This window comes from Mesorhizobium sp. LMG 17147 (assembly GCF_024297145.1).
Taxonomy (GTDB): domain Bacteria; phylum Pseudomonadota; class Alphaproteobacteria; order Rhizobiales; family Rhizobiaceae; genus Mesorhizobium.
On record NZ_JANCTC010000006.1, the window covers coordinates 168,618 to 281,385 of the forward strand.

General features: G+C 62.8%; 100 protein-coding genes, 2 tRNA genes and 4 pseudogenes (2 of these 106 only partly in view). 60 read left to right on the plus strand and 46 right to left on the minus strand.

From position 1 onward, the window contains the following. Positions 1 to 319 carry the 3' portion of a FixH family protein gene (locus tag NMG46_RS13940; RefSeq protein ID WP_254818222.1) on the plus strand. 128 nt of this gene lie to the left of the window's left edge, so 319 of the gene's 447 nt are visible here — the last part of the coding sequence; its start codon lies off the left edge, out of view; its stop codon occupies positions 317 to 319. Between the two features lie 7 nt (positions 320 to 326). After that, on the plus strand, positions 327 to 1,526 hold the full coding sequence (locus tag NMG46_RS13945) for a cytochrome-c peroxidase (RefSeq protein WP_254818223.1): 1,200 nt from the start codon (positions 327 to 329) through the stop codon (positions 1,524 to 1,526). 66 nt (positions 1,527 to 1,592) lie between these two features. On the opposite strand, the gene NMG46_RS13950 is transcribed toward NMG46_RS13945, so the two are convergent. Then, a complete protein-coding gene (locus NMG46_RS13950) occupies positions 1,593 to 2,045 on the minus strand; it encodes an Lrp/AsnC family transcriptional regulator (RefSeq protein WP_254818224.1) in 453 nt (150 codons plus the stop codon). A 163-nt stretch (positions 2,046 to 2,208) separates the two neighbouring features. Here NMG46_RS13950 and putA point away from each other — a divergent pair, with 163 nt between their 5' ends. Beyond that, positions 2,209 to 5,820, plus strand: a complete 3,612-nt coding sequence (gene putA, locus NMG46_RS13955; protein ID WP_254818225.1) for a bifunctional proline dehydrogenase/L-glutamate gamma-semialdehyde dehydrogenase PutA — start codon at positions 2,209 to 2,211, stop codon at positions 5,818 to 5,820. A gap of 197 nt (positions 5,821 to 6,017) precedes the next feature. On the opposite strand, the gene NMG46_RS13960 is transcribed toward putA, so the two are convergent. Genes NMG46_RS13960 through NMG46_RS13970 form a run of 3 tightly spaced genes read right to left on the minus strand, consistent with a single transcriptional unit; the run spans position 6,018 to position 9,937 of the window. Beyond that, entirely contained in the window at positions 6,018 to 7,316 is a 1,299-nt protein-coding gene (locus NMG46_RS13960) for an energy transducer TonB (RefSeq protein WP_254818226.1), read from the minus strand. 36 nt (positions 7,317 to 7,352) lie between these two features. Next, positions 7,353 to 7,784, minus strand: a complete 432-nt coding sequence (locus NMG46_RS13965) for a hypothetical protein (RefSeq protein WP_254818227.1) — start codon at positions 7,782 to 7,784, stop codon at positions 7,353 to 7,355. Between the two features lie 5 nt (positions 7,785 to 7,789). Continuing rightward, positions 7,790 to 9,937: a TonB-dependent hemoglobin/transferrin/lactoferrin family receptor gene (locus tag NMG46_RS13970; RefSeq protein WP_254818228.1), complete on the minus strand. Its 2,148-nt coding sequence runs from the start codon at positions 9,935 to 9,937 to the stop codon at positions 7,790 to 7,792. Between the two features lie 288 nt (positions 9,938 to 10,225). On the opposite strand from NMG46_RS13970, the gene hemP reads away from it, so the two are divergent. From hemP to NMG46_RS13995, 5 genes are all read left to right on the plus strand, one after another. After that, positions 10,226 to 10,432 (plus strand): hemin uptake protein HemP, encoded by a 207-nt coding sequence (gene hemP, locus NMG46_RS13975; protein ID WP_254818229.1) that lies wholly within the window; start codon positions 10,226 to 10,228, stop codon positions 10,430 to 10,432. A 9-nt stretch (positions 10,433 to 10,441) separates the two neighbouring features. Further along, positions 10,442 to 11,503, plus strand: a complete 1,062-nt coding sequence (locus NMG46_RS13980) for a hemin-degrading factor (RefSeq protein WP_254818230.1) — start codon at positions 10,442 to 10,444, stop codon at positions 11,501 to 11,503. A gap of 11 nt (positions 11,504 to 11,514) precedes the next feature. Then, positions 11,515 to 12,423 (plus strand): hemin ABC transporter substrate-binding protein, encoded by a 909-nt coding sequence (locus tag NMG46_RS13985; protein ID WP_254818231.1) that lies wholly within the window; start codon positions 11,515 to 11,517, stop codon positions 12,421 to 12,423. Positions 12,424 to 12,428: 5 nt separating this feature from the next. Further along, on the plus strand, positions 12,429 to 13,526 hold the full coding sequence (locus NMG46_RS13990; protein ID WP_254818232.1) for an iron ABC transporter permease: 1,098 nt from the start codon (positions 12,429 to 12,431) through the stop codon (positions 13,524 to 13,526). A 157-nt stretch (positions 13,527 to 13,683) separates the two neighbouring features. Further along, positions 13,684 to 14,472 carry a heme ABC transporter ATP-binding protein gene (locus tag NMG46_RS13995; RefSeq protein ID WP_254818233.1) on the plus strand — a complete coding sequence of 263 codons (789 nt, stop codon included), beginning with the start codon at positions 13,684 to 13,686 and terminating at the stop codon, positions 14,470 to 14,472. Positions 14,473 to 14,485: 13 nt separating this feature from the next. Here NMG46_RS13995 and rirA read toward each other — a convergent pair whose 3' ends face one another. Further along, positions 14,486 to 14,947 carry an iron-responsive transcriptional regulator RirA gene (gene rirA, locus NMG46_RS14000; protein ID WP_254818234.1) on the minus strand — a complete coding sequence of 154 codons (462 nt, stop codon included), beginning with the start codon at positions 14,945 to 14,947 and terminating at the stop codon, positions 14,486 to 14,488. A 191-nt stretch (positions 14,948 to 15,138) separates the two neighbouring features. On the opposite strand from rirA, the gene NMG46_RS14005 reads away from it, so the two are divergent. The 3 genes from NMG46_RS14005 to NMG46_RS14015 all read left to right on the plus strand — a co-directional run bounded on the left by NMG46_RS14005 (position 15,139) and on the right by NMG46_RS14015 (position 17,586). Next, positions 15,139 to 16,437 carry a DUF445 domain-containing protein gene (locus NMG46_RS14005; protein WP_254818235.1) on the plus strand — a complete coding sequence of 433 codons (1,299 nt, stop codon included), beginning with the start codon at positions 15,139 to 15,141 and terminating at the stop codon, positions 16,435 to 16,437. An 84-nt stretch (positions 16,438 to 16,521) separates the two neighbouring features. Next, a complete protein-coding gene (locus tag NMG46_RS14010; RefSeq protein ID WP_254818236.1) occupies positions 16,522 to 16,950 on the plus strand; it encodes a phasin family protein in 429 nt (142 codons plus the stop codon). A 138-nt stretch (positions 16,951 to 17,088) separates the two neighbouring features. After that, positions 17,089 to 17,586: a MaoC family dehydratase gene (locus NMG46_RS14015; RefSeq protein WP_254818237.1), complete on the plus strand. Its 498-nt coding sequence runs from the start codon at positions 17,089 to 17,091 to the stop codon at positions 17,584 to 17,586. 38 nt (positions 17,587 to 17,624) lie between these two features. Here the strand turns inward: NMG46_RS14015 and NMG46_RS14020 are convergent, their stop codons facing one another. Further along, positions 17,625 to 19,028: a PLP-dependent aminotransferase family protein gene (locus tag NMG46_RS14020; RefSeq protein ID WP_254818238.1), complete on the minus strand. Its 1,404-nt coding sequence runs from the start codon at positions 19,026 to 19,028 to the stop codon at positions 17,625 to 17,627. Between the two features lie 104 nt (positions 19,029 to 19,132). Between NMG46_RS14020 and NMG46_RS14025 the strand changes: the two genes are divergently transcribed. Together NMG46_RS14025 and NMG46_RS14030 are read left to right on the plus strand one after the other, a co-directional pair. Further along, complete coding sequence (locus NMG46_RS14025; protein WP_254818239.1) at positions 19,133 to 20,056, plus strand: DMT family transporter; 924 nt, start codon at positions 19,133 to 19,135, stop codon at positions 20,054 to 20,056. Between the two features lie 181 nt (positions 20,057 to 20,237). After that, complete coding sequence (locus tag NMG46_RS14030) at positions 20,238 to 21,095, plus strand: alpha/beta fold hydrolase (protein WP_254818240.1); 858 nt, start codon at positions 20,238 to 20,240, stop codon at positions 21,093 to 21,095. Here NMG46_RS14030 and NMG46_RS14035 read toward each other — a convergent pair. Further along, positions 21,064 to 22,452 carry an MFS transporter gene (locus NMG46_RS14035; RefSeq protein WP_254818390.1) on the minus strand — a complete coding sequence of 463 codons (1,389 nt, stop codon included), beginning with the start codon at positions 22,450 to 22,452 and terminating at the stop codon, positions 21,064 to 21,066. The genes NMG46_RS14030 and NMG46_RS14035 overlap by 32 nt on opposite strands. A 181-nt stretch (positions 22,453 to 22,633) precedes the next feature. Between NMG46_RS14035 and NMG46_RS14040 the strand changes: the two genes are divergently transcribed. Further along, positions 22,634 to 23,527 carry a LysR family transcriptional regulator gene (locus NMG46_RS14040; RefSeq protein ID WP_254818241.1) on the plus strand — a complete coding sequence of 298 codons (894 nt, stop codon included), beginning with the start codon at positions 22,634 to 22,636 and terminating at the stop codon, positions 23,525 to 23,527. Positions 23,528 to 23,546: 19 nt separating this feature from the next. On the opposite strand, the gene NMG46_RS14045 is transcribed toward NMG46_RS14040, so the two are convergent. Genes NMG46_RS14045 through NMG46_RS14055 form a run of 3 tightly spaced genes read right to left on the minus strand, consistent with a single transcriptional unit; the run spans position 23,547 to position 25,985 of the window. Then, entirely contained in the window at positions 23,547 to 24,587 is a 1,041-nt protein-coding gene (locus tag NMG46_RS14045) for a zinc-dependent alcohol dehydrogenase family protein (RefSeq protein WP_254818242.1), read from the minus strand. 32 nt (positions 24,588 to 24,619) lie between these two features. Then, on the minus strand, positions 24,620 to 25,270 hold the full coding sequence (gene maiA, locus NMG46_RS14050; protein ID WP_254818243.1) for a maleylacetoacetate isomerase: 651 nt from the start codon (positions 25,268 to 25,270) through the stop codon (positions 24,620 to 24,622). Between the two features lie 4 nt (positions 25,271 to 25,274). Next, the gene (locus NMG46_RS14055) at positions 25,275 to 25,985 is read right to left on the minus strand and encodes a fumarylacetoacetate hydrolase family protein (RefSeq protein WP_254818244.1); all 711 of its coding nucleotides are present in this window, start codon (positions 25,983 to 25,985) and stop codon (positions 25,275 to 25,277) included. 238 nt (positions 25,986 to 26,223) lie between these two features. Here NMG46_RS14055 and NMG46_RS14060 point away from each other — a divergent pair, with 238 nt between their 5' ends. After that, positions 26,224 to 26,907: a response regulator transcription factor gene (locus tag NMG46_RS14060; protein ID WP_254818245.1), complete on the plus strand. Its 684-nt coding sequence runs from the start codon at positions 26,224 to 26,226 to the stop codon at positions 26,905 to 26,907. A 176-nt stretch (positions 26,908 to 27,083) separates the two neighbouring features. On the opposite strand, the gene NMG46_RS14065 is transcribed toward NMG46_RS14060, so the two are convergent. The 3 genes from NMG46_RS14065 to NMG46_RS14075 form a co-directional block, all read right to left on the minus strand. Then, entirely contained in the window at positions 27,084 to 27,551 is a 468-nt protein-coding gene (locus NMG46_RS14065) for a hypothetical protein (protein WP_254818246.1), read from the minus strand. Between the two features lie 70 nt (positions 27,552 to 27,621). Continuing rightward, positions 27,622 to 28,962 (minus strand): hybrid sensor histidine kinase/response regulator, encoded by a 1,341-nt coding sequence (locus NMG46_RS14070; protein ID WP_254818247.1) that lies wholly within the window; start codon positions 28,960 to 28,962, stop codon positions 27,622 to 27,624. A gap of 10 nt (positions 28,963 to 28,972) precedes the next feature. Then, positions 28,973 to 30,112 (minus strand): FIST signal transduction protein, encoded by a 1,140-nt coding sequence (locus tag NMG46_RS14075; RefSeq protein ID WP_254818248.1) that lies wholly within the window; start codon positions 30,110 to 30,112, stop codon positions 28,973 to 28,975. Between the two features lie 312 nt (positions 30,113 to 30,424). Here NMG46_RS14075 and NMG46_RS14080 point away from each other — a divergent pair, with 312 nt between their 5' ends. After that, positions 30,425 to 31,447 (plus strand): acyltransferase, encoded by a 1,023-nt coding sequence (locus tag NMG46_RS14080; RefSeq protein ID WP_254818249.1) that lies wholly within the window; start codon positions 30,425 to 30,427, stop codon positions 31,445 to 31,447. A 20-nt stretch (positions 31,448 to 31,467) separates the two neighbouring features. On the opposite strand, the gene NMG46_RS14085 is transcribed toward NMG46_RS14080, so the two are convergent. Both NMG46_RS14085 and NMG46_RS14090 read right to left on the minus strand, forming a co-directional pair. Beyond that, positions 31,468 to 31,965 carry a GNAT family N-acetyltransferase gene (locus NMG46_RS14085; RefSeq protein WP_254818250.1) on the minus strand — a complete coding sequence of 166 codons (498 nt, stop codon included), beginning with the start codon at positions 31,963 to 31,965 and terminating at the stop codon, positions 31,468 to 31,470. 20 nt (positions 31,966 to 31,985) lie between these two features. Then, the gene (locus tag NMG46_RS14090) at positions 31,986 to 32,750 is read right to left on the minus strand and encodes a copper homeostasis protein CutC (protein WP_254818251.1); all 765 of its coding nucleotides are present in this window, start codon (positions 32,748 to 32,750) and stop codon (positions 31,986 to 31,988) included. 220 nt (positions 32,751 to 32,970) lie between these two features. On the opposite strand from NMG46_RS14090, the gene NMG46_RS14095 reads away from it, so the two are divergent. Then, a complete protein-coding gene (locus NMG46_RS14095) occupies positions 32,971 to 33,414 on the plus strand; it encodes an SRPBCC domain-containing protein (protein WP_254818252.1) in 444 nt (147 codons plus the stop codon). A gap of 137 nt (positions 33,415 to 33,551) precedes the next feature. After that, positions 33,552 to 33,925: pseudogene (locus NMG46_RS14100) on the plus strand (carboxymuconolactone decarboxylase family protein). A gap of 27 nt (positions 33,926 to 33,952) precedes the next feature. Here NMG46_RS14100 and NMG46_RS14105 read toward each other — a convergent pair. After that, the gene (locus NMG46_RS14105) at positions 33,953 to 34,855 is read right to left on the minus strand and encodes a LysR family transcriptional regulator (RefSeq protein ID WP_254818253.1); all 903 of its coding nucleotides are present in this window, start codon (positions 34,853 to 34,855) and stop codon (positions 33,953 to 33,955) included. 128 nt (positions 34,856 to 34,983) lie between these two features. Here NMG46_RS14105 and NMG46_RS14110 point away from each other — a divergent pair, with 128 nt between their 5' ends. Genes NMG46_RS14110 through NMG46_RS14120 form a run of 3 tightly spaced genes read left to right on the plus strand, consistent with a single transcriptional unit; the run spans position 34,984 to position 37,078 of the window. Then, a complete protein-coding gene (locus tag NMG46_RS14110; RefSeq protein ID WP_254818254.1) occupies positions 34,984 to 35,484 on the plus strand; it encodes a nuclear transport factor 2 family protein in 501 nt (166 codons plus the stop codon). Positions 35,485 to 35,543: 59 nt separating this feature from the next. Next, the gene (locus NMG46_RS14115) at positions 35,544 to 36,527 is read left to right on the plus strand and encodes an alpha/beta hydrolase (RefSeq protein ID WP_254818255.1); all 984 of its coding nucleotides are present in this window, start codon (positions 35,544 to 35,546) and stop codon (positions 36,525 to 36,527) included. After that, positions 36,524 to 37,078, plus strand: a complete 555-nt coding sequence (locus tag NMG46_RS14120) for a nuclear transport factor 2 family protein (protein ID WP_254818256.1) — start codon at positions 36,524 to 36,526, stop codon at positions 37,076 to 37,078. The genes NMG46_RS14115 and NMG46_RS14120 overlap by 4 nt, the downstream gene beginning before the upstream one ends. A gap of 237 nt (positions 37,079 to 37,315) precedes the next feature. On the opposite strand, the gene NMG46_RS14125 is transcribed toward NMG46_RS14120, so the two are convergent. Then, positions 37,316 to 38,014, minus strand: coding sequence for a type 1 glutamine amidotransferase domain-containing protein (locus NMG46_RS14125; protein ID WP_254818257.1), 699 nt, complete (start codon positions 38,012 to 38,014; stop codon positions 37,316 to 37,318). Between the two features lie 168 nt (positions 38,015 to 38,182). Here NMG46_RS14125 and NMG46_RS14130 point away from each other — a divergent pair, with 168 nt between their 5' ends. The 3 genes from NMG46_RS14130 to NMG46_RS14140 all read left to right on the plus strand — a co-directional run bounded on the left by NMG46_RS14130 (position 38,183) and on the right by NMG46_RS14140 (position 40,162). After that, complete coding sequence (locus tag NMG46_RS14130; RefSeq protein ID WP_254818258.1) at positions 38,183 to 39,091, plus strand: LysR substrate-binding domain-containing protein; 909 nt, start codon at positions 38,183 to 38,185, stop codon at positions 39,089 to 39,091. A 135-nt stretch (positions 39,092 to 39,226) separates the two neighbouring features. Beyond that, on the plus strand, positions 39,227 to 39,568 hold the full coding sequence (locus tag NMG46_RS14135) for a nuclear transport factor 2 family protein (protein ID WP_254818259.1): 342 nt from the start codon (positions 39,227 to 39,229) through the stop codon (positions 39,566 to 39,568). Between the two features lie 147 nt (positions 39,569 to 39,715). Then, complete coding sequence (locus NMG46_RS14140) at positions 39,716 to 40,162, plus strand: nuclear transport factor 2 family protein (RefSeq protein WP_254818260.1); 447 nt, start codon at positions 39,716 to 39,718, stop codon at positions 40,160 to 40,162. A 55-nt stretch (positions 40,163 to 40,217) separates the two neighbouring features. Here the strand turns inward: NMG46_RS14140 and NMG46_RS14145 are convergent, their stop codons facing one another. Beyond that, positions 40,218 to 40,649, minus strand: coding sequence for a cupin domain-containing protein (locus NMG46_RS14145; RefSeq protein WP_254818261.1), 432 nt, complete (start codon positions 40,647 to 40,649; stop codon positions 40,218 to 40,220). Positions 40,650 to 40,719: 70 nt separating this feature from the next. Then, positions 40,720 to 41,550: an AraC family transcriptional regulator gene (locus NMG46_RS14150; protein WP_254818262.1), complete on the minus strand. Its 831-nt coding sequence runs from the start codon at positions 41,548 to 41,550 to the stop codon at positions 40,720 to 40,722. An 89-nt stretch (positions 41,551 to 41,639) separates the two neighbouring features. On the opposite strand from NMG46_RS14150, the gene NMG46_RS14155 reads away from it, so the two are divergent. Next, complete coding sequence (locus tag NMG46_RS14155; RefSeq protein WP_254818263.1) at positions 41,640 to 42,839, plus strand: amidohydrolase; 1,200 nt, start codon at positions 41,640 to 41,642, stop codon at positions 42,837 to 42,839. Here the strand turns inward: NMG46_RS14155 and NMG46_RS14160 are convergent. The 3 genes from NMG46_RS14160 to NMG46_RS14170 are packed head-to-tail and all read right to left on the minus strand — an operon-like array spanning position 42,817 to position 46,507. Then, positions 42,817 to 45,039 (minus strand): xanthine dehydrogenase family protein molybdopterin-binding subunit, encoded by a 2,223-nt coding sequence (locus tag NMG46_RS14160; RefSeq protein WP_254818264.1) that lies wholly within the window; start codon positions 45,037 to 45,039, stop codon positions 42,817 to 42,819. The genes NMG46_RS14155 and NMG46_RS14160 overlap by 23 nt on opposite strands. Next, a complete protein-coding gene (locus NMG46_RS14165; RefSeq protein ID WP_254818265.1) occupies positions 45,036 to 46,025 on the minus strand; it encodes a xanthine dehydrogenase family protein subunit M in 990 nt (329 codons plus the stop codon). Before NMG46_RS14165 ends, NMG46_RS14160 begins: the two co-directional genes overlap by 4 nt. Next, positions 46,022 to 46,507, minus strand: a complete 486-nt coding sequence (locus tag NMG46_RS14170; protein WP_254818266.1) for a (2Fe-2S)-binding protein — start codon at positions 46,505 to 46,507, stop codon at positions 46,022 to 46,024. The genes NMG46_RS14165 and NMG46_RS14170 overlap by 4 nt, the downstream gene beginning before the upstream one ends. 462 nt (positions 46,508 to 46,969) lie before the next feature. On the opposite strand from NMG46_RS14170, the gene NMG46_RS14175 reads away from it, so the two are divergent. Beyond that, the gene (locus NMG46_RS14175; RefSeq protein WP_254818267.1) at positions 46,970 to 47,395 is read left to right on the plus strand and encodes a hypothetical protein; all 426 of its coding nucleotides are present in this window, start codon (positions 46,970 to 46,972) and stop codon (positions 47,393 to 47,395) included. A gap of 259 nt (positions 47,396 to 47,654) precedes the next feature. Here the strand turns inward: NMG46_RS14175 and NMG46_RS14180 are convergent, their stop codons facing one another. Beyond that, complete coding sequence (locus tag NMG46_RS14180; RefSeq protein WP_254818268.1) at positions 47,655 to 47,966, minus strand: hypothetical protein; 312 nt, start codon at positions 47,964 to 47,966, stop codon at positions 47,655 to 47,657. A 450-nt stretch (positions 47,967 to 48,416) separates the two neighbouring features. Continuing rightward, complete coding sequence (locus NMG46_RS14185; protein WP_254818269.1) at positions 48,417 to 49,304, minus strand: LysR family transcriptional regulator; 888 nt, start codon at positions 49,302 to 49,304, stop codon at positions 48,417 to 48,419. A gap of 104 nt (positions 49,305 to 49,408) precedes the next feature. Between NMG46_RS14185 and NMG46_RS14190 the strand changes: the two genes are divergently transcribed. Together NMG46_RS14190 and NMG46_RS14195 are read left to right on the plus strand one after the other, a co-directional pair. Beyond that, positions 49,409 to 50,272, plus strand: a complete 864-nt coding sequence (locus NMG46_RS14190) for an SDR family oxidoreductase (RefSeq protein WP_254818270.1) — start codon at positions 49,409 to 49,411, stop codon at positions 50,270 to 50,272. A 35-nt stretch (positions 50,273 to 50,307) separates the two neighbouring features. Beyond that, positions 50,308 to 50,793, plus strand: coding sequence for an SRPBCC family protein (locus NMG46_RS14195; protein WP_254818271.1), 486 nt, complete (start codon positions 50,308 to 50,310; stop codon positions 50,791 to 50,793). Positions 50,794 to 51,169: 376 nt separating this feature from the next. Here the strand turns inward: NMG46_RS14195 and NMG46_RS14200 are convergent, their stop codons facing one another. From NMG46_RS14200 to NMG46_RS14210, 3 genes and pseudogenes are all read right to left on the minus strand, one after another. Next, positions 51,170 to 51,559 (minus strand): ACT domain-containing protein, encoded by a 390-nt coding sequence (locus tag NMG46_RS14200; RefSeq protein WP_254818272.1) that lies wholly within the window; start codon positions 51,557 to 51,559, stop codon positions 51,170 to 51,172. Between the two features lie 66 nt (positions 51,560 to 51,625). After that, positions 51,626 to 51,823, minus strand: a complete 198-nt coding sequence (locus tag NMG46_RS14205; RefSeq protein WP_254818273.1) for a hypothetical protein — start codon at positions 51,821 to 51,823, stop codon at positions 51,626 to 51,628. 232 nt (positions 51,824 to 52,055) lie between these two features. Then, positions 52,056 to 52,487, minus strand: a pseudogene (locus NMG46_RS14210) (alpha/beta fold hydrolase); the annotation flags it as partial. A gap of 4 nt (positions 52,488 to 52,491) precedes the next feature. Here NMG46_RS14210 and NMG46_RS29900 point away from each other — a divergent pair. The 12 genes and pseudogenes from NMG46_RS29900 to NMG46_RS14265 all read left to right on the plus strand — a co-directional run. Then, positions 52,492 to 52,814, plus strand: a pseudogene (locus NMG46_RS29900) (zinc-binding dehydrogenase); the annotation flags it as partial. A gap of 141 nt (positions 52,815 to 52,955) precedes the next feature. Then, complete coding sequence (locus NMG46_RS14220; protein ID WP_254818275.1) at positions 52,956 to 54,230, plus strand: epoxide hydrolase family protein; 1,275 nt, start codon at positions 52,956 to 52,958, stop codon at positions 54,228 to 54,230. Between the two features lie 31 nt (positions 54,231 to 54,261). After that, on the plus strand, positions 54,262 to 54,678 hold the full coding sequence (locus NMG46_RS14225; RefSeq protein WP_254818276.1) for an organic hydroperoxide resistance protein: 417 nt from the start codon (positions 54,262 to 54,264) through the stop codon (positions 54,676 to 54,678). A gap of 47 nt (positions 54,679 to 54,725) precedes the next feature. Next, entirely contained in the window at positions 54,726 to 55,757 is a 1,032-nt protein-coding gene (locus tag NMG46_RS14230) for an alpha/beta fold hydrolase (protein WP_254818277.1), read from the plus strand. Positions 55,758 to 55,770: 13 nt separating this feature from the next. Continuing rightward, positions 55,771 to 56,286 (plus strand): cytochrome P460 family protein, encoded by a 516-nt coding sequence (locus NMG46_RS14235; RefSeq protein WP_254818278.1) that lies wholly within the window; start codon positions 55,771 to 55,773, stop codon positions 56,284 to 56,286. Between the two features lie 53 nt (positions 56,287 to 56,339). Further along, positions 56,340 to 57,239, plus strand: coding sequence for an oxidoreductase (locus NMG46_RS14240; RefSeq protein WP_254818279.1), 900 nt, complete (start codon positions 56,340 to 56,342; stop codon positions 57,237 to 57,239). Positions 57,240 to 57,266: 27 nt separating this feature from the next. Continuing rightward, complete coding sequence (locus NMG46_RS14245) at positions 57,267 to 58,043, plus strand: alpha/beta fold hydrolase (RefSeq protein WP_254818280.1); 777 nt, start codon at positions 57,267 to 57,269, stop codon at positions 58,041 to 58,043. A gap of 410 nt (positions 58,044 to 58,453) precedes the next feature. Next, positions 58,454 to 60,331 (plus strand): ATP-binding protein, encoded by a 1,878-nt coding sequence (locus NMG46_RS14250; RefSeq protein ID WP_254818281.1) that lies wholly within the window; start codon positions 58,454 to 58,456, stop codon positions 60,329 to 60,331. Positions 60,332 to 60,345: 14 nt separating this feature from the next. Beyond that, a complete protein-coding gene (locus tag NMG46_RS14255) occupies positions 60,346 to 60,984 on the plus strand; it encodes a response regulator transcription factor (RefSeq protein WP_254818282.1) in 639 nt (212 codons plus the stop codon). Between the two features lie 114 nt (positions 60,985 to 61,098). Further along, the gene (locus NMG46_RS14260; protein WP_254818283.1) at positions 61,099 to 61,467 is read left to right on the plus strand and encodes a response regulator transcription factor; all 369 of its coding nucleotides are present in this window, start codon (positions 61,099 to 61,101) and stop codon (positions 61,465 to 61,467) included. A gap of 651 nt (positions 61,468 to 62,118) precedes the next feature. Beyond that, a complete protein-coding gene (locus NMG46_RS29905) occupies positions 62,119 to 62,250 on the plus strand; it encodes a type IV toxin-antitoxin system AbiEi family antitoxin domain-containing protein (protein WP_368389296.1) in 132 nt (43 codons plus the stop codon). 86 nt (positions 62,251 to 62,336) lie between these two features. Further along, the gene (locus tag NMG46_RS14265; protein WP_254818284.1) at positions 62,337 to 62,630 is read left to right on the plus strand and encodes a hypothetical protein; all 294 of its coding nucleotides are present in this window, start codon (positions 62,337 to 62,339) and stop codon (positions 62,628 to 62,630) included. Here the strand turns inward: NMG46_RS14265 and NMG46_RS14270 are convergent. From NMG46_RS14270 to NMG46_RS14305, 8 genes and pseudogenes are all read right to left on the minus strand, one after another. Beyond that, positions 62,617 to 63,481: pseudogene (locus NMG46_RS14270) on the minus strand (IS3 family transposase); the annotation flags it as partial. The gene NMG46_RS14265 and the pseudogene NMG46_RS14270 sit on opposite strands and share 14 nt — an antisense overlap. 83 nt (positions 63,482 to 63,564) lie before the next feature. Then, positions 63,565 to 65,061 carry an efflux transporter outer membrane subunit gene (locus tag NMG46_RS14275; protein ID WP_254818285.1) on the minus strand — a complete coding sequence of 499 codons (1,497 nt, stop codon included), beginning with the start codon at positions 65,059 to 65,061 and terminating at the stop codon, positions 63,565 to 63,567. Between the two features lie 11 nt (positions 65,062 to 65,072). Next, entirely contained in the window at positions 65,073 to 68,216 is a 3,144-nt protein-coding gene (locus tag NMG46_RS14280; RefSeq protein WP_254818286.1) for an efflux RND transporter permease subunit, read from the minus strand. Positions 68,217 to 68,224: 8 nt separating this feature from the next. Then, on the minus strand, positions 68,225 to 69,511 hold the full coding sequence (locus NMG46_RS14285) for an efflux RND transporter periplasmic adaptor subunit (RefSeq protein WP_254818287.1): 1,287 nt from the start codon (positions 69,509 to 69,511) through the stop codon (positions 68,225 to 68,227). Beyond that, positions 69,495 to 72,641 (minus strand): efflux RND transporter permease subunit, encoded by a 3,147-nt coding sequence (locus tag NMG46_RS14290; protein ID WP_254818288.1) that lies wholly within the window; start codon positions 72,639 to 72,641, stop codon positions 69,495 to 69,497. The genes NMG46_RS14285 and NMG46_RS14290 overlap by 17 nt, the downstream gene beginning before the upstream one ends. Beyond that, positions 72,638 to 73,777: an efflux RND transporter periplasmic adaptor subunit gene (locus NMG46_RS14295; RefSeq protein ID WP_254818289.1), complete on the minus strand. Its 1,140-nt coding sequence runs from the start codon at positions 73,775 to 73,777 to the stop codon at positions 72,638 to 72,640. The genes NMG46_RS14290 and NMG46_RS14295 overlap by 4 nt, the downstream gene beginning before the upstream one ends. After that, on the minus strand, positions 73,770 to 73,973 hold the full coding sequence (locus NMG46_RS14300) for a hypothetical protein (protein ID WP_254818290.1): 204 nt from the start codon (positions 73,971 to 73,973) through the stop codon (positions 73,770 to 73,772). The genes NMG46_RS14295 and NMG46_RS14300 overlap by 8 nt, the downstream gene beginning before the upstream one ends. A gap of 76 nt (positions 73,974 to 74,049) precedes the next feature. After that, a complete protein-coding gene (locus tag NMG46_RS14305; protein ID WP_254818291.1) occupies positions 74,050 to 74,748 on the minus strand; it encodes a hypothetical protein in 699 nt (232 codons plus the stop codon). A gap of 212 nt (positions 74,749 to 74,960) precedes the next feature. Here NMG46_RS14305 and NMG46_RS14310 point away from each other — a divergent pair, with 212 nt between their 5' ends. From NMG46_RS14310 to NMG46_RS14320, 3 genes are all read left to right on the plus strand, one after another. After that, complete coding sequence (locus NMG46_RS14310) at positions 74,961 to 75,707, plus strand: response regulator (protein WP_254818292.1); 747 nt, start codon at positions 74,961 to 74,963, stop codon at positions 75,705 to 75,707. Further along, positions 75,704 to 76,951, plus strand: coding sequence for an ATP-binding protein (locus NMG46_RS14315; protein ID WP_254818293.1), 1,248 nt, complete (start codon positions 75,704 to 75,706; stop codon positions 76,949 to 76,951). Before NMG46_RS14310 ends, NMG46_RS14315 begins: the two co-directional genes overlap by 4 nt. A gap of 565 nt (positions 76,952 to 77,516) precedes the next feature. After that, the gene (locus NMG46_RS14320) at positions 77,517 to 78,842 is read left to right on the plus strand and encodes a site-specific integrase (protein ID WP_254818294.1); all 1,326 of its coding nucleotides are present in this window, start codon (positions 77,517 to 77,519) and stop codon (positions 78,840 to 78,842) included. 240 nt (positions 78,843 to 79,082) lie between these two features. Here the strand turns inward: NMG46_RS14320 and NMG46_RS14325 are convergent, their stop codons facing one another. Together NMG46_RS14325 and NMG46_RS14330 are read right to left on the minus strand one after the other, a co-directional pair. Further along, positions 79,083 to 79,496, minus strand: coding sequence for a MucR family transcriptional regulator (locus tag NMG46_RS14325; protein WP_254818391.1), 414 nt, complete (start codon positions 79,494 to 79,496; stop codon positions 79,083 to 79,085). A gap of 375 nt (positions 79,497 to 79,871) precedes the next feature. Beyond that, entirely contained in the window at positions 79,872 to 80,078 is a 207-nt protein-coding gene (locus NMG46_RS14330) for a helix-turn-helix transcriptional regulator (protein WP_254818392.1), read from the minus strand. Between the two features lie 156 nt (positions 80,079 to 80,234). On the opposite strand from NMG46_RS14330, the gene NMG46_RS14335 reads away from it, so the two are divergent. Next, positions 80,235 to 80,903: a hypothetical protein gene (locus NMG46_RS14335; protein WP_254818295.1), complete on the plus strand. Its 669-nt coding sequence runs from the start codon at positions 80,235 to 80,237 to the stop codon at positions 80,901 to 80,903. Between the two features lie 259 nt (positions 80,904 to 81,162). Here the strand turns inward: NMG46_RS14335 and NMG46_RS14340 are convergent, their stop codons facing one another. After that, the gene (locus tag NMG46_RS14340; RefSeq protein ID WP_254818296.1) at positions 81,163 to 81,375 is read right to left on the minus strand and encodes an AlpA family transcriptional regulator; all 213 of its coding nucleotides are present in this window, start codon (positions 81,373 to 81,375) and stop codon (positions 81,163 to 81,165) included. 129 nt (positions 81,376 to 81,504) lie between these two features. After that, on the minus strand, positions 81,505 to 84,552 hold the full coding sequence (gene traA, locus NMG46_RS14345) for a Ti-type conjugative transfer relaxase TraA (protein WP_254818297.1): 3,048 nt from the start codon (positions 84,550 to 84,552) through the stop codon (positions 81,505 to 81,507). A 172-nt stretch (positions 84,553 to 84,724) separates the two neighbouring features. On the opposite strand from traA, the gene NMG46_RS14350 reads away from it, so the two are divergent. From NMG46_RS14350 to NMG46_RS14360, 3 genes are read left to right on the plus strand one after another with little or no spacing between them, the layout of a single operon-like run. Next, entirely contained in the window at positions 84,725 to 85,051 is a 327-nt protein-coding gene (locus NMG46_RS14350; protein ID WP_254818298.1) for a conjugal transfer protein TraD, read from the plus strand. Between the two features lies 1 nt (position 85,052). Continuing rightward, positions 85,053 to 85,304: a conjugal transfer protein TraD gene (locus NMG46_RS14355; protein ID WP_254818299.1), complete on the plus strand. Its 252-nt coding sequence runs from the start codon at positions 85,053 to 85,055 to the stop codon at positions 85,302 to 85,304. After that, positions 85,291 to 85,527: a hypothetical protein gene (locus NMG46_RS14360; protein ID WP_254818300.1), complete on the plus strand. Its 237-nt coding sequence runs from the start codon at positions 85,291 to 85,293 to the stop codon at positions 85,525 to 85,527. The genes NMG46_RS14355 and NMG46_RS14360 overlap by 14 nt, the downstream gene beginning before the upstream one ends. Before the next feature lie 71 nt (positions 85,528 to 85,598). Here the strand turns inward: NMG46_RS14360 and NMG46_RS14365 are convergent, their stop codons facing one another. After that, the gene (locus NMG46_RS14365) at positions 85,599 to 88,400 is read right to left on the minus strand and encodes a DNA methyltransferase (RefSeq protein WP_254818301.1); all 2,802 of its coding nucleotides are present in this window, start codon (positions 88,398 to 88,400) and stop codon (positions 85,599 to 85,601) included. Between the two features lie 246 nt (positions 88,401 to 88,646). Between NMG46_RS14365 and NMG46_RS14370 the strand changes: the two genes are divergently transcribed. Then, entirely contained in the window at positions 88,647 to 90,812 is a 2,166-nt protein-coding gene (locus NMG46_RS14370) for a phage infection protein (protein WP_254818302.1), read from the plus strand. 137 nt (positions 90,813 to 90,949) lie between these two features. Here the strand turns inward: NMG46_RS14370 and NMG46_RS14375 are convergent, their stop codons facing one another. Further along, positions 90,950 to 91,519, minus strand: coding sequence for a hypothetical protein (locus NMG46_RS14375; RefSeq protein ID WP_254818303.1), 570 nt, complete (start codon positions 91,517 to 91,519; stop codon positions 90,950 to 90,952). A gap of 322 nt (positions 91,520 to 91,841) precedes the next feature. Continuing rightward, positions 91,842 to 91,916: transfer RNA gene (locus NMG46_RS14380), tRNA-Asn, on the minus strand. Positions 91,917 to 92,135: 219 nt separating this feature from the next. Here NMG46_RS14380 and NMG46_RS14385 point away from each other — a divergent pair. The 9 genes from NMG46_RS14385 (at position 92,136) to NMG46_RS14425 (ending at position 103,969) form a co-directional block, all read left to right on the plus strand. Further along, positions 92,136 to 92,396: a hypothetical protein gene (locus NMG46_RS14385; protein ID WP_254818304.1), complete on the plus strand. Its 261-nt coding sequence runs from the start codon at positions 92,136 to 92,138 to the stop codon at positions 92,394 to 92,396. A gap of 472 nt (positions 92,397 to 92,868) precedes the next feature. Further along, positions 92,869 to 92,942: transfer RNA gene (locus NMG46_RS14390), tRNA-Cys, on the plus strand. Between the two features lie 89 nt (positions 92,943 to 93,031). After that, positions 93,032 to 93,700, plus strand: a complete 669-nt coding sequence (locus tag NMG46_RS14395) for a protein-L-isoaspartate O-methyltransferase (RefSeq protein WP_254818305.1) — start codon at positions 93,032 to 93,034, stop codon at positions 93,698 to 93,700. A gap of 171 nt (positions 93,701 to 93,871) precedes the next feature. Further along, positions 93,872 to 95,278 carry a TolC family outer membrane protein gene (locus NMG46_RS14400; protein WP_254818306.1) on the plus strand — a complete coding sequence of 469 codons (1,407 nt, stop codon included), beginning with the start codon at positions 93,872 to 93,874 and terminating at the stop codon, positions 95,276 to 95,278. A gap of 199 nt (positions 95,279 to 95,477) precedes the next feature. Continuing rightward, positions 95,478 to 96,368: a PopZ family protein gene (locus tag NMG46_RS14405; protein WP_254818307.1), complete on the plus strand. Its 891-nt coding sequence runs from the start codon at positions 95,478 to 95,480 to the stop codon at positions 96,366 to 96,368. A 391-nt stretch (positions 96,369 to 96,759) separates the two neighbouring features. Continuing rightward, positions 96,760 to 99,543: a valine--tRNA ligase gene (locus NMG46_RS14410; RefSeq protein ID WP_254818308.1), complete on the plus strand. Its 2,784-nt coding sequence runs from the start codon at positions 96,760 to 96,762 to the stop codon at positions 99,541 to 99,543. A 381-nt stretch (positions 99,544 to 99,924) separates the two neighbouring features. Further along, on the plus strand, positions 99,925 to 101,145 hold the full coding sequence (locus tag NMG46_RS14415) for an OmpP1/FadL family transporter (RefSeq protein WP_254818309.1): 1,221 nt from the start codon (positions 99,925 to 99,927) through the stop codon (positions 101,143 to 101,145). Between the two features lie 276 nt (positions 101,146 to 101,421). After that, on the plus strand, positions 101,422 to 103,146 hold the full coding sequence (gene ilvD, locus NMG46_RS14420; protein ID WP_254818310.1) for a dihydroxy-acid dehydratase: 1,725 nt from the start codon (positions 101,422 to 101,424) through the stop codon (positions 103,144 to 103,146). Continuing rightward, positions 103,133 to 103,969, plus strand: a complete 837-nt coding sequence (locus NMG46_RS14425; RefSeq protein WP_023678939.1) for a tetratricopeptide repeat protein — start codon at positions 103,133 to 103,135, stop codon at positions 103,967 to 103,969. Before ilvD ends, NMG46_RS14425 begins: the two co-directional genes overlap by 14 nt. Positions 103,970 to 103,993: 24 nt before the next feature. On the opposite strand, the gene NMG46_RS14430 is transcribed toward NMG46_RS14425, so the two are convergent. The 4 genes from NMG46_RS14430 to erpA all read right to left on the minus strand — a co-directional run bounded on the left by NMG46_RS14430 (position 103,994) and on the right by erpA (position 105,954). Then, positions 103,994 to 104,311 (minus strand): hypothetical protein, encoded by a 318-nt coding sequence (locus NMG46_RS14430; RefSeq protein ID WP_254818311.1) that lies wholly within the window; start codon positions 104,309 to 104,311, stop codon positions 103,994 to 103,996. A gap of 77 nt (positions 104,312 to 104,388) precedes the next feature. Next, the gene (xth, locus tag NMG46_RS14435; RefSeq protein WP_254818312.1) at positions 104,389 to 105,183 is read right to left on the minus strand and encodes an exodeoxyribonuclease III; all 795 of its coding nucleotides are present in this window, start codon (positions 105,181 to 105,183) and stop codon (positions 104,389 to 104,391) included. 30 nt (positions 105,184 to 105,213) lie between these two features. After that, positions 105,214 to 105,603 (minus strand): VOC family protein, encoded by a 390-nt coding sequence (locus NMG46_RS14440; protein WP_254818313.1) that lies wholly within the window; start codon positions 105,601 to 105,603, stop codon positions 105,214 to 105,216. Positions 105,604 to 105,606: 3 nt separating this feature from the next. After that, positions 105,607 to 105,954 (minus strand): iron-sulfur cluster insertion protein ErpA, encoded by a 348-nt coding sequence (gene erpA, locus NMG46_RS14445; protein WP_254818314.1) that lies wholly within the window; start codon positions 105,952 to 105,954, stop codon positions 105,607 to 105,609. Positions 105,955 to 106,027: 73 nt separating this feature from the next. Between erpA and NMG46_RS14450 the strand changes: the two genes are divergently transcribed. The 3 genes from NMG46_RS14450 to NMG46_RS14460 all read left to right on the plus strand — a co-directional run. After that, complete coding sequence (locus tag NMG46_RS14450; protein ID WP_254818315.1) at positions 106,028 to 107,242, plus strand: deoxyguanosinetriphosphate triphosphohydrolase; 1,215 nt, start codon at positions 106,028 to 106,030, stop codon at positions 107,240 to 107,242. Positions 107,243 to 107,303: 61 nt separating this feature from the next. Beyond that, positions 107,304 to 109,061 (plus strand): arginine--tRNA ligase, encoded by a 1,758-nt coding sequence (gene argS, locus NMG46_RS14455; RefSeq protein WP_254818316.1) that lies wholly within the window; start codon positions 107,304 to 107,306, stop codon positions 109,059 to 109,061. A gap of 103 nt (positions 109,062 to 109,164) precedes the next feature. Beyond that, positions 109,165 to 112,768 carry the 5' portion of an SPOR domain-containing protein gene (locus NMG46_RS14460; protein ID WP_254818317.1) on the plus strand. Its footprint extends 29 nt past the window's final position, so 3,604 of the gene's 3,633 nt are visible here — the first part of the coding sequence; its start codon is at positions 109,165 to 109,167; its stop codon lies off the right edge, out of view.

The window sequence follows — 112,768 nt, forward strand, 5'->3', positions numbered from 1 at the left end:
GACGACGGCGAACAAGCTGTTCGTGGCGACTTTCGAGCCCGAGAAAGGCGTCATCCGGCAGGGCGAACTGGAATCCTGGCTGCTGACGCTGAATACCGTCCACGGTGCGCCGGTGGAAGGTGCTGCGATAACGATTTCCGGCGGCATGCCGCAGCACAAGCACGGTCTGCCGACCAGCCCACAGGCGACCGATTACCTCGGCGCCGGGCGCTATCGCATCGACGGGGTCAAATTCACGATGAGCGGGTGGTGGCAATTGCATTTTGCCATCTCCGCTGCGGCCGGTTCGGACACTGTCGTCTTCAACGTGGTGCTGTGAGCCGCTGATGAGCCGGTTTTCCAGTCTTCTCGTGTTGGTGGTGGTGGCCGTGCTTGCCGGCTGGGGCAGACCGGAGTTTTCCGATGCCGAAAGGCAGACCATCGCCTCGCTGGCGCTATCCAGGCTGCCGCCGCTGAAGCCCGACACCACCAATCGCTTCGCCGATGTGCCGGCCGCCGCGGCACTCGGCTCGACGCTGTTCTTCGACACCGGGATGAGCGGCGACGGCACGGTATCGTGCTCGACCTGCCACAAGATCGACCGCCAATTCCAGGACGACCTGCCGCAAGCGATCGGGGTCGGCCGCACCAATCGTCGTACCATGCCGTTGGCCGGCGTCGCTCATGATCCCTGGTTCTTCTGGGACGGGCGGCGCGACAGCCTGTGGGCGCAAGCGCTGACACCGCTCGAAAATCCGCTGGAGCAGGCGGGCAACCGCGCCGCCTTCGCGCATTACATCAAGGCCCGCTTCGGCGAGCGCTATGAGCGCATCTTCGGGCCGTTGTCTGACCTTTCGAGCGTGCCGGCCAATGCCAGCCCGCTCGGCACCGATGCCGAGAAGGCGGCCTGGAACGCCATGCCCGCCAGCCAAGCCGAGGAGGTCAACCGCGTCTTTGCCAATATCGGCAAGGCGATCGCCGCCTTCGAGCGCTCGATCGCGCCGCCGCAGACACGCTTCGACCGCTTCGCCATCGACGTGGCCGCGGGCGCCGAGCCGAAAGGCGACGCCGCCTTTTCGCCGGAGGAAATCCTCGGCCTGAAGCTGTTCATCGGCAAGGCCAATTGCGTGACCTGCCACAATGGCCCGCGTTTTACCGACGGCAGCTTCCACAACACCGGCGTGCCGCCGGTCGCGGGTCTGCCGCCGGATCGCGGCCGCGTCGACGCGGTGCGCCAAGTCGAGGCCGATCCGTTCAACTGTTTCGGCGCCTTTCGCGACGGCGATGCCAGCGCCTGCCGCGAACTGCGCTTCATGGTCAAGGCCGGGCCGGAACTCGTTCGTGCGTATAAGACACCGTCGCTGCGGGGTGCCGCCACCCGGCCGCCCTACATGCACGCCGGGCAGTTTTCCTCGCTCGACGAGGTGGTGGCGCATTATTCCAAGGCACCGGCAAGCGTCGAGGGCACATCCGAGATCCACCCGCTGCAGCTTTCGGACCGCGAACGCGCGGCGCTGGTGGCGTTTTTGAAGACACTGGCGGAGTGAGGGTGGCTCAGCGCGCTGTGTAGCGATCCTTCGCTGTCCCGCCAACATTACCGCAACAGCGCTCTCCTACCGATCCTTCACCGTCTCCATCGCGACAAACGTCGAGGTCTGGGCAACGTGCGGCAGGGCGGAGATCCGCTCGCCGAGCACGCGGCGATAGGCGGCGATGTCGGTGGTGCGGACCTTCAGCAGATAGTCGAAGCTCGACGCCATCATGTGGCACTGCTCGATCTCCGGCACCGCGTGCACCGCGCGGTTGAAGGCGTCGAGCGCGGCCGAGCGGGTGTCGGACAGTTTCACCTGGACGAAGGCGACATGGCCTTCGCCCATGCGCTCACGGTCGATGATCGCCTGGTAGCCCCTGATGAAGCCGTCTTTCTCCAGCCGTTTGACCCGCGCCTGCACCGGCGTCTTCGACAGGCCGACTTTTGCCGCGAGTTCCGACATGGAAAGCCGGCCATTGCTGCCCAGCGCCGACAGGATGTTCCTGTCAATGCGGTCCAATTGGTCTTCTGTCATTGAAATTCTGGTCAAATTGGCGGGAACCAGCCGTCATGATAGATCAATCGACCTGCTCTGTCGATTTCTTTGGACCGACTGCGATCCGGCTTTGTGCTAGCTTTGCGCCATTCGGTCCGGCGACCGCCGGCCCGCTCCCTGATGTTTGCTCTACAGGACCGTCATGCCAGCGCTCGATGCCATCCGCCAGCAGATCCGTGCCAATTATTTGCCCGACGAAGACCAGGCGGTGAAGCGGCTGGCCGAGGCGGCCGGGCTGTCCGCGCAAGAACGCAAGGCGATTTCGGCCCGTGCCGCCGATCTGGTGCGCGCGGTGCGCGGCTCGTCCGATCCGCGGCTGATGGAAGTCTTCCTGTCCGCCTACGGCCTCTCGACCAAGGAGGGCGTGGCGTTGATGTGCCTGGCCGAAGCGCTGTTGCGGGTGCCCGACACCGAGACGATGGACGACCTTATCGCCGACAAGATCGCGCCGCACGACTGGTCGGCGCATGCGGGCGGCTCGAGCTCGATCTTCATCAATGCGTCGACCTGGGCGCTAATGCTGACAGGCCGGGTGCTCGACGAAGGCGAGGGCGGCATCGAAGGCACGCTGCGCGCCATGGTGCGCCGGTTGGGCGAGCCGGTCATCCGCAAGGCGGTCGCGGCTGCCATGCGCGAAATGGGCGAGCAGTTCGTGCTTGGCCGCACGATCGCCGAGGCGGTCAAGCGCGGCCGGCCGATGACACAGAAAGGCTATCTCTATTCCTTCGACATGCTGGGCGAGGCGGCCCGCACCGAGGCCGATGCCTTGCGCTATCTCAAGGCCTATGCCGACGCCATCTCGTCGCTCGATGCCGGCGCCAACGGCCCCGACATCCGCCAGAACCACGGCATCTCGGTCAAGCTTTCGGCGCTGCATCCGCGCTATGAAGTCACGCAGAAGGAAAAGATGCTGCCCGTCATGGCCGAGCGGCTGTTATCGCTGGCGCTGGCGGCGCGCCATTCGCGCATGGGCCTCAACATCGACGCCGAGGAAGCCGACCGCCTCGATTTGTCGCTGGACGTCATCGAGCGGGTGCTGGCCGAGCCGGAGCTTGCCGGCTGGAACGGTTTTGGCGTCGTCGTCCAGGCCTATGGACCGCGCGCCGCCTTCGTCATCGATTGGCTCTACGAACTGGCGAGGAAATACGACCGCGGCATCATGGTGCGGCTGGTCAAGGGCGCCTATTGGGACACCGAGATCAAGCGGGCGCAGACGCTCGGGCTCGACGGCTATCCGGTCTTTACCCGCAAGGCCAACACCGACGTCTCCTACCTGGCCTGCGCGAAGGTGCTGTTGGCGATGACCGATCGCATCTATCCGCAATTCGCCACCCACAACGCCCACACCGTCGCCGCCATCCTATCGATGACGACGGACCGCGATACATTCGAATTCCAGCGACTGCACGGCATGGGCGAAGCTCTGCACGAGACGGTGCGCAAAGCCGAAGGCACGCGCTGCCGCATCTATGCGCCGGTCGGCGCGCATTCCGACCTGCTTGCCTATCTAGTCCGCCGGCTGCTGGAGAACGGCGCCAATTCCTCCTTTGTCCACCAGCTCACCGACGAGGAGGTCGAGCCCGAGGACATTGCCCGCGACCCACTCGAGACGGTGGAGAAACAAGGCCCCGCCGCCAATCCGGCGATCGTGCCGCCGTCGGCGATCTTCGGTCCCGGCCGGCGCAACTCCAAGGGTTTCGATATCACCGACACGCTGACGCTGGCTGCGATCGACAAGGCGAGGGCCGAGTTCGCCGGGCCGGACCGCTGGCACGCCAAGCCGGTCAGCCGCGCCGCCGGCTACGGCAAGCAACGTCCGGTGGTCAATCCGGCAAAACCTTCGGAAGTGGTCGGCACGGTCAGCGAGGCCGGCGCCAAGCAGGTCGAGACCGCCGTGCGCATCGCCGTCGAGGCACAACCGGCATGGGCAAGACGCCCGGTCGCCGAGCGCGCCGCCATCCTCAACCGGGCGGCCGATCTCTACGAAGCGAACGCGGTCGAGTTCTTTGCACTCGCCGCCCGCGAGGCCGGCAAGTCGCTCGCCGACGGCGTTGCCGAGGTGCGTGAGGCAGTCGATTTCCTGCGCTACTATGCTGCCGAGGCCGCCAATGCCGAAGCTGGAACGGAGGCGCGCGGCGCCATTGCCTGCATCTCGCCGTGGAATTTTCCGCTCGCCATCTTCACCGGCCAGATCGCAGCAGCGCTCGTCACCGGCAATTCCGTCATCGCCAAGCCTGCCGAACAGACGCCGCTGATCGCTTTTCGCGCCGTCCAGCTGCTGCGCGAGGCCGGCGTGCCGGAAGACGTCATCCAGCTTCTGCCCGGCGACGGCCCCTCGGTCGGCGGCCCGCTGACCGCTGACCCGCGCATTGCCGGCGTCTGCTTCACCGGCTCGACCGAGGTCGCCAAGCTGATCGAAAAGCAACTCGCCGACACCGCCGCGCCCGACGCCATGCTGATCGCCGAGACCGGCGGCCTGAACGCCATGATCGTCGATTCCACTGCGCTGCCCGAACAGGCGGTGCGCGATATCCTGGCCTCCGCCTTCCAGAGTGCCGGCCAGCGCTGCTCGGCATTGCGCATTCTCTACGTGCAGAAGGACGTCGAGAAGAAGATGCTGGAGATGCTGAAAGGCGCGATGGAAGCACTCAGCCTCGGCGACCCCTGGCGGATATCGACCGATGTCGGCCCGGTCATCGACGACGAGGCGCAAGCGTCGATCCGCGACTACTGCACCAAAATGGGCCTGCAGGGCCGGCTGATCGCCAAACTCGAAGCACCGAAGGATGGCCGCTTCGTTGCGCCGCACGTCTTTCGGGTCAAGGGCATCGAGGAGCTGGAGCGCGAGGTGTTCGGGCCGGTGCTGCATGTCGCCACCTTCGATGCCGACGAGATCGATGCGGTGATCGCGGCGATCAACCGCAAGGGCTATGGCCTGACCTTCGGCCTGCACACCCGCATCGAAGGCCGCGCCCAGCATTTCGTTGACGGCATCCATGCCGGCAACATCTACGTCAACCGCAACCAGATCGGCGCCGTCGTCGGGGCGCAGCCGTTCGGCGGCGAGGGGCTTTCCGGCACCGGGCCGAAGGCCGGCGGGCCACATTATCTCCGGCGCTTCCGCAAGGGGCCTGAGGCCGGCACTCATCTTGCCGAAGGCCGCAAGGTGACGGCGACCGAGCTCGCCGACAATCTGCCGGACCCGACGTTTAGCGGCTGGTCGACGCGGCCGGACCGCGTAGCCATCCTGAGGAAACATCTGCGCGGCAAGGGCGCCGCGGCCATCGGCGCTGCAGCCGCGATCGATTTCGGCCAGGTCGACCTGCCCGGGCCGACCGGCGAGGCCAACACGCTGTCGCTGTCGCCGCGCGGGCGCGTGCTGTGCCTCGGTCCCGACGCGGATACGCTGCTTGCCCAGACCATCCAGGCGCTGGCCGCCGGCAATGCCGTGCTCGCGGTCGCACCCGGCGCGCCGGCGGCGCTATCAGCGCTGACCGGCAAGGGCCTGCCGCTGGCGGCGATCGACGGCCGGCCGGACCCGGTCGAAGCGCGCTCGCTGCGGGTCGATGTCGTCGCCTTTTCCGGTACGCCCGAGGCCACGCGCATCGTGCGCAAGGTCATCGCCGAGCGCGCCGGCCCGATCGTGCCGCTGGTCAGCGAAGTCTATTATCCGGCCGCCTATGCGCACGAGCGCGCCGTCTGCGTCGACACCACGGCGGCGGGCGGCAATGCCAGCCTGCTGGCCGCGGCCTGAGGGTTTCGCCAGGGCTCGCGTATCGCGGGCCGTGTAAATCGCTTCAGGTTTCCCCTCACCCTTACTCTCTCCCCGTGAAGAACGGGGAGAGGGGTCGCCCAGCGTTGCGTCCACGCCCCTTCTTCCCGTTCTTTACGGGAGAAGGTCCCGGCAGCGGGTTGAGGGGCGGCGCCGGCTTTGGTGGCTGAGAGCGATGGTTACCTGATACCGACCGGCACCTCGAACTGCCAAGCCGAGCGACCGGCTCCATCTGGAATAGGGGGAAACGGAGAAGCCCGGCGGACTGCGTCGAGTGCGGCTTTGTCCAGCGCGGCAACACCCGAACTGCCCGTCAGCCTGGCCGACCGGACGCTGCCATTCGATGCGACGATAAAGGCAACGGTAGCCGTGCCGGTGGCGCGCGTGCGTGTCGAATTGAACGCCCGCACCAGCTTAGCCCTGATCTTGCCGGGATAGTTGGTGACGGCTGCATTGCCGACGCCTGATTTGCCGCCCCTGCTGGCGGTCAGGATCTTGCCGTCCTTGTTGCCGTCGGCCGCGCCGCGCGCGATATCCGTTTCGTCACGTCCGCCAGAGCCGGTCTTTTTCTTCTTGGAATCGGCTTTGGCAAGTGCCTTGCTCGCCTTCTTGCGCAAGGCCGGCTTTTCGGGCCCGTTTGGTTCGGCCCTCCTGGCCGGCTTTTTCTGTGCGGTTGCCTTTTTCGGCTGCTTGGGCTCCGGCCTGTCCGGCTTCGGTTCTTCCGCCGCGCCGACTGTCTCGGTCGTCTGAACCGTTTCGGCCGGCGCCAGGTCGGCTGGTGCCGGAGCACTCGTCTCGGCAGGCTCGGCCGTTTCGACCGCGCTGACTGGCGGCGGCACGGCGTTGTCGTCGGCAGGCACCAGCCTGTCGGTCGCAAGAATGTCGGGCGATGGGTCCTGGCGGGCAGGGTGGAAGGGTTGGGCAGGTGCCGGCTCTGTGCGATCGGCAAGGGCAGCAGTTTCCGGGGCGGCCTCGCTGACCGGCTCGACGACTTCTGTTCCCGATGCTTCGGCCGTGTCAGTGACCGGCTGGAGCGTCTCCTCCGCCGCGGTCGCCTGCGCCTCGACCGTTTCGACGGGCTTGGCGTCGAGCATGGTCACCATCGTTGCGTTGGCCACTTCTGGGTCGTCTCCGACATCGCCGGCTGCCTGCTGCGGATCGGCGCCGAGCAGCATTTCGCCTTGCTGGTCAGCACCTTCGATCCTTGGCCGGTCGTCCGGCAGCGTGAGAAAAGCCAGCGCCGCGGCTACGTGGAATGCGCAAGAGCAGGCGATCGCCACCGTCCAGTTGCGGCGCCGCTGCTTCTGTCGTGCCTGCCGCATTGGCTCCGCAGGCACCGTAGGCAGGTCGCCGTCGGCATCGACGATGTAACTGTCTTCCGGTCTGTCGCGCAGCGAAACACGCAGCGCCCCGCGCGGGATGGCGAAATCCGGATCGTCCGGCTCCGGCGGCAGGAAACCGGCTAGCGGCCACGCCATGGCGTTTCGTGCGAAGGCGGGTTCCAGTCCCAAAATTCAGACCCCGAAGGCGATGCCGGTCCTGGTCTGCGTCTTCAGCCCGCGCATGCAGGCATTCGGCTCGGCGCCGGCGCATTCCGTGGCGCTGTTGATCAACACGCGGCTGAGCTTGCCGCAATCGGTGCCGGCAAGGTCGAAACGCGTCACCTTGGTCTTGCCTGCCGGCAGCTCTTTGAAATCGAGCACGGTCAGCCGATCGACGACACCGACCTCGTTGAACAGCGCGACCTCGAATGCCGCCTTGGACAGATCGGCACCGAGATTGTTGGTGACCACGAAGGTCAGGCGGCAGCCCTTGTCGGATGGTTGCGCGCCGTTCAGTTCTAGGTTCAGCGCCGGCGCTGGCTGCTGTGTCCATGCCGGAGCCGCCGCAAGCGATATTGCCAGCACCGCGGCGAACAGACGAAGGGATGCCGTCATGCCTGTCATTGTCGTCAGCCTCCAAACCTCATGGTCGCCGCCAGCTTCAGGGTGACGCCGGGCTCGTAGACGACGCTCGTCGTCGATGCGTTCAGCGGGTTGGCGTATTTGACGTCGAACAGATTGTCGGCGCGAAAATCGACCTTGAAATTGTCGGTCGCCTGGTAGCTGGCGAAGGCATTGACCAGCGTATAGTCCTTGGCCACCGCGTTGCCCTGCGGCTTGCCGTTGTATTGCACCTCGCCGCCGATTGTCAGCCTGTCCTCGAGGAAGCGAAAGCCGAGTTGCCCGGTGACCTGGGAGGAGGGGACGGTGACAAGGTCCGCCCGTTCGCCTTCATAGGAGATGGTGTGGCCGTCGGTGACCGACGCCGACAGCCCGGCAAAACCCCAGGCTGCATCATAGACGCCCTCCATCTCGAAGCCGTGGATCCTGGCCTTGGCGAAATTCTGGTACTGGAAGCAGATCGGGATGCCCGGACCGAATGGGCAGCCGCTGGTCGGGTCGAACGGCGACAACGTCACGCCGTCGATGTAGTCGTCGACGTTGTTGTTGAAATAGGCCGCCTTCAGCCGCAGCGCGTCATCAGCCTCGATGACGCCATTGGTGCTGTAATTGACGCCAAACTCCACCGTCTTGCCGATTTCAGGCTTCAAATTCGGATTGGGGAGAAACGGGAAACTGACGCCTGACGGATGATTGCCGCTGATCAGCGTCTCCGACAGCGACGGAGAACGGTAGCCTTCCGCATAGGTGCCGTAGAATTGCAGCCCGGAAAGGCCGGCGGTTTCGAAGGGCGAAACGCCCACTGTGATGCGTGGCGACAGCCGGTTACCAGAGGTTTCGCCGACATCGCTGTCGAGCTTGTAGCTGTCGTAACGCAGCCCGGCGATGACCTCGAGCCAGTACCAGGTGAGCTTGTCCTGGACGTGGGCGCCGGAGACGTTTCTATTGCCCGAGGGCGTGTAGAAACTGTCGCCGCCCGCCGCGCCGCCTGTCTCGACATCGTCGCCGACCCAGTCGCCGCCATAGGACAGCTCATGCGCGATTCCAACGGTCTCGAATCTCGACGTGTTCCAGATGTCGATGCCGGAAGTTCCGATATCGAATGTCGACATCGAACCCGCTGGCAGGATGATCGGAAGACCGGTGACCGGATCAAACCGGTTTTGCGCGACAAGGGTCGTCAGATCGAGCTTGGTCTTGTTGTAAGACGCGTTGATGTGGAGATCGAGCCAGCTCCTGTCTTCGTCGGTGATGTTGTAGCGGGCCGTGAAGGTATTCGCCTTCAGGTCGGCGTCGTTCACCGGCGCACTGCCGCTGGTTTCGGTCCATCCGTCGTTCGAGCCGATCCAACCGAGCTTCAGCTCGCTGTTGTCGCTGGGGCGGATGGTCGTCTTGAGCAGCCCGCTCAAGACATCGAAGCCGGTGCCCGCTACAGTGTCGCCGCCGCCATGCTTGTAGTCGTCATAATCGCGGTAGACGATGTTGCCGAGCACGTCCCAATTCTCGTTGATCCGATAGGCACCGCTGGCGCTGGTGGTCCAGCCTTCGCCGTTGGTTTCGTAGCGCCCGGTCGCTGCTGCTGCCCAGGTCTCGTCGGACTTGAGGAAATCCTGCGCATCCTTGGTGTCGAAAAAGACGACGCCGCCGATCGCCCCGGAGCCATAGGTGTTGGCGACCGGGCCGCGGATCACGTCGACGGATTTGATTAATTCGGGATCGATGTAGAAGGTCGATTGCGTGCCATGATCCGAGCGCTGGAAATTCTGACGGGCGCCGTCGACGATGACGGAGACGCGGCCGAAATCCTGCAGGCCGCGGATGTTGATGCTGGAGCTGACACGCCTTGCGTCGGCCTGGACGGCGACACCCGGCACACCGAACAGCATTTCGTTGGGCGTCGTCGCCATGCGGCGCTCGAGCTGTTCCTCGTCGACATGGCTGGCTGAAGCAAGCGATTCGATCGCCGTCTCGCCGGTGCGGCTGAGGATCAGGATCTTGTCGAGCAGCGTGGTACCCGTCGGAGCCGGCTTTGCCTGTTCGGGCTGTTGTGACGGGTCAGTCCGTTGCTGGCCGGTTGCCGGTTGGGCGGCCTGCTGGGCGCCGGCCGGCGTGGCGAGCAGCGGGATCGCCGCCGCGCCGGCCAGCAACGCGGCCATTTTGCTTGCCGTAGACCCCATTTTTCTTGCCGTCGACCAGTGTGCCAGGCCGCTGCCCGCCGGCCGCCCCCAATTCGCCAACCCCATGCTGCAACTCCAAGAATCCATGTTCGATGCTGGCTGGCTTGGGGCTCGCTGGCATTTTTCATCGCGTCCGGCGTCTTAAATGTTGACTCATTTACTCCGGTATTGCACTGCTAGATAACATGACAATTCGAGTCAAGAATTGAATCGGCATTTCACGCAGGCGCCGAGCCAGATGCCCGGCACAGGAAAGGGATCGAACCAATGAACACGCACAATCCCAGCGACTTTCGCTATCGTGTCCGCCGTTCCGACGAAAATTCCATCCGTTTCGAGCGGGTCCAATCGGCCGTGAGAACGCTGTCCAGCAACACGCTGTTCCAGGGTGAGCACGAGATCGGCATCGAGCATCACGGTGCGCTGTATCGGCTGAAGATCACCCGGCAGGGCAAGCTCATCCTCAACAAGTAGGTGGTAGAAATGGACCAGCGCGTAAAACCCGCCCCGCACGAGATCCGGCGGGCACGGGCAGACAATCCGAAGATGCGCGAGCGTGACCTCGCCGCCCAGCTGAGGATTTCGGAGGCCGAACTGGTCGCCGCGCATTGCGGCGACGGGGTCGTGCGCGTCGAGCCGCGTGTCAACGACCTCTTGACTGGCCTCGAAGCTGTCGGTGAGGTGATGGCGCTGACCCGCAACGAAAGCGCGGTGCACGAGAAGATTGGCGTCTACGACAAGGTCGTCACCGGCAATCACAATGCCATGGTGCTCGGCGAAAACATCGACCTGCGCATTTTCCCAAAAGTCTGGGCGCACGGCTTTGCCGTGGAAAAGCGCGATGGCGCCGACATCCGCCGCAGCCTGCAGTTCTTCGACGCCGCAGGCGAGGCGATGCACAAGGTGCATCTCAGACCCGCATCCAACCTCTATGCCTATCAGAAGCTGGTGGCAGGACTGGAATCTCCGAACCAGGAACCGACGGTGGCGATTTCAGCGGGCGCGGCTGACGACGAGATCGAGCCTGCGGACAATTCGGCCAGCGTCGAGGATCTGCGCGACCGCTGGAGCCAACTAACCGACGTGCATCAGTTCTTCGGCATGCTGAAGACACTGAAGCTCAGCCGCCGACAGGCGGTGCGCATGGTCGGCCAGGACTACGCCTGGCTGGTCGAGAAGGATGCGGTGAACGCCATGTTCAACCACGCCGCTGGTGGCGCCATTCCGATCATGTGCTTTGTCGGCAATCGCGGCTGCATCCAGATCCATTCCGGCCCCGTCGCCTCGATCAAGCGGATGGGACCATGGCTCAACGTGCTCGACGAGACCTTCCATCTGCACCTGCGGACCGACCACATCGATGAGGTCTGGGCCGTGCGCAAGCCGACCAAGGACGGCCATGTCACGTCGCTCGAAGTCTATGGCGCCGACGGCAAGATGATCATCCAGTTCTTCGGGAAGCGGCACGAAGGCGAAAGCGAGCGCGAAGACTGGCGCTTTCTGGCCGAAAACCTGCCGCGCATTCCAAGCCCGACCGCAGCCTGAGGACAACGACGATGGTTCTTGTCTCCAGGCTGGCATCGGTCTCCAGGCCGGCGCTTGGTCCTGCGGCCGCCGTTTTCCTGGCGTTCGCCGCGCTGATGCCGGCTCAGGCCGCCGAAGGCCTCGCGACTTTCGCCGACCGCTCGAGGATCGTGGCCATCGGCGGCTCGATCACCGAGATCGTCTACGCGCTCGGTGAACAGGATCGGCTGGTCGCCCGCGATTCGACCAGCCGCTATCCGCAAGCGGCGGCAGAACTGCCTGGTGTCGGCTACATGCGCCAGCTGTCGCCGGAAGGCGTCCTGTCGGTTAATCCGTCGGGCATATTGGCCCTGCACGGCAGCGGGCCGAAGGAAACCGTCGACGTGCTGAAGAAAACGAGCATCCCGTTCATCGAGGTGGCCGAGCGCTACGACCACCAAGGCATTCTCGAAAAGATCCACATCGTCGGCAGGGCGCTTGGCGTGGGCGCCAAGGCCGATGCGCTGGCGGTCGAGATCGACGCCAAGCTGAAGGCAGCTGAAAAGCAGACCGCCTCGATCAAGGAGCGCAGGCGCATCCTGTTCGTGCTGTCGATGCAGGGCGGCAAGCTGCTTGCCGCTGGCAGCGACACCGCCGCCGACGGCATCATCAAGCTGTCGGGCGGCATCAACGCCATCGATGGCTTTGCCGGCTACAAGCAATTGTCGGACGAGGCAGTCATCACCGCCAGGCCTGACGTGATCCTGATGATGAACAATGCCGGGCCTGCCACCGCGGATGACGAATTGTTTTCGAACCCTGCCGTGGCTTCGACGCCGGCGGGTGCCGCCCGCAAGCTGATCCGCATGGATGGCGGCTACCTGCTCGGCTTCGGCCCGCGCACGGCCGACGCCATCCACGATCTCGCCGTCTCGCTCTATGGCAGCCAGGTCGCGGATTGAGCGCGATGGCCGATCATTCGATCGCCGGTGCGACGGGCATTATGGCGATGGCAGGTGACCGCTCGCGGCGTGCCCGCCTCGTCATCGTGCTACTCTGCGTCGGACTGGTTATCGCCGTGCTGTTGTCGCTGACCTCCGGCGCGTCCGATGCCTCGGCCATCGGTGTCATGCATAACTGGCTGTTCGGCGCGTTGCCCGGCGACGCGGCGTTGAGCGCCCGCGACCGCCTGATCATCCATGACATCCGTCTGCCGCGCATCATTCTGGGCGTGCTGATCGGTGCATCGCTTGCCGTCTCCGGTGCCGTCATGCAGGGGTTGTTCCGCAATCCGCTGGCCGACCCCGGCCTGATCGGCGTTTCGGCTGGATCGAGCCTCGGTGCGGTCGCCGTCATCGTGCTTGGTTCGACCATGCTGGCGCCGTTGACTTCAGCGCTCGGCACGACGGCTTTGCCGCTGGCTGCGTTCTGCGGCGGGCTGGCGACGACATTGCTGCTCTATCGGGTCGCGACACGACAAGGCCGGACCTCGGTCGCCACCATGCTGCTCGCCGGCATCGCGCTGGCGGCGCTTGCCATGGCGCTGACCGGCATCCTGATCTTCATGGCCGACGACCGGCAATTGCGCGACCTGACCTTCTGGCAGCTCGGTTCGCTGAGCGGCGCAACCTGGCAGAAGATCGGCTCGGTCGGGCCGGTCATCGTGCTGGCGCTGGCGGCAATGCCGTTCCTGGCGCGCGGCCTCAACGCGCTGGCGCTTGGCGAGGCCACCGCCGGCCATCTCGGCATCCCGGTGCAGCGCCTGAAATACACCGCCATCATCGGCGTCTCGGCAGCGGTCGGCGCCTCCGTCGCGGTCAGCGGCGGCATCGGCTTCGTCGGTATCGTCGTACCGCATTTGCTGCGTTTGTTGATTGGCCCGGACAACCGCTATCTGCTGCCTGCATCGGCACTGCTTGGTGCGGCGCTGCTGCTTTTGGCCGACGCCGTCGCCCGCACCATCGTCGCCCCGGCCGAATTGCCGATCGGCATCGTCACCGCGGTCGCCGGCGCACCGTTCTTCCTGTGGATACTGCTGCGTAAGCGCGGCGTCATCGACCTGTGAGAGACCGTTTGGAAACTCTACTCTGGCGGCCATCTGATGGCGTTTTTCTGCGCTTCCGGTGCTCACGGACCCAAATGTCCGCTCCGCTCCGGTTCTCGAAACCACCACCATATGACTCGCCAGAGCGAATTTCGAAACAGTCTCTAAGAGGGTTTTTATGATCGAAGCGCGGGATGTCTCGGTGGCGATCGGCGGCAAGCGCATTGTCGCCAACGTCGATTTCGACGCGCCGCCGGGCGAAATAGCGGCCATCGTCGGCCCCAATGGTTCGGGCAAGACGACCTTTCTCAGAGCACTGTCCGGCGATCTTGCTTATTCGGGAGAGGTCGCCATCAACGGCCGCAATCTATCCGCGATGAAGCCGGTCGAGGCGGCGACGGTGCGCGCCGTGCTGCCACAGGCGACAACGCTGTCCTTCCCGTTCACCGTGCGTGAGATCGTCAGGCTAGGCCTGGTCGGCGGGCGCTGCGGCGCGTTGCCCGGCGAGGACCAGTGCCTGCCCGAACGGGCGCTGGCTCGCGTCGACCTCGACGGTTTTGCCGGCCGCTTCTACCAGGAGCTGTCCGGCGGCGAGCAGCAGCGCGTGCAGCTTGCCCGCGTCCTGTGCCAGGTGTGGGCGCCGGTGCTCGACGGCAAGCCGCGCTATTTGTTCCTCGACGAGCCGGTGTCCAGCCTCGACATCAAACACCAGCTGATCATCATGGACATCGCGCGTGATTTCGCCAGGCGCGGCGGCGGCGTGGTCGCCATCCTGCACGACCTCAATTTGACGGCGATGTATGCCGACCGGATTTTCGTCATGCATCGCGGCAGGCTCGCCGCTACAGGTTCGCCGCAACAGGTGCTCAGCGACGAGCTGATCGAAGAGGTCTTCGATTGCCGGCTGAAGGTCGGCGTGTTGCCGGCGGCAAACATGCCGTTCATATTGCCGCAATCGGCGGCTTAGGCAATCAGAGAACTCAAGCGGCCGGCGCCCTTTGCACCAGTATGTCGATGCCGAGCAGGTGCCGCACATTCGGGCGCGCCGCCACTAGATCGGCGATCGTGTAGCGCGACAGCACGGCGAAGAAGGCGTTGAGCGCTTCGCGCAATGCCGAATTCAAGGCGCAGCTGTCGACCAGCGGGCATTCGGCGGCGTCGTTCTCGAAGCACTCGGCCATGGCAAAGCTTTCCTCCGTCACCCGCACGACATCGAACAGGCTGATTGATTCGGCCGCACGGCCGAGCCTGACGCCGCCATTCCGGCCGCGCACCGTTTCGATCAGCCCGTGCTCGACCAGCGGCTGCAGAATCTTGAACAGGAAAAGTTCCGATACCGAATAGGCGGCGGCGATCTCGGGGATGCGGCTCAACCGTTCGGTGTTGGCGGCGCAATACATCAGAATGCGCATGGCGTAGTTTGTCTGACGGGTAAGCCGCATCGTGTCCTCACATAGCAGTGGTTGGCGTCAATATGGCCTATAGTTTGGAACAATTCCAGACTGGCGCTGCATAATAGATGAATTCCGGCCTCAAGTTTGCGTGCACGATTGCGCGCACTGAAACCAGCGGCGCGCTTTCCGGGGCAGGCGGCACTAGATAAGTTCGCATACACGATCAGGAGCGGCCCATCATGTCTCGACCAGCCTCGGCATTTGCATCTGTCGCGTCCGCCCGGTTCGATGCCGATGCCAAGCTTTCGGCGCTCAGGCGCACCAAGTTCGTTGCCGCCGCAGCACTTGCGTTTTGCGTGCTGGTCTTTGCGGTGGCGAAATCGCTCGAGAGCCGGCATGCGTGGCTGGGCTTCGTCGCCGCTTTCGCCGAGGCGGCGACGATCGGCGGGCTGGCCGACTGGTATGCGGTGGTGGCGCTGTTTCGGCGGCCGCTCGGCCTGCCGATCCCGCATACGGCCATCATCCCGGAAAACCAGAACCGCATCGCCGACAATCTGGGCCGCTTCATCGAGGTCAATTTCCTGGCGCCGGAACCGGTGCGCGAAAAGCTCGCCGAGGTGGACTTTTCGGCGCTGGTCGCGGACTGGCTGGCCGACCCGAACCGCGCCGCCGATTTGTCGCGTTTCGTTGGCCGGCTGGTGCCGCAGACGCTGGCAGCGGTCGAGCAATCCGGGCTGCGCGGATTCGTCACCAGCCGCATGCTGGAGCAGATCGAGAAGGTACCGCTGGCGCCGCTCGCCGCCGAACTGCTGTCGGCGCTGACCGACGATCGCCGCCACCAGAAATTATTCGACGAGTTCACCAAGGTGGTCGGCCGCTTCCTGAGCGACGAGCAGGCGCTGGCGACGATGCGCGAGAAGATCCGCGAGGAACTGCCGTCGCTGTTCAACCTGTTTCGCGCGGACGCCTATCTGTTGAAGAAGATCGTTGCGTCGGCCGGCTCGCTGCTCGATGAGGTGCGGGCCGATCCGCACCACCCGATGCGAGCCGAATTCGACCTTTTCGTCGAAACCTTCGTCGAGCGGTTGAGGACATCCAAACAATATGCCAGGCGCGCCGAAAAGCTGAAGCGCGATTTCCTTGCCCGGCCAGAGCTCAGCGCGTTGGCCGGCGATATGTGGGACAGCCTGCGGCTGTTCATCGAACAGGACGCCAAGGCGCCGAATTCGATGATCCGCGACCATCTCGCCACCATGTTCGTCGAGGTCGGCCGCCATCTTGCCGACGACGCGCAGATCAGGGCCGACATGAACCAGGGCTTCATCGTGGCGCTGGCCTCCTTCGTCGAAAGCCAGAAAAGCGGCGTGTCGAAGTTCATCGCCGACCAGGTCAAGCGCTGGGACCTCGCGCAACTGACAAGGCTTATAGAAATGAACATCGGCAAGGACCTGCAATATATCCGCTTCAACGGCATGATCATCGGTGGCCTTGCCGGGCTCGTGCTCTACATCGCCGAACGGCTCTTTCTCGTCGGCTGACTCGTCCGAATGGACCGCTGAGCTTCGCTGCACTATCTTCGGTGCAGTGTCGGCGTTCACGGCAACAGGGGGGAGAGAACCAGCATGGCAAAACGACCGGAGTCTGAGTCCTTCATCGACATGTTCGGCAAGTTCGGCCGCGACCTGAAGCTGCCGAATGTCGACGTCGAGGCGATCCTTGCCCACCACGCCAGGAACCTGGAAGCGCTGGAGAAGTCGGCCCGGGCGAGTGCCGCCGGAGCGTCGGCGCTGTTGTCAAGGCAACGCGAGATGCTGCAGGACACACTGCGCGAAATCACCGACATGGCACAAAACTACCGAGCGCCCGGCACTCCGCAGGAAATGATGCAGAAGCAGGCGGCGTTCGCCAGGAAATCCTTCGAGACCGCGCTGAAGAATGCCGGCGAGATGGCGGAACTGGCGAGGGCGTCCGGCACCGAATCGATCGAAATCCTGCGCAGCCGCATCAAGGAGGCGATGGAGGAGATCCGCGCCGGCCATCATAAGGGGTAAGCTGTTCCCCGGCAGCACGCTTGCCGGCAGCGACGACCGGCGGTTCGCGGCCGAAGATTATGGGCTGGAATCGCACTGGCGAATTGACAGGGGGGGCCGGTCGTGGTCCGGAACAGGCAAGCGATCGGGAAAGCAGGAATGACGCAGATACGGCCGAGGACGCCGCCGACCTTCGAGCAACTCAGGGCGATGGCCGGGCAGGAGTTGGGCGTTTCGGACTGGACGTTGGTCGATCAGCACCGCATCGACCAGTTTGCCGAATGCACTGGCGATCATCAATGGATCCATGTCGATCCCGAACGGGCGAAGCGGCAAAGCCCGTTCCGCACCACGATCGCGCATGGCTATCTGACCCTGTCGATCATCGGCGCGCTGGCGCTCGAGATGGGGATCGTGCCCGAAAACACGCAGGCCGCGTTCAACTACGGTTTCGACAAAGTGCGTTTCGTGGCGCCGGTCAGGGTCGGCTCGCGAATCAGGCTGCGCACCACGCTGTTGTCGATGGAAGACAAAGGTCCGGGGCAGTATTTGATGAAGGCCGCCAATACAGTCGAGATCGAAGGCGAGCAAAAGCCGGCGCTGACCGCCGAGACGCTCGTCATGCTTTATGCACGCCGCAAGCGGGCAGGGGCCTGAGAACACAGCCTCAGGCCAGCAGGCGTCCGGCAGCGCAATCAACGCGACATCGCCTCTTCAAGCGCCCTGAAAATCCGGTCGTCTCCCGATTGGGCGACGTTGAAGCGCATGTAACGGCTGGCCGAACGGGACAGGCTGAACGCATTGCCGGGCGCAAGCACGACGTTGGCCGACAAAGCGTGACGGGCGACGTCCGCGGCATCTATTCCCTCCGGCAGCCTGCACCATAAAAACATGCCGGCCGGCTGATCTATCCACGGCACGATGCCGATTGCCCTGAGCCGAGTGCCGGTTTCTTCCCTGGCGCGCGAGAGCCGCGCGCGCAGCAGATCGACGTGCTTGCGATAGAGGCCGTCCTTCAGCAGCATCAGCACCAGTTCGGATGCAAGTCGCCCGCTGCCAAAGGATGTGGCAATCTTGAGATCGGTCAAACCTTTCATCCAGTCGCGAGGAGCGGCGATGAAGCCGCAGCGCACCGATGCCGACAGCGTCTTGGAAAAGCTTCCGATATGGATGACCCGGCTGAGGCCGTCGAAGGCCGCCAGCCTGGGGGCGGGCGTGTGTTCGAAATCGGCGAAGATATCGTCCTCGATGATCGTCAGCCCCGACTGATCGGCGAGCTTCAGCACCCGATGGGCAACGACCGGGGACAATATCGCGCCGGTCGGATTATGGAGCGCCGAATTGGTGATGTAGAGGCGCGGCCGGTGCTCGTTCAGCGCCTGCGCGAACAGTTCGGTGTCCGGCCCCGAGCGCGTGTAGGGGACGCTGATCACCTTGGCCCGATGGGCGCGCAACAGGGCATGGAAGTTGAAATAGCACGGATCGTCGACCAACACCGTGTCACCCGGTTCGAGCAGGAACCGGCACAGCAGGTCGATCGCCTGAGTGCCCGATTCCGTCAGCATGATCTGTTCCGGGGACGCTTCGATGCCGTGCTCGGCCATGCGCCGCGCCAGCAGATGTCGCAACGCCGGCAACCCGAGCGGCGTGCCGTAATCGGTCAGCGCTGCGTCGTCGGCGCGGGCCATCGTCCGCAGCGCGCGACGCAATCCGGTCTCGGGCATCCATGACGCCGGCAACCAGCCGCAACCCGGTTTCAGGACGCCGTCGCCGGCTTCCAGCGATTGGCGCGAGACCCAGAGCGGGTCGACAGCACGGTCAAGCCTGGGGCCGATCTCGGCCAGCGACAGCGGAGCCAGCGGTCCGGCGGCATAGAAGCCCGAGCCTGGCCGCGAGCGGATCATGCCTTCCGCCGCAAGACGTTCATAGGCTTCGACCACGGTGGATTTGGAAACCTGCATGGCCTTGGCGAAAGCCCGGATCGAAGGCAGCCGCATTCCCGGTGTCAGGCTGCGCGAGGCGATCCTGTGCCTGATCATCGCCATGACGCTTTCGACAAGCGTTCGGCTGCCTTCATCTGTTGTCGTCTGCTCGTCCATCCGTACTGCTCGCCCCACCATGACAGTTTTGTCAAACTGTACCTGATTGTCTCTGGCGGAGCCATACGCTCGGCCCGATAGAGGGCGAAATCAGCGGGGCATCTATGGACAAGGCGGCGAGTAGCTGGGCGGCGAGTAGCTGGGCGGCGAGCAGTTGGGCGGCGAGTGGCTGGGCGGCAAGTGGCTGGGTCAACGGGTTCATCGGCGTGCTGATCTTCAGCGGTTCGCTTCCGGCGACGCGCGTGGCGGTGATGGATTTCGATCCGGTGTTCGTAACGGTCGCCCGTGCGGCTTCGGCGGGCATCCTCGGCCTGGCGCTGCTGCTTCTCTTTCGCCAGAAGCGCCCGGAGCGGCGAGATCTGTTCCCGCTGGCGATCGTGGCGCTTGGCGTCGTGGTCGGCTTTCCCCTGCTGACGGCGCTGGCGCTCAAACACATCACGTCGGCTCACTCGATCATTTTCGTCGGCCTGTTGCCGTTGGCGACCGCGATCTTCGGCGTGGTTCGAGGCGGCGATCGCCCGAAGCCGGCGTTCTGGCTGTTCTCGTGCCTCGGCAGCGCCCTTGTCGCCGGTTTTGCAGTCACGCAAGGCCTGTCGGTCTCGCCGCTCGGCGACATCCTGATGCTGGCCGCTATCATCGTGTGCGGATTGGGCTATGCGGAGGGAGCGGCGCTGTCGCGCAAACTCGGTGGTTGGCAGGTGATTTCGTGGGCGCTGGTGCTGTCGCTGCCGTTCATGCTGGCGCTGACGTTCATCACCATGCCGCCGTCGCTCGAAAGTGCCGGCAGGGGCGCCTGGATAGGCCTGGCCTATGTTTCGCTGTTCAGCATGCTGATCGGTTTCGTGTTCTGGTATCGCGGCCTGGCGCAAGGCGGCATCGCCGCGGTCGGGCAGTTGCAACTGCTGCAGCCCTTCTTCGGCCTTGGGCTGGCGGCAGCGCTGCTGCATGAGCAGGTCAGTCCCGCCATGATCGTCGTCACCGCCGCCGTCGTGCTTTGCGTCGTCGGTGCCAAGAGATATGCAAAATAGGTGCGCCAGCGCACTCTTGACTCGATACAATCGCGTCCAATTGATACCAAGAGCTGCCGAACCTGGCGGAACGACGTCTCGAGGTGCCGAGTCGGCCAGAGTGGCACAAGGCGCGAGGTGGCCTCACGTTGGCGTGGCGGAAAAAGGGACGATTTTGGTGCCTGGGGTCCAGAAGATAGTCTTGTCCTCCGGCGGCGAGGTGGCCGTCCGGACGGCTGGTGACGCTTCCAAGCCCGCGCTCGTGCTGCTGCACGGCTTTCCTAGCTCTTCGCGGACGTTTCGCGACGTGATCGCGCCGCTCTCCGGCAGCGCCTATGTCGTGGCGCCTGACCTGCCGGGCTTCGGCGCGTCCGATCTGCCGCCCGAGCCATCGTTCGACATGCTGGCCGGCGCGATTGAAGAGCTGCTCTCGCGTCTCAACGTTGGCCGCAGGTTTCTTTATCTGCATGATTTCGGAACCCCCGTAGCGCTTCATCTCGCCATGCGCGCGCCGGAACTCGTCGAAGGCCTCGTTATCCAGAATGCCAATGCCCACCGCTCCGGTCTTGGTCCGCAATGGGCAGACACATTGGACTTCTGGGCTGCGCCGAATGCGGCGAATGAGCAGGCCGCCACCGCCCATCTGACCTTCGAGGGAACCCGCGACCAATACGTCGCCGGGCTGCCAGCCGAGATCGCGGCGCTGGTCGATCCAGGTAATTGGATCGAAGACTGGCGGGTCATGTGTCTGCCGGGACGACTTGATCTGCAGAAGGCGCTCATTGCCGACTACAGCCGGTATGTCGACCGGTTCGGGGAAGTGGCTGATTATCTGGCGAAGCATCAGCCCCGAGCGATGCTTCTTTGGGGTCGCCACGATGCCTTCTTCGACATCGCAGAGGTTCAGTCGTGGCTTATGGATCTTCCCCGGATGGAAGCTCACGTCTTCGACGCAGGCCATTTCCTTCTGGAGACGCATGCGCTCAAGGCTGCTGAACTGATGCTGGAGTTCGTCGCCGGCGGCTCAGCTAAGCGCGCTGGCCGCGGCGACCGGAAATAGTCGCAAGGATCAGCGCCGCCATTACCAGGGCCGTCGCGACCTGGAAAGTGACCTGCATGCCGCGTCCGGCTGCCGCAGATGCCAATATCTGCTGACCGCTACCTTCGCTTCCGCCAGCCGATGCGAAGGCAAACACCGCGCCCATCACCGACGCACCGGTGATCAGGCCGAGATTGCGCGACAGATTGAGAAGGCCGGAGACGACGCCGCGCTGGTCGGGTGCCACGCCGGTCATCACGGCCGAATTGTTGGAGGTCTGAAACAGGCTGTAGCCGGTGCAGACGATGATGATCGGCACGATATAGCCGGCAATACCGAATTCCGCCCGCGACAGAGCAAAAGTACCAATAGCGAGATCGAACAAGCCGACGATCGTGATCCGGTGCGCCCCGAAACGATCGACCAGGCGTCCGGCCGGCAGCGCCGCCAATGCGGTAACCAGAGGGCCGGTCGACAGAACCAGCCCGACCATGGCTGCGTCCAGTCCGAGCGCACGCGACAGATAGAACGGCGCGACCACCAGCGTCGCCATCATGACGGTGGCGACGATCAGGTTCATGGCGAGGCTTGCGTTCAACGCCTGATCGCGGAACCTGGCAGGCTGGATCAAAGGGTTCTCGGTCCTTGTCTGCGCAATGACGAACAGCAGGCCAGCCACGGCGGCGGCAATCAGCAAACCGACATTGAGGAAACCAAAACTGCCGCGCCCAAGCGTCATAGCGAGCGCATAGGCGGCCAGCGTCAGCGCGAGCAAAGCCATGCCTATGCCGTCGAAACCGCGCCGATCTGGCGTCTTTTTTCCGGCCGGCAGGGCGCGCCTGGCAAGCGCGAAAGCCAGCGCCCCCAACGGCAGATTGATGAGGAAGATCGCGCGCCAGCCGAGACCGGCGATCAGCAATCCGCCAAGCGACGGGCCAAGCGTGGTGCCGATCGCCGACATGGCGCCGAGCAGGCCCATGGCGCTGCCGGTTTTTCCCCGGGGAACCGTGTCCGCGACAAAGGCCAGCGTCAGAGCCATCATGACAGCCGCGCCGAGCCCCTGTGCCGCCCGTGCGGCGATCAGCAGCCAGAGCGTCGGGGCAAGCCCGCAAAGCACGGATGCGAAGGTGAACAGGGCAATGCCGCCGAGCAATAGCGGGCGGCGGCCGAAAATATCGGCGAGCCGCCCGGCGCTGACGACCGAGGTCGTGATGGCGAGCAGATAGGCAAGGACGACCCATTGCACGAGCTGGAACGATGCGCCGAACGCCTGCATCAGCGATGGCAGCCCGACGCTGGCGATGCTGGTGGCGAGCGACGACAGCAGCGTTGAAAGCGACAGGCTTGCCAATGCCCATCGGGTCGAGCGGGCGCTCACCGGGGCAACTTCGTCCCAGGTCTTTTCAGCGGTAGATGCCAAGGTGAACTCCTTTGCCGTCAGCCCCAAATCGGAGCTGTCGGAGGCTATTCCCTCACATGATGTGTCGGAAGGCGCAGTATTTGCATCTTATTCGTGCATAAAACGCCACATTACGGCTGAGCTGTGCTACGGTCCTTCCATGTCGTCGCCCGATCTCAATCTGCTTGTCGCCCTTGATGTGCTGCTGACCGAGGGCAGTGTGGCGCGCGCGGCCGGGCGGCTGCGCCTCAGTCCCTCGGCGATGAGCCGGACGTTGGCGCGGTTGCGCCAGGCGACAGGCGACCCATTGCTGGTTCGGGCCGGCCGTGGTCTGGTTGCGACGCCGCGCGCGCTCGAATTGCAGCAGCAAGTGGGCCGCGTCGTGCAGGATGCGGAAGCGCTGCTGCGTCCGGCCAGGCCCCTCGACCTCTCCGCTCTCGACAAGGTCTTCACGCTGCGCGCCAACGAAAGTTTTGTCGAGGAGTTCGCACCGCGTCTTGTGACCCGTGTCGAAGCGAATGCGCCTGGTGTGCGGCTGCGTTTTGCGCCGAAATCCGACAAGAGCGACATGTCGTTGCGCGACGCGGCGATTGATCTCGAAATCGGGGTTGCCAGTGAAACGAGCCCTGAAATGCGCATTCAGGCGCTGTTTCGCGACCGCTTCATCGGTGTGGTGCGAACGGGACATAAACTGAGCGAGGGCCCGGTGAGCCCGGAACGTTATGCGGCCGGTCGCCACATCAGCGTGTCGCGGCGTGGCCGCGAAAAGGGCCCGATCGACGAGGCCTTGAAACTGCTGGGTCTCCAGCGGACGGTTGCGTGCATGGTTTCCAGCTTCTCGGCCACGCTCGCCATGGCGCGCGCCTCCGATCTGATCGCCAGCGTCCCCGAACGGCACACGCTGGGCGCGCGCGCAGGCATGTACAGCTTCCCGTTGCCGGTCGATATCGAGGAGGTCACCATTTCGATGCTCTGGCATCCGCGGCTCGATGTCGATCCGGCGCAGCGCTGGCTGCGAGCCTGCGTGCGGGAGGTCTGCGCGTCGTTTCGTTGATCCAGAGTCGGGGCGTGATCTAGAATCTGGTCACAACGCCGATGCCGATGCCTTCGAAGCCGCCCATCGCCATCAAAGCGGCCGGCGCTTCCTCGAGGCTGATCTTCTTGCCGACCAGGAGTTCGGGTTTGAGCTTGCCGGTGCGGATCATCTCCATCATCGCCTGGTAGCGAAACGCCTGCATGCCGTGGCTGCCGCGGATTTCGAGCTCGAATGCGATCACCTTGTCCATCGGAATCTGCGGCCTGGCATGGTCGCCGAGCATCAGGCCGACCTGCACGTGGCGCCCGCGGCGGCGCAGGTTCGCGATCGAATTGAACGAGGTTGTCGGGTGGCCGAGCGCGTCCATCGACATATGCGCGCCGCCATTGGTGATCTGCTTGACCGCCTTGACCACGTTGGGCGTGTTCGCCGCGTTGATCGTCGCCACCGCGCCGATCTTTTTGGCAAAGTCCAGCTTCTCGTCGGTGAGGTCGATGGCGACGACATTGGCGCCCATGGCGCTGGCGATCATGATCGCCGACAGGCCGACGCCGCCGCAGCCATGCACGGCCACCCATTCGCCGGGCGTCACGCGGCCCTGATCGACGATGGCGCGGAACGAGGTGACGAAGCGGCAGCCGAGGCTGGCGGCGGTGGCGAATTCCATCTCGTCGGGCAAGCGTACGAGATTGGTATCGGCATGGTCGATGGCGACATATTCGGCGAACGACCCCCAGGCGGTGAAGCCGGGCTGGAACTGGTGCTCGCAGACCTGGTGGTTGCCCGACGTGCATTCGAAGCAGCGGCCGCAGCCGACGGCAAACGGCACGGTGACGCGCTCGCCGCCCTTCCAGCGGGTCACCTGGTTGCCTGCGGCGACCACGACGCCGGCCAGTTCGTGGCCCGGCACATGCGGCAGCCGGATGCCGTCGTCGTGGCCCATCCAGCCATGCCAGTCGCTGCGGCAGAGGCCAGTCGCCTCCACCTTGATGACGACGCCTTCCGGCGAAGGCGTCGGATCCGGCACGGTCTGGATCGTCGGCGCCTCGCCGAATTTTTCGAAAACGACGGCTTTCATCGGCAGTTCCTCATCACTTCATGCAATGCGGTCTATTCGGCATCGATCTGGTTCTCCGGCGCGGCCTTCCGGAATGCCGGCAGCGCCATGCAGGCGGCGTGGATGCGTGCGATCGTCGGGTAGGGCGTCATGTCGACGCCGAAGCGGGCATTGCTGGTGACCTGTGCGACCAGGCAGATGTCGGCCAGCCCCGGCGTGTCGCCATGGCAGAATGTCTTGGTCTCGGGCGAGGAAGCCAGAATCTTTTCAAGCGGCTGGAAGCCTTCGTTGACCCAGTGCCGGAACCAGTTGACGACATCCTGGTCGCCGGCGCCGAACAGCGTGCGCAACGAGGTCAGCACGCGCAGATTGTTCACCGGATGGATGTCGCAGGCGATCATCTGCCCCAGCATTCTGACGCGGGCGCGGCCAGGCGCATCCTTGGGCAGCAGCGGCGGCTCGGGCGTGGTCTCGTCGAGATATTCGATTATCGCCAGCGATTGCGTCAGCAGCGTGCCATCGCCTAGGACCAGCGCCGGCACCAGCCCTTGCGGATTGACCGCGAGGTAGGCGGGATCCAGATGCTCGCCGTGGCGCAAATGATGCGGCACGTACTCGTAGGCCAAGCCCTTCATCTCCAGCGCGATCCGCACCCGGTAAGAGGTCGAGGAACGGTAGTAGTTGTGAAGGACGATATCGCTCATTGTGTCACGGGCTCGGTTGGCCGATGGTCAGTTCGATTTCGCCGATGCCGTCGACGCCGCCGGTGATCTTTTCGCCCGGCCCAACGGCGCCGACCCCGGCTGGCGTGCCGGTGAAGATCAGGTCGCCGGGCCGGAGTTCTACCGCCTCGCTGCAAATCGAGACGATGTCGGGAACCGGCCAGATCAGTTCGGCAAGGTCGCCGTCCTGCCTGATCTCGCCGTCGACCGCGAGCCAGATGCGGCCCTTGTCGGGATGACCGGATTGTTGCGCCGGGACCAGCGGGCCGCAGGGCGCTGAACGGTCGAAGGCTTTCGACCAGTCCCACGGTCGTGCCGCCTTTTTCGCCTCGTCCTGAAGGTCGCGGCGGGTCAGGTCGACGCCGACGCCGTAACCCCAGACATGGTCCAGCGCCCGCTGGCGCGGGATGCGAAAGCCGGCCTTGCCGATCGCGACGACCAGCTCGATTTCGTGGTGCAGGTTTCGGGTCAGCGGTGGGTAGGGGACCGTGGTGCCCGAACCGGCTACCGCGTCGACCACTGCGTCGCCTGGTTTGGTGAAGAAGAAGGGAGGGTCGCGCTCGTCATTGCCGAGCTCGCGGGCATGGGCGGCGTAGTTGCGGCCGACGCAGAAGATCCGGCGCACCGCAAAACGCTCCGGCGAGCCGGCCACGGCCACCGACGGGGTTGCGGGCAGGGGAAGGACGAAGCCGGTCATGCACTGTCTCTGTTCAGTGGATCTGTCCCCGGCACATTCGGCCGATTTGGGCAAACGGGCAAGGCATTGGATGGCGGAACAGCAGGCCTGCCGCACGGTGCCGCGGAAATCGTCGGTCCATTCTGCTTTAGCCAGCCAAGATGGCAATGTACTATTTGGCAATAAGCTGGCCATGGTTGCCGGACTATTCTAGACCAGACCAGACCAGACCAGACCAGACCGAACCGAAGTGAAGCTAATGACCGCTGTCAACGATCGCGCCCGGTTCCTCATCATCGACGACCATCCGCTGTTTCGCGAGGCGCTGCACAGCGCCGTCCAGATGGCCTACCCGGAGGTCGACACGGTGGAAGCGCGCTCGATTGCCGAGGCGCTCGAGCTTCTGACGGATGCCAAGCCGTTCGACCTCGCACTGCTCGATCTCAGTATGCCCGACGTGCATGGCTTTGACGGGCTGCTGCAGCTCAGGACGCGTTACCCGCGCCTGCCGGTCGTCATCGTCTCCGGCTATGAGGAGCCGAAGATCATTTCCGAGGCGCTGTCCTACGGCGCGGCCGGCTTCATTCCGAAATCGGCACGCAAGAGCGATCTTGCCGCGGCCATCCGCTCGGTGATGGAAGGTGCGATCTATGTTCCCCAGACCTATGAGGGCCGGCCGCCCGACGCCGACAGCACCGACCGCGCCGAGATGGTACAGCGCCTGGCCACGCTGACGCCGCAGCAGCTCAAGGTGCTGCAGATGCTGCGCCAGGGCCTGCTCAACAAACAGATCGCCTACGAGCTGCAGGTCGGCGAGACCACCGTCAAGGCGCATGTCTCGGAAATCCTGCGCAAGCTCAACGTCTACAGCCGCACCCAGGCGGTGATCGAGGTCTCGAAGCTGGACAATGCCGAGCTGTTTCGCGATCCGGCGGGGTTTTGAGAGGGCTCGCTAAAAAGCGCACCGTCACTGTAGTCGACCGCACTCGTGTCACCGCAATCGGACTAGACTAGCGACGGCTCTCACGTTTCCCAACGCCAGCTAAGGAACGGGCCTCTCTCTAGTCAGATCAAACTCGCGGGGCGATTGCTCGGCGGCAGTTAGCCTCTTTCCGGCATCTAGTAACATGGCCGCTCCGGGTCCAACGTAGAATGCTCTAACTTTACTGAATTGCTTTCTGAACGCCCTGCTAAAATCTTCATTAGCTCCTGAGCAAGCGGCGCGTCGGAGGCTGTTGCCACGCGGCCATCTATGACAACATCTTCACCCCATCGCCCACCGGGGGAAAGCGTGACTGTGTCCGGGTTGATAAGCTGATCTAACGAATATCGGATACCGAAGACTGTTTTTATCGGCCTCACCTCAATCGGAATGTCGCGGCGAGTGACAAGAAATGATTGACCGCTGGAAGCCGATCCAGCGGCTGATTGCCCAAGACTGGGAATTTGCCTTCCATTGCTAAAAGTTTCAAATTCCATCGTGGGAAACTGACCCATGAGAATGTATTTTATCGGAATTACATGCTCTACAGCTTCCAACACAGGGAGAAGATCATCCTTTGGCGCGAAGAAGTGAACCTGCTTCATATGAATTACCGCCTAGGCACAAGCAATGGCTGGAATACGGTGACCCGTGTGCTGGGAAGATACGACCAGTTCAAGCCAGCAAATGCGCCAGCAGCGCCCTTAGCTGCGCTGGCTTCAGCGGCTTGCGCATCAGCTCGATGCCAGCGGCGCGGGCGGCGTTGGCGACGGTCTCCGAACCGTCGGCGGTGACGATCAGCGCCGGCACGGCGCGGCCGAGATAATCACGGACCTCGGCGATTGTGGTGGTGCCGAGGTCGCCGCCGTCGAGATGCTGGTCGGCTATGACAATGTCTGGCAACCAGTCGGTATCGCCAAGCATGTCGAGCGCGTCACCGGTCGAGGTGGCGGGGCGCACCAGGCATTGCCAGCGCTCGAGCAGGGAGGTCATCGCCTGCAGCACCTCGATGTCGTTCTCGACCAGCAGCACCCTTGTGCCGAACAGACCGTAGCCGCGCGGCCGCTCCATGTCGACGGTGCCGGCGATTGGATCGGCCGTGTCGCCGATCCCGACCGGAACGTCGATATGGAAAATCGTGCCATGTCCGACCTTCGACGAAAACGTGACGGGATGGCCGAGTGCCGCGGCGATGCGGCGCACGATGGCCAGCCCCAACCCCAGCCCGCCGGCGGCAAGCCCGGCATCCGTCGGGATCACGCCCCGATGGAATTCCTCGAACACCGCCTCGCGCTGGTCGTCGGGGATGCCGCAGCCGGTATCGGCGACGTCGATGCGGATCGTGTCGCCGCGATGCCTGGTGCCGACCAACACGCCGCCCGAGCGGGTATAGCGCAGTGCATTGGACAGGATGTTCTGCAGGATGCGGCGCAGCAAGGTTCGGTCTGAACGAACGAGCGCATCGACCGGCCGGAATTTCAGCGTCAGCCCCTTCATCTCCGCGACCGGCTGAAAATCCGAGCGCAGAGAGGAAAACAGCGTCTCCAGGCTGACATCGGTGATGTCAGGCTGCACGACGCCGGCATCGAGCTTGGAAATGTCGAGCAAGGTGCGGAGCAGGTCCTCCATCGTCTCCAGCGATCGCTCGACCTGGCGGACCAGGTTTCTGCCTTCCTCGCTGGTCTGTACTTCGGCAAGCGCCGAGACCGACAGATGCGCGGCGTTCAGCGGCTGCAGCACGTCATGGCTGGCGGCCGCCAGGAACCTGGTCTTGGACAGGTTCGCCAGCTCGGCGTTTTCCTTGGCTGCGTTCAAGTCGATGTTCGACTGCTCCAGCCGGCGCAAGGTCGAATGCAGCTCTTCGGTGCGGCTGCGCACTCGGCTCTCAAGCGAAATGGCGGTCTGGAACAGCGAAAAAGCATTGCCTTGCTGGTCCATGGAGCGCTCGACGCGGCTGATCAGCGCGGCGTTGATCTTCTTCAGCCTTTCCAGGTCGTCGATGTTCCTGAGCGGCATGCCGGATTTCCTACTCCGCCGCTTCGGCCGCATTGCGTTCACCGAAGGCGATGCCGGTGAATGTCTGGTTCAGATGCATCGAACGGTACTGTTCGCCATAGGTGCCGAAGCCGAGGACGTTGTTGACCTTGTAGAGTTCCGAAATCTCGCGGTAGACCTGCCGATTGCGCGCATCGAGCCGGCGCAGCACGCAGTCGAAACCGAGGATCAGGTCGATGCCGCCAAGCCTTTCGCTGACGTCGCTGAGAGCGGCGCGGGTCGCCTCGACCATGTCCTTAGGCTGGGCGACGGCAAGCACGACACCATCGTCGATGGCGCAGAAGAACGACAGCGAGCCGTCCGCGTGCATCTTCTGGATTGAACGGCAGTAAAATTCGCCGCCGACTTTCACCACCACCGGATGCGAGGCAAAACTCAGTGGCGTCAGCATCTGCGCGACGACGCCGACCGAGGCGGCATATTCCTCGGCGGCAATGGTGGCGTTGAATTCGCGCACGATGCGATGGTCGGGATCGGATGCCGTCACCACCAGCTTCTCGTCGGTGGGAACGAAATTGTCGGTCTTGAACACGTGGAAAGGAATTTCCGTGGTGATCAGCACGATGATGGCGCTGTCGGAGGTCACTTTGCCGTTCGAGATCAGCCGCGTTGTCTCGAATTTCAAGTCATCGCCAGCCGACCCGCCGATCAATGGAATATCGTCGAGCCCCCAATGGATGGCGGAGGTCACCGCTTCTTCGGCATAAGACAGGCCGTCGATCAAGCAGAGGGCGAAAGTGGTGTCGGCTCGCTCGTGCCCGAGGCGCTCGCGTAACGAACGCCTCAGCGCCTCGACTTCGCCGGTAATCCCGTCCATGCCCGATGAGGACAGATTTTCGACCATGGTGCTGGCTGCCGAAAACGACGCGGAGGGAAGCAGCATAGCCAGGATCTGGCCTTCCGCCAGCCCCTTGGGCGTTATCTCACCGGCCGTCGAGCAGCCGGCATAGTGGAGCGCCGGCGCGTGGGTCTTCAGCGCTTCCGACAGGGCGACGGCCTCTATGAGGCTCTGCGAGAAAAACAGGAGGGCAAACCCGGCGTCAATGGCCGCTGCTTCCGCTGCCACCGCCCGGGCGAACGCATCCGCGTCAGATTCGTCGGTGGTGAGCACCGAAAGGCCGCATGCATAGCGCGTCCGTGACTTGGCCAGCGGCTTCCTCCTCCATTTCCTCTAACGCTCTTTTTTGTGCGCGTCTGGCGCGCCGGCGTCGAGGTCATTGTTGTCTTGAAGCGGTGCTTTGGCAATCAGCCAACATGATGGATTTGAAGTTTCTGCCGTTTGACGGCGTCAGCGCAGCCGCTGACGGACGGAAGGTTTCGTCCCGTCGGGCGTGTCGTTATCTCGCACTTGCACAAAATTGTAGTGCACTGCAATATAGCTGAGAATGCGGCCTTGAGCCCGCCTTTCGCAGAGGGGACCGGCATGACGGACATCTCCGCGACGCGTCTTGTCGTGGCCAGGCCTGTCGCCGACACATCGTCAAGGGCGAGGCTTGCCTATCTTGACGGCTGGCGCGGCCTGTCGATCGCGCTGGTGCTGATCGGCCATTTCTTCCCCGTTCCCGGCATCAATCTCGGCGTCCTGGGCGTCGAATTCTTCTTCGTGCTCAGCGGCCGGCTGATGGCCGAGATCCTGTTCGTCGAATACTATCCGCTGAAGAAATTCTTCAAGCGCCGGTTCTCCCGCATCTATCCGGCACTGCTGGTTTTCGTCGTCGTCGCGATGATCGCCTTGTCCGGCACGTTCATCGCCTTCAAGTGGAAGGCGGCGCTGACGGCGCTGACGTTCACCTACAATTACGCCGGAGTTCTCGTTACCCGCGCCGGCTCGCTCGACCATATCTGGTCGCTCTGCGTCGAAGAGCATGCGTATATCATTCTGGCTCTGATCAGCGTCGTCGTCCGTGGACGGTCCCGCGTCATCATGCTGCTCGGCGCATTGTCGCTGCTGGCCATGGCGAACGGCGCCATCTCCTACTGGGTGCTCGCAATAGGCTACGAGGGCACCTATTGGCGCACCGACGTGCACATCGCCTCGATCCTGCTGTCGGCGGTGTTATGCCTGCTCAAGGCCGACGACAGGCTGCCGGCGCTGCTCAAGGGGCCGCATGTTGCCCTGGCGGCCACAGTCGTGGCTGTGCTCCTTTTCATGGCTGCCGTGCCAACCCCCATTCACTATCTGGTCGCGGTGCCGCTGCTGGCGCTCGCCGTCAATTTGCTCGACTTCAGCAGCCGCTACCTGACCGGGGTTCTGTCGTCCCTGCCGATGACGATGCTGGGCCTGTGGTCGTATTCGCTCTATCTGTGGCAGCAGCCCTTTTATCAATTCGTCGACATAAAAGGCAGTTCGCCGTGGTTGATGCTTGCGGCGGCGTTCGCTTGCGCGCTGTGCAGCTACTACATCATCGAAAGGCCGGCCCGCTCCTGGCTGAACCGCAATTGGTAGGGCGAACGGCGCCCGCCGTTTTAGCCGGCGATCCGCCTTGCATAATACCGCACGGCTTTCCTGCCACCGTGGATTACCGCGTCGCCCACTTCCGCAAAGCCGAGTGCGGCATGGAAGGCGTCCGAAGCCGGATTGGGCGGCTCGGCATTGACTTCGCAGGTGACGATCGCCTGGCTGGCGCGCGACGCCTGCTCGAACAGATCCTCATACAGCCGGCGGGCATGGCCGCGCCCGCGCGCTGCGGCGGCGACCACGACGCGATCGACATAGACGAACCGCGGATAGCGCTGGTGAAACCACAGGAAGTTGGGGCTGTCGTAGCTGGCGTCCTGGTCGAAGGTCATGATGAAGGCTTCGAGCGAACCGATACGGCGCGCGTAAAACGCTTCGCCGAGCAGGAAGGAAAGGCGCTCGGGTTCGAGCCATGACAATTCGGCGGCGTGCTCGTTGTTGAGCGCGAGGACGGCCGGCTCATCACGCGGCGAAACCCGCTCGATCGGCAAACGCGTTTCGATCATGTTTTTTCTGTCTTCCGGGATCATGTCCGGACGGCGGCGATGGTCGCCGCCACCATCGCCCCGTCGGTCACGGTGTTGCGGTATTCGCGGTCGAGATCGGTGCCGCCCATGCCGACCCTTGGGTTGCGGTAACGCATAGCACTCGGCACGTCCTTGAGCGCGGCGAAATGCATTTCGCTCAACCCGGTTTTCCTCCGCACCTTGCCGATATTCTCTGGGTCAAGCCCGCCGCAGCCGAGGATGATGATGCGGTCGCCGGCCTGCCTGACAAGATCGGCGAGCAGGTCAGCGCCCTCGAGCGCGGTGTCGCGCTGGCCGCTGGTCAGCACGCGGCCGACCTTGCAGCGGATCAGTGTCTCCAGCGCCTCTGTCGGGTCGCGCGTCATGTCGAAGGCGCGGTGGCAGGTGACGTTCAATCGCCCCGCCGCCTGCACCAGTTCGCTCATGCGCTGTTCATCGATCGTGCCGTCGGCATTCAGGCAGCCGATAACGACACCGGCGACGCCGGTGTCGGCAAGCGCGTGGACATCGGCGAGCATCGAACGATATTCGGCTTCGCTATAGAGAAAATCACCGCCGCGCGGCCGCACGATGACGTGGAACGGGATCGTCGCCAGCTCGAGCGCCGTGCGCACCGTGCCGAAGCTCGGTGTGATGCCGCCTTCGATCAGGCTGGCACAGAGCTCGACACGGTCGGCGCCGGCGGCTTGCGCGGCCAGCAGGCCGTCTATGCCTTCGACGCAGATCTCGATCAGCGGCAGGCGAGGGCGTTCGGTCTCGGGCATGGGGGATCCATTCATGATTTCAGCTGGCCAGCGGTAGCATCGGGCCTAGTGCGATGAAAGCCGGAACTGTTGGCTCAATGTGCTTGCGCCTACCATTCCGCCGCTTGACACATTCATAACTTCAGAGTTATGCGTAAACGATAGCTGCTGGGTTATTGGTTCTCGTGGAAAGCGCGTTGGAGAACAGACCAGCCAAACCCCAAACAACGGGTCCGAAGTTATGACTGGAGCAACTACAGTCGAAACCAAATCCATTGTCGTCGAGCGTCTCATACCGCACGCGGCTGAAAAGATATGGCGCGCACTGACCGTGCCGCATCTGGTTGCCGAATGGCTGATGAAGAACGACTTTGCGCCTGTGCAAGGCCATCGCTTCACCTTTCGCGCGACGCCTGTACCGGGCTGGTCCGGCGTGACGAACTGCGAGGTGCTGAAGATCGAGCCGCCGCGCCTACTCGCCTACAGCTGGGGCGACGGCACCGAATCCGACAGCGGTCTGAAGACCGTCGTGACATGGTCATTGACGCCCGAAGGTACGGCGACCCGGGTGCGCATGGAGCATTCCGGGTTCCGGGCCGAGGACGAGCGCGGGTACGTCGGAATGGGAAGCGGCTGGCCGCGCATTCTCGAGCGGCTTGAGCAGGTGACTGCCTCGCAAAGCTGAAGATCCTTGCGCTCGCCGCAACGCGGCGGCCGGCGAACTGACACAGCCAAGGATGTCGAGATCCCGGATGTTCGGCGTCCGGCCGGCAAAAACACGCCTAAGGAGACCACCATGCAAGCACGATTGAAAACCCGGTGATGCTCATTCCGGGGGCCCTGCAGGCGCTGCTCGCGCCGGCTGATCTGTCCTATGTGACGCGCAAGCTCGTCCATTTGCGCGCCAGCCAGATCAACGGATGCAGCGTCTGTATCGATATGCATGCGCCAGAATTGAAGAAGGCCGGTGAAAAGGACGAGCGCGTCTTCACCGTGTCCGCCTGGCGGGAAACACCTTACTTCACCGACGCCGAGCGCGCCGCACTGGCGCTGACCGAGGCGGCAACCCGGTTGGCTGACCGGCCGGATCCGGTGCAGAAAAGGCCCTTGCCGCCCTGGTCATCCAGATTGCCCTGATCAACGCATTCAACCGGCTCAACGCAACTACCAGGCAGATGATCGGCGCCTGGGGCTGAACGGGGCCGGGTTCTCGAAAGGTCACATCAGATACGCAGCTTGTGAGCGTTCGCGCGCACGAAGTCGATGAAGGCCCGCAGCTTCGGCGGTACGAGGCGGCGGCTGGGATAATAGAGGTGGAGCGGCTCGTAAGCGGGACAGAAAGGCTCCAGCACCTTGACCAGCGCGCCTGAGGCAAGAAGCGGCGCGGCGAGGCCCTCGACCGCGAAGGCGAGGCCAAGCCCCTGCTCGGCGGCGGTAATGCACAGCAGAAGCGTGTTCGCGACCAGACATGCGTCCGGCGTGAATGCGACTTCGCGTCCCTCCACGATGAACTCCCATGGCGAAATCGCGCGGGTGAGGGCGAATGCAATGCAGCGATGGGCGGCGAGGTCGGCCGGCCGCTTCGGCGTACCATTGCGCGCCAGATAGTCCGGGCTGCCCACCACGACCATCTGCAAGGGCCCGCCCAGACGCGCGCCGATCATGTCTTTGTCGAGAAGCTCGCCGATGCGCAGACCGGCGTCGAAGCCCTCGGCGGCGATGTCTACGAAGCTGTCGTCGAAAATCAGACTAAGCCGCACTTCGGGATAAGCATCCATGAACGGCCGTATCAGCGGCTCGATCAGCAGCGGGGCGGCGATCCACGGCAGACTGAGGCGCAACGTGCCGGCTGGGCGGTCGCGAGCCTCGCGCAGCGCCGCACCAGCCGCCCGGATATCTTCGGCTGCCGGGCGCACATGGTCGAGGTACTGGGCGCCAGCTTCGGTCAAGCCGACGCTACGGGTCGTCCGGTTGAGCAACCGCACCCCCAAGCGCTCCTCGAGCCCCTTGACCGCCTCGCTCAACGAGGCCGGAGCGACGCCGAGCTCGGCGGCGGCGCGGGTGAAGCTTTTGGCCTCCGCAACTTTTACGAAAGCGACGATGCCGCTGAACTGGTCGAGGCGCATTGTAAGGATTTTCCAAATAGCCCTGTCGAATTCTACTGGTTTTTCCGGTGAACAAAAGGCGTCATGTTGAGTCCGACGAACGGGCCTCTGTGTTGGGAACGGCTCGAACAGGGAAGGAAACAGGACCGATGACCAGGCTTGCTTCGCTCGCCACCGCTCTTCTGGCGGTGTCTGCCGCCCCGGCAAATGCCGGGCCGCTGGAAGACAACAACATCCAACTCGTCAAGGACTACTACGCAGCTTATGCGACCGGGAATCCCGAGGCCGTCCGGCCCTTCCTCGCGCCCGACATCGTGTGGCGCATTCCCGGCCATCATCCGCTTGCCGGCGACAAGCGCGGGCCGGACGAGGTGGTCGCCTTCTTCCGCGGCCTGGCCGATGGCAAATTCAAGGCCGAGCCGATTTTCTTCCAGGCGCAAGGCGACCTTGTCGTCGATGTCCATCGCGGCTGGTCGAATGTCGGCTCGGGTCCCGAGATCGACCAGCTCTACGCCCTGATGTTCCGCATCAAGGACGGCAAGATCGCCGAGGCACAGAATTTTTTGACCGACATGTACCAGTCGGACGCCTTCTACTGGGCGCATTACCTGCTGAAGCCATTGCCCGGCCGACTTGCTGGCGAGCGCTGAGACGGCGGTCTTTTTCGCAACGCGCCGCGCTTCTCACTCCAAGCCAAAGGAGACTTGCAATGCTTAAAACCCTGACACTTGCTGCAGCAACCGCCGTGACGCTCGCCGCCTCCAATGCCGCCGCCGCACCGCGCGTCGAGCGCGTCACATTCTCCTCGCACGGTGAGCAGCTCGTCGGCGAACTCTATCTGCCCGATGATCTCGATGCGGCGAGACCTCGGCCCGCGCTGGTCGTGACTGGCGCCTGGATGACGGTGAAGGAACAGATGCCGGCCCGCTACGCCCGCGAGATGGCGGATCGCGGGTTCGTCGCCCTGACCTTCGATTTTCGCGGTTGGGGCGAAAGCGGCGGCATACGCCGCCAGTACGAGGATCCTAAGGCCAAGATCGCCGACATAGAAGCGGCGGTCGCCTATCTCGCGACCCGGCCCGAGACCGATCAGGACCGCATCGGCGGCCTCGGCATTTGCGCCAGCTCCGGCTACATGGTCACTGCCGCCGCCGAAGATACCGCGATCAAGTCGGTCGCTCTCGTCGCGCCCTGGTTGCAGGATGCCGAAGTGGTCGAGCAGACCTATGGCGGCAAGGAAGGCGTCGCCAGGCTTGAGGCCGCGAGCGATGCGGCAGAGGCCGCGTATCGCCGCACCGGCAGACAGGCGTTCCTGCCGGCCGCCAGCTTGAGCGACGATCGCGCGATCATGTTCAAGGTGCCTTATTACACCGAACCCGATCGCGGCATGATCCCGGCCTGGCGTAACGATGCCGATCCGGCCTTCTGGCGCGGCTGGCTGAGGTTCGACGCCATCCAGGCTGCCCCGCGCCTGCACCAGCCCTTTCTGATCGTGCATAGCGAGGCGGCAGCCATTCCGCAGGGTGCGCACAAGTTTTACGCGCGGCTGACCAGCTCCAGGCGGGAGCTGTGGCTCGACAATGTCACCCAGTTCGATTTCTACGATCGTGCCGCGCCGGTGAAGGCGGCGAGCGATGCCGCCGCCGCGCACTTCCGCGCGACACTGGGCAGTGCGGGGGAGGCGGGACAATGAGCGTCGTCACCCGCCGGCATATCCTGGCCGCGGCGGTTTCCGCCGCGATGATTTCCGCCGTCTCGGCGTCCGTTTCGAGCGCCTCGGGAGCTGCGCTGATGGTTGAAGACAGGATGGCCATCGCCGAGGCAGTGGCGGGGATCGGGCTGTATGCCGATCTGCGTGATTGGAACCGGGTCAAATCCTATTTCGCGGCCCGCGTCACGACCGACTATACCAGTGTTTTCGGCGGCGAGGCGGGGACCAGCGACCGCGACGCGCTGATCGCCCAATGGCAGGGGCTGCTTCCGGGCTTCGACGCCACCCAGCACCTCATCACCAACATCATTGTCGAAGGCGCGGGCAATGATGCCATGGCGCGCAGTCACGTCCGCGCAACCCACTGGATCGGCGGGCGTTTCTGGACGGTCGGCGGCAGCTATCTCCACCGGCTGGTGCGGGCGCCGGAAGGTTGGCGCGTCAAGGCAATCTCCATCCGCCGTTTGTACGAAGAGGGGGATCGCGCCGTGCTGGCCGCCGCTGCCGACCGGGTAAAGGCGGAGGCCAAATGAGTGTTCGGGTTTGCGCATGCCCAGCCACGCGGCGAGGTTGCTCGGAGCATCGGCAACGTGAATATTGATCGAGGATGTCGGGGCAGGCTTGGCGCATGCGGCATTAGTGGCGCCACCGCGGACACGAGACATGACCCTTTCACTGCAAGACGTTTCGGATCGGCTTGAGACTGTAGCGGGTTCTGAAGTTGATCCGCCGACGCGAGCCGTCGGCAGATCACGGTTGTTCCAGACCGCTCAGGCGGTCTTGCTCTTCCTCTGGCTCAAAGCGCCTAGCAGCGCCTCAGCTGCCTCGCTCGATGATGCTGGGTTCTGACCCGTGATAAGCTGGCCATCGACGACTGTGTGGACGCCCCAGTCCTTGACCTTGGAGAAAACCGCGCCGAGGCTGATCAGCTCGTCCTCGACCAAGAACGGCACGACATTCGTGAGACCTACGGTCTCCTCCTCGCTATTCGTGAAGCCGGTGACGTAGCGTCCCTGCACAAACGGCGTGCCGTCGGGACTGGTCACGCGATGCAGAACGCCCGGTGCGTGGCAAACGAGGGCGATCGGCTTGCCGGCCGCGATGAAGGATCCTATCAGCTTGATCGAATTCGGATCTTCGGCCAAATCCCACAGCGGGCCATGGCCGCCGGGGTAGAAGACCGTGTCGAAGTCCTTCTGGTCGACACTGTCCAGGCGCACGGTTTCTGCGAGCTGCGCCTTGGCAACATCGTCAGCACTGAAGCGCCGTGTAAGGTCGGTCTGGAACATAGGCTCGTCGCTTTTCGGATCGAGAGGCGGCTGGCCGCCCTTCGGCGAGGCGAGGGTGATCTCGGCGCCGGCGTCCTTGAAGACGTAGTAGGGGGCTGCCAGTTCCTCGAGCCAGAAGCCGGTCTTCTTGCCGGTGTTACCGAGAGTGTCGTGGGAGGTGAGTACCATCAGGACTTTCATTGTCGGATCCTTTTCTCAGGTGATGCCGCGCCGATGAGGCGTCGTAGTTGGTTGATTTGGAGCTCAATCGGCCGCGTCGGCCTGTCGATGTACGGATAATGGCACCTGCCCATGTATTTCAGAAATTTATTTCATTTATTTTATATATTGGTGTGAGATTATATCTCGATGAGATACGATCTGAACCTGCTCCCGGTTTTCCTCGCCCTGATGGAAGAGCGGAGCGTGACACGGGCAGCAGCGCGACTGGGCATCACCCAGCCGGCGCTGTCCAATTCGTTGAACCGCCTGCGCGACACCCTCCGGGATCCGCTATTCATCCGGGAAAGGTATGGCATAAAGCCGACGCAATTGGCTGAGGAGATCGCTCCGACGATCGAAGCAGCGCTGGCGCAACTGGACGATCTCATTTTGAACCAGCAGGAATTTCAGCCAGCAAAGGCCGAACGGCTGTTCACGCTTGCCCCCAACAGTTACGTGGAGCTTGTGTTGATGCCGGCCCTCGTCGCGAGGACGCGTGAGCTGGCGCCTGGTATCAAGCTCCGCATGACAGCATTTGGCAACGATCTCGCCGAGACCGGCGTCATTTCCGGTACCACGGCCATGGTGATTGGCCGGATCGTCGATCCGCCGGGCAATCTTGTCGTCCAGCATCTTATGGACGATGGGCTCGCCTGCGCGGTGCGCAAGGATCATCCCGACGTTCGAGACCATATTTCCCGAGAACAGTATGAAAGGCTCAAGCACGTGAACGTGCTCCCGCCGGGCCGGCTGCGGGCGGGCCTCTTCCAGGCATTGGAACAACAAAACCTCAAGCGAGAGATTGCCCTTTCTGTCACGCACTTCCTGGCCGTGCCAGAGATGCTTGCCGTCACGGATTACTGCGCAACGCTGCCGAGACTGATCTGCCGCAGCCTTGAGAGGGATCCGCGCCTGAAGATACTACCGCCGCCCGTCGACCTCGGCACTTTTCCAGTGCAGATGGCTTGGCACATTCGCTACCGCCACGACCCAGCCCACAGGTGGTTGCGTTCGATGATCGGCGAATTGGCAAAAGAAATGACGTCGGAGACCTAAGACGGCTTTCTTGTATCCGCGTTGTCCGCAAAGGCCAAACCGGGCCATTCATCGTGCCGTATGCCGAGCACCAGATCCGGACTTGCCCGAGCTATCAGCAAGCGGCAGCTAGGGTCGCACCATGCCGCCAACTAAGTGCTGTCCGTCACGACCGACTATACCAGCCTCTTCGGCGGCGAAGCCGCGACCAGCGGCCGCGACGCGCTGATCGCCCAGTGGCAAGGACTGCCGCCGGGCTTCGACGCCACCCAGCACCTCATCACCAACATCACCGTCGAAGGCGCAGGCAATGACGCGGTTGCACGCAGCCATGTCCGCGCAGCCCACTGGATCACGGGCGGTTCTGGACGGTCGGTGGCAGCTATCTCCACCGGCTGGTGCGGACGCCGGAAGGCTGGCGCGTCAAGGCAATCTCCATCCGCCGCTTGTACGAAGAGGGGGATCGCGCCGTTCTGGCCGCCGCGGCCGACCGGGTAAAGGCGGAGGCCAAATGAGTATTCGGGTTTGCGCATGGCCAGTCGCGCGGCGAGGTTGCTGCGAGCATCGGCAACGTGAATATTGATCGAAATGTCGGGGCAGGCTTGGCGCATGCGGCATTCGTGCCGCCAACCGCGGAGACAGGACATGACCCTTTCACTGCAGGAGGTTTCGGATCGGCTCGAGATCGAACAGCTGCTTGTTCGCCATTGCTACGCTGTGGACGATCGCGACTGGGACGCCTATCGCAAAATATTCACACTCGATGCCGTGCTTGACGACACTGTAACAGGTGGAATCAGGAGCGGTGTGGATGAGCATGTCGCTTACATGAAAGGCGCCCTTTCGAAGATATTGATCTCTCAGCACGCCATTTCGACAATCCTTCTGGATCTCCGAGGGGATGAGGCCAGCGCGCGCGTGCATTGTTCATGCCCGATGGTGGTCGACCTCGGCGAAGGCAAAAGGCAGGTCTTCTTCCAAGGGCTCTGGTATCGCGACCGCGTCGTACGCACGTCCGAGGGCTGGCGCATAAGTGAACTTGTCGAGGAAGGCTATTGGAATCACAATTTGCCGGAGGGGTTCGCGTTCTGACGTCTGTTACGCGCTGCGCTGGATTCGCCACGGACGCCGTTTTCAGACGTGGCAGCTACTGGCGCAACACGGTGTTCTTGGTGCCTTCTTCGACCTGGTCGATGACCAGCAGCTTGACCGGATCGGCGCCGATATTGATCGCCTGATGCCATTGCCCGATCATCTCGATGATGAAATCACCTGTTTGATAGGTGTTGCTCTTGCCGGTCTCGACGTTGGTGACCTGAAGCGTGCCGGCCTCGACATAGGCATAGCGCGGAAACGGATGCTTGTGGACCGGCAAGGTCGCGCCCGGCGCGATCTGATAGGCCGAGACCAGGACCTGGACGTTCTTCTGGGGCAGCGTGATCGGCTGGCCGGACGCGGTCTCGGTGCGAGAGGCAAGCGGGGTTACGACAACCGGCGTCCCGCTGGCATCCAGCGCCTGGGCGCTGTTTGCAAACAGTGCAGCCGTGAGCAGCAGCGTCGGTGCCAAGATTTTTCGCATGATTCCCCCCGAACTGCGTCAGCATTGCGCAGCAAGCTTTGAGGCGCAAGCTTGTCTGTTCAGGAGCGCCTTATCCCGCTCTTCTGAACATGCCCGGCGTCATGCCATGCATGGCCCGGAATGTACGGGAAAAATGGCTCTGGTCGGCGAAACCCGCCGTAATAGCGGCGTCGGCGAGGCCAAATCCCTGTTCGATCAGCGCGCTCGCCCGGCGCAATCGCCGGTCGCGGATATAGGCCGCCGGCGTCAGGCCAATTGCCTTGTTGAAGTCGCGGATGACCTGGAACCGGGTCACGCCAGCCGCGCCGGCAAGCCGCTTGAGGCCGAGCTGCGAGCCAAGCTCGCTTTCGACAAGATCGCGGTAGAGCGAAAATCTTCGCTGCGATCCGGAGCTTTCGATCTCTTCGGCCTGTCCGCTCGAGTCGCCATGCCGAACGATCAGTTGTCTAAGCGCCACGAGCAGGGACGTCTCGGCCGTCATTGTGTCCGGGGATGTCGAGCCGTGGTGCGCTGCCGTCAATGCTGCGGCGAGACTGCTGTCTTCAATCGTCGCGCGCGAAAACACCGGAGCGCCGTCGCGGCCGAGTTCGCGGGTAAGCGCGGTCATCATCGGCACCGAAGGATAAAATGTCCGGTAGGCCCAGCCTTCATCCGCCCCGCGTTCGCCGTCATGCCACTCTTCAGGATTGACGACGGCAATGGCGCCCGCCGGAGCGAGAACGCGTTGACGGCCGATGCGAATGCGCTCGCAGCCGGCGGTGATCAGGGCGATTACATAGGTCGGGTGCGTGTGCAGGTCGTAGCGGTGCTGGGTGAAGCGCGCCTCGAACAGGCCCAGGTCGGGGAAGCACGGATGGCGCCAGTATTTCCCGGTCTCTGCCGCTTCGTTTGTCTTTGTCATGGTCAATCCGGTTCAAGACGCTTTTCGTCGGGCCTTCTATGGCTGGCAGGATCAAACCGCGCCGCCTTGCCGGCGTGAAAGGAGGCATCATGCTGCATAATGACCCCATCGCCGCGCTGACACCAGAGGTCATAGGCTGGCGGCACCATATCCATGCCAATCCGGAGCTCGGATTCAATGAATACGAAACGGCGCGTTTCGTTGCAGAGAAGCTGCGCTCCTTCGGCGTCGACGAGGTGCATGAAGGGATCGGCGGCACCGGCGTCGTCGGTGTCCTGCGCAGCGGTGGCGGCGCACGCGCCATCGGCCTTCGCGCCGAGCTCGACGCGCTTCCGGTGCTGGAGAAAACCGGCTTGGCCTATGCCTCCAGGAAAGAAGGAGTAATGCACGCCTGCGGCCATGACGGCCACACCGCCATGCTGCTCGGCGCCGCCAAACTGCTCAGTCAATCGCGCACCTTCGACGGCACCGTCACTTTCATCTTTCAGCCGGCCGAGGAAAACGAGGGCGGCAGCATGCGCATGATCGAGGACGGCCTGTTCAAGCGCTTTCCGGTCGAGGCGGTCTATGCGGTCCACAACTGGCCGGGCGTCAGGCTGGGGACGATCGCCACCCGCGCTGGTGCCCAAATGGCGGCCGTGGATAATTTCGAACTGACCTTCGAGGGTCTTGGCGCGCATGCCGCGATGCCGCAGCTCGGCGACGACCCAATCCTGGCCGCCGGCGCCTTCGTGCAAGCCGTCCAGCGCATCGTCAGCCGCTCGGTCGACCCGCAAAGCGCGCTTGTCGTCAGCCTCACGCAGATCCATGGCGGTAATGTCGGCAACATCGTGCCGGGCAAGGTCTGGCTGCAAGGCACCTGCCGCTTCTTCGAGCCCGGCCTTTCCGACCGTTGCGAGAGGCTGATCGGCGAGATCGCAAAAGGCATTGCCGCCGCACATTCGCTCAACGCCAGGCTCGACTACCGGAAGGGCTATCCGCCGCTGATCAACACGGCGGACGCGACGGCCCACGCCGTCGAGGCGGCGGCATCCGTCGTCGGCCGGGAGAATGTGTTGACCGAGTTCAGCCCCAGTCTCGGCTGCGAGGATTTCGCTTTCATGATCCGCGACGCCGGCGGCTGCTATGCGTGGATCGGTGCCGGCGAGGTCGGCCCGGGCGAAGGCCTGCACGGCGACCGCTACGTTTTCAACGACGAGATCGTGCCGACGGTGATGCGCTATTACGTCAACCTCGTCGAGCAGACGCTTCCGCGGGCCGGTCCTTCTACAGCAGTTTTTCCGGGGTGATCGGCAACTCCCGGATCCGCTTGCCTGTGGCGTCGAAGACGGCATTGGCCACCGCAGCGGCAACGCCTGTGGCGCCGAGCTCGCCGATGCCCTTGCCGCCGATCGGGCTGGCATGCTCGTCCACCTCGTCGACGAAGTGGATTATGATGTCGCCGGGAATGTCGGCGTTGACCGGAATGGCGACCCCGGAAAGGTTCTTCGACAGGAACCGCCCAAGCACTGGTTCGTGCCGGCTCTGCTCCATCGCCGCCATGCCCCAGCCCCAGATGATGCCGCCCGTCATCTGGCTGCGTGCGGTGCGGGGATTGACGATGCGGCCGGCGCTGTAGCTGCCGACGGCGCGACGAAGCCTGAGCAGGCCGAGCCCCGGATCGACGCCGACCTCCATGAAGATCGCGCCGAAAGTGCGCATGGCGAGGCCGTTGCCATGCTGCGCCGGATCGAACGAGCCGGAGCCAATGATCTCGCCGATGTCGGTATGGCTCATAACGTCGGCGATCGTCTGACCGCCGGCAGCGCCTCTGCGGCGAATATGGCCGTCGTGCATTTCCACCTCGTCGGGCAGCAGATTGGCAAGACGGGCAAGCTGCGAACGGGCATCTTCGGCGGCGGCGAGCACCGCCGCGCCCACCCCCATGGTCGATGACGAGCCATAGGTCGGTCCCGCCTCCGGCAGTTCTGTATCGCCCATTTCCAACTCGATCTTCTCCATCGGCAGGCCCAGCACGTCGGCCGCGATCTGCGGAAAGATGGTGAGTGTTCCGGTCCCTATGTCCTGGGTGCCGGTGCGGATGAGCACCCTGCCGTCTCTGTGCAGCCTGACCTCGGCTGCAGGCGTCGGGTGGCGGAAACAGCCCATGCTGCAGGTTGCCATGCCGTAGCCGATCAGCCAATCGCCATCGCGTTGCGGCTTGCGCGGGCGCTCGCGCCAGCCGAACAGCCGGGCGCCTTCCTCATAAGCCTCGCGCAGCTTCTTCGATGACCAGGGCTGGCCGGTGGCCGGATCCGTGTCCGCATGGTTGATCAGACGCAGGTCGAGCGGATCGATGCCGAGGCGGTGGGCGAGCTCGTCTATCGCGCTTTCGAGGGCCCAGGTGCCGGGACCCTCGACCGGCGCGCGCAGCGCCGTCGGCATGGCGACGTTCGCGCGCTCGACGCGCTGGCTGAGACGCATGGCCGGCGTGGCGTAGAGACCCTTCGAGGCTTCGGTGGCGAACTCGACGAAATCGTCGCTCACGGTGGTCAGGTTGACCACGTCCTGTTGCACGGCGGTCAGCTTGCCCGACCTGTCCGCAGCCAGCACGATCTTCTGTGCCATGCGCGGCTGGTAGCCGAGGCAGGAATAGGCATTGGCGCGGCTGAGCGCCAGCCTGACCGGGCGCTGCATGATGCGCGCCGCGGCGGCGGCCAGCACCTGATGCGGCCAGATCCAACCCTTGCCGCCGAAGCCGCCGCCGGTATGGCGGGAAATCACGCGGACCTTTCCGGCGGGGACATTCAAACGGGCGGCAAGCACCTGGCGGACACCATAGACGTGCTGCGTGGCGTCGTGCAGCGTCAGCTCTCCGTCGTTCCACTCAGCGAGCGTCGCCGAGGGCTCCATGGCGTTGTGGTGGCGCGACGGCTGCAGGTAGACGGCTTCGACCATGGCGGCTGCGTCGCTAAGCCCGCGGTCGACGTCGCCCTTGGTAAATGTCGGCTCCAGGAACAGGAAGCCGCTCTCCCTCGGCACGACCGCAGCCTTGTCGATGGCGGTCCACTCCGGCGGTGCCGGCAATTCCGGCTCGGCGAACTCGAAGCGCAATGCGACGTGGCGGGCACCGGCCTCCGCCGCCTCCAGCGTCTCGCCCAGCACAATGGCAAGCGGCTGACCCTCGTGACGTATCTCGTCGCCCTGCATGGGCATGAAGCTCTGCGCTGCCGGTGGGCCTTCGGCCTGCTGCATCTGCGTATCGGGCTCGGCCCTCGGCGATGCGAACCGGCCGAATTTGGGCATGTCCTCATGCGTGAGCACACGCACGACGCCCTTCTCGGCGAGCGCGTCGTCGACCATGATCGACGTCACGCGGCCGGCCGGAACGGGCGCGGTCACGAGTACCGCATAGAGCAGGTCGGGGGCGAAATAGTCGGCCGCATAGCGGGCGCGGCCGGTGACCTTGACGCCGCCGTCAGGGCGGGCGACAGGCTGGCTGATCATCATGACGACATCCTCGCTGCTTTTTCGATCGCCCGCAAAGCGGCGGTCTTGGCCAATTCGATCTTGTAGGCGTTCTGCGACAAGGGACGCGCTTGGGCGAAGGATTGCTCGATAGCGGTGCTCAACGCCTCGCGATCGCCGATTTCGGCACCGGCAAGCTGCTCCTCAGCGGCGCTCAGCCGCCACGGCCGCAGCGCCACGGATCCCAGCGCCAGGGCGGCCCGACGGATGGTTTGGCCGTCCATCTCCAGCACAGCGGCGGCAGAGACGATGGCGTATTCGTAGGATTCGCGCTCGCGCACCTTGAGGTAGGCCGATCGCGGCGCCGGCGCCGGCAGCTCGATTGCCGTGATCAGTTCGCCTTGTTGCAACACATTGTCTGCCTCGGGCCGCGTGTCGGGAAGCAGGTGGAATTCCGCTGCCGGAATGCGCCGGCCGCCGCTGCGGTGCGCGGTGACGATGACCGCATCAAGTGCTGCCAGCGCCACGGCCGGGTCGGATGGCTGGGTGGCGACGCAATCCTCGGTCCAGCCGAATATCGCGTGATTGTCGTTGATGCCATGCAATGCCGAGCAGCCGGAGCCGAGCTGACGCTTGTTGCATGGCAACTGCTCTTCGGCACGGAAATAGGCACAGCGCGTCTTCTGCAGAAGATTGCCGCCTATCGTTGCCAGGTTTCTCAGCTGCGGCGATGCGGCGTTGAGGATCGCCTGGCTCAACACCGGATAGTCGCGCACGACCAACGCATGCAGCGCGACATCGTTGAGATGCATCAGCGCGCCGATCGTCAAGCCGCCGCCGGGCAGTGCCTCGACCTGATCCAGCCCGTCGAGGCGGGAGATGTCGATGATCCGGGTCGGCTCCGTAATGCCAAGGCGCAGCCAGTTGAGCAATTCGGTGCCGCCGGCGAGAAAGGCGCTGTCCGGCGCGGCACCGGCTGCGATCGTGTCACCCAGGCTGTCGGCGCGTGCATAGACGAATGGGGTCATTGGCTCGCCCTCCCGGCCGCTGCGCGCACCGCCTCGACGATTTGCGGATAGGCCGAGCAGCGGCACAGATTCCCGCTCATCCATTCGCGGATCTCGGCATCGGAGCCGGTATGTCCCTCCTCGATCAGCGCCGCCGCTGACATCACCTGGCCGGGCGTGCAGAATCCGCACTGAAAACCATCATGATCGATGAACGCCTGCTGCACGGGATGAAGCGCATCGCCGTCTGCCAGCCCTTCGATCGTGGTAACCTCGCGTCCCTCGCAGGACACGGCAAGTATCATGCAGGCATTCACACGCCGCCCGTCGAGATGCACGGTGCAGGCGCCGCACTCGCCGAAATTGCATCCCTTTTTCGTTCCGGTCAGATGAAGCCGCTCGCGCAGCAGGTCGAGCAGCGTGACGCGGGGATCGAGATCGGAAAGGCTGTGATCCTCTCCGTTCACCCGCAACCTCAATAGGTGCCGATCGTGGAAGTTCATGTGGGGTACCTCGAAGCACATGCCGTACTCGCCGCAAGGACTTGTCCAGCAAGCAGCCCCCCACCTGTCGAGGCGAAATAGGGCGGTCGATTCCGGTGAAAAGGCGCTGTCATGCGCCGAAAGCAAAAAACGCTCGTTTGAGATTTGCGGCGGAAAGGCTTGCACGACCTACGATCGCTCGATCCCCCAAGCCCTCGATCGGCGGTCGAACGCATGACGGCCGGGGTCGCCAGACCCTCCGCCGGCCGGGCGAGGTGAGGACTTGCCATGACCACGAGGCACATTGGATTGATTGCGCCTTGGCTCGCGGTTGATCGTTTCCGCTGGCGTCGCGCTTGAGCTGGCGTGGTGGCCATACTGAGCATCGGCTGCTCAATTGTGTTTTGACTATTTGGCTGCACAGGCGCGTAAAATATCAGGTTCGCCCAGTTGTGGGCGGACTAACTCAGGGAGGATAATGTTATGAAGATGAATCGACGTAATGCTTTCGCCCTTGGTGCCACCTCGTTGTCAATCCCGCTATTGGTTGCATTGCCGACTCCGGCAGCGGCCAAGACCTACGGTCCGACTGATGGCAAAGAGATTTTTCCCGGCGTTCGGCTCGTCGAACTGGGAACGCGAGACTCCCATATCAAGGGGTACAAGAAAATCGCGATGGAAGACGTTGTGTATCAGCCAAAGGGATCTAGCCCGCTGGGGGATGTCATGGCCGACGATATGGTCTGCACGGTCACTGAAGGCGAGCTGCAGGTCACGGCCGGGGATATGCAGTTCACAGCCAAGGAAGGCGATGTATGGAGCTGCGGCAAGGGTAGCACGAAGGAGGCTGCTACGAACAACGGGACAGCGGTCGCCGTGATGCGGGTGATTAACCTCAAGGCTGAATAAAGCCAAGTTGGCGATCGTGGGCGCAATCCGCGCCCGGGTGGAATCTTGCGGGTTAGCGATCTAACCGGCCAGCGCCATTCCAGTGCCAACGCCGATGGCAAGGCCCCATTAGAAGCTTCCCGGCGAGATCGATGGCCAAGACGCGGACGGCTCCCAAACGTCTGCACGGGGCCCCTGATCGCGCTGGCAAGATCGTCAAACGTCGTTCCATTCCCGGAGTCTAGATCGACACCGGGAATCTCTGAATTCCCCTGTTCCGCTAAGCCACGATGTAACGCAGCGGCTTCTTGCGCTTCGGCGGCCTGTACTTCTCGACCAGCCTGACCTTATCAATATCGACCGTCACCAGCGGTCCCATGTCGATGGTCACCTTGCCGCCTTCCTCGTCTATGCGCGTGATCTCGCCGGCAAGCTCTATCTGCTGGCCTCGCTTGACCTTGGACTTGCTGTCCACGTTCGAATGCGGGAAGTTGTAGGAGGGGATTGAGACGCTGATACGGTCGTCGGCGACCCGCCTACGTACCGTGGCCGTGATCGCAACCACGTCACCGATGCCAATGCCCCGCGCCATACATTTGAGTCTGGAGCGGACGGTGCCCTAGTCAAGATGTTGCTAATATACACGCCTGCGAGCTTCGCCCTTGGCGAGGCGACGCAGCGGCTTGGTTGCGGGGGGACTGGCAGCTAGAGGCCGCTCGGCCTTGACGGCCAGCGAGCTTAAGAGGAGGCCCTGTGCTGGCTGACCAAAACCTTGCGCTTATGGCAACGAAAAAACATCATTCGAACGAACACTTTTCGTCCACGAGGAGGGAAGGGAATGCGGTCGGTGGCGCTCTCAATATCCATACATAGCCGGCCGTCAGCAGTGGTGACGATGGCACACTTCGCGGAGCCGGTTGCCGTTAAAAAATGTCGCGTTCGCGGAAGATATTTCGAATAACGCACCCACCAAGAAAGCACGGCAACTGCTTTCCTTGTGCCTCGCATAAGGCCTCAGCTGGGTTAACCAGCTTCCTGCGCGTCATTTGCCGATATAGGCGGCCAGCTCGTCAGGTGTCCCCATGGGAAAGGCGCGTTTCAGATGGTCGAGGAATGCGGAGACGCGCGCGCTCAGCAGCCGCCGAGAGGGATAGAGTGTCCACAGGGCGATGTCGGGTCCCTCGACATCCCCCCAAAGTACCAGCGTTCCGTCCGCCAGATCATGGCTCACTAGCGACACTGGAAGGCGTCCCGCGCCGACGCCCGCTCGCACTGCATCCCGGACCATGATGAGCGACGACAGTGCAAGGACGGGCTCGATCGCGATTGTTAACCGGCCAGTGGGCGTCTTCACCTCCCAAGCCCCGCGATCTGTCGAACGCATGACGGCCGGGGTCGCCAGGCCTTCGGCCGGCAGGGCGAGGTCAGGACTTGCCACGACCACCAGCCGATCACGCAGAAAGGCTCGCCCAACGAGGCTCTCATCCCGATCCGGATTGACCCGGATCACCAGGTCAAATCCCTCTTCGATCATGTCGACGACGCGGTCTTCGGTCGTGACCTCGAGCCTGACCTCCGGGTATTTCAGGGCGAAGCCGGCGGCGATCTTCCCCATCGCGGTCTGTGCGAACAGCAATGGGGCGCTGATCCGCAACCGGCCGCGCGGCCTTTCGCCGCCTGAGGCGATCGCCGCCGTCGTCTCTTCGAGCTCGGAAAGCAACCGGCCCGCGCGCTCGAAAAGCGCGCGTCCTTCTTCCGTCAGCTTTAGCGCGCGCGCGCCACGCTCGAACAGCCGTAGATCCAGACTCGCCTCCAGTTCCGCCACGCGTCGGGACAAGGTGGCCTTCGGGCGCCCGGCAGCGCGGGCGGCCTTACCGAAGCCCCCGTGGCGGGCGACCAGGTTGAAATCAGCAAGGGCAAGTAGATCCATGTGTTCCACCTGTGGGACGGCGTGTTCAGATATAATGCCTACCGACACAAATGTGGATCACTAATTTTCTGGGACGCCATCCGGCTCAACTCAGGAGTAATCCCATGACCATTCTCGTTACCGGCGCGACCGGCAATGTCGGCCGCAACGTAGTCGAACAGCTCGTGAAGCGTGGCGCCGATGTGCGCGCTTTGGTTCGCGATCCCTCGAAGGCCAATTTCCCCGCTGGCGTAGATGTCGTGCAGGGCGACCTGCTCGATGTCGATTCCCTGCGCAAGGCGTTCTCCGGCGTCTCCACCCTTTTCCTGCTGAACGCGGTGGTGGCCGACGAATACACCCAGGCGCTGGTAGCGCTGGCCGTTGCCCGTGAGGCCGGCATCGAGCGGATCGTCTATCTGTCGGTGATCCACAGCGACATCTACGTCAATGTGCCGCATTTCGCGGGCAAGTTCGGCGTCGAGCGGATGATCGAACAGATGGAGCTCAACGCCACCATCCTGCGGCCCGCCTACTTCATGGACAACGACATCACGATCAAGGACGTGGTGATCGGCTACGGCATCTATCCGATGCCGATCGGAGCCAAGGGCATCGCCATGATCGACGCGCGGGACCTGGGCGAGATCGCCGCGATCGAACTCATCCGCCGCGAGCAGGCCGCCGCGCCGCTGCCGTTCGACCGCATCAACCTGGTCGGCCCCGACACGCTGACTGGCAGGGACGTCGCAGCGATCTGGACGGACGTCCTCGGTCGACATATCGCGTATCCCGGCGACGACACCGCCGGCTTCGAGCAGAACCTGCGGCAGTTCATGCCGAGCTGGATGGCGCTCGACATGCGCCTGATGGCCGAGCGCTTCCTCACGGACGGCATGGTCCCCGATGCCGGCGATGTCGATCGGCTGACCGCGCTGCTGGGCCGACCGTTGCGCTCCTATCGCGACTATGCGGCCGCAATTGCCGGCTGAGCCCCGTCACCGACGTTCTGTCCAGAAGACATATCATGATTTGCTCGACCGCCACCGTTCCGGTGAATCCCCGAGGCGAGACCAAGCTGACCCGTGCGCAGATATGGCAGGGCCTGGAACTCAAGGCGCGCGACGCCCGCCTGTTCCTGCCCGCAGGCCTCTGCACCCGTTGCGACGTCGTGGAGGAGAGCGCGATCCACTTCGTGCGCGAAGCTACGATCGCCGGTGCTGATCTGCGCGAAATCATCACGATCGAGCCGGAAAGCAAGGTCACCTTCTTCCAGGCGGCCGGTCCGCGCGAAGGCGCGATCATCAACGAGTTGTTCGAGGACGAAGCGGGCGAACTTCAGCTCAAGTTCTACTGCTATCTCGGCCTGCGCGGGAAGGAGCCGAACGGACCGGAGGAGCAGGCCGAGCAGGCGCAGTTCGACAGCGACAAAGGCTACAAGGCCGCCCTTCTGTCCACGCTGAAGCGCACCCGCGAGTTGCTCGCGGACGGCCGGCTCGGACCATCACCTTGAACATCACCTGGGCTGCCTCTTAGGAGGCGTCCCCGCTTTCCGAGGTAGCTACCATGAAAAATTTCGAAACCGACAACGTCAGGACTGCCCAACTCCCTCCGCGGACACGGCAAGTATCATGCCGTCGAGATGCACGGTGCAGGCGCCGCACTCGCCGAGCAGCGTGACGCGGGGATCGAGATCGGACAGGCTGTGGTCCTCACCGTTCCACCCGCAATCTCAGTAGGTCCGACCGTGGAGGCGAAATGGGGCGGTCGATTTCGGCGAAAAGGCGCTATCAGTCAGGAAAGCGAAAAACGTTTTAGGGCCCCGCAAGGGATGGGCTCCGAATGCCGCACAGCAAAAAGTGTACTGTCACGGCAATTGGCAGGCCGCACTACTCTGCATTCAGCACGTGGCCGGCATTCACCAGCAGATTGCGGGCTTTCTCCAGATCGCTCGATTTCACAAGCAAGTGGTCCCCGTCGAAGGTGGAAACCACAAAAATGCCGACCCCATTGGTAGATAGAGGTTTGATTACGGACAGGACGATGCCCGTCTCGTCGAAGGCAAACGGACCCTGTAATTTGAAGCAGGACCAACCGCCCACCATTCGTACATCCTGCGGCATGCGATCTTCCAGGCAGACGATCGAAAGTTCGTCATCGGTGCGACTGATGCTGACAAACCCGCCCCCATCAGCCCACGATGGGATAGGATCGGAAGAACGCAGCCGAGCCACCCCGTATGCACCGTCCAGAGCTTGCAGCTTAACGCGAATTGACATTTGAAAATTACCTCGCCTGAGAAAACCGAAACGATGTTGCAGATTCAGAATCTTCGTGATGCGTTACTACGTCAATCTCGTCGAGCCGACCGCTTGCGGCAAGGCGTTTGAAGCAGCGGTAGGAGCCGGCTGCCAGCGCGCCAAAATAAGTGCACTGTCACCGTAGTTCATCATCCCCATGGGCTCGCGGGCGTGATCGGGATTTTCGGCGACGCATTTCTGGACCGCCGATTCCAGCGCTGATTGCCAGTTTTTTTCCGACATCGGCATCGACCGCGACGGCGTCGCTGGCCTCTGTCGGAGCCGGGAGGAAGAGGGTCCGGATACCATGTCGCGGCATCGAATCCGAATAGAACAGGCCGCGCCACCTGACCTTCATCATTGAAGCCTTTGAAATCGGCTTGCCCTGACGTGTCGAAGATCACGTCGACCGCACACGTTTTCAAGCGTCGACTTGAACTGTGGGCCGGGGCCGGGAGCCGCGCCCGCAGCCACTTCAGTTGGTGACGAACTCCAGAAGGTCGGCGTTCAGCACATCAGCATTCATTGTGAGCATCCCGTGCGCAAAACCAGGATAGGTCTTCAGTGTGCCGTTCGGCAGCAGCTTGATCGCCTTCAAAGCCGAGGCGGCGATCGGAACGATCTGGTCGTCCTCACCGTGCAGCACCAGCGTCGGCACGGTGATCGCCTTGAGGTCATCGGTCTGGTCGGTTTCCGAGAAGGCCTTGATGCCATCGTAGTGCGCCTTGGCGCTACCCATCATGCCCTGCCGCCACCAGTTCTAGATCACGCCCTCATGGACCGTCGCACCCTCGCGGTTGAAGCCGTAGAACGGGCCCGACGGGACGTCGCGGGAGAACTGCGCGCGGTTGCTGGCCAGTGCCGTCCGAAAGCCGTCGAAGACCTCCATGGGTGTTCCCTCGGGGTTGTCGTCGGGTCCTAAGACATTCCAGGGATCGCTCGACGCGCTCCGCCATTCTGGGACCTTTGCTGGTACGGGCCCGTGCTCGGCGGTCCCGGACCGTTCGACATCATGCAATTACCGAAAAGCATCTAGATCGGTTATGCGGTCTGTTCCGACCACATCCACACGCCTGAACTGCTGCGATCGCATTCGGCGCAGCTTTTCGACTGGATCATGGAGGGCAGGCTCAGTGTCCGGATCGGTGGCGAATACGGAATGGCGGACGCAGCAACCGCCCATGCCGACATGGAAAGCCGCGGGACGAGGGGCAAGCTGCTGCTGGTCCCATGACATGCGATTGGCCGATCGAGGCTGGATGGCGACGCTCTGCGACCCACAAGTGCTAGCGATCCATATCTATGTATAGCAGCCACTCGGTCCAGTCGCCTCTACCTTAAGGCAAGAAGACTTCCTGTCCCGAGAGAATGATCGATGTCCACGATGTCGCCTACCCTTACAAGACGCCACTTGCTCGCCATCTCTGCGGCTGCCGGCGCCGTTGGCCTGTTGCCGTCAAGCACGGCCGCTGCGGCTGAAAGCACAGCTATAAGACCCTTTCGCGTCGACATTCAGGAAGCAGCCATCGCTGATCTTCGTCAGCGCCTGGCGGCGACGCGTTGGCCGGACAGAGAGACCGTCACAGATCAGTCGCAGGGCGTCCAGCTTGAACGGCTTCGCGACCTCATCGAATACTGGACGACCGACTACGACTGGCGAACGATCGAGGCTCACCTCAACCGGCTGCCGATGTTCGTCACCGAAATCGACGGGCTCGAGATCCACTTCATCCATGTTCGTTCGCCACATGCCGACGCCTTGCCGATGATCATGACGCATGGCTGGCCCGGCTCGATTCTGGAGTTTCTCAAAGTCCTGGGGCCGCTCACAGATCCGACAGCCTTCGGCGGCGATGCTGAGGACGCCTTTCACCTCGTCGTGCCCTCGATCCCCGGCTTCGGCTTCTCCGCAAAGCCGACCAAGACGGGGTGGGGTTCCGATCGCATCGGCAGAGCATGGGCGCTTCTGATGCAGCGGCTGGGCTATGATCGCTATGTCTCGCAGGGCGGCGATTGCGGCTCGGTGATATCGCATCGAATGGCGTTGCAGAACGTGCCGGGGCTTATCGGCATTCACGTCAATATGCCGGGTACGGTTCCAAGCGAGATCGCGGCTATTCTGGCGGCCGGCGGGCCAGCGCCGAAAGACCTTCCCGACGATGAAGGGAAGGCGTTCGACGCGCTCGACAAATTTTACAGGGACAGTTCCGGCTATGCGGCGATGATGGTCACACGGCCCCAGACCATTGGCTATTCGCTGGTCGATTCACCACTTGGGCTTGCCGCGTGGATCTACGAAAAGTTTGCTCAGTGGACCGACAGCGGCGGACAGCCGGAGCGTGTGCTGACAAGGGACGAGATGCTCGACGACATCTCGCTCTATTGGTTGACCGCAACGGGTGCATCGGCCGCGCGGATATACTGGGAAGACCATTCCAACAACTTCAACGCGGTCGACATTCAGGCGCTTCCGGTCGCCGTGACCGTGTTCCCCGGTGAAATCTATTGTGCGCCGCGCGGCTGGGCTGAGCGCTGCTACCACAACCTCATCTACTTCAACGAGGCGGCGAACGGCGGCCACTTCGCCGCTTGGGAACAGCCGGAAATCTTCACACGCGAAATACGAGCGGCCTTCAGATCGCTGCGTTGATTGAATGGTTCTCATGGAAGGGATTCAAACGATGATCACACAACCGAAGCGGCTCTACACCGGCCGGGTCCATACCACCGGTGGCCGCGATGGCTCCTCGCGCAGCTCCGACGGCAGGCTTGACATCAGGCTTTCCACGCCTGGCGGCCGGGGCGACGGCACCAATCCGGAACAGCTTTTCGCGGCTGGCTGGTCGGCCTGCTTTGAAGGCGCGATGGCGATCGCCGCGCGCAAGATGCAGGGGGTTTTGCCCGCTGAAACGGCGATCGATGCGGAGGTCGACCTGAATTCCGGCGAGGACGGCTTCTTCCTCAGTGCGCGTCTCAATGTGAGCCTTCCCGGCCTGGATCCTGACGTAGCGCGGGCGATTGTCGATGCCGCGCATCGGACTTGTCCCTATTCGAAAGCTACGCGCGGCAACATCAAAGTGGCCATCACTCTGGCCTAACGCGCACCGCCGCCAATCCCTTCATCCCGACTCGACTGGAGCCACCAATGCAGACCGGAACCAACCCTGAATTTATCGACCTCGATCGCCGTCGCCTCCTGGCGGTCGGAGCCGCAGCCGTGGCCATGGCGCAGCTGGTGGCGGTGCGACCGGCAATGTCGCAAGCTACATCGCCAAAGGCCGCGTTCGCTGCCCTGAAGCAGGTCGATGCCGGCCTGCTCTCTGTCGGCTATGCGGAACAAGGTCCTGCGGACGGCCCCGCCGTCATTCTGCTGCACGGCTGGCCCTACGACATCCATAGCTATGTCGACGTAGCATCTCTTCTTGCCGGCGCTGGCTACCGTGTCCTCGTCCCGCATCTTCGCGGATACGGGACGACCCGCTTCCGTTCGGACGCTACTTTTCGCAACGGGCAGCAAGCCGCGCTCGGTGTCGATCTCGTCGACTTCATGGACGCGCTCGGTATCGAGAAGGCGATCCTGGGCGGCTATGATTGGGGAGCGCGCACCGCAAATGTGGTTGCGGCTCTCTGGCCGCAGCGTTGCAAGGCGATGGTTTCGGTCAGTGGCTATCTGATCGGCAGCCAGGCAGTCAACAAGGCGCCGCTTCCGCCGCAGGCCGAGTTGCAATGGTGGTACCAGTTCTACTTCGCCACGGATCGGGGCCGCGCGGGCTATGCGAAGAACACTGACGATTTCGCCAAGCTGATCTGGCGACTCGCGTCGCCGCGCTGGAACTTCGATGACGCGACCTTCGCCAGGAGCGCCGCGGCCTTTCGCAATCCCGATCACGTCGACATCGTCATCCACAATTACCGCTGGCGGCTCGGCCTTGCCGACGGCGAACGTCGTTATGACGAGATGGAGGAAAAGCTCGCCAAGGCGCCCGTGATCGGCGTTCCAACCATCACCATGGAAGGTGACGCCAACGGCGCGCCGCATCCCGATCCGGCCAACTATGCCGGCAAGTTCTCGGGCAAGTACGAGCATCGGCTTGTGTCGGGCGGCATTGGCCACGACCTGCCGCAGGAAGCGCCGGAGGCGTTCGCCAAGGCCATCGTCGACGTAGACGGCTTCTGAGGGGAGAAGCGTGATGAAACGATATATAGCCATTGCAGCCGTCGCAGCCTTGTCCGCGGCTCTTGCGATCACATGCGTGGCGATTGACAGGGCCGGCGCCCAAGAGCCTTCGCAGGCATCCCCGATCTACGGGGTGACAATTCCGGATGGATACCGAAAATGGGAGCTGGTCGCGCCCGCGCTGGAGGGCGACCCGCTGAACGAACTCCGTGCGGTCGTCGGAAACGCGGTCGCACTGGACGCCTACAGGAAAGGCACGCTGCCGTTCCCCGATGGCAGCGTTCTCGTGAAGCTGGCCTGGAAGCGAACCCAGTCGGCGGAGTTCGAATCGGCATCCGTGCCGGGAGCGCCAACGACCGTGCAGGTGATGGTCAAGGATTCGAAGAAATACGCGGCGAGTGGCGGCTGGGGTTTCGGCCGTTTCATTGATGGCAAGCCGGTCGACCTAGCGCAGCACGAGACATGTTTCGCCTGCCACGAGGCCCGCGTCCAAAACCACGACTACGTCTTCACGCGCTACGCACCATAGCCACGCGCGTTTGGTGCAGCGTGCTTGGCGGCGAAAATGGAAAGGGACAACAAATGACGCAGAGATGGCTTATCACTGGGACTTCGAGAGGAACGGGCCGCGCGCTTGCCCAAGCAGTCCTCGAGGCCGGGCATAAGGTTATCGCAACGGCCCGCAATCCCGAACATATATCCGACCTGGGCGCACGCTTCGGTGAATCAGTCAGGACCTTCCCCTTGGATGTAACTGATCCGAACGCCGCCGAGGCTGCGGTGAGGCTTGCCGTCGACACGTTCGGAGGGCTCGACGTGCTGGTCAACAACGCCGGGTATGGAAACGTCAATTCGGTAGAGGACACTGCACTGGAGGATTTTCGGAGGCAGATCGAGACAAACCTGTTCGGCACCATCATCGTGACCAAGGCCGCTATCCCCATCATGCGCGAGCAGCGCAGCGGGCACATCATCCAGTTTTCGTCGGTGGGAGGGCGTATCGGGGCCCCTGGACGCGCACCCTATTCGTCGGCGAAGTGGGCCATAGAGGGGTTCTCGGAATGCCTCGCCCGCGAAATGGGACTTGTCGGGGTGAAAGTCACCGTGATCGAGCCCGGCGGCATGCGAACCGATTTCTCCGGTGTATCGACCACCCTCAAGGAGGGCCGCCCCGAATATGATCGAGTGGTGGGCGAGACGGCCCGCATGCAGCGCAATTATGACGGTCGGCAACCGGGCGACCCGGCTCGCGTGGCCCAGGCCATCCTGAAGATAGCGGCAATGGATGATCCGCCATTCCGACTGCCAGTGGGAAGCGATGCCCTGAAGATTCTCGTGAACGCGGATCTCAGAAGGCTGGAAGAGCTGGAACGGTGGCGGGAACTAAGCCAGTGGACCGACTTCCCTCGCGACGAAACGGACGACCGGTCGGGCTCTCGGCCTGCGTCGCCGCCTTTCCTCGCTCTGAACTCCGCCGTCTAATTATCTCCAACACGAAAGGACCACACAATGAAAACCTTGCTGGCAGGGTTGGCCATCATTGCCGCCACTTTGGGCAGCGCACAGGCGCAATCCGGAAAGCCGACTGTCGTTCTGGTGCATGGCGCGTTTGCGGATGCGTCGAGTTGGAACGGCGTTGTCGCTATCCTCGAGAAGGACGGCTACTCCGTCGTGGCCGCGGCCAACCCCTTGCGTGGCGTCAAGAAAGACGGCGGCTATATAGCCTCTCTTGCTTCCAGCATCGAGGCTCCTGTCGTACTCGTCGGCCATTCGTATGGGGGTTCAGTGATCAGCGAAGCCGCCGCGGGCCAGGCGAATGTGAAGGCGCTGGTCTACGTCGCTGCCTTCGCACCGGAGGTCGGCGAAACGGCCGTGGAGCTTTCCGGCAAGTTTCCCGGCAGTTCGCTTGGCCCGACGCTCGCCAAGCCTGTCGCATTGTCCGAAGGCGGCTCGGATCTGTACATCCAGCAGGACAAGTTTCACGACCAGTTTGCAGCCGACGTCCCGGTCGGCGAAGCGAAGCTGATGGCGGCAACGCAACGCCCGATCACCGAAGCCGCTCTCAACGAACGCCAGGCCAATGCGGCCTGGAAAGCCATACCCAGCTGGTTCATCTACGGCGATGCCGACAAGAACATTCCGCCGCGGGTCTCCGAGTTCATGGCTGAACGGGCTCACGCGCGCAAAACCGTCTCCGTCAAGGGCGCGTCCCATGTCGTGATGGTGTCGCACCCTGCGGCCGTGGCGGAGTTGATCGAGCAAGCCGCAGGCGAGACAGCGCCGTGAAGCCGAGCTTCATGAGGCCGATCACCGGAAGCGGGTAGCGTCGCCGTCGGGTGGGGCGGCCAGACGGCCGATCGACTGGCTGGGTCTCGGTCTGACAATCGTGCGTCAGGCCGCCGACCTGCTCCCCCCATCCGATCGGTGGCCAGTCGGTCGAGAACGATGGCTCGGTCTTTTCGGTTGAATTGCCATTCTACCTGCCCGAAAATGGGCTGTCAGAAGGCGGTGATATGACCTGGAGGGATTTCGAGGAATGCGGCCCCTTTGCGATAAGACCTTCCAGCCGGCCGAGCCGGTGAACGCCCGTGGCCAGATGGTCGGCTGTTTTGCTCATCTGCAGTACGCCGGGCCATCTCGGCGCTCGGCTCCCCAGGTTTGCCAAGCGACTTCGGTTCACTAAACCGAGACATAGCATGAGCAACAGCGTCTACCGCTTGGCGGCAGTCCTCCTTGCGCTTGGCATCTTCCTGTTCGACGTGCTGTCGCCGCTCGAGGGAGCGATCGCGGTACTCTACGTGCTCGTCGTACTCATTGCGGCCCGCACCTCGCGGCGAGCGGACGTGTTGGTCGCCGCTGCTGGCGCCATCGTACTGACGGTGCTGGCCTATGTCATTTCCCACGGCATGGAGAGCTTCGGATCTCCCGCCTTACGCGCGGCCGTAAGCCTTGCGGCCATCGCCATCGCCACCGCGCTGGCGCTGCAGAGTCAGGCCGCCACGGAAACCCTGGCTGCGCAGGCTCGCTTGCTGAACCTCTCGCACGACATGATCTTCGTTCGCGACATCCGCGGTGTCATCACCTTTTGGAACGACGCTGCCGCGGAGGTCTATGGCTGGACCGCAGCCGAGGCGATCGGTCGGGTGGCGGACGAACTGCTCGGTACGAAATACCCTGCCGACCGGGCGGTGGTTGAAGCTGCATTGCTCAAAAGCGGGCGATGGGAGGGGATCTTGGAGCATCAGACGCGAACCGGTGCGCGGCTCGTGCTGGACAGCCGCTGGGCGATACAGCGGGACCGCCACGGAAACGGCGTTGGCGTCCTGGAAACGCACACCGACATAACGGAGCGCCAGGCAGCTCATGCAGCACTGGTCAGGAGTGAGCGGCGCTACAGGCGCATGTTCGATACAAGCCGGATCGGCGTCATTGAAGAAGACTGGAGCGCAGTCCAAGCCGAGCTTGCCAACGTAGCGCAGGAAGGGACCTCGATTGCCGACCATCTCGCCGCCAACCCGGACTTCTACATGCGCGCCAGACGGCTCATCAGAATCGTGGACGTCAATGCAGCGCTCCTGTCCATGCTTTCAGTGGATGATCGCACGCAGTTCCTGAACACGCTGGACGATGTCCTGGGTGCGGCCGATACGACTTTCCCGGGCGCGCTCGTTGCGTTTGCGCGCGGTGACGCCTTCTATGAGGGGGAGACGGAGATGGTCTCGAGCGACGGGAAGGCCGTCCCTGTGCTGTTCACCATCACCTTTCCCTCTTCACCTGACGACGGCGACAAGGCTCTGGTATACGTAGTGGACATCACGGACCGTAAGCGCGCCCAGGACGCTATCCAGCAGGCACAGGCGGAACTTGCCCACGCCGCGCGCGTCGCCACCCTCGGTGAGCTGACCGCGTCGATTGCGCACGAGGTCAGCCAGCCGCTCATGGCGGTGGTGACGAACGGCGAGGCAGGGATGCGCTGGCTCCGCCGCGATCCGCCCGAGCTCAACGAGGTGGAGTTCGCGCTCGGGCGCGCTGTCGCCGAGGGGCGAAGGGCAAGCGACATCGTGAAGCGCATCAGGGCTTTCCTGAAGAAGGCGCCGTCACATCGAGACGAACTGGCCTTGTCCGCATTGGTGGAAGACGCCGTGGCGCTCGTCCAGCGTGAGATTGCGAAGGCCAACATACAGCTCAAGATCGACCTGCAGCCTCACCTTCCCAACATACGCGGTGACCGCATTCAGCTGCAGCAAGTCCTGGTCAACCTCATGATCAATGCGGCGCACGCCATGGCCGGGCAGGACGGCGCGCGCATGCAGTTCATAACCGCCGCCAAAACCGAGGTGGACGACATCGAGATCATCGTGCAGGACACTGGGCCGGGAATACCGAATGAGCATCTTCAGCGATTGTTCGAACCGTTTTTCACGACCAAGCAGGACGGCATGGGAATGGGCCTTGCCATATGCAAGACAACGATTGAGGCGCATGGCGGGCGAATGACAGTTGAGAGCCTGCCGCGGCAGGGCGCGACGTTCCGCGTGACCCTACCCTCCGTCGATGCAAGCGCGACCGCATGAACAGGGCTAGTTCCATGAAAGTTGCTTCGTCTCCGACAGGACCATCTCCCTTTGTTGTCGTCGTCGACGACGACCCGGGCGTGCGCGACGCACTCGACAGCCTGTTCCGCTCGGTCGGGATGTCGACCTACTTGTTCGGCAGTCCGGCCGAGATGATTCAAGCCAGCCTTCCCCAGTCGCCGGGCTGCATCATCCTCGATGTCCGTCTGCCGGGCGTCAGCGGCCTGGACTTCCAGTCGCAGATGACGAAACAGGGAATCGAACTGCCGGTGGTCTTCATGACCGGTCACGGCGATATTCCGATGACGGTCCGCGCCATGAAAGCCGGCGCCGTCGATTTCCTGTCAAAGCCGTTTCGCGACCAGGACATGCTGGACGCGGTAACAAGCGCGATCGAGCGGGATCGGGTCAGGAGGGTCGAGCGCACGGAGAGCGATCGCCTGCGAGCGGAATATGAAACGTTGACGCCGCGCGAGCGCGAGGTGATGGGTCATGTCGTCGCCGGCCTGATGAACAAGCAGGTGGCGGGCGTGATCGGGCTTTCGGAAATCACGGTGAAGATCCATCGCGGCAATGTCATGCGCAAGATGGGCGTCCGCACGCTCGCGGACCTTGTTCGCAAGGCAGAGGCGCTGGGTATTTCAGGTCGCTGACCGGCGTGGTGCAAACCTCCGTATGATTTCCTTTCGGGCCAATGTGCCTCATGGATGACGGGTGGCTCTGTGGAGATGACCTGCTGCAATCGAGCGGCATGAACGCCTTTGATTATGCTCAAGATTCCCAAGATTGCGATCGTGGATGACGATGACGGAGTGCGAAGCTCGCTCGCCAGCCTGCTCAGATCTCTCGGCTATGAAGTGTGTGGCTATGCGTCGGCGCTCGAATTTCTTGACGATAAAATTGCCGACGATCCTGGCTGCATGATCACTGACATCCAGATGCCCGGAATGTCGGGCGACGAACTTCAGGCGGAGCTGATAGCAAGAGGCCGGATTTTTCCGATGATCTTCATGACGGCTTTCCCAAACGAGGCGACGCGAAACAAGGTGATGGCTGCAGGCGCCCGTGCGTTTCTGGAGAAACCAGTTGAAGCTGATGCGATTACAAGCTGCCTGGAACTACTTCCTCGAGACTAGCCAACTTCTGGCGCGCGGTTCGGGAAGTAGCACACAAAGGAGTTGCAAGTACCCCAACGATACGAGTTCAAACTCAAACGCACTCGCGCGCCCCCGGCGTCTGCTTTTAGGAACGGAGAATAGATACCCGAAAGTTCGATATTAGGCGCGAAGCAGTCGTCCAGCGACAGCCTGACAGTGGTCGCTTGGTCAATTCTTCCGGTTCTCGAGCTGGACGGTTTCGTCAGCCGAATCTATGTAACGGCTTGTTTCGGCGCGATCGCGCCGGTGCAAGTCTTTTCACAATGTCGCCGCCGAATCTGTGATGAGGGCCTTGCAAGCCTAGGCGAGGTAGGCGCTACGCCAGCTTACCGCTGACTTCGATCGGCCTCTCCGCTGTTTGCCGCCATTCTAGCACAAGTGGAGCGGATCGTAGCGCAGGGAACGCGCGCTGGCGCGCAATATCGCGCCATAGCGCAGAAGAGGCGGTGGCTCGCCGGGATCGGCGAAGCCGCGAATTACGAATTCTCCATAGCCCTTCGCCCAAATTCGCAGCAAGAACCCAAGTTGCGAAAACGCGATAGAGACCGCGCGGAAGCACTTCGCCTTGCCGGTGGTCCCACACCCTCGCTTCGGGACCGAGCTGTTGCTCTCGCTCGGAAGTGCGGTGAAGTGCGGACCTGTGACCTGACGGGCGCAGGAATACCCCGGTGTTACCTGTCCCGGATGTGCAAAGAGGGTCTGCTTGTGAAGATCGGCTACGGGCGGTATCGCGCTGCGATGGTCGACGCCGCGTCGCCTTAAGCGGCATCCAATCGAAGCGCGAATGCCTCAAGCACTGGAATCGCGCAAGTTCAAGATGTCTGAGTGCATCTTATGCGCCCGGGCATGTGGCAGCTTTGCGCCTGATCTCGGCCGTTGAAATCAGCTTCTGCATTACCTTAAAGCGGACTTTCACATACGTCGCCGGACAATCGGCTGTATTCGCGAAGCTTGCTCCATCGGAGAATGATGCGGAGGGCTCATCGCACACGCTCACAGTTGCCAGTGCGCCACCTGAAGCGGAGTTAATGATCGCCACCCGCATGCGTGATACTGCCTTTAAGCGAATGCTCGAGGTGCTGCCGATTAACGGCCGCATCCGAGTATCGGTGACGTTGCCCCCAGTTTCTATCCAGTTGTGAGTTCGTTTCCGGCGTTGGCATTGCCCTGCTGGGCGGGTGAAGCGGCGGTCGATGGCGCGGAGCCTTTGGCGTAGCGCAGCGCGATTGACCGTCGCGGATTGAAGGTGTTGGCGAACTCGTCAGGCGTCTGCCATGCGATCTGGGAGTGAGGTCGGGCGGTGTTGTAGTCCACTCGCCACAAGTCGAGTGTAACGCGCGTCTGAGCCAGCGAGGAGAACAACGTGTCGTTCAGCAGCTCGTCGCGCAAGCGGCCATTGAAGCTCTCGATGAAGCGATCCTGCATCGGCTTCCGGAGCGATGGAATGCCATTCGACACGGTTCTGATCGGCCCAGGCCAGGATAGCGTTTGAGGTGAACTCGCTGCCATTGTCGCTGACGATCATCGCCGGTAGCCCGCGCTCGCCGATGAGCCGATCCAGCTCTCGTGCGACCCGCATACCGGAGAGCGACGTGTCGGCCACCAGCGCCAGGCACTCGCGTGTGCAGTCGTCCACGACGGCGAGGATGCGGAAGCGGCGCCCGTCGGTGAGCTGGTCCGACACGAAGTCGAGCGACCACCGCTCGTCGGGACGCAGCGGCACTAGCATCGGCGCTCTGGTGCCGATTGCCCGCTTGCGACCGCCCCGGCGGCGAACGGTCAGCTTCTCCTCCCGGTAGAGCCGGAACAGCTTCTTGTGGTTCACGACCAGGCCTTCGCGCCTCAGCATCACGAGAAGGCGCCGATAGCCGAACCGGCGACGGTCCTGTGCGATCGCCTTCATCCGCTCCCGCAAGGCGCGGTCGTCCGGCCTGCTGGTCTCGTAGCGAACCGTCATGCGGCAACAGCCGATGGCTTTACACGCCCGCCGCTCATCTCGAAGGCATCCTTTGCTAGCGATCTGCTCTTTGTCGAAGCTGTGCCGTTGACCGCGTGTCCGCCTCGGTCTGAACGCACTCACCGCATGTTCGATGCCAGTCGCGGACCAGTGCGGACATCGATGATTTCGCGCCTGGCGGTGTCGATCGCGCCGTTCCAACCGCCGCCAAGCGCCTTGTTCAAGGCTATGTAATCGGTGGCGATCGAGACGCGGCTTTGCAGGACGGAGTCGTCGGCGGAATAGGCCGAGCGTTGCGCATCGAGCACGTCGAGAAGGCTGGTCTCGCCAGCCTTGTAAAGCATTCCTTCAAGCCGCGCGGCATCGCCGTACGACTTCGCGGAGGAGGTGAGCTTGCCGTTCCTGATGCGCTCCTGCGACAGCGAGACCGTGGCGTTCTCCACGTCTTCCAGCGCCGTCAGCACGGCAGCCTTGTAGGCGACGAAATACTGGTCGCGTTGGGCTTTGGCGACGTCGACGGCCGCCTGCAACTGGCCGCCATTGAACAATGGAACGCTGAGCGTCGGGCCAAAGGACCAGCCGATGGTGGAGTTCTTGCCGAGATCGCCGAGCTTGAGCGCCGTGGTGCTGATATCGCCGGTCAGGCTGACGCTCGGATAGCGCGCCGCCTCGGCCTGGCCGATCTTGGCGGTGGACTGCGCATACTGCCGCTCGGCCATGCGCACGTCCGGACGGGTGCGCAGGATGTCGGCCGGGATGCCGGTCGGGATCGGCAGGCGGGGCGCTGGGATCGGCGTTGCGTGCCTCAAGCGCTCGTTGAGGGCCGCTGGCGGCCGCCCGGTCAGCACGGAAAGGCGATGCACAGCCTCGGCATAGCTGGCTTCCAGACTCGGAACGCCGGCTTCCGTGCCGCTGGCCTGTCCTTCCGCCTTGGCTACATCCGCCGCGGTCGCCGAGCCGGCTAAGGCCATTGTGCGGGTGAGCTGGGCGGTTTGCCGCTGCGATGCGGCAGAGCGCCGGGCAAGCGCGATGCGGGCCTGATAGCCACGTGCCTGGATATAGTTTGAAGCGACATCGCCGACCAAGGTCAGCAGGGTCGAGCGTAGGCTTTCCTCGGAAGCGTCCAAGCCGTAGCTGGCGGCCTCGACGCTGCGGCGGTTGGCGCCGAAGAGGTCGAGTTCCCAACTGGCATCGAAGCCTGCCTGATACTGGCTATAGGTCTCGCTGGCTGTGGTGCCGGCGGTGGTGGCCGATACCCTGTTGCGGGTGGCCGAGGCCGAACCGTCGGCGGAGGGGAGCAACGTGCCGACCGACTGGCGGTAGCTTGCCCGCGCCTCGCGGATCTTGGCCCTGGCGGTGGCGACATCTAGGTTGCCGGCAACCGCTTCGTCCACAAGCGCGTTCAGCTCGGGATCGCGCAGGCGCCGCCACCATTGCGACAGCTGCGCCGGCTTTGCCGGCCTTGCCGCCGCCTTCTGCCCGCCCCAGCTTGCCGGCATCGCCAGCAGAGGTTTCTGGTAGTCCGGACCGACGACGCATCCCGAGAGCAGGGCGGCGGCAAATGCGGGCAAAAAGAGCCCCTTCGCGGTCGCGAGACCGCGTTCGAAACCTGTCATGGAAGAGACCTCTATTCTTGAGTGGCTGTGGCTGGCGTCCCGCTCGAATTATGGTTGGCTGCCCTGCCTTTGAAGATACGGCGGACCGTGACGAAGAGAAGCGGCACCAGGAAGACGCCGATCACGGTCGCCGCGATCATGCCGCCCATCACGCCGATGCCGACCGAGTTCTGCGCGCCCGAGCCCGCGCCGCTGGCGATCGCCAGAGGTGTGACGCCGAGGATGAAGGCCAGCGACGTCATCAGGATCGGCCGCAGGCGCTGTCGCGCCGCCTCGAGCGTCGCCTCGACCAACCCCATTCCGGCGGACTGGTGCTCGATGGCGAACTCGACGATGAGGATGGCGTTCTTGGCGGCAAGACCGATCGTGGTGAGCAGGCCGACCTTGAAGTAGACATCGTTGGTCTGGCCGAAGAGAGTGGCCGCCGCCAGCGCACCGAAGATGCCGATCGGCACCGACAGCATCACCGCGAAGGGGATCGACCAGCTTTCATAGAGCGCCGCGAGGCAGAGGAACACGACCAGCGCCGAAATCGCGTAGAGCGACATCGCCTGGTTGCCGGAAAGCTTTTCCTGATGCGACAGCCCCGTCCATTCATGCGAGTACCCGGCAGGCAGTTGCGCGACCAGCCTGTCGATCTCGTCCATGGCGGCGCCCGAGCTTTGACCGGCAGCCGCGGCGCCCTGGATCTCGACCGCCGCCGAGCCATTGTAGCGTTCGAGGCGGGGCGATCCGTAGGTCCAGTGGCTTGAGGCGAAGGCCGAGAACGGCACCATTGCGCTACTCGAGTTACGGACCTGCCATCTTTCCAGGTCGTGCGGCTGCATGCGGAACTCTGGAGCGGATTGCAGATAGACCGGCTTGACGCGGCCGCGATCGATGAAGTCGTTGACGTAGTCGCTGCCCCAGGCGGTCGACAGCGTGTCGTTGATGTCGGCGAGGCTAATGCCCAGCGCGCTCGCCTTCTCCTGGTCGATATCGACCGAGAATTGCGGCTGATCCTCCTGGCCGTTGGGACGAGTGTTGGCGAGTAGCTTGCTCTTTGCGGCGAGACCCAGAAGCTGGTTGCGCGTCTGGATCAGCGCCTCATGGCCGGCGCCATTGACGTCCTGCAGATAGAAATCGAAGCCGTTGGTGTTGCCGAAACCCTGGATGGCGGGCGGGGCGAGCGCGAAGACCTGGGCGTCCCTGATCCTGGAGAAGGCGCCCATGGCGCGGCCGGCGACCGCCGATGCGGAAAGCGCCTTGGTCTTGCGCTGGTCGAAATCCTTCATCCGCACGAAGGCGATGCCGACATTCTGCCCGGCGCCGCCGAAGCCGAAGCCGGAAGCCGTGAACACGCCTTCGACCGCGTCCTTCTCTTCGTTGAGATAGTGGTCGGTCACCTTGGCGAGCACGCGTTCGGTGCGATCCTGCGTTGCGCCGGCCGGCAGTGAAGCGCTGGTGATCAGGATGCCCTGGTCCTCGTCGGGCAGGAACGAGCTCGGCAGACGGGCGAACATCCAGCCCATGGCAAGGACGATCGCAAGGAACACGGCAAGGAAGCGCCAGGGACGGTTGATGATGCCATGCGAGCCGTCGCGATAAGCGATCGTGCCGCGGTCGAAGAGGCGGTTGAACCAGCCGAAGGGGCCCCGCTGCGTCGCATGGTCCTTTGGCGCGCGCAGGATCGTGGCGCAAAGCGCCGGCGTCAGCACAAGCGCAACCAGTACCGAGAGCACCATCGCCGAGACGATGGTGACCGAGAATTGCCGGTAGATAATGCCGGTGGAGCCGCCGAAGAAAGCCATCGGCACGAACACGGCCGAGAGCACCGTGGCGATGCCGATCAGCGCGCCGGTGATCTCGTTCATCGACTTGCGCGTCGCTTCCTTCGGCGGCAGGCCTTCCTCCTGCATCACGCGTTCGACATTCTCGACCACGACGATGGCGTCGTCGACGAGCAGGCCGATGGCCAGAACCATGGCGAACATGGTGAGCGTGTTGATCGAATAGCCGAAGAAGGAGAGCACGCCGAACGTGCCGAGCAGCACCACCGGCACGGCGATCGTCGGGATGATGGTGGCGCGCAGGTTCTGCAGAAAAAGCAGCATCACCAAAAACACCAGCACGATCGCTTCGGCGAGCGTCTTCACCACTTCCTCGATCGACAGGCGCACGAAGGGCGAGGTGTCGTACGGGTAGACGACCTCGACGCCTTGCGGGAAGGTCGAGCTCAGGCGGTTGATGGTCGCGCGCACTGCTTCTGCGGTGTTGAGGGCATTGGCGCCGGTCGCCAGGCTGACGGCGACACCGGCGGCCGGCTTGCCGTTGTAGTGGGCTTGGGTGGTGTAGCTTTCGGCGCCGATCTCGACCTTGGCGACATCGTTCAGCCTGACCAGCGAGCCGTCGGTGTTGCTCTTCAGGATGATGTTGCGGAACTGCTCGGCGGTCTGCAGCCGGCTCTTCGCCGTTACCGTGGCGTTGAGCTGCTGTCCCTTGAGTGCCGGCAAAGCGCCAAGCTGTCCTGCCGAAACCTGGGTGTTCTGCGCCTCGATCGCCGACGACACGTCGCTCGGCATCAGCGCATATTTGGAGAGCTTGTCCGGGTCGAGCCAGATGCGCATGGCGTAGCCGGAGCCGAAAAGCTGGGTGGAGCCCACACCTTCGACGCGTTTCAGCTTGTCGTTGACGGTTGAGTCGACATAGTCGGCGAGGTCGGTCGAGTTCATCTTGCCGTCGCTGGAGACGAAGCCGATGACCATCAGGAAGCCGGTCGAGGATTTGGAGACGGTGATGCCGTTGTTCTGGACGACCTGCGGCAGCTGCGACTGCACCAGCTGCAGCTTGTTCTGCGTCTGCACCTGGGCGGTGTCCGCGTTGGCGCCGCTGGTGAAGGTCAGAGTGATCGAGGCCGAACCCGTCGAGGTCGAGGTCGCCGTCATGTAGTCGAGATTGTCGATGCCGGTCATGCCCTGTTCGATGACCTTGGTCACGGAGTTCTCGACCGTCTGTGCATCCGCGCCGGGATAGCTGGCGCTGATGTTGACGGTGGTCGGCGCGATCTGCGGATATTGCGAGATCGGCAGCGATCGGAGCGCCAGCAGGCCGCCCAGCATGATCACGATGGCGATCACCCAGGCGAAGATCGGCCGGTTAATGAAGAAGCCGGACATGATTTGCCTCAGTTGCTGCTTGAGGCGCCTTGCGCCGGTTTCTGTCCGCTATCGGCTGCTTGCACGGGAGCCGGCGCGGCCGAGGACTGATGCTCTTTGACCTCGCCGGTCGTCGGGTCGATCGTCACTTCGACCGGCGTCGCCTCCGCTCCGGCCTTCACGAGTTGCGTGCCTTCGACGATGATACGCTCGCCGTCACTGATACCCTGATCCACCAGCCAGTCGTTGCCGACGCTGTTGCGCACACTGAGAATGCGTTGTTCAACTTTGCCGTCGGCATTAACGACCATGGCTGTCGGCTCGCCCTTGGTATTGCGGGTGACGCCGCGCTGCGGCACCAGATAGCTGTTCGGTGCCACCGCCGCCTCGACGATTGCGCGCACATACATGCCTGGCAGCAGCAGCCGGTCGGGATTGGGGAACTGGGCCCTCAGCCCGAACGTGCCAGTGGTCTCGCTGACATTGGCCTCGGCGAATTCCATCTTGCCGGTCTGCGAATAGATGGTGCCGTTCTCGAGCTTCAGCTTCACGCTGACACCTTCGCCGTTGAACTTCAGCCGCCCCTCGGCAATTGCTTGGCGCAGGTCGAGAAGGTTGGTGCTCGATTCCGTGACGTCGACATTGATCGGATCGAGCGTGCGTATGGTGGTGAGGGCATCGGTCTGGTTTGCCGTCACAAGGGCTCCAGGCGTCAGCGAGGACTTGTCGACGCGCCCGCCGATGGGCGCGATGATCTTCGTGTAGGCCAAATTGATGCGTGCAGTCTCGACGCTTGCTTTGGCTGACGCAACTTCGGCCTTGGCCTGCGCCAGCGAGGCGGCGGCGTCATCATAATCCTGCTTGCTCACCGCATTCTGACTGATCAATCCGGCATAGCGGTCGAACTTCGCCTGCGCGCTCGGCACCGCTGCCTCGGCTTTCTGCTCGGTGGCGATCGCGCTGTCATAGGAGGCCTGGTAACTCGCCGGACCGATCTGGTAGAGCGCATCGCCCTTGGCAACCTCGCTGCCCTCCTTGAACAGGCGCGACTGGATGATGCCGTCGACCTGAGGGCGCACCTCCGCAACGAGGGAGGCGACCGTGCGGCCCGGCAGCTCGGCGGTGATCGCGACCGATTGCGGATGCAGCGTGACGACGCCGACCTCAGGCCTGCCGGCGCCTCCCATGCCGGGTGGCACCTGGCTCTTCTCCTGCGAACAGGCCGCTAGCAGAAGCGCGGCGCACAGGATTCCCGCCCAGGGAGACAGGCGGCGTAGCCTTGCCGGCGATGGAGAACGATCAGGTTGGGTATGCATTGGCTGGATTTTTCCCTGGAGTTGTGGTCCTCGCCCGGCCGTCCGCGCCGGGCGGTTCGACCAACAGCTTGCCGAGGTGACGGGCGAGGAAATGCTGGATGTCGTCCATGAAGGTGTAGACCACCGGCACATAGACGAGGCTGAGCACGGTCGAGGAGAGGAGCCCGCCGATGACGGCGATTGCCATCGGCGCACGCGTCTCGGCGTCGGCGCCGATGCCGAGCGCGATCGGCAGCATGCCGGCGCCCATGGCGATCGATGTCATGACGATGGGGCGAGCTCGCTTGCGGGCGGCGTCGAGCAGTGCCTCGAAGCGGCTCATGCCGTGCTCCTTCTCGGCGACGAGAGCATACTCGACGAGCAGGATCGAGTTCTTGGCCGCGATGCCCATCAGCATCAGTATGCCGATCAACGGTGAGATGCCGAGCGCCTTGCCGGTAACGAGCAGGAAACCAAGCGCGCCGCCGACCGACAGCGGCAACGCGACCAGGATGGTCACCGGCTGGACGAAGCTGCGGAAGAGCAGCACCAACGTCAGGTACATCAGGATAATGCCCGCTGCGATCGCGGTCGCGAAACCAGAGAACAGCTCCTGCATGCGCTGGGCATCGCCGCGCGCAAGCTCATGCACGCCGGCAGGCAGGCTTTTCATGATCGGCAGCGCGCGAATGGCGGTGGTCGCCTGGCCGAGCGTCAGGCCGGAAAGGTCGGCCTCGACCGTGGCGCTGCGGCTCCTGTCGACGCGCGTGATGCTGTTCGGGCCGGCGTTGAAGCCGATATCGGCGACGGCGCCAAGCGGAACGACGCCCTTGGTGCCGGTCAGCGGCAGCATGGAGAGCTTTGCCGGATCGTCGATGGCGCCATCGGGCAAGGTGACGATGATCGAGACCTGACGGTCGCCGAGATTGAATTTCGCCAGGCTGGTGTCGGTGTCGCCGATAGTGGCGATCTTGACCGTCGCGGCAATCTCGGTCGGCGTAACGCCGAGCTCGGCAGCCTTGGCGCTGTCGGGCCGCACGATCAGCTCGGGCTTGGTGGTGGCTGCCGTCGATGTCGGATTGATCAGTCCGGGAACCGATTTCATCCCGTCGATCAGCGCATCGCTTGCCTTTTCGAGAGCTTCGCCATCGTCGCCGACCAGCGTTATCGACACCTTGGCGCCGGAGAAGCCGTCGGCGCCGAACTGGATGCGGGCGCCTGGAATGTCGTTGAGCTTCGGAGAAGCCTCGGCCTCGAATTGCTGCTGGCTCATGGTGCGTTCGGCGCGCGGCTTCAGGTTGACCGTGACGGTCGCCGTGCGCACCTCGGCCGAGCTCGAGCTTTGGTTCGGCCCGCCTCCCGAAGAGGCGGCCGTGCCGATCGTGGCAAACACGCTGTCGACGGCCGGCTCCTTCTTGAGCCGCCTGGTGATGTCCTGCACCACCGCCGTGGTCTGCTCGATGGTCGAACCGGGCTGCAGCTCGACCGAGATCATCGAGCGGCCGCGATCCGCCGCCGCCATGAATTCGGTCGGCAAGTGCGTCGCCAGCATCATCGAGCCGGCGAAGAAGGCGATGCCGGCAACGAGCGCGATCCAGCGATGGTCGAGCGCCTTGCGCAGCAGCCACAGATAGGCAGGTACCCAGGCCGGCATGTCGCCTTCTTCGTGGCCGCCGGCGCGCACCAGATAGGCGCCCATCAGCGGGGTGAGCATGCGCGCCACCAGCAGCGAGAACAGCACCGAGACACAGACGACGACGGCAAAACTCAGGAAGAATTTGCCTGGAATGCCGGACATGAAAGCCACCGGCAGGAAGACTGCGACGATGGTCGCGGTGGTTGCCACCACGGCAAGCCCGATCTCGTCGGCCGCCTCGATCGCCGCCTGATAGGCGCTGACGCCGGTCTGGCGCATATGGCGCACGATGTTCTCGATCTCGACGATGGCATCGTCGACAAGGATACCGACGACCAGCGAAAGCGCCAGCAGCGTGATGTTGTTGAGCGAGATGTTGAAGGCCGCCATCACCGCGAAGGTCGGGATCAGCGACAGCGGCATCGCCACAGCCGACACCAGCGTCGCCCTGATGTCGCGCAGGAACAGCCAGACCACGCCAATGGCGAGCAGCGCGCCGAGCCACAAGGCTTCGAAGGCGGCGTCGTAGCTTTCCTGGACGAAGCCGGACGAGGAGGTGACTTCGGTGAACTTCGCGACGGTGGTCTTGGCGCCCATGTCGGCGATCGCGGCGCGGGCGGCCTCGACCACGTCAATCTCGCTCGAACCGACCGATCTGTAGATGTTGAAGGCGACGACCTGCCGGCCGTCGAGATAGGCCGCCTGGCGCGGCTTTTCCCAGCTGTCGACGACGGTGCCGAGGTCGGAGAGCTTGACGTCGCCGGCGCCGCTCAGCGCGATGCGGGTGTCGGCCAGCGCTTCGACGGTCGTGGCGCTGGCCAGCGTGCGCACCGACTGCTCCTGACCGCCGATATTGGCGCGGCCGCCCGGCTGGTTGACGTTGTTGGAGGCCAGCGTCTGGCTGACGTCGCCGGCGCTGATGCCGAGAGCGGCGAGGCGGTCGGGGTCGAGCTCGACGCGGATGACGCGGTCGACGCCGCCGGAACGGGTGATCTTGGAGACGCCGTCAACACCGAGCAGGACCTTGGCGACGTCATTGTCGATGTACCAGCTCAGTGCGTCGGGCGACATGGTCGGCGCCTCGACGACGAAGGTCAGCACCGAATTGCCGGTTGCGTTGACCTTCGCCACGACCGGCGTCTGGGCCGCGGCCGGCAGACTGGACTGCACGCCGGAGACGGCGTTGCGGACATCGTTTGTCGCAGTCTCGGGATCCGTGCCGAGGGTGAATTCGACGGTGGTGACGGATGAGCCTTCGCTGATCGAGGTCGAGACGTCGTCGACGCCTTCAAGGGTTGCCACCGCGTTTTCGATCACCCGCGCGACCTGGACTTCCATTTCGCTCGGCGCTGCGCCCGGCTGCGCCACGGTGACCGTGACGGTCGGCAGGTCGATATCGGGCATGTTGTTGGTGCGCAGCTGCATGAAGCCGTAAACGCCGGCAACGCTGAGCGACAGGAACAGCACGATGGTCGGAACCGGATTGCGGATCGACCAGGAGGAGATGGCGTTCATTGCGCCGGGTCCGCCGTGCTTGCGGCATCGGCCGCCTTCGTCTCGTCGTCGGCGACACGCACGAGATTGCCGTCGTTGAGGAAGCCGGCGCCGGCGACGACGACGCGGTCGCCTTCCGACAAGCCGCTTTCGATGGCGACGCGGCCGTTCTGGCGCGTGCCCGTGACGACTGGACGCTCGGTGACCTTGCCGTCATCGCCGACGACGAACACAGCCGGTTTGCCGGCATGCCAGACCAAGGCCGTTTCGGCGACGGTCAGCTGCCGGGAAGCCGTCGTCTCGATCGTGACGCGGGCGAACATGCCGGGCTTGAGGCCCGAGCCTTCGCCGATGGCGACATAGACGGTGGCGAGCCGGGTGGTCGAGTTGACCGTCTCGGCTATCTGGGAAACGCTGCCGGAAAAGGCGCGGCCGGCCGCGTCGACGATGTTGGCCGGCTGACCGGCCGAGATTGCCGCGAGATCCTTTTCAGGGACTAGCGCGCCAACCTCCAGCCTGCCGTCGCGGACGATCTTCATCAGCTCGGTGCCGGCCTGGACGATGGAGCCTTTCACAGCCGGCTTGCTGGAGACGATGCCGTCGAACGGGGCGCGGATGGTCGTCCTGTCGAGTTGGGCCTGCAGCCGCTCGGCCGCGGCTTGGGCCTGATCGACACTGGCCTTGCCGGTCTTGACGGCGGTCGCCTTTTCCTCGGCGGTCTCTGCGCTGACGGCATTGCTGGCCAGCAGCTTGTTGGCGCGTGCGGCGGCCGACAGCGCGGAGTCGAGCGTCGCCTGCGCTTGGGCGACGGCCGCCTTCTCTTCGGCGAGCTGGGCCTTGAGAAGCGAGTCGTCCAACCGCGCGACGACATCGCCGGCTTTCACATGATCGCCCTCCGCCACCAGAACCTCGGTCAGGCGCAGGCCGCTCTCTTCCGCGCCGATCGTCGCTTCCTGCCAAGCGGCGACGGTGCCGGTCGCGCTGACCGAGGATGTCACCGTCTGGGGGACCACCTTCTCCACGGAAACCGTAAGTGTCGCCGCCGACGCTGGTGTCTGCGTGGCCGGTACGGGCGCCGTGCGACCATAGGCCTTGAGCGCGGCGACGGCGGCCACCACGACAAGCAAAGCCAGCAGAAGAAGATATCGTTTACGCAATTTTGCGGTCATCGTTCTTGATGTTGGGCGAGGCGATTGGGAGTGTCAGGCGATAAGCGGCGAAGCTCAGCCGAATCGCTCCCGTCAGCGCCTGGTTCGGCAGGATCCGCTGGCTGGCATTAGCGCCGGGGCGGATCGTCAGGGGCGAGCCCAGGGAGGCAAGCAGCCGCAGCATCATCAGGGCTTCCCACATCATAATGCGTTCCATGCTTCGCAAAAAATACCGGCCGGCCCTTGAACGGGTGGGTCAGGGGGCCGGCCGGCGCAGCCGGTTAGAGTTGCTCGCCACTCCGGGGTAGCGGTGGAGGCAGCTGTCCGCCGTGATCAGGCAGACCTCCGGGGCCGGCTGCATCCGGCGGATCACCCCATGGACCGGGGGGCGGGCCGTGCGGCCGATCCGCCGAAGCGAGTATTTCGAGCTGCTCGGGCGTCAGCTTGGTGCGCAGCTCGGTAATGGCGTCCTTGAGCTTGGCGGCCGAGGCGGCGCGTTTGGTCACTTCGTCGGCCAGTTTTTCCTGGAAGGCGAAGGGGTCATGTCTTGCTTGATCGGGCCTTGCCTGGTCCGGCCTGCCGCCGGCGCCGGCGGCGGCTAGCGCGCGACCGGCGGGGCCGGGCGGACCAAAATCGGGCCGCTGCGGCGGCGCCAGCATCGCCTGCAGCGCGCTGGTATAGTCGCGCCAGGCGTCGAGCTGCTCGGAGCGGATGCCGATACGGGTTTCGAGCGCGGCGAGACGGGCGGCGAGAAATTCCGGCGGCGGACCCATGCGGCGCGGACCGAACTCCTCAGGGCCTTGACGCATCGCCCAGCGCTGATCGGGCCACGGCTTCATCGGGCCGGGGCCCGCATCGTCCTGCCGGCCGATTGCCGGCGGCTCGTCTCCGGGTGCCGAGCCAGGCTCCGGCTGGGCCGCGAACACCGGGTGGATGGCCGCGACCGAGAACAGGCCGAGCGCCAGAAGTCTGCTTCGCATGACGTGATCCTTTCCTGCATGCTTCGGATGAAGGGAGGATAGGAAGCGTCTTTTGCCGCTTTGCTTCGGCGCGTTGCCGAAGGTTTCCGGAAAAAGGAGATTTGTTTCCGAATGTTTCCAGCGGCTTTGCAGAAACGTTCCGTTGCAATTTTCCATGCCGCTTGGCGGCGTCGCTTCCTATAATCAGGAACAAAAAGGCAAGCGGGCGAAGAATGCAGGCACAACCCCACATCCTAGTCGTCGACGACGATCGCGAGATCAGGACGCTGCTCGGACGCTATCTCGACGGGCAGGGCTTTCGCGTGTCGGTGGCGGCGGACCGGCGCGAATGCGAGCAGAAACTCGGCTCCGGCCAGTTCGATCTCATCGTGCTCGACGTCATGCTGCCGGATGGTTCGGGTCTCGACATCTGCCGGAGCTTGCGCGATCGCAAGCCGCACATTCCGGTCATCCTGCTGACGGCGCTGAAGGAAGATGTCGACCGCATCATCGGCCTGGAGCTCGGCGCCGACGACTATCTCGGCAAGCCGTTCAATCCGCGCGAGCTCTCGGCCCGTATCCGCGCCGTGCTCAGGCGCTCGGCGCCCGAGGAGGCCGCCCCGCCCAAGGTGCGCGTCTACCAGTTCGCCCGCTACCGGCTGGAGCCGGACACGCGCAAGGTGATGGATGCCGACGGCGCCTTGATCGATCTTACCGGCGCCGAGTTCGACCTGCTGCAGGTCTTTCTCGACCGGCCTGGCCGGCTGCTCTCGCGCGACCAGCTGCTCGACCTGACGCAAGGGCGCGAGCGCGAGCCGCTCGACCGTTCCGTCGATGTACTGATGAGCCGGCTGCGGCGGAAATTCGCCGAGGCGGGCGAGGAGGCGTTGTTCAAGACGGTGCGCAATGGCGGCTATCAACTCACGGCTCGGGTCGAGACGACGGAGTACCGCGTCCCGACGGCGGAGACCGAAGCATGACTTCGCTGCGCCGGCGGCTGATCATCCTTCTGGTCGTGTCGATCCTTGGCGTGGTCGGGCTCGCCACCTTCGTCGCGGTCAAGGTGCTCGGCGGGCCGTCGCCCGAACTTATCATGGGGCCGCTAGCCCACCAGATCCAGTATATGGTGCAACTGGTTCCCGGCCATGTGCCGAGTTCAAGCGATGCGCCCGTCGTCGTGAACGATCGCCCGGCCGATGGCGTCGAGGATCGCAAGCACACGAAGGTGCTGAACGAAATCCTGCGCCACGACGGGCTCAATGCTTCGGCCGTGGTCAGCCGCAAGGCAGGCGTGCCGGGAATGGTCGCTTCGGTCGAGCTGCCCGACCATCGCTGGATGATCGTCGACGTTCCCGATTTCGGCCCGCCGCGCGATGTCTGGTACGGGCTGGCGGGCTGGATGGTGCTGATCGTGCTCGGGGCCACGCCGGTGTCGATCTATTTCACCGGCGTCCTGGTGCGGCCGCTCGAAATGCTCGAAGCCGCCGTCAGCAAGATCGGCTCGGACGGCGTGCTTGCGACCTTGCCGGAGAAAGGCTCGGCCGAGATGAGGGCAACGGCCCATGCGCTCAACGAGCTGTCGGCAAGATTGAAGACGGCGATGGAGAGCCGCATGCGCCTGGTCGCGGCGGCCGGCCACGATCTCAGGACCCCGATGACCAGGATGCGGCTCCGTGCCGAATTCCTCGACGAAGACCGCGAGAAGTGGCTGAGTGACCTCGATGAGCTCGATCGCATTGCCGACAGCGCCATTCGCCTTGTGCGCGAAGAGGTGAACCAGGACGCGGTCGAGCCGGTGGCGCTGGACAGGCTGGTTCGCGACATTCAGGTCGAGATGGTCTCGCTCGGCCATGCTGTGACGATCGACCATCTCGAGCATGTGTCGGTCAAGGCCGGCGCGCTCGGTCTGCGCCGGGCGCTGCGCAACCTGATCGTCAACGCCGCGACGCACGGAAAGAGCTGCACCGTCTCGCTTACGGGGCGGGGCGGCCAGGCAGTTCTCACCATCGCCGACCGAGGCCCCGGTATTCCGCCGGACCTTCTGAACAAAGCCTTCGAGCCGTTCTTCCGGGTCGATCCGGCGCGCACACAATTCATCCCGGGCGCGGGACTGGGGCTTGCGATCGCGAAGGAGATCATCGAGCGCTATGGCGGAACCATCACGTTGGAGAACAAATCGGGTGGCGGGCTGGTGCAGACGGTGGTGTTTGACCTGGGGATTTGATCGCGCTGGCTGCGGTCTGTCGGTGTGCCGAGCGGTCCCCTAAACCATCCTTCGAAGGGTGACGCGACAGCCGATTAGCAGATTTCCGGAGAGAGATAGCTAACTTCAGACGGTCCGGTATCGGCCCCAATCCTGCCGTTGCGTCTCTTAGGTAGTGGCAGTCAAATTTGCCGATGAGGCCTTTGCTGCCTCGGATGAGGGCAGGGCACGATGCCAACCAAACTGCCTTCGATCGGCTTCATAACTGTTGATCAGCCGTTCTAGCAGTAGGGAAGCGGAGCGAAATGCTCCGACAATGGCACGCTAGCGTTCAATATCGTGCCATGGCGTAGAAAAGGCGGTGGCTCCCCGGGCCGGATTCGAACCAGCGACCAACCGGTTAACAGAGGTTTTCTATTGAGTTTCTCTGCGTCGTCTTGCGACAGCCTGAAACATAGCAAGTCTTTGTAATTCAAATAATTTATTTCTCCTTTGTGTCTCAAATCGTCGCATCACATCTCGACAAAGCGCGCGGGTTTCTGTAGATCATTGTGTAGATCACGCGAACCGGTTGGTCGAGGTGCGGATGCCGCAGATCGAACTTACGGACAAACTTTGCCAGTCTGCGAAGGCGACATCTGGCCGAAAGGTGGATTACTTTGACACGCTCGTAAAAGGGCTCGTCTTGCGTGCGTCGGCAGGCGGGACGAAGTCCTGGTATCTAGTCTATGGCCCGCCGGCGAAACGCCAATGGCTGAAACTCGGCTCCTATCCGGATGTATCGCTTGGTGGTGACAGGGGAGCCCGCCAGCGCGCGCGGGATGCGCGCGCCAAGGTGGGGGATGGAGGCGACCCGGTCGCCGACAAGAAGGCGCAGGCCGCTTCCCAGACCGTTGCCGACTTGGTCGACAACTACATCAAGCGTCACGCCTCGACCAAGCGCTCGGGCGACGAGATCGCCCGCCGCCTTCGCAAGAATGTTTCCGGCCGGAACGCCGACGGCGGGAAGTTGGAGAAGAGTTCCCTGGGGTGCATTGGCGACGTCAAGCTTTCCGAGCTGCATCGCCGCGATATTACGAAAGCGATCGACGCCCTGAAGGACCGGGGCGCCGACGTTGAGGCGAACAGGCTCTTCGAAGATGTCCGCGCCATGATCCGATGGGCTAGAGGCAGGGGCGACCTTGATCAGAACCTCGTCGAGGGCATGCGCAAGCCCACCGAGACAGTTGAGCGCGATCGTGTGCTATCAGCCGACGAGATCGGATCTATGTGGGGAGCCTTGGCACACGGTGATATGCGGGAGTCGACGAGGCGCGTCATCCGCTTGTGTCTTGTCACCGCGCAGCGGGTAGGCGAGATCTGCGGGATGACAGTTGACGAACTCGATCTCGACAGGTCGGTGTGGACTATTCCATCTGTACGTTCAAAGAACAAACGCGAGCATGCGGTCCCACTATCGCCAATCGCCGCTATGATCATTCGCGACCAACTTGCCGACGTGAAAGCGCTTGCCGAGCGTAAGGGCAGGGCCATGCCCGCATTTGTCTTCCCTGGACCTGGAGCCTATGCGCCTGTGACCGGTGCCGCGATCGCCAAGGCCATCAAGCGTGAAGAGATCATGAAGCGCGGAAAAGCGACGATCTTGGGCGTTGAGCCTTGGACCTCACACGACCTTCGTAGGTCGGCGGCAACGCATATGGAAGAACTCGGCATCTCGCCTTTCGTCATAGGCCACGTTTTGAATCACGTAAGCGCGACGAAGGCTAGCATCACTAGCCGCGTTTATGCTCGCTACGATTACATGAGAGAAAAGCGAGAAGCACTCGCCCTTTGGGCTGATCGATTGGTCGGAATTGTCAGCGGTGGCGCTGAGATCGTGCCGATCGGCTTGGTGGGCGTTGCGTTACCCTGACTGCCGCCGCGTCGTATGGATTGTCGGGGAGGGCCTCAGGCTCGTCTCCATCACGCAGGAGATGGGCGAGCATCCCAGCATGTGATGATGCGCCAGATCATGCCGCAGTTCGATGAATATCGGTCCAAGGAGAATGCCAAGCGCGTACTCCTCATTTCAGCGTATGCCGGAACAACCCGAGAAGTGGCTGCGAGGTGCCGCTACGGGCCGGTGGACGCAAGAACTGTCCAACAAACAAAGCTAGCGCGATTTTTTCGAAGCCTTCTTTACCGGCTTCGTACTCGGCTTCCGCCCAAGGCCCGACGCCTTAGCCAACGCTGATCTCTGAGCGGCGTAGTTCGGCGCCACCATCGGATAATCGGCCTTCAAACCCCATTTGACGCGGTATTCGTCCGGCGTCAGACCATAATCGGTCGCCAGGTGCCGCTTCAGCGATTTGAATTTCTTCCCATCCTCAAGGCAGATGAGGTAGTCGGGAAATACCGAGCGCTTAGGATTGACCGCAGGATCCTGTTTGGGCTGTTCGGCCGATACTGGATGGCCGATGCCAGACAGGGACGAATGTACTGAGGCTATCAAGTCCGGAAGACCGGCGGCGGGGAGGGGATTGTTGCTAACATATGCAGAGACGATGTCTGCTGTGAGGCTGATCATCTCGTTGTCGGATTCTGTCCGGTCGATCACTTTCTAACTCCCTGCTGCACTTCGTTCGTATAAGGGAATATCAGCCAAAACAATAAGGACACGTATCAAGATGGATTCTGGCGGGCGCCTCAGTCAGCGTACGCCCCAAATTGCGGCCATGACGACTAGCATTGTGCCCATCCAATAGAGGCCCCGGAACCACCACGCGTTCACTCGTTCCGTAAGGCTGACGCCGTTCAAAGTTTGTATTTCCCACCCTTTCAATGCAAGTGTCGCCCAAAGAAGGATTGCTGTTCCCAAGGAAGCAGCAGTCGCCAGCGCGAACGTTCCGGGTTGGAAAAAATACGTCGTCAAGCGAGGCCCGGCCCACACTGCCCGCCGCCTCTAATTTCGCCTGGCCAAGCGCACACCAGGGCCTCCGCCGTTTTCTGCTATGAATTCGATTCCTGCCGCCTCAAAGGCGGCACGTACCGCTTGAAGCGTTTTGGGTTTGAGGCGATCGCCTTGTTCCAGACGAGTAATCGTTTGCGTGGCAACTTGCGCTGCTTCGGCCAATTCACGCACTCCCCAGCCAAGCGCCGCCCTCGCCATCCTGCACTGGACAGGATGTATTTCATCACAGGGTGATGATTTCTGTTGCCCGTCCACGTTCCGACCTGTAGTCTATCAATCCACAAAAGACGGCCGGAAGGTGCTCGAACACCCACTCCGGCCTGACCACAACCTAAGCTTCAGGGAGCTCGGATCATGGCTGATTCCGACAATAGCATGAGTTTGCCGTTCGTCACCCGGCGGCGCTTGCTGGCGGGCACGGCGACGGTCGCACTGGCATGGCCTTTCCAGGTAAAGTCGCGAGCCGCCGAACCGACGGACGGCAGCAGTGCGGCCGATCCTGCTCTTCGTCTGTGTGGGAACTGGCAAAAGATCCACGATGAGACACTTGCGCTGTGCCGCGAACAGCAGCGGTTGGAGACATACCTCGCCAGGACGGTCGGCTTTCCCTGCGCCAAGGTGCGGCTTGCCGATGGTACGGACGTGACACTCCATTCCATCGAGAGCCTGAACGATGCCTACTCTCCTGAAAACGAAGTCGAATGGGGCAGGGCGCTCGCGGATTTCGCGGCGCACCAGGCGCGCTGGGACGCTGCTGATGCTGAGACCGGCTATTCGAGAACAGACGAACTGATCCGGCAATCGGAAACAGCCGAAAGCGAACTTCTAGATGATCTACCGCAGACAGCGGCCACGTCCATAGAAGGCATTTTGGCCAAGCTCAAGGTCATCCTGCGTGACGGTGAGCACTGGGAACATCCAGACGATTTCCCCTGGCCGCATATCCGATCTGTGCTGGATGACCTCGCCCGCCACCATAAATATCGATCCGGCGATGATCTCGATCGATCGGGCAATCGTTAGCCGACGGACCTTATAGGCGGTGAGGATGCAGCCTGCTTCGAAGAAAGCCGGATCGGAGGCAGCCCATCACGGCCGCTTCGCTCCAAAGTTGCCCTGCTTGAGCAAGCCATCTTGATGAGCGCGAGGCCGACCATCGTTTCTGGTTTGCCGTTTTTGCTCGCCTCGGCGGCGCTCCTGACGGACATGGCAGTAACCCTGCCGCCGTGACCGCTGCGTCTCGAATGAGGGCCAGCTTTCCGCGCAGTGTGCATCACCCTCATCACAACTTGTCGCCATGGTCTTGCGTACGCCACGAGAGGGGATTGGTGATCCAGCGATTGATGTCGGATTCGTGCCAGCCTGCACCGTGGATACTGATCTGTATCTGGCGTGGAAAGGTGCCTTCGGCGATCTTGCGATAGATCGTGGACCGAGACAGGCCGGTCCGGAAAAGGACGGTTTTCAGGCGGATGATCCGGTCTGGTTCAGGCATGGTCGCACTGCCTCTTGCTGGTTGGTTCTGATTGCTCCTGATCCAGAGACGACAGGCACTTGCGTACGCGCAAGAGGGTTTTCCGGGTCGTCTTGCCCCAGCGTGGAAACGGCTGCGAATCGGACGTGTTCAGATCCCAATGCCGCGTCCCCTGCCGATGCCATGGCTGAATGCGAGTTCCGCGGCGAGGCGCCGGCCGGAATCGGTATGAATGCCAAGCTCGCGCTTGCGGTTGGCGAGGATCGATTCGAGTTGCGGATCGCGTTCGAGTCTCTTGGCCATGTCGGACATGGCCGCGCGGGTTGACTTGAAACCCGACATGTCGCCGACTTGGTATTGGCCCTGGCTCGTTCGCTCGAGCTTTTGCCAACGTTCCACGAAACGGTCTGCGCGGCGGCCCGGATTGATATCCTGTCCGGTGCGGATTTCGGTTTCAAGCTGGAGAGCCAGCACGATTCGATTGACCCGGCCGGCCGTCGCTTCACGAACCAGCTCGTGGTTCTTGACATAAGCAGCTTCGGCATCGCGCCAGCCATGCGGCCGGACCTTCTCGAAAGCGCTGCGGGCATCCCGCAACTCGCGCATCTGCTCGGGGCTGCCCTGTCCATTCACATTTCCGCTGCTCAGGATCGCGTCAATGGCGCGCGCGTGACGCACAAGCGCGTTCGTGCGAGCGCGGCGCAGCGCCGCTTCGGGGCTCACCGTCGCGTCCGTGTCGCGCTGCGGTCCCCTGACCGAAACATCTCTTTCAGGTGCCGCGCCGCCGTCTGCGCTTAACGCCCCAACATTCTCCCTTTCCGGCCCGCGCCCACGGTCCTGGCCGGGCTCGGCGTCTGCGGGCGAGCGCAATCCGTCCAGCAGCTCGCCGATCCTGTCGCGCAGCTTTTCAGGAACAATCCGGCGCACTATCTCGACCACGCGCTCGCGGAACGTGATGCCGCGCCGCTCGGCATAGCTCTGCGCCGGGTCGATCTGCTCGTAATCCAACGCCATGTCCTTGGCTCGGTCGCGTGACAGGGCGCTGACCAGCCGATCCCGTGTGGCAAAGTCATCGCCCCCATAATGCAGGTTCATCCCGTCTCGATGCCGCGATAGGGCAACGTAGCTGCCATGCGCGTCCATGCCCGGCGTCGCCAGGATATGAATGCGGTCGACAGTCATGCCTTGCGCCTTGTGGATGGTTGCCGCATAGCCGTGGTCGATGTGGGCATAGTCTTTCAGGTCAAAGCGGACCGAACGACCGTCATCGGTGCGCGCCGTCATGCTCTGTGTGTTGACCTCTTCGATCACACCGAGCGTGCCGTTCTTGACGCCGAGCCCGCGCTCGTTGCGCAGGAACATGACGCGATCGCCGCTCGCGAAGTTTCTTGCACCGCGTTCGACATCCACCCGCGCATCGTCGCCGAGATCGCCGGCAGCGCGCATGCGCTCGCGCGCTGCCTCGTTGAGCGCGCGCACTTCGTCGTTTGTGTGGGTGAGAATGATCCGGCTTGCTTCAGGCGCTGTCTGCCTGTCGCGATCCCAGCGCTCGACAAGATCGCTGCGCGCCTCGTCGCGCGAAGCAGCCTGGTGAACCATGCCTAGCGCTTCATAGGCGCTGATCGCGGCGTCGATCCTGCCGGTTGCCAGATCGCGCGTCGCATGGCGCTGCCAGTCCTCGCGCTGCCGTCGCACCTGGCCGATCTCGACGCCGCCATGGCGTTCGTGGATCGAACGGAATGCAGCGCCGGCCTCGATCGCCTGCAACTGCTGCGGATCGCCAACCAGGACGACCTTCGCGCCAGCGTCTGCAGCATGGGAGAGCACGCGCTCCAACTGGCGCGTGCCGACCATGCCGGCCTCATCGATCACCAGGACATCGCGCGTGGTGAGCAGATCGCGGCCCTGTCCCCAGCTGTGCTCCATACTGGCGATGGTGCGTGACGAGATGCCTGATCCGCCTTCCAGATTCTCGGCCGCGATACCGGAGAGTGCGGCGCCTCTAACCTCGTAGCCCGCCGCTGCCCATGCCTGGCGCGCAACGCCCAGCATGGCGCTCTTGCCCGTCCCGGCAAAGCCGACAACGACACCAAGACCGCTGCCACCTATGATGTGATCCAGCGCTTCGGACTGCTCGCCGGACAGGACAAGGCCGTGTTGCGCAGCCCGCGCCAGCGCTGCCTCGCGATGTGCGTTACTCACCGCGTGTCGCTCCTCCCCCGCCATGCACTCCGCCGCGCGGTGTAGGCGTTGTTCGGTATCAATCATCTGCCGGGTGGTGAAGCGATTTTCTCCACGCCCGTCCTTGCCCAGTTCGATAAGGTCGGGCGCGTTGCTGATGGCTCCCATCACCGTGTTGAACTGCTCCACGCCGTCGCTGTGGCGGTGCGCAAACTTCGCGATGTCCTTTCGGGTAAAGGTCGATTGCTGTTGCGTGATGGCATCGAGCGCCACGGAAGGATCGGCAATGATACGCGCGCCATTGTTGCGCGCGATCTCGCGATGCAGTTCGGCGCGATCGGCTTCAACGCCGGAAGGGTCGAGGCTGCTGCCCTCGATGCGCTGGGCTGGCGCACCGATCTGGGATTGCGGCTCCAATAAAATACCCTGCGCTTCCAGACTGCGATGATCGATGCGGGCGTCGATGTCGAGTTCGGCCAGGCGTTCATTTGCAAGCTCCGCCCATCGCTCGCGCCAGCGCTCGACCATCTCGGTAGCATTCCAGTCTCGAACCTTGGCGCCAAAACCATTCTCGTCCACGGACCGCATGGTCAGCATGACATGAGCGTGCGGCTTGGGACTACCATCCTCTGCCCTGTCCCAATGCACATTGAGATCGGCGACCATGCCCTTGCTGACAAACTCGGCCTGCACGAAGTCGCGCGCCAACTCAATGCCTTGCGCCTGGCTGAGTTCTCGCGGCAGCGCAAACTCGACCTCGCGAGCGAGCTGAGCATCCTTGCGCACCTCGAACGCCTCGACATCGTTCCACAGCCGTTCGCGGTCGCGCCAAGCCTCCGGTGCATCCTCCGGCAGCATCACCTCGGAATGGACGACACCGCTTTTGGCTGAAAAATCATGGCTGCGCTCGATCCGCTCGTCACGCAACCGCGATGCCGAACGGTAGGCGGCCGACGCCACAGCACTGCTCCCAGCCTTGCGGCCAATGACCTTGACGTGAAGATGATAGATCGCCATCGCGACAGGATCATTTGCACGTCAAAGCGGACGTCGGCACGACGTATAAGCGCGCCCTCCCTCGAAAAAATCTCGGGATGGACCAGCCCGTCCCGGGCTGTCTCGGCAACCCTGGAGCCTTCCGGCGGGCGCTCAACTATCATCCAGAGATCGACAATCAATGGAGACAGCCATGCGCAAACCACGAGACTTCGACGCCGAATTGAAGGCGCTGGAAGAAAAAGCGCGAGAACTCAAAACGCGAAAGGTGCAGCAACTAGGCGAACTGGTGATCGCCGCAGGCGCCGATCAGCTCAGCAGCGACGAACTGGCCGGCGCGCTGGTTGCAATTGCCGAGACGAAAGAAGCCGGAAAGCGGGAGGCATGGGCAAAACGCGGTGCGACGTTTTTCCAGAGCCGTTCGCAGCGATCTGCTTCGGCATCTGAGCGCGACACTCGCGGCGCTCCGACGCAATCGGGCGGCGCACAACCGCTATCAGGCGGCACAGGCGCGGCATGATATGCGCACATGGCAGGTCGAGCGCCGCAAGCGCACGCGGCATCTGATCGAACTGGGCGGCCTGGTGATCAAGGCCGGGATTGTGGACCTCACCGGCGATGATCGCGCCACCATCCTCGGCGCTCTGCTCTGGATGGCCGACAAGCTCAAAAACGATCAGGGTGAACACTCCCGCGAGCTTTGGGCCGCAAAGGGGAGGCAGGCGTTCGAGGCGTACGCGGCAACACACAACTGCGCAGGTGATCATCGCTGAAAAGGGCCATTACAAAGGCGGCGCGTTCGTAGCCTTCCAAGCCGACAAGCGGAAAGCGCTGTGGGATCGCGTGCAGGGCAGGGTCGGCGGCCTCGTCCCGAAGGGGCATAAGAAGGACAAGGCCGAATGGCTGAAGCCGGGACTGGTCGGCCGGGTCAAGCCCCTCAAGGGCAAAGAGAAGCTGCGACACGCAAGGCTGCTGGATTTTTGGGAGAAGGACTAAAATGCCGGCGGGAACTCCATGTGGGTCTAGGAGCTACGCCCGTCAGTTGCGCATCTGAGATGGAGCGGCCTCTAGGCCAATGCCTTCACTCGCGCCTTCCGCTTTGTGAAAGTCGTAGCGAGCGGCGCCACGCGAGATTCGTATAGTTCGAACAGATGCTCCACGCGCTCGCGTTCGCTAGCGAAAGCCTTCCGCCGATACAGTCGATCCACCGCCGTGTCTAAGGCTGCATGGGCCTTGCGCAGATCAGCCGGCATGTAGTCAGGGTCATACAGTGCCGACAACGGCTCGGGGGCCTTCGCCTTCCGCACCTCGATTAGCGCTTGCGCCAGCTTGGTCAACTTCGCGCGGTCGGTGGTATCCAGATCGGGCCAGGGGAACGAGTAGTAAACCGCTGGAGAGTAGCTGTAGCGGCTCTCCAGACGTCCCGCGACAGTACGCATCCACGCCATGTGCATTGCTGATGACAGGATGGCGAAATAGACCATATCTCCACCAACGATTAACTGCAGCTTATTCGACGCGATGACCGTAGGCGGCAGCATAGCCCAAGGCACGTACTCTCGGTGCTCCGAAGATACTTCCGGGACGCAGAGGTATTTTGTGTCTGGCTGGCGATCTTGGGTGAAGAGTGTGGGCGATTTGGCCATTTTCCGGACGCTGGCGGTGTCGCTGGCGAGACGGCCTTTTCGCACCCTTTCCAATCGCTCCGCTAGAGGTTTGGAGGCCTTGAGCTCGGAAGCCGGAACGTCCTTGAGCCATAGACACCACCGCCAAATTCCGGAAAGCAACTCGTCGCCGCCGACGTAAGGTCGCAGCCATTTCTTGCCAACCGGTTCCGTTGCCAGGAACAACTGCCGTTGCTCCTCGTCGAGGATGAGATTGCTGTAAGTCACGTATCCGCCGTTCGGTTTCTTGACGCGAGCACCGTCCGTCGGCTGGCTCCCCTTGTGCATCTTCAGCATCCCCGGTAGCGGCTTGCTTCGGCGCGGCACGGCATAGTCCGGACCGTCGATTAGGTAGCCGTTTATGCGCTTGACCGTCGAGACTTGCGGGTCTGATTTCGCATGGGCGTAGTCGAAGATCTGATGGTCACCGACAGGCCCTCGGGTCATGCCGGTAATTACGCAATGCACCGCCGCCGTGCCTCGCGCCTCACTGTTCCACTGGAATGACCGATGAGCAAAAAAGATAGACAGGCCGTCCTTGAACAACTGCGGCCACAAAATACTGGCCTGTTCTCCTTGTGTGATCGAGTTGGTGGATACCAGCCCGATCCGAATCTTGGGATTGACCTTGGCGTAGTCTGCAGCGAGCTTGAACCAGCAAGTGACGTAATCCAGGCGGTTCACGGAGCCGGCTCTGCCCCATACGCGGTGCATGTCTTCCTTTTGCTCCTTAGAGCGATATTGGTGGCCGATAAAAGGAGGGTTGCCAAGAATGTAGCTGCAGTGATCGGGGTGCAGAAACTTAGCCCAATCCGTCTGTAGCGCATTGTCTGCCAAGATATGAGGTGACTTCTTCAGAGGGATGCGAGTGAAAACTTGGCCCACTTCAACGCCCAGCTTGGAATTCATGATATGGTCCATCATCCACATCGCGACCTCAGCGATACGGGCCGGAAACTCCTCCATCTCGATGCCGTAGAACTGGTCCACATCCACCTTCGAGAAGACGGTCGCGTCTAGCACTAGCTGGCTGCTCTTTCGGAGTTCTCGCAGTACTTGAAGCTCCAGCGCCCGCAGTTCACGGTAGGCTATGATCAGGAAGTTGCCGCAGCCGCATGCAGGGTCGAAGACCGTGATTTTTCGAAGCCTCTCATGGAAGGCAGTCAGTTCATGCGTTCGGCCACGCTTGAGGGCGACAATGCGTTGAAGGTCAACACGCAGTTCATCGAGGAAAAGAGGCCCTATGACCTTCAGGATGTTTTTCTCAGACGTGTAGTGCGCCCCCAGTTTGCGACGTTCGTCCTTATTCATTACGGACTGGAAGAGAGAGCCGAAGATGGCGGGCGAAACGGTTTCCCACTTGAACTCGGACGCCTCGATCAGTGCGTTGCGCATTTCGGAGTTGAAGGCGGGAATCCTTAGAGGGTGCTTGAATAAGTCGCCATTCACGTACGGGAACTGTGCAAGGTCCTCATCTAGTGTGGTCGTGCGGTCTTTGATCGGTGTGTCGAGGACTTGGAATAGCTCCGCTAGCTGCCCGCCGAGCCCCGATCCATCTTCGCTGGTCCGGTCCCGCAACCATGATTCGAAGATGCCCTTGGGTTCAAAGATACCCGTATCGTCAGCGAACAAGCAAAACAGAAGCCGGACGAGAAACTGCTCAAGGTCATGACCCTTGTAGCCGGACTTTTCTAGGGCGTCGTGGACAGCCCCCATAAGCTCGGCTGCCTCGATATTCGCTGCGGGTTGATCAGAATAGGTCTTCGTCTCGCGGCCCAGTATGAAGCCGAAGAGCTCGACCTTTTCAGGCAGCTCTGAAAGCTTAAAGGACCAGTCTTTACCCTCCTGAAGATCGTAAAGGCGGAAGGTCTGAAAATCGCACACAAGGATGTAGCGCGGGAATTCCTTGTCTTTCAGCGTCGAACAGTAGTCCAGGGCCTGCGCGTTCGCCTTCTCCAAATTTTTGCCGGCGCTCTTCTGCTCGATAACGAGCTGCCCAGGCCAGAACAAGTCAATAAACCCCGTCTTATCGTCCAGCTTTTTGACCTGCTTTTCGTATACCGCCACGCGCTTGCGCTTGACCCCGAAGACCTCAAAGAATTCATTGTAGAAGGTCTGGGTCTCCCCCTTTTCGTAGTGGCTATCGGCATTTTCCTTAGCGAAGACCGAAGCCCGAATACGAACCTCATTCCAAGAGAGTGTCATCGTGATTCCCCCATAGTGAACACAGGCTTAGGCCACTACCTGACTAATGGACAAGCACCTAGTGCGTTATAGACGTGTCTTCGTCGGCCTCAGGAATTCCTCGGCTCGCTCGCCTCGATAGGATACGTGAATGACTCCCTGCCGGGTTGGGCCGCCGCCATTCCCCCCAAAATGTCTGCAGGCACGATCTGCGTGACTACGATGAGAAAAACTGCATGATGCCCTCCTATCGCCGAGGGGGGATTCATGGATCACGTCAAAGTCGACCTGAAAAATTGCTACGGGATTAAGTCCCTTCAGCGAGATTTTGATTTCAGCAAGACCCGAGCCTACGCCCTTTACGCCCCTAACGGCGTGATGAAATCGTCCCTTGCGAAAACGTTCCAAGACGTGGCGGCCAACAGGCCGTCCGAGGATCGCATTTTCAAAACTCGCAAAACAGAGCGTCATGTCATCGATGAGAGCGGGGCGGAGATCGATGGCGACAGGGTGCTTGTGGTAATCCCCTATGACCAAGAACTAGGCATCACTGCAAAAACCTCCACGCTGCTGCTCGATCCGAAGATGAAGCGTGAATATGACGATCTACTTCGTGCGACGGCGGACGCTAGAACGGCCTTGGTCGCGGCCATTAAAGCGCAATCAGGCACCAAGAAGAATCCTGAGGAAGAGATATCTGCTGCAATTATGCAGAGTCAGACCGAATTCGATCAGGCGTTGATACGCGTGAAGCGAGAGGTGGAAGAGCAAAAAGATAATTTGTTTGCTGCTGTTCCGTATGACACGATTTTCAATGACAAAGTTATGGCGGCACTAAACACGAAGGATCTGAAAAGCGCCGTTCGGGATTATATGAAGCAGTATAATGACCTTTTGGCGTCGTCCACCTACTTCAAGCGTGGTACGTTTGACTACTACAACGCCGGCCAGATAGCCAAAAGTCTAACCGACAACGGTTTCTTTGATGCCAAGCACACCGTAAACCTGAATTCGGCATCTGGGAATCGGGAAATCACCAATGAGATCGAGCTAGAAGGGGTGATCGCGGAGGAGAAGGACGCAATCCTATCCGATGCAAAGCTTCGCAAAAAGTTCGATGATGTAGCAAAACAATTGCAGAAGAATGCAGAGCTCCGAGCATTTTGCGACTACATAAAGGACGAAGAGGCCTTACTGGCGAGAATGGCCAATCCGGAGCGCCTGCGTCAGGACGTTCTTAAGTCGTACCTAAAGACGAACGAAGCTCTCTATACCGACTGGATGGCGAAGTATGACGCCGCCGCTGCTAGGCGGAAGGTGCTTGAGAAGGCTGCCAAAGCACAACAGAGCCAGTGGAAAAAGGTTATTGAAATATTCAATGATCGATTCGTTGTGCCCTTCAAGCTAGAGGCCAAGAACGAAGCTGAGGTTACGCTCGGGCAGACATCAATTATTGAACTGGGATTCACCTATATCGACGGCCAGGAAACTGCGGAACTGCAAAAAAGCGACCTCCTTCAATCTCTCAGCACCGGAGAGCGAAAGGCGTTCTACATCCTCAATGTCATATTCGAGATTGAGACGCGCATTAAAAACAAGACCGAAACGCTCATCGTAGTTGACGATATCGCCGACTCGTTTGATTATCAGAATAAGTACGCGATTATTGAATACCTTAAAGACATCAGCGAGGATGGGCTTTTTAAACTAATAATAATGACTCATAACTTTGATTTCTTTAGAACAATTGAGAGCCGTTTCGTTAACTACAAGGCCTGCCTAATAGCATTGCGCGGCGATACAGGCATCACGTTAACTCAAGCCCTCGGAATTAGGAATATATTTACTAGAGACTGGAAGCTAGCCTTCTTTAAGGAGAACAAGAAGAAAATCGCCTGCATCCCATTTTTGCGAAATCTCGTAGAAATGACTGTTGGAGAGAAGTCACCCGTATTTATAAAGTTAACATCCATGCTTCACTGGAAGGGAGATAGTGATAAGATAAGGGTGGCCGACATTGACAAGATCTACAATGACCTTTGTCAGACCGCCGATAAGTCGGATAATCCCACCGATCTTATTTATGACCTGATCATCGCGCAGGCAGAGGACTCCGTGGCGAATCCTGGCGGGGGCTTGGAGAACAAGGTGGTTCTGGCTATTGCAATCCGGCTGCTTGCTGAACGCTTCATGATCGACAGGATCGCCGATCCGGCAGCGGTGGCCGCGATTGATGAGAAGCAAACCGCAAAACTCATAAAGCTCTACAAGACCAAGTTTCCGGGCGAGACCGAGAGTATCGCAGTCCTCGATCGAGTGGCACTCATGACACCGGAGAACATCCATGTGAACTCGTTTATGTACGAGCCGATCATAGATATGTCCGACGACAGTCTCAGAAAGCTCTATGGCCGAGTGAAAATCCTCAAATAAGCCAAGGTACCGCCGACAGATCTGAGACCTCGGCCGGCATCGCGGCCGATGCAAGGGGAGGGACGCTATCGAGCAAATTTCAAGACCGATGCCTTATGTGGCACGGCCTTCCAGAGCGCCGTCTCCCGTCCCAAGGTCTATTCTTCTGCAGGGACGGTCGTTTGCAAGCTCGCGCTCTGTACCCAGCGCGTGCGGTTCGTTTTGCGCTCGTGTATAGCCAGGAACAGAGCTCGTCCGTTGCTCAGCAGCGCGAGTGCGTCGCTGGTAAAGCGTGGTGAGACACGAAGCCAAGCTGTCCAGCGTGGCTCACCGCGGATCTTGTCCATGAGCCCCGTGCCCGGAGGTGGCTTGTAGATCGGGATCTGCCTACCGCGGTATTGACGATATTTGGGCGAGCCATACTCGTCGCGCTCCTGCACATCCTTGAGCGTCGCACGAATGTCGCCTGAGTCCAAGTTGTCGCCATAGATTGTGACCTCATAGGTGTCGCCCGCCCGTTCCTCCGGGCAGGTGGATATTCCGGCGACCGTCAGTCGAGTAGCGAACCGATACAGTGGGTCGTCATCATCTGAGTTCCAGGTGGACTCCGGCATGTAGACGCTGTAGTTGACGGCAGCTTCGACGCTCGCCTCGCAGTGTTCTACTCTGATGGCGAGATGCGTGTGTTCGTCTTCGTGCCTTTTCTGGCGCTTCGTCTTGCGGGGCATGGGATCATCCGCCTAGCTGTTCATCGATGGATGATGACTTGAGAGCCATCCACACAACCTTCGCGCATCGTAGCCCAAATCAGGCGACAGATTGCGGTTTTGTGGGCGAATGCTGCTGCGACTCGGCACGCCCAAGGGGAATCGACCCCCTATTACCGCCGTGAAAGGGCATTGGGCGACGGTGAAGTTCGTCCAAAGCCATCCGTTACGCTGATCGCGGCAATCATCAGAACAGGTGCATAGCGAAACCAAATTCTGTAGATATGCTGTAGATCGGCCGTTTTCCGGAGCTTTTTAGGATGGGCTAAGTCTTTGAAAAGATTGGCTCCCCGGGCCGGATTCGAACCAGCGACCAACCGGTTAACAGCCGGTTGCTCTACCACTGAGCTACCGGGGAACAGAGGCTCTTGCGTGAGTGGGGCAGCCTATAGCAAACCCGTTTCGGCTTTGCAAAGAAGCATTTCGCATTTTTTCGACGCTTTTTGGCGCGAGGCTTCCTGGCAGTGGCCGGCAAGCGCCCTCATATGAGCTGTCTCTCGCCTGTCACGGAACGGAAAAGGCCGTTGCGGCTTTCTCCGGGTGATGGCCTACTGATGCAAACGGATCGACATTTCACATGACGGCAATGAGCGACGACCAGCCACCAGCCCGGAAAATCTCGGTCTTCGGCCGCCAGTTCACCATGCCGCGCTCGCGCGGCCTCCGGATTGCGATCGGCGTCGTGCTGATCATCGGCGGCATTCTCGGCTTCCTGCCGATCCTGGGTTTCTGGATGGTGCCGATCGGATTGCTGGTCCTCTCCTACGAATTCGCGTTGGTGCGCCGTCACCGGCGCCGCTTCGTCGTCTGGTGGGAGCGACGCCGCCGGCCGGATTGAGGTTGCCCTGCTGACAGGCGGGAAACAGGGTAATTGTTTGAGAGCGGCGTGGTCATCACCGAGGCTGGTCGAAACAGCTTTCCAGGCGTTCGCAGAGCTCCTTGAGAACGGCGGTAGCCGATGCCAGCCGCGCCCGGTCGCGCGGCGGCAGGCTGTTTGCGCCTTCTACGCTGAGGCGATCGATGGCATAGCGCACAAGCTCTGCAGACTGCGACAATCCGCGCGGTGTGCCGTCTTTCGTAGCTGCTCGACCCATGGCGGAACCCTTCTTTCTGCCCAACGTGGCCGCCGGTTTCGGGTTCCTGTCGCCGAGGATCATCCTTAACGATAAGCTAATATGTTATTGCTAGCATGGCATTGCATTGATAAGCAGTGCCTCGATGTCGGAAGAACCGTTGGGAATGCATGGTGGCCGCTTGACGGCATTTTCGCCGCAACCTATTGGAGCCGGGTGGAACGCCGGGAGCAATGAGGCCTCGTGGCGGAGTGGTTACGCAGAGGACTGCAAATCCTTGCACCCCGGTTCGATTCCGGGCGAGGCCTCCAATGCCCGAGCTCCCGCGCGTCAGCGCCAGGGGGCTTCAGTTCCGGTCGAAACAGCCGCGGCCTTTGCGCGGCAAGCGGATGGTTGGAACATGAGCGCTGATTTTGCCGAACGCCGGGTGAAGATGGTCGACGGCCAGATCCGCACCACCGACGTGACCAGCGCACCGCTGCTCGAGGCTATGCTTGTCGTGCCGCGCGAGGCCTTTGTTGCCCCCGGCCAGCGTGACCTTGCCTATATCGACGAGGACATCCACATTGCCGATACGGCCGACGGTCCGCGCTATCTGATGGAACCGTCGCCATTGGCCAAGCTGATGCAGCTGGCCGATATCGGCCCAAGCGATTCGGCACTCGATGTCGGCTGCGGCACCGGCTATCCGGCGGCGATCCTGTCGCGGCTGGCAAGGTCCGTGGTGGCGCTGGAAAGCGATCCGGCGCTGGCCGAGACTGCCACTTCGACGCTTGCGGCGCTGGGTTGCGGCAATGTCACCGTGGTCCAGGGACCGTTGCCGCAGGGGCATGCCGACAAGGCGCCTTACGACGTCATCCTGATCGGTGGCAGCGTCGGCGAGGTGCCGGCGGCGCTGTTCGACCAGCTTGCCGAAGGCGGCCGACTCGTCGCCGTGGAAGGGCAGGGCAATTCGGGCGTAGCCCGGCTTTTTTTTAAGACTGGGGGGGTTGTAACGGGAAGACGCGCATTTAATGCGGCAATTAAGCCACTACCGGGATTCGAACGCATTCCCGCCTTCGAATTCTGAGTGATTTTGCCTTGCAGCGAAGGCGCTGTCATGATCGCTTGCGTTTGAACAATCGTTGCTGATCTGCATAACCGGGCGTTTCTGGGGGCTTTCAGCGGGGGAACGATAAAAAACGCGGCGCCGGCTGATCAGAAGGAGAAGCCAGCGTGGCGCAGTTCCCGTGCAAAACGAATGAGGGAATATAACGTGCCGTCTGTACGCAAGTTACTTTTTACCGCCGTCCTCGTTTCGGCGACCGCGCTGTCTCCACTGGCCGCCTCGGCCGAAACCATTCTCGGGGCGCTTTCAAAGGCCTATCAGAACAATTCCTCGCTTAATTCTTCACGCGCCGGCGTTCGCGTCACCGACGAGGGCGTTGCCATCGCCAAGTCCGGCTGGCGCCCGACCGTAACGGGTTCCGCGGACATCGACTACACCAGCACCCACGTCAATGGTACTAGTCGAACCGCGCGCATAACCACGGGCAACTTTGGCGTCCAGATCAACCAAACCCTGTTCGACGGCTTCCAGACCAAGAACAACGTCGCTGCCGCTGAAGCGCGGGTCCGCGCTTCGTTCGAAAGCCTGCGCAACACCGAAGAGAACACGCTGTTCAACGCAGCGAGCGCCTATATGGATGTGATCCGCGACCGCCAGATTGCGGTGCTGACCGAACAGAACCTGCAATTCCTGACCGAGCAGGCGCGTGCGGCGCGTTCGCGCTTCGAGGTCGGCGAGGGTACCCGCACCGACGTCGCGCAAGCCGACGCCCAGCGTGCCTCCGCGGTGGCGCAGTTGAGTGCCGCCCGCGCCACGGCACTGGCAAGTGCTGCGACCTATCGCCAGATCGTCGGCGACGAGCCGGGCAGGCTCAGGCCGGCTTCGCCGCTTTCGAAGCTGTTGCCGTCGAGCCTCGATGCGGCGATCGCGATCGCGTCGGCCGAGCATCCGGCCATCCTCGCCACCGCGCATCTGGTCGACGCGGCGGCGTTTTCGGTGAAATCGGCCGAAGGCGCGTTGCTGCCGCAGCTTTCGGCCAGCGCCGGCGTCTCCAGCGACTATCGCAACACGGTTCCAGGCGTCCTTGGGGCGTCGCAGGATGGCACCAGGACGTCGGCGAACATCGGCGCCACGCTGATCGTGCCGATCTATTCGGGCGGACGGACCTCGGCGACCGTTCGCCAGTCGAAGGAATCGCTCAGCCAGGCCCGTATCGAGGTCGATGTCAGTCGCGACCAAGTGCGCCAGGCTGTGACCTCGGCATGGTCGCAATACACCGCCGCGCAGCAAAGCGTCACGGCCAACCGGCAGGTGGTCGCCGCCGCACAGCTTGCCCTGAACGGCGTCATCGAAGAGCGCAATGTCGGCCAGCGCACCACGCTCGACGTGCTCAACGCGCAGGCGACCCTCATCACCGCCAAGATCAATCTTGTCAGCGCCGAACGAGACGTTGTGGTGGCGAGCTATGCCATCCTCTCGGCGGTTGGCCATTTGTCCGCAGACCGGCTTGCGCTCAATGTGACGAAGTACAGGCCCGAAGAGCATTACAATGCCGTCAAGGACAAGTGGATCGGCCTGCGCACGCCGGACGGCCGCTGATCGCCAGGCCGTGTCTTCAGCCCGCGCTCGAACGACGCGCGGGCTTCAACTCCCGACCCTAATCTGTTGAAATCCGAGATGTCGCCAGATTGGGGATTCTCGCAAGGCGTTCCGTCGGTTACGCTGTTGCCATGATTCGAATCCGGCGTTTGCCGGACAGGAAATCTGAGAACGAGTCACAAGGGCGGCGGATGTGACGATGGCGACGGCGAGCAGCGTACAGCGCGAACCTTCCATGGAAGAGATACTGGCTTCCATCAGAAGGATCATCGAGGACAGCGATACCGGCCGCAAGCAGCCGGGCGAAGCGGACGAGCTGCGCCAGGATCTGCAACCGGCACCGGCAGCCGGACGCACGGCGGAGGCGGATGCGTTCCGCTCCGAACTGCGCGGCGGACTGGAGATCGCCAAGCCGGCCACGCGGGCCGAGGTGCAGCCAACGGCCGCGCCGGTCATTGAGCGCCTGGAAACGCCGCTCCGCCCCGGCCCGGCAAAAGCACCGGTGACGCTGGCTGAGGTGAACGCCGCTCCCGCACCGGCCGCAAAGCCGGATCGGCCTGCGATGGCCAACGCTGGCGAGACGACCGACACCATCATTGCCGATTGGCGGCGCGAGATCGCCGCGGTCGGCGACGCGATGACCAAGCCGGAGCGCGCCGAGCCACCCCGGACGCCGGACGCCGAGCCGAAAGCCGAGGTTTTCGAGGATGAGGCGACTGCTGGACCTGCGCCGGAGCTTTCGGAAATTGAGCCGGAGCTTTCGGAAAGCGGCCCGGAACCTTCGAAAATCGGCCCGGAACCTTCGAAAATCGGCCCGGAATCTTCGAAAGTCGGATTGGCGCGTCCGGCGGGCAGCGAGCCGCCGCCCGCACGCCCGGCGATCCTTTCGGAGCATACGGGCCGGCAGGTTGCCGCCGCCTTCGGCGAGCTTTCCGACGCGTTTGCCAGCCGCAGCAAGAAGACCTTCGACGAGATGGCCGAGGAGATGCTGCGGCCCATGCTGCAGGACTGGCTGGACAACAACCTGCCGACGCTGGTCGAGCGACTGGTGCGCGAGGAAATCGAGCGCGTCGCGCGCGGCGCACAGTAGCAGTTCGCAGGAAACGCCGCCGATAGGCGGCTCGACCGGCGAATTGTCGAAGTCGGCGCTGCCCTTCATCCGCCTGCCGGCACCTTCTCCCCGCATAGTGACGGGGAGAAGGGGCTGGCCGCAACCTCGGCATTCTTTCCGCAACGCGGGAGGTTGACGAAATCGTTCGCGAAGGTGTCTTTCGCCCAGTCACCATACGGGGAGAAATGCCCGGCAGGGCAATGAGGGGCGGTGCAAACCTGAAGCGATTGCCTTGCAACATTCAGTTCCGCGAGTTGCACCGAACCATCCCGGCGCTATCTATTGGCCATGCCGCCCTTGCGGTTGACTTGGCAACAACCTTCCGATTTACACCGGACCACAAATTCCGGACAGCGCGGACCGTTTTCCCATGCTCGAAAAGACCTACGACGCCAAAGCCGTCGAGCCGAAGATTGCCAGGATCTGGGAAGAGGCCGACGCGTTTCGGGCCGGCGCCGGGGCCGAGGACGGGGCTGAAGCCTTCACCATCGTCATCCCGCCGCCGAACGTCACCGGCTCGCTGCATATGGGCCACGCGCTCAACAACACGCTGCAGGACATTCTGGTGCGCTTCGAGCGCATGCGCGGCAAAAACGTGCTGTGGCAGCCGGGGATGGATCATGCCGGCATCGCCACGCAGATGGTGGTCGAGCGCCAGCTGATGGAAAAGCAGATCCACCGCCGCGACCTGACGCGCGATGAGTTCATCGACAAGGTGTGGGAGTGGAAGGCAGAATCCGGCGGCGCCATCCTCAACCAGCTGAAGCGGCTCGGGGCCTCGGCCGACTGGAGCCGGGAGCGCTTCACCATGGACGAGGGCCTGTCCAAGGCCGTGCTCGAAGTGTTCGTGACGCTCTACAAGGAAGGGCTGATCTACAAGGACAAGCGCCTTGTGAACTGGGACCCGAAGCTGTTGACCGCCATCTCGGATCTCGAGGTCGAGCAGCAGGAAGTCAACGGCAACCTCTGGCACTTCCGCTATCCGGTTGAAGGCATGACCTTCGATCCGGAAAATCCGAAGACCTTCATCACCGTTGCGACGACCCGGCCGGAGACGATGCTGGGCGATACCGCTGTCGCAGTCCACCCCGACGACGAAGGTTTCCGGCATCTTGTCGGCAAGAAACTCATCCTGCCGATCGTCGGCCGCAGGATTCCGGTGGTCGCGGACGAATATTCCGATCCCGAAAAAGGCAGCGGTGCGGTCAAGATCACGCCGGCGCACGACTTCAACGATTTCGAGGTCGGCAAGCGCCACCGGCTGCCGGCGGTCAACATCCTCGCCGTCAATGCGGCGGTGAGCCTCAAGGACAATGAGGACTTTCTCGCCGGGCTGGAAGTGACGCCGGAGCGCCAGGCCGTATGGGACAGCCTCGACGGCCTCGATCGTTTCGATGCACGTAGGAAGATCGTCGAGTTGATGGAGGCGGGCGGCTTTCTCGAGAAGGTCGAGCCGCATCGCCACACGGTGCCGCACGGCGACCGCGGCGGCGTGCCGATCGAGCCGTTTCTGACCGACCAATGGTATGTCAATGCGGCGGAACTGGCCAAGCCGGCGATCGCCTCGGTGCGCGAGAGCCGTACCAATTTCGTGCCCAAAAACTGGGAAAAGACCTATTTCGACTGGATGGAGAACATCCAGCCCTGGTGCATTTCGCGCCAGCTCTGGTGGGGCCACCAGATCCCCGCCTGGTATGGGCCGGACGGGCATGTCTTTGTCGAAAAGACCGAGGAAGAGGCACTCGGTGCCGCCGTCGAATATTATCTGGCGCTGGAAGGGCCGTGGAAGGCCTGGGTCGAGGACAAGCTCGAGAATTTCCAGCCTGGCGAGATCCTGACCCGCGACGAGGACGTGCTCGATACATGGTTCTCGTCGGCGCTGTGGCCGTTCTCGACACTTGGCTGGCCGGACCAGACGCCGGAGCTGAAGACCTATTACCCGACCGACGTGCTGGTGACCGGTTTCGACATCATCTTCTTCTGGGTCGCCCGCATGATGATGATGGGCCTGCATTTCATGGATCAGGAGCCGTTTCATACCGTCTATGTCCATGCGTTGGTTCGCGACAAGAACGGGCAGAAGATGTCGAAGTCGAAAGGCAACGTCATCGATCCGCTCGAGCTCATCGACGAATACGGCGCCGATGCGCTGCGCTTCACCTTGACGGTGATGGCAGCGCAAGGGCGCGACGTTAAGCTCGATCCGGCCCGCATTGCAGGTTATCGCAATTTCGGCACCAAGCTGTGGAACGCGACGCGCTTCGCCGAGATGAACGAAGTGGCGCACGACGACGATTTCTGGCTGCAGGACGCCAAGCTGGCGGTCAACCGCTGGATCCTGACGGAGCTGACGCGAGCCGCGCGCGACATAACCGACGGCATCACCTCGTACCGCTTCAACGAGGCGGCGGGTGCTGCCTACCGGTTCGTCTGGAACCAGTTCTGCGACTGGTATCTGGAACTGCTGAAGCCGGTGTTCATGGGCGCCGACGAGGCCGCCAAGGCCGAGAGCAGGGCATGCGTCGCCTTCGTGCTGGACGAGATCTACAAGCTGCTGCATCCGATGATGCCGTTCATGACCGAAGAACTGTGGGCCGAAACCGCCGGCGAGGGTAGGCAACGGCCGTCGCTGCTTTGTCATGCGGCTTGGCCGTCGCCCGACTTCGAGGACGAGGCGGCCGCCGCCGATATTAACTGGCTGGTCGATCTCGTCTCCGGCATCCGCTCGGTGCGTTCGGAGATGAACGTGCCGCCGGCGGCGATCGCACCGCTCGTGGTGATCGGCGCCAACGAAACGACACGCGAAAGGCTCGAGCGTCAGGGCTCGGCCATCAAGCGTCTGGCGCGGGTCGGCGACATCTCGCTAGCGGAGGCGCCACCCAGGGGATCCGCCCAGATCGTCGTCAACGAGGCGACCATCTGCCTGCCGCTCGGCAGCCTGATCGACCTTGCCGCCGAGGCAGCGCGCCTGCACAAGGAGCTTGCCAAGGTGACCGAGGAAATAGCGCGGCTTTACAAGAAGCTGTCCAACGAGAAATTCGTCGCCAACGCGCCGGAAGAGGTAGTGGAGGCCGAGCGTGAAAAACTCGCCGAATATCGCGAGGCGCAAGAGAAGCTTTCGGTCGCATTGGCGCGGGTTCGCGATGCGGGCTGATCAAACAAACTGGGCCGGCTGGCCGCAATAGATTCGCCGGTCGCGAATCTGCTTTCCAGCTGCGCCGCTTGCCACGAAAACAGGCATTCCGCAGCGTAAATCTTGAGGCAAACTGAATGTTTTTGCCCCATTGTTGCCATAATGTAACAATGGCCGGGCGGGCAGGCAAAATCCCCTGTTCCCTGGTGATTTAGGCGGTTTTCCCGAGTTTTCTCGTCGATTTGTATTGAGGCGGCCATTTTCCCGCCTCGGTAAGAAGGCCGACACCTTGTCGGAAATGCGTTCCGCCAAGGTATACATGTACGCACGGCGAATTCGTTGTTGCGCCGTTAACCTGAATTGGTTCTAGCTTGATGCAAGGACATTTCGGGGAGGAGATTCATGTGTTGTTCGCGTCTGAAAGTGCTGCTGGGCGCGGGGGCTTTTTCGCTGGGTTTTGCCGGGACGGTGCAAGCCGGGGGCTTTGACCGGGGCGGCGTCAACATCGACCAGCTGTTCGACGCGGCGCCTTATTCGTTCGATGCGGGCGTCACCTATGTTTCGCCACAGCGCAAGCTGAAGAACGTGCAGCGCCTGGATGGCTCGGGATTGTCGACGTCGGCGGTGGATGTTGGTGGCGACTATGCGGTGCCGCATGTCGGCATCAAGGCCAACATCTTGGAGCCCGTAGACTGTCTTGCCACCTATACGAGACCGTATGGTGCGGACGCAAATTTCGGCATGAACAACGCCTATTCGCCGACAGCGGTCAAATACGCCGTCGACACAGACGATTTCGGTCTCACCTGCTCCTATAAGGTGAACGTCGGCAAGGGCGCCATACGATTCATCGGCGGTGTCTCCTACCAGCAGGTAGACGCGTTTCTTTCCCGTCAGACACTGCTCGCCTTCGGCAATACCGGCCTCGGCATCTTCAAACTATCCGACGAGGCATGGGGTTGGCGTGCGGGCGCAGCCTATGAGATCCCCGAGATCGCTCTGCGCGCCAGCCTGATGTACTCTTCGAGCTATAAATATGACGGGCTGTCGGGAACCGTCGACACGACCGGCTTCAGGGGCGCCTTTCCAGCGGATCTGATTCCCGGCTCTACCGGCGTGTACCCAGTCTCGGCGTCGGCTGAGATACCTCAAGCTCTGGAATTCAAGCTGCAGAGCGGCATAGCTCCTGGCTGGCTGGCCTTTGGTTCCGTCCGCTGGCAGGAGTGGAGCAAGCTTGGCGTCATTGCCATCAATGGCGTGCGCAGTCCGGTAACCGGTGCTCCCTCGCCCGTTTCATTCGATCTGCTTTATCGCGACGGCTGGACGGTCACCGGCGGTATCGGTCACAAGTTCACTGATCAATTGTCGGGCGTGGTTTCGCTGACCTGGGATCGCGGCACCTCGACGACCTCCGGCTATCAGTCGGATACCTGGGCCGTGGCCAGCGGCGTCTCCTATTCGCCGAACGATCAGGTCGAGGTCAGGCTCGGCGGCTCGATCGGTGTGCTGACGAGCGGGTCATCGACTTTCAGCGGTGTCGGCGACGAGGCAAATGCGGTCACCTATAGCTACGACAACGACCTGCTTCTCGCCGGTTCGGCTTCCGTCAAGATCAAGTTCTAACTACGGATTTTTAAACGACAAAACGGCCGGGCACTGCCCGGTCGGTTCGCTCGGCGCTCGTCCGGCATTCGGCGGCGCAACAATTGCCCCCAAGATGTTCGCTCCTGTAATTGTGACGTTTTGGCAACAGTTTCTGAACAACCCTCGCGCCACCCGGCCGCCCGGGAACATTGCCCATTTCCCGCCATAAACGCGGCGCACCTCGAATTTGTCTCGGGACACGCGCCAAAAGGCTAGGCGAAGAGGCAGGCCGCACCGCCCGCGGCAAGGACGAGTATGGACACCAGAGCGATCTCCAAGGCCAAGCTGCCGAGCCGCCACGTGACCGTTGGTCCCGAGCGGGCGCCGCATCGCTCCTACCTCTATGCTATGGGGCTGTCGGCGGCCGAGATCGCGCAGCCGCTGGTCGGTGTCGCCAGCTGCTGGAACGAAGCCGCACCCTGCAACATCTCGCTGATGCGCCAGGCGCAAGTGGTCAAGAAGGGTGTGGCGGCGGCCAACGGCACCCCACGCGAATTCTGCACCATCACCGTCACCGACGGCATCGCCATGGGCCATCAGGGCATGAAGTCGTCGCTGGTGTCGCGCGAGGTCATCGCCGACTCGGTCGAGCTCACCATGCGCGGCCATTGCTACGATGCGCTGGTCGGATTGGCCGGTTGCGACAAGTCGCTGCCAGGCATGATGATGGCTATGGTGCGCCTCAACGTACCGTCGATCTTCATCTATGGCGGCTCGATACTGCCCGGCAGCTACCGTGGCCGGCAGATCACCGTGCAGGACGTGTTCGAGGCGGTGGGCCAGCACTCGGTCGGCACCATCGGCGACGCCGAGCTGCTCGAGATCGAGCAAGCCGCATGTCCTTCGGCCGGCTCCTGCGGCGCCCAGTTCACCGCCAACACCATGGCCACCGTCGCTGAGGCCATCGGCCTGGCGCTGCCCTATTCCTGCGGCGCGCCTGCACCCTACGAGATGCGTGACCGCTTCAATTTCGCTTCCGGCGAAAAGATCATGGAGCTGATCGCAAGGAACATCCGCCCGCGCGACATCGTTACCATGGAAGCGTTGGAAAATGCCGCGACCGTGGTCTCGGCCACCGGCGGCTCGACCAACGCGGCGCTGCATCTGCCGGCGATCGCGCACGAGGCCGGGATAAAGTTCGATCTCTTCGACGTGGCCAGGATATTTGAGAAGACACCCTACATCGCCGACCTCAAGCCGGGCGGCAAATACGTCGCCAAGGACATGTTCGAGGCCGGCGGAATTCCGCTCTTGATGAAGACGCTGCTCGACCATGGCTACCTTCATGGCGATTGCCTGACGGTGACTGGCCGCACTTTGGCCGAAAATATGGAACATGTTTCCTGGAATGACAGCCAGGATGTGGTCCGTCCCGCCAACAGGCCGATTACCCAGACCGGCGGGGTCGTGGGCTTGAAGGGTAACCTTGCCCCCGAAGGCGCGATCGTGAAGGTCGCCGGCATGACGGAGCTGAAATTCTCGGGTCCGGCGCGCTGCTTCGATTCGGAAGAGGAATGTTTCGAAGCGGTTACGCATCGCAACTATAGGGAAGGCGAGGTTCTCGTCATCCGCTACGAGGGTCCGCGCGGCGGCCCGGGCATGCGCGAAATGCTGTCGACGACGGCGGCTCTCTACGGCCAGGGCATGGGCGGCAAGGTGGCACTCATCACCGACGGGCGTTTTTCGGGCGCAACGCGTGGTTTCTGCATCGGCCATGTCGGGCCGGAAGCGGCAGTGGGCGGCCCGATCGGGCTGCTTAGGGATGGCGACTTGATCTCGATCGATGCGGTGAACGGCACGATCGAGGTTGCATTGTCCAAAGCCGAACTGGCGGCGAGGGCAAAGGCATGGAAGGCGCGCACGACCGACTATCAGTCGGGCGCGATCTGGAAATACGCACAGACGGTCGGATCTGCCCGCGACGGCGCGGTCACCCATCCCGGCGGTGCCAAAGAAACACACTGCTATGCGGACATCTGAGTTGTTGAGGTCGTCTGTCCTTTCGGCACTGGTTGCGCTCGCCACGTTTGGCGCGACCTTGGGCGCCGTCGGCCAGGCCATGGCCTTCGACGACAAGGTGTTCGACGACAAGACCGGCGTGAAGCCGCAGTCGAGCCCGTGGGCGGTGTTCCAGTTCGGCTTTTCCGCCTACAAGAACGGCCATAAGGAGCAGGCTGCGGAAGCCTATAAATATGCCGCGGAGAACGGCCAGATCGGCGCCACCTGGAAGCTTGCGCGCATGTATGCCGAAGGCGACGGCGTGGCGCGAGACGACTACGCGGCGTTCAAGTTCTTCTCAGAGATCGTCGACCAGGATGTCGAGCCCGGTTCGCCCGAGGAAAGCTATGTTTCGGACGCACTGGTAGCGCTTGGCGACTATCTGAGGAAGGGCATTCCCGGCAGCCCCGTCGAGGAGAACGAGGTTGCGGCCCAGGAATATTACATGCGTGCCGCCGCCAACTACCGCAATCCGAACGCCCAGTTCGAGATGGGCCAGATGTTCCTCAAGGGTGAGGGCGGCGTCAAGGCCAGCGTCAAGCAGGCCGGACGCTGGTTCCAGCTGGCGGCCGAAAAGGGCCATGCGGGCGCGCAGGCGACGCTCGGCAATCTGCTCTTCCAAAGCGGCAAGATCGTGCGGGGGCTGGCGATGATGACCGCGGCGCTCGAACGGGCCTCACCTGCCGACCAGCCATGGATCCGCGGCATGCAGGAAGAAGCGTTTGCCGCCGCCGGCGAAGCCGACCGCCGCACCGCGATCTCGCTGGCCGACGACATCCTCACCAAGGGTGGCGGCGACCAGTAGGCCGGCAGAAATTCCGTTTTGAGATCAATTCTCGTTCGGTTCCGCCGGCATGCCGCTGGGCGCCGGCGTTGAGATCGGCGTGCCTTGCAAATGCGGGGCCGGCGTGTCCTCCGGGCATCCATCCCGCTGCTTTGTCCAGGACGTGTTGTTGAGCACCATCTCGCAACGGGCGAGGTAGCTTTGGCCGGCAGGCGTCAGACAGGCGACCCGGCCGATCTGGAATGATTTGCCGTTGGCAAGGCACTCTGCATCGGCAAAAGCCGGGGTCGCCACCGCCATCGCAAGCGCGCAGCCAATCGGGCAGAGTGCAAATCGAGTAGTCATGGGAACCCCAGCCACCATGATGATTTCGCATCAAGCGCGCGATTTGTGGCGATAAGAGGTCAACTTATCAATGTGCCGCCGGACGGCAGGTCCGGTCAGGCTGGCCGCAGCGCCAGATCGATCGCCACCGGCACGTGGTCGGAGGGTTTTTCCCAGGCACGCACCTGCTTCTCGATCGAAGCCGACGAAAACCAGTTGGCGGCTTCGGGCGACAGAAGCAAATGGTCGATGCGGATGCCGTTGTTCTTCTGCCAGGCGCCGGCCTGATAGTCCCAGAACGTAAAGACGTCCGCGGAGTCGGTGACGGCACGCACGGCTTCGGTGAAGCCGAGATTCTTCATTCGCCGGAACGCCTGCCGCGTCGCCGGCTGGAACAGTGCATCGCTTAGCCAGTTTTCCGGATATTTCGCGTCGATCGGCTCGGGAATGACATTGTAGTCGCCGGCCAGGACCAGCGGCTCTTCCAGAGCAAGCCGCTCCTCGGCCCAGCGCTCAAGTCGCGACATCCAGGAAAGCTTGTAGGAGAACTTCTTCTCGTCGTCGATCGGGTTGCCGTTCGGCAGGTAGATCGAGGCAACGCGCAAGGCGCCCTTGTCGGTCGAGAACACGCCCTCGATGAAACGCGCCTGTTCGTCGGCATCGTCGCCCGGCAAGCCGCGATTGACCTCATCGAAACGCAGCTTCGACAGGATGGCGACGCCGTTGAAGCCTTTTTGGCCGTAAGTCTCGACATTGTAGCCGAGCGCCTCGATCTCGGCGCGAGGAAACTGCTCGTCGACCGTCTTGATCTCCTGCAGGCAGGCGATGTCGGGCGCGCTTTCCGTCAGCCAATGGGTCAAATTGCCGATGCGGGCGCGAACGCCGTTGATGTTCCAGGTGACGATTTTCATGGCGGCCTCGATAGGCTGGTGGTCCGGAGACTAGCGATCCGGTGGATGACGTTCGACAAGGCCGATCGTATTGCCTGCCGGGTCCTTTAGGAAGGCCATCCATTCGCTTTCCCCGGCTTGGCCGAACAGGCCTTCGGTGTCGCGGTGAACGAGCGCCGGCGGCGCGGTGAAGGGGATGCCGGCGGCCTTTGCCGAAGCGTGGAATTCGTCGAGGCCCGATATATCGAGATAGACGGTGCCGGCCGGCAGGCCGTCGGTGAAAAGCAGGCGCACGTCACCGGCCAGGATGAAGGCGATGCCCGGCGGGTCGAAACGCGCGTGCAGGCTCATGCCGAGCACTTCGCGCCAAAACGCCAGCGTCGCATCGAGGTCGCGCCCGGCGGAAAGCGCGACCTGACGGACCGCGCCGATGATCGGCATGATCTAGATGGAGAAGCTGGTGCCGCAGCCGCAGGAGGCGACCGCATTGGGGTTTCTGATCTGGAACGACTGGCCCATCAGATCGTCGACGAAATCGATCACCGAGCCGCCCATGTAGACCAGCGACAGGTCGTCGATAAGTACGGTGGCGCCGTCCTTTTCGATGGCGACGTCGTCGTCATTGCGCCTGTCGACCAGATCGAACTTGTAGGAAAAGCCGGAACAGCCGCCGCCCTCGACCGAAACGCGCAGCGCCGTCTTACCGGCTTCGCTCGCCACGATCTTGGCGATCCGCCTGGCGGCGGCGTCGGTCATCTCGACTTTCATGGCGGTCTTGGCATCAGCGCCCATGGGCGTCACCTTGCTTTCGGTTTTGTATGATAGGTATGAAGCGCGACGGGGCAAGTCAACTGCGGCATACGCTATGACCAACGAGTTGGGCGACATCGGATTCGGCTATCGGCCGCGCGCGGCCTATGCCAGCGACCCGGCGAAGTCGCGCGGGCGGCTGTTCGACGAGGTGGAAAGCCCGACGCGCACGCCATTCCAGCGCGACCGCGACCGCATCATCCATTCGACGGCGTTCCGCCGGCTGAAGCACAAGACGCAAGTGTTCGTCGCGCACGAAGGCGACCATTACCGCACGAGGCTGACGCATTCGATCGAGGTCGCGCAAATCGCACGCGCTCTGGCGCGGGCACTGCGCGGCGACGAGGACCTGGCCGAGGCGGTGGCCCTGGTGCACGACTTCGGCCACACGCCCTTCGGCCATACCGGCGAGGACGCGCTGAATGAGAAGATGGCCGCCTGGGGCGGCTTCGACCACAATGCGCAGTCGCTGCGCGTGGTGACGCGGCTGGAGCGGCGCTATGCCGAGTTCGATGGGCTGAACCTCACCTGGGAAACGCTGGAGGGGCTGGTCAAGCACAATGGCCCGCTGACCGATGCCAAGGGCAAAGGGCTGAAGGGGCCGGTGCCGCAGGCGATCCGCGACTATTCCGAACTGCACGACCTCGAGCTCGACCGCTTCGCCGGTATCGAGGCGCAGTGCGCGGCGATTGCCGACGACATCGCCTACAACACCCACGACATCGATGACGGCTTGAGGGCAGGGCTGTTGACGCTCGATATGCTGGAGGGCGTTTCGCTGCCGGGGTCGATCCTCAAGGGCGTGCGTCAGCGCTATCCGGCGCTCGATGACGTACGCACCGGCCACGAGCTGATGCGCCGGCAGATCACCATCATGGTCGAGGACGTGATCGTCTCGACGACGGCCAATCTGGCGCGCATCAAGCCTGACAGCGCCGAAGCGGTGAGGGCGGCCGGCGAGACGATGGTGAGCTTCTCCGCCGAAACAGCCGTATCGGAAAAGGAGCTGAAGGCCTTTCTTTACAAGCATCTCTACCGGCACGCGGACGTCATGCGGGTGCGCGCCGAGGCCGACCAGATCGTCAGGGACCTGTTCGACGTCTATTTCGCCGATCCGCGCGCCATGCCGGATGGCTGGCGCGAAGGGCTCGACCGGGCAGAGGACCGCGTCAAGGCGCGCAGTGTTGCCGATTTCCTGGCCGGCATGACGGACACTTATGCGCTCAAGGAACACCGGCGTTTGTTTGACCATACGCCGGATTTGAGCTAGGGCGGGCTCGATTTTGCCGGCCAGCGAGCCGGACCCCTGCAAAACCGTCAGAGCCACAGCAATGAACATCTTCGCCGATTTCAACGCGCGAATCATAAAGGCCGTCGAAGCGCTTGATTTGAAAGACAAGGATGGCGCGTCGCCGGACCTGTCGCGCATCGCTGTCGAGCCGCCGCGCGATGCCAGCCATGGCGACCTCGCGACCAACGCTGCCATGGTGTTGGCCAAGCCGACCGGCCAGAATCCGCGCGCGCTGGCAGAAAGGCTGGCTGAGGCGCTGCGCGCCGACGAGGATATCGCGGCCGCCGAGATCGCCGGCCCGGGCTTCGTCAATCTCAGGCTCAAGGACGGCTTCTGGCAGGCGCATCTGACGGCGCTGCTCGGCGAAGGCCGCAATTACGGCCGCTCGACGATCGGCGGCGGCAAGAAAACCAATGTCGAATATGTCTCGGCCAACCCGACCGGGCCGATGCATGTCGGCCATTGCCGGGGTGCCGTGGTCGGCGACGCGCTCGCCAATCTGATGGCCTTCGCCGGTTACGACGTGACCAAGGAATATGTCATCAACGATGCCGGTTCGCAGATCGACGTGCTCGGACGCTCGGTCATGCTGCGCTACCGCGAGGCGCTTGGCGATGAGATCGGCGACATTCCGGCCGGGCTTTATCCAGGCGACTATCTGATCCCCGTTGGTCAAGCGCTGGCCAGCGAATTCGGCCGCTCCCTGCTGCAGATGCCGGACGAGGAGGCGCTTGCCATCGTCAAGGACAGGACGATCGATGCGATGATGACGATGATCCGCGAGGATCTGGCGCTGCTCAACGTGCATCACGACGTCTTCTTCTCCGAGCGGACGCTGCATGCCAACAATGCGAAGAAGATCCGCTCGGCGATCAACGACCTGACGCTGAAGGGCCACATCTACAAGGGCAAGCTGCCGCCGCCCAAAGGCGAGAAGCCGGACGACTGGGAGGACCGCGAGCAGACGCTGTTCCGCTCGACCGCAGTCGGCGACGACATGGATCGGGCGCTGGTCAAGTCGGACGGCACCTTCACCTATTTCGCCGCCGATGTCGCCTACCTCAAGGACAAGGTCGATCGCGGCTTCGTCGATCTGATCTATGTGCTTGGTGCCGACCATGGCGGCTATGTGAAACGGCTGGAAGCGCTTGCCCGGGCGATTGCCGGCGACGAGGTCAAGCTTACCGTGCTGCTTTGCCAGCTGGTGAGGCTGTTTCGCGCCGGCGAGCCGGTTCGCATGTCGAAGCGGTCGGGCGAGTTCGTGACCTTGCGCGAAGTGGTCGAGGAGGTCGGCCGCGACCCGATCCGCTTCATGATGCTCTATCGCAAGAACGACGCGCCGCTCGACTTCGACTTCGCCAAGGTGACCGAGCAGTCGAAGGATAATCCCGTATTCTACGTGCAGTATGCCTCGGCGCGCTGCCATTCGGTGTTCCGGCAGGCGAGCGAGCAATTGGGCGAGGCCATGTTCGACCGCAACCAGCTGGCCGCCGAAGTGGCTTTGCTGACCGACGAGGGTGAGATCGGCCTGATCAGGAAGCTCGCCGAATATCCTCGGCTGATCGAAGCCGCGGCCCTCGCGCTCGAGCCCCACCGGCTGGCATTTTACCTCTATGAACTCGCTTCCAGCTTCCACGGACACTGGAACCGGGGCACCGACAATCCCGACTTACGTTTTGTTAAGGTTAACGACCGACAATTGACGTATGCCAGACTAGGGCTGGTGCAGGCTGTTTCGGACGTTTTGACGTCCGGCCTGACGCTGATCGGAGCCAATGCGCCCACCGAAATGCGTTAGGTTTGAGTAAAAAACCTGTCACCTTTTGCCCACATTGCGCTGGTAAGGGCCAACCCTACGCGACGTCCATGGCGTCCGAATGAGTGCGAGTTCGGGAACAATAATGGCAGACAGAACCCAGCTGAGAGCAGCCGACCACAACGACATCGCCAACGATGATCCGTTCGCGGAACTGACCAGGATCATGGGGTTCGACCCGCGCCAGCCGGTCAAACCGCAAACGCCGGCCCAGCCGAAAACCGCTGCCGCCGAACCGTCGGTGGACGAGGGCGATTTCGAGATCGATCTCGAGAAGGAGTTGATGGGCGAATTCGGCGCCGACGCCAATCATAATGCTTCCCCTGCCAAGCTTCGCGAGCCGACACCCGAACCGGCCGCCGCCGACGAAATGGAGGACGCGCTTGCCGCCTCGTTCGAACAGGATTTCGCGTTCGACGGCAGTGCGGTGGATGATGGTGCTGCTGTTGCGGCCGCTCCTGTTGCCGCCGACGAAATTGCCTCCGGCGAAAGGGCGTTCGCTCCCGCTGTCGAGCCGGAGTTCGATGAAGAGTTCGATAACGCCGTCGCCGGCTCGCTCGAAGACGTGTCGCCGTTCGAGGACGACCTTTCGAGTGACGACGAACTTGCCGCCTCGCTCGACCAGGATTTTCGGCTCGACGACGATGTGACCGGCGAGGACGAACCCAGGGCCGCGGCCGAGGCGATCGAGCTGGTCGACGAGCCCGCCTTCGACAACGAGTTCGACGACGCCGTGGCAAGCTCGCTCGAAGACGAACTAATGCTCGAAGAGCATGAGCCGATGGAGCAGGCGGTCGCCGCTGAAACGGCGGCGCAAGCGGCCGCGCCTGCGTTCGATGACGAGTTCGACGATGCGGTTGCAAGCTCGCTCGAAGACGAGCTGATGTTCGACGAGCAGGAGCCGGCTGATAACGCCGCCCCGGTATCGCCGGTTGAGGCGGCCGATGAGAATTTTGCCGGCCATGCCGATGATGATGTCGACATGGACTTCGACGTTCGTGCGAACGAGCCTGCCGAAATCGAAGAACCAGAGTTTATCGAAGAGCTGTCGATCGAAGAGCCAGAGGCCGCCCGGCTTTCCGGCACGGCCGCTGAAGCGGCGCTCGACGACGATTTCGATCTGAGCTTCGACGATGCGCCTGCCGAGCACGCCGAACAGCCGGTAGCGCAGGTCGTTGCAGCCGAACCAGCGGCCCCGGCCGCCGCTGTCGTCCCAACGGCCCCAGTGGCTGAGGAACGCAGCCTGGAGGACGAACTGAACGCGCTGTTGGGTGCGATGAGCACACGGCCGGCACAAGCGGTCAACGAACCTCAGACAAGCCAGCAGCCTGCCCAGCAGCCTGCCCAGAAGCCCGTGATGGCTGTTCAGCAGCCCATCGCGCCGGTAATTCAGAAGCCCGCAGTGGCTGCTGAACTGCCAATGGCGGCGGTCAAAGACGTCGCCAACGACCCGGTGCATGCTGTCGACGAGCTGGATTGGGAACTCGACGAGCACGAGCCCGCTGAGCCGCAGCAGTCCAGTGCCGCCGATGACGCCGATCTTGGCAGTGTCCTCCTCGATGAGCTTGAAGGCGAGGATTTCGGTGTTGAAGCCGCTACCGGACCTGCGGGTGATTTAGACAACGATGCGCTCGACGCCGACTTCGCCAGGAACATCGGCCTGGATCATGACTCGGCCGACAAGAGTGCGGCAGCTGCTGCCGAAGAAGACCCGCTCGATGCGCTGAACTGGCTGACGACACGCGCCACGCCGCCCGAGCCGGCCCGCTCGTGGAGCCGCGTGACGCCGGTCGCACAGCCTCAACCCGCTTTTGCAAGCCAGCCGGTGGCTTCGGCGCGTCCGGCACCACCACCGCAACCGGCTGCAACGCCATCCTATCGGGCCGCACCGGTCGAAGAGAGGCCGTCCTATGAAGGCCAGGTATCCCGTGAAGATAGGTCATCCTATGAAGATCGGCCCGCCTACATGGAAGCTGCGCCAAGCTCGCATCAACAGCCTTCCGCCTATGACGAGATGCCCGATGTCGAGACGGTCGACGTGCCCGAGCGCGTCGTGGCGCTGGCGGACGATCTCGACATTCCGGAGCTCAACTTCGACGATGACGAGCCGGTGGCGCCCGCCTACGACGATCTCGATGCCGATTTTGCCAGCCTTCTCACCGAAATGAATGCCACGGATATAGCGCCGGCCCCGGTGCGCAGTGCTGGCTATGACGATGAATACGATGCCGGCTTAGCGTCTGGCTACAAGCAAGATCGCGGCGAGACGCGCGCCTATGGCGCAAAGCCTGCGGAAGCCCCTGTCAGCCCGGCAGCCGCTTCCTATGCGGATGCAGCGGACGGTTTCGATCTGGGCTCGTTGCCCGGCGGCCAGCCGGTTTCGCAAGCCGACGATTTCACCTTCGATGAGCTCGACTACGATCCCGAACTGGACGAGGAGATGTCGGTTCCCGGCCTCGCCGAACGCGAGGCCGAAAGGCAGCCGCGCAGGCGCGGGCTGCTGATAGGTGCGGTGGTCGGCGCCGTTGCGGTCGCCGGAGGCCTTGGCGCCTTTGCGTTGACCCTCGGCGGCAAGAGCGGCGGCGATGCGCCGGTCATCGTCAAAGCCGACAACAGGCCGATCAAGATCAAGCCGGAAAATCCAGGCGGCACTGTCGTGCCGAACCAGGACAACAAGGTTTATGACGCTGTGGCCAAGGGCGCAAAGCCCGCCGAGCCGGTTCAGCAGAAGCTGGTCACCAACACCGAAGAGCCTGTGGACCTGAAGGCCAACGAACCGGAGAGCCGCGTCGTCGATCTTTCGCCCAATGACCCCGATGCCGCGGACGACATCGACGCGCCCGGTACCGTGGCGTCCGATAGCAATGCGTCTGGCACCAACGCGCCTGACACAAATGCGCTTGGCGCCAATGCGGCTGGCGCTACCGACACCGCCGCCGCGCCGGCGCCGAAGTCCGAGGATCGCATCGCGCAGGTTCTGCAGGAGGTCGACAAGGGTGCCGAGACCGTCGCCGTTGCGCCGCGCAAGGTACGGACCATGGTCGTGAAACCTGACGGCTCGCTGGTGGCGCGCGAAGATCCGGCGCCAGCCGCCCCGCAGATGGCTGCTGCCGAGCCGGCCGATCCGGCGCCGCAGCACGTGGCTCCGGCCGCCCAGGCGGACGCTGCCGCGCAGACCGGCACCGTGCCCCTGATCGACCAAATGACAAGCGACCCGAAGATTGGCGACCCGAAAATTGGCGACCAGCCGAGTGGCGATCAGGCGAGCGGCGATCAGGCCGAAACCTCCAAGCTGAAGCCGGCGCCCAAGCCCGAGACAAAGGCTGAAGCCCAGCCGTCAGCCAGCAAGCAGTCGGCCACCACCCCGGCCACGGTTCCGGTGGCGCCGCAGCGCCCGTCCGACCAGCCGGTCGACGTGGTCGGCGAGGTCAAGCCCGATCAGGTTGCTTCCATCGATCCGGCCGCTGCCGGCGCTGGTTCGTGGTCGATACAGATCGCTTCGCAGCCGACAGTCGAAAGCGCCCAGGCGACTTACCAGGATCTGCAGCGCCGCTACGGCAGCGTGCTTTCCGGCCGCACCGCCAACATCGTCAAGGCCGAGATTGCCGGCAAGGGCACCTTCTACCGCGTCCGCGTTCCGGCGCAGTCTCGCAACGAGGCGATCAAACTGTGCACCAGCTACAAGGCTG

Excerpts from the sequence above, each read along its gene's own strand:
- NMG46_RS14120 (WP_254818256.1), top strand. The coding sequence starts at position 36,524 with ATGAGCGTCGTCACCCGCCGGCATATCCTGGCCGCGGCGGTTTCCGCC.
- NMG46_RS14350 (WP_254818298.1), top strand. The coding sequence starts at position 84,725 with ATGCGCAAACCACGAGACTTCGACGCCGAATTGAAGGCGCTGGAAGAA.
- NMG46_RS14365 (WP_254818301.1), bottom strand. The coding sequence starts at position 88,400 with ATGACACTCTCTTGGAATGAGGTTCGTATTCGGGCTTCGGTCTTCGCT.
- NMG46_RS13960 (WP_254818226.1), bottom strand. The coding sequence starts at position 7,316 with ATGGCGTGGCCGCTAGCCGGTTTCCTGCCGCCGGAGCCGGACGATCCG.
- NMG46_RS14300 (WP_254818290.1), bottom strand. The coding sequence starts at position 73,973 with ATGATGTGGGAAGCCCTGATGATGCTGCGGCTGCTTGCCTCCCTGGGC.
- traA (WP_254818297.1), bottom strand. The coding sequence starts at position 84,552 with ATGGCGATCTATCATCTTCACGTCAAGGTCATTGGCCGCAAGGCTGGG.
- NMG46_RS14200 (WP_254818272.1), bottom strand. The coding sequence starts at position 51,559 with ATGTCAATTCGCGTTAAGCTGCAAGCTCTGGACGGTGCATACGGGGTG.
- NMG46_RS14290 (WP_254818288.1), bottom strand. The coding sequence starts at position 72,641 with ATGAACGCCATCTCCTCCTGGTCGATCCGCAATCCGGTTCCGACCATC.
- NMG46_RS14415 (WP_254818309.1), top strand. The coding sequence starts at position 99,925 with ATGTGTTGTTCGCGTCTGAAAGTGCTGCTGGGCGCGGGGGCTTTTTCG.
- NMG46_RS14045 (WP_254818242.1), bottom strand. The coding sequence starts at position 24,587 with ATGAAAGCCGTCGTTTTCGAAAAATTCGGCGAGGCGCCGACGATCCAG.
- NMG46_RS14250 (WP_254818281.1), top strand. The coding sequence starts at position 58,454 with ATGAGCAACAGCGTCTACCGCTTGGCGGCAGTCCTCCTTGCGCTTGGC.
- putA (WP_254818225.1), top strand. The coding sequence starts at position 2,209 with ATGCCAGCGCTCGATGCCATCCGCCAGCAGATCCGTGCCAATTATTTG.
- NMG46_RS14355 (WP_254818299.1), top strand. The coding sequence starts at position 85,053 with ATGCGCACATGGCAGGTCGAGCGCCGCAAGCGCACGCGGCATCTGATC.
- NMG46_RS14255 (WP_254818282.1), top strand. The coding sequence starts at position 60,346 with ATGAAAGTTGCTTCGTCTCCGACAGGACCATCTCCCTTTGTTGTCGTC.
- NMG46_RS14230 (WP_254818277.1), top strand. The coding sequence starts at position 54,726 with ATGCAGACCGGAACCAACCCTGAATTTATCGACCTCGATCGCCGTCGC.
- NMG46_RS14055 (WP_254818244.1), bottom strand. The coding sequence starts at position 25,985 with ATGACCGGCTTCGTCCTTCCCCTGCCCGCAACCCCGTCGGTGGCCGTG.
- NMG46_RS13945 (WP_254818223.1), top strand. The coding sequence starts at position 327 with ATGAGCCGGTTTTCCAGTCTTCTCGTGTTGGTGGTGGTGGCCGTGCTT.
- NMG46_RS14235 (WP_254818278.1), top strand. The coding sequence starts at position 55,771 with ATGAAACGATATATAGCCATTGCAGCCGTCGCAGCCTTGTCCGCGGCT.
- NMG46_RS14400 (WP_254818306.1), top strand. The coding sequence starts at position 93,872 with ATGAGGGAATATAACGTGCCGTCTGTACGCAAGTTACTTTTTACCGCC.
- maiA (WP_254818243.1), bottom strand. The coding sequence starts at position 25,270 with ATGAGCGATATCGTCCTTCACAACTACTACCGTTCCTCGACCTCTTAC.
- xth (WP_254818312.1), bottom strand. The coding sequence starts at position 105,183 with ATGAAAATCGTCACCTGGAACATCAACGGCGTTCGCGCCCGCATCGGC.
- NMG46_RS14085 (WP_254818250.1), bottom strand. The coding sequence starts at position 31,965 with ATGATCGAAACGCGTTTGCCGATCGAGCGGGTTTCGCCGCGTGATGAG.
- NMG46_RS14010 (WP_254818236.1), top strand. The coding sequence starts at position 16,522 with ATGGCAAAACGACCGGAGTCTGAGTCCTTCATCGACATGTTCGGCAAG.
- NMG46_RS14020 (WP_254818238.1), bottom strand. The coding sequence starts at position 19,028 with ATGGACGAGCAGACGACAACAGATGAAGGCAGCCGAACGCTTGTCGAA.
- NMG46_RS14245 (WP_254818280.1), top strand. The coding sequence starts at position 57,267 with ATGAAAACCTTGCTGGCAGGGTTGGCCATCATTGCCGCCACTTTGGGC.
- NMG46_RS14040 (WP_254818241.1), top strand. The coding sequence starts at position 22,634 with ATGTCGTCGCCCGATCTCAATCTGCTTGTCGCCCTTGATGTGCTGCTG.
- ilvD (WP_254818310.1), top strand. The coding sequence starts at position 101,422 with ATGGACACCAGAGCGATCTCCAAGGCCAAGCTGCCGAGCCGCCACGTG.
- NMG46_RS14110 (WP_254818254.1), top strand. The coding sequence starts at position 34,984 with ATGACCAGGCTTGCTTCGCTCGCCACCGCTCTTCTGGCGGTGTCTGCC.
- NMG46_RS14330 (WP_254818392.1), bottom strand. The coding sequence starts at position 80,078 with ATGGCGAGGGCGGCGCTTGGCTGGGGAGTGCGTGAATTGGCCGAAGCA.
- NMG46_RS14405 (WP_254818307.1), top strand. The coding sequence starts at position 95,478 with ATGGCGACGGCGAGCAGCGTACAGCGCGAACCTTCCATGGAAGAGATA.
- NMG46_RS14140 (WP_254818260.1), top strand. The coding sequence starts at position 39,716 with ATGACCCTTTCACTGCAGGAGGTTTCGGATCGGCTCGAGATCGAACAG.
- rirA (WP_254818234.1), bottom strand. The coding sequence starts at position 14,947 with ATGCGGCTTACCCGTCAGACAAACTACGCCATGCGCATTCTGATGTAT.
- NMG46_RS14165 (WP_254818265.1), bottom strand. The coding sequence starts at position 46,025 with ATGACCCCATTCGTCTATGCACGCGCCGACAGCCTGGGTGACACGATC.
- NMG46_RS14220 (WP_254818275.1), top strand. The coding sequence starts at position 52,956 with ATGTCCACGATGTCGCCTACCCTTACAAGACGCCACTTGCTCGCCATC.
- NMG46_RS14065 (WP_254818246.1), bottom strand. The coding sequence starts at position 27,551 with ATGAAGCAGGTTCACTTCTTCGCGCCAAAGGATGATCTTCTCCCTGTG.
- NMG46_RS14450 (WP_254818315.1), top strand. The coding sequence starts at position 106,028 with ATGACCAACGAGTTGGGCGACATCGGATTCGGCTATCGGCCGCGCGCG.
- NMG46_RS14395 (WP_254818305.1), top strand. The coding sequence starts at position 93,032 with ATGAGCGCTGATTTTGCCGAACGCCGGGTGAAGATGGTCGACGGCCAG.
- NMG46_RS14440 (WP_254818313.1), bottom strand. The coding sequence starts at position 105,603 with ATGCCGATCATCGGCGCGGTCCGTCAGGTCGCGCTTTCCGCCGGGCGC.
- NMG46_RS14340 (WP_254818296.1), bottom strand. The coding sequence starts at position 81,375 with ATGCCTGAACCAGACCGGATCATCCGCCTGAAAACCGTCCTTTTCCGG.
- argS (WP_254818316.1), top strand. The coding sequence starts at position 107,304 with ATGAACATCTTCGCCGATTTCAACGCGCGAATCATAAAGGCCGTCGAA.
- NMG46_RS14015 (WP_254818237.1), top strand. The coding sequence starts at position 17,089 with ATGACGCAGATACGGCCGAGGACGCCGCCGACCTTCGAGCAACTCAGG.
- hemP (WP_254818229.1), top strand. The coding sequence starts at position 10,226 with ATGAACACGCACAATCCCAGCGACTTTCGCTATCGTGTCCGCCGTTCC.
- NMG46_RS14410 (WP_254818308.1), top strand. The coding sequence starts at position 96,760 with ATGCTCGAAAAGACCTACGACGCCAAAGCCGTCGAGCCGAAGATTGCC.
- NMG46_RS14240 (WP_254818279.1), top strand. The coding sequence starts at position 56,340 with ATGACGCAGAGATGGCTTATCACTGGGACTTCGAGAGGAACGGGCCGC.
- NMG46_RS14115 (WP_254818255.1), top strand. The coding sequence starts at position 35,544 with ATGCTTAAAACCCTGACACTTGCTGCAGCAACCGCCGTGACGCTCGCC.
- NMG46_RS14005 (WP_254818235.1), top strand. The coding sequence starts at position 15,139 with ATGTCTCGACCAGCCTCGGCATTTGCATCTGTCGCGTCCGCCCGGTTC.
- NMG46_RS13970 (WP_254818228.1), bottom strand. The coding sequence starts at position 9,937 with ATGGCCGCGTTGCTGGCCGGCGCGGCGGCGATCCCGCTGCTCGCCACG.
- NMG46_RS14370 (WP_254818302.1), top strand. The coding sequence starts at position 88,647 with ATGGATCACGTCAAAGTCGACCTGAAAAATTGCTACGGGATTAAGTCC.
- erpA (WP_254818314.1), bottom strand. The coding sequence starts at position 105,954 with ATGGGCGCTGATGCCAAGACCGCCATGAAAGTCGAGATGACCGACGCC.
- NMG46_RS14150 (WP_254818262.1), bottom strand. The coding sequence starts at position 41,550 with ATGACAAAGACAAACGAAGCGGCAGAGACCGGGAAATACTGGCGCCAT.
- NMG46_RS14315 (WP_254818293.1), top strand. The coding sequence starts at position 75,704 with ATGACTTCGCTGCGCCGGCGGCTGATCATCCTTCTGGTCGTGTCGATC.
- NMG46_RS14305 (WP_254818291.1), bottom strand. The coding sequence starts at position 74,748 with ATGCGAAGCAGACTTCTGGCGCTCGGCCTGTTCTCGGTCGCGGCCATC.
- NMG46_RS14190 (WP_254818270.1), top strand. The coding sequence starts at position 49,409 with ATGACCATTCTCGTTACCGGCGCGACCGGCAATGTCGGCCGCAACGTA.
- NMG46_RS14185 (WP_254818269.1), bottom strand. The coding sequence starts at position 49,304 with ATGGATCTACTTGCCCTTGCTGATTTCAACCTGGTCGCCCGCCACGGG.
- NMG46_RS14095 (WP_254818252.1), top strand. The coding sequence starts at position 32,971 with ATGACTGGAGCAACTACAGTCGAAACCAAATCCATTGTCGTCGAGCGT.
- NMG46_RS13965 (WP_254818227.1), bottom strand. The coding sequence starts at position 7,784 with ATGACAGGCATGACGGCATCCCTTCGTCTGTTCGCCGCGGTGCTGGCA.
- NMG46_RS13950 (WP_254818224.1), bottom strand. The coding sequence starts at position 2,045 with ATGACAGAAGACCAATTGGACCGCATTGACAGGAACATCCTGTCGGCG.
- NMG46_RS13980 (WP_254818230.1), top strand. The coding sequence starts at position 10,442 with ATGGACCAGCGCGTAAAACCCGCCCCGCACGAGATCCGGCGGGCACGG.
- NMG46_RS14205 (WP_254818273.1), bottom strand. The coding sequence starts at position 51,823 with ATGTCGGAAAAAAACTGGCAATCAGCGCTGGAATCGGCGGTCCAGAAA.
- NMG46_RS14105 (WP_254818253.1), bottom strand. The coding sequence starts at position 34,855 with ATGCGCCTCGACCAGTTCAGCGGCATCGTCGCTTTCGTAAAAGTTGCG.
- NMG46_RS14160 (WP_254818264.1), bottom strand. The coding sequence starts at position 45,039 with ATGATGATCAGCCAGCCTGTCGCCCGCCCTGACGGCGGCGTCAAGGTC.
- NMG46_RS14325 (WP_254818391.1), bottom strand. The coding sequence starts at position 79,496 with ATGATCAGCCTCACAGCAGACATCGTCTCTGCATATGTTAGCAACAAT.
- NMG46_RS14280 (WP_254818286.1), bottom strand. The coding sequence starts at position 68,216 with ATGTCCGGCTTCTTCATTAACCGGCCGATCTTCGCCTGGGTGATCGCC.
- NMG46_RS14375 (WP_254818303.1), bottom strand. The coding sequence starts at position 91,519 with ATGCCCCGCAAGACGAAGCGCCAGAAAAGGCACGAAGACGAACACACG.
- NMG46_RS14260 (WP_254818283.1), top strand. The coding sequence starts at position 61,099 with ATGCTCAAGATTCCCAAGATTGCGATCGTGGATGACGATGACGGAGTG.
- NMG46_RS14090 (WP_254818251.1), bottom strand. The coding sequence starts at position 32,750 with ATGCCCGAGACCGAACGCCCTCGCCTGCCGCTGATCGAGATCTGCGTC.
- NMG46_RS14310 (WP_254818292.1), top strand. The coding sequence starts at position 74,961 with ATGCAGGCACAACCCCACATCCTAGTCGTCGACGACGATCGCGAGATC.
- NMG46_RS14125 (WP_254818257.1), bottom strand. The coding sequence starts at position 38,014 with ATGAAAGTCCTGATGGTACTCACCTCCCACGACACTCTCGGTAACACC.
- NMG46_RS14425 (WP_023678939.1), top strand. The coding sequence starts at position 103,133 with ATGCGGACATCTGAGTTGTTGAGGTCGTCTGTCCTTTCGGCACTGGTT.
- NMG46_RS14170 (WP_254818266.1), bottom strand. The coding sequence starts at position 46,507 with ATGAACTTCCACGATCGGCACCTATTGAGGTTGCGGGTGAACGGAGAG.
- NMG46_RS14180 (WP_254818268.1), bottom strand. The coding sequence starts at position 47,966 with ATGGCGCGGGGCATTGGCATCGGTGACGTGGTTGCGATCACGGCCACG.
- NMG46_RS13990 (WP_254818232.1), top strand. The coding sequence starts at position 12,429 with ATGGCCGATCATTCGATCGCCGGTGCGACGGGCATTATGGCGATGGCA.
- NMG46_RS14195 (WP_254818271.1), top strand. The coding sequence starts at position 50,308 with ATGATTTGCTCGACCGCCACCGTTCCGGTGAATCCCCGAGGCGAGACC.
- NMG46_RS14060 (WP_254818245.1), top strand. The coding sequence starts at position 26,224 with ATGACCGCTGTCAACGATCGCGCCCGGTTCCTCATCATCGACGACCAT.
- NMG46_RS14225 (WP_254818276.1), top strand. The coding sequence starts at position 54,262 with ATGATCACACAACCGAAGCGGCTCTACACCGGCCGGGTCCATACCACC.
- NMG46_RS14025 (WP_254818239.1), top strand. The coding sequence starts at position 19,133 with ATGGACAAGGCGGCGAGTAGCTGGGCGGCGAGTAGCTGGGCGGCGAGC.
- NMG46_RS14430 (WP_254818311.1), bottom strand. The coding sequence starts at position 104,311 with ATGGTGGCTGGGGTTCCCATGACTACTCGATTTGCACTCTGCCCGATT.
- NMG46_RS14130 (WP_254818258.1), top strand. The coding sequence starts at position 38,183 with ATGAGATACGATCTGAACCTGCTCCCGGTTTTCCTCGCCCTGATGGAA.
- NMG46_RS14155 (WP_254818263.1), top strand. The coding sequence starts at position 41,640 with ATGCTGCATAATGACCCCATCGCCGCGCTGACACCAGAGGTCATAGGC.
- NMG46_RS14080 (WP_254818249.1), top strand. The coding sequence starts at position 30,425 with ATGACGGACATCTCCGCGACGCGTCTTGTCGTGGCCAGGCCTGTCGCC.
- NMG46_RS14275 (WP_254818285.1), bottom strand. The coding sequence starts at position 65,061 with ATGACAGGTTTCGAACGCGGTCTCGCGACCGCGAAGGGGCTCTTTTTG.
- NMG46_RS14285 (WP_254818287.1), bottom strand. The coding sequence starts at position 69,511 with ATGCATACCCAACCTGATCGTTCTCCATCGCCGGCAAGGCTACGCCGC.
- NMG46_RS14145 (WP_254818261.1), bottom strand. The coding sequence starts at position 40,649 with ATGCGAAAAATCTTGGCACCGACGCTGCTGCTCACGGCTGCACTGTTT.
- NMG46_RS14070 (WP_254818247.1), bottom strand. The coding sequence starts at position 28,962 with ATGCCGCTCAGGAACATCGACGACCTGGAAAGGCTGAAGAAGATCAAC.
- NMG46_RS14320 (WP_254818294.1), top strand. The coding sequence starts at position 77,517 with ATGCCGCAGATCGAACTTACGGACAAACTTTGCCAGTCTGCGAAGGCG.
- NMG46_RS13995 (WP_254818233.1), top strand. The coding sequence starts at position 13,684 with ATGATCGAAGCGCGGGATGTCTCGGTGGCGATCGGCGGCAAGCGCATT.
- NMG46_RS14175 (WP_254818267.1), top strand. The coding sequence starts at position 46,970 with ATGAAGATGAATCGACGTAATGCTTTCGCCCTTGGTGCCACCTCGTTG.
- NMG46_RS13985 (WP_254818231.1), top strand. The coding sequence starts at position 11,515 with ATGGTTCTTGTCTCCAGGCTGGCATCGGTCTCCAGGCCGGCGCTTGGT.
- NMG46_RS14385 (WP_254818304.1), top strand. The coding sequence starts at position 92,136 with ATGACGGCAATGAGCGACGACCAGCCACCAGCCCGGAAAATCTCGGTC.
- NMG46_RS14335 (WP_254818295.1), top strand. The coding sequence starts at position 80,235 with ATGGCTGATTCCGACAATAGCATGAGTTTGCCGTTCGTCACCCGGCGG.